Origin of the sequence: Streptomyces cinnamoneus (genome assembly GCF_014650495.1) — a bacterium.
Classification (GTDB): Bacteria; Actinomycetota; Actinomycetes; order Streptomycetales; family Streptomycetaceae; genus Streptomyces; species Streptomyces cinnamoneus.
Genome location: NZ_BMVB01000001.1, coordinates 437347 through 550803, shown reverse-complemented (window position 1 = coordinate 550803; position 113457 = coordinate 437347). Strand labels below are relative to the sequence as shown.

Below are 113457 nucleotides of genomic sequence, written 5' to 3'. Positions count from 1 at the left end.
CGCAGACGACGAAGAACGCCGACGCCACCCCGGCGACGACGACCGGCACCCCGGTCCACAGGTGGGCGCGGGGCGGCAGCCGGTCCCAGGCGTACAGGTAGATGCCGAGGAAGATGGCCTCGATGAAGAAGGCGATGCCTTCGAGGGCGAAGGGCAGTCCGATGACCTGTCCGTAGCGGCCCATCAGCCCGGGCCACAGCAGGCCGAGCTCGAAGCTGAGGATGGTCCCGGACACGGCGCCGACCGCGAACAGCACTCCCATGGCGCGGGCCCAGCGCCGTGCCAGCAGGCGGCAGGCGCGGTCGCCGGTGCGCAGCCCGCGCCACTCGGTGAGCAGGGTCAGCAGCGGCAGCCCCACGCCCAGGCAGGCCACGACGATGTGCCACGCGAGGGAGAAGCCCATCTGGGCGCGGGCCGCCGACAGGTCTCCGGGGGTGGCGGCGGAAGCCGCCGTGCAGACGGCGTCGGCCACGCAGAATGGCCCGGTGCGGGTGGGCATGGCGGCTGGGATACCCACCGCACATCACCACAAACCGGCATTACTCCGCACGGCCCCCTGTCCGCCGGACCGAGGCCGGCGGGACCGCCCGTGGGGCCCGGTGGGCGGCCGGGGATGATCGGAGGGTGACAGCACTCGCACGACGTGACCCGGTGTGGACGTTCTCCGCGATCCGCGTGGCGACGGCCGCGCTCCTGGTGGAGACGGTGTTCGCCACAACGGGCCTGGCGCTGTGGGGCATGACGCGGCACCCGGACCCCGACGGGGACGACAGCGGCATCTTCGGCGTCGTCTTCCTGCCGGTCGTCGTGCCCCTCCTGGCCGCGTTCGCCCTGCTGCTGACCGTCACTCTCGTACTGCCCGCCCTCTGGCTGGCGGGCCGGGCCGGCGCCCGCCGGGGCCACGGCGGTGCCTGGTGGTGGGTACCGGTCGCGGGCGCCGCGGTCCCGGCCGTCCTGGTCGCCGCGGTGGGGCTGGTCGTCGCGGCGGTGAGCGGCGCGGTGGGGAGCCCGGCGGTCTACGGGTGGTGCTGGTGTGCGGTGACGGCCTTCGTCGTCCCCGCCGCGCTGCTGGCGCGGGCCGCCAACCGCCGTATCGCCGCGGGACGTCCGGCGCTGTTGGCGCGGAACGTGGCGCTGGGCGGCTGCGGGGCCGTGGTGGCGTTCCTCGCCCTGTTCGTGGGGGCGGTGTTCCTCGTGGACGCGGCCGGCTCCTGAGGCCGGCGGGGTGGCCGCGGTGCGGCGGATGGCCGGGATCCGCCTTCCTTACGTCTCCCCTGTGTTCACGGGCACGACAGGGGGTAGGCGGCTTGTCGTTCCCGGCCGGGCCCGGGTGGCGCACGGAGACGGACCGGCCACCCCACCGGGTCGCGGCCGACCTCGAACAAGGAGTGCTCGTGATACGCCACAAGAGCAGGACATCCGCCACCGCCGCGGCCGCCGCGCTCGTCCTCGCGACGGCCGTGGTCCCGGCCCACGCCGCCACCTCCGCGGCCGACCGGGCCGGGGCGGCCGTCGCCACCTGCGGCACCTCGGACCTGCGGATCGGGTTCGCCGAACGCCTCGGCGGGGGTATGAACCACGCCGGGGGCACGCTGGAGCTGAAGAACACCTCCGGCCGCGCCTGCGCCCTGCGCGGCTACCCCGGTCTCGGGCTGGAGGACGCGCGGCACACCCCGCTGCCGACCCGCACCGTGCGGGGCAGCACGTGGTACGCCGACGACCCGGGCAACCGGCTCGTCGTCCTCGGTCCCGGCCGAACGGCCCGGGCAGTCGTCTCCTGGACGCACACCGGCACCCAGGCGCACAAGGCCGCCTCCCTTCAGGTGACCCCGCCGGCGGCCACCACGCACCGCACCATCGCGCTGGACGACGTGGTCGACTTCGGTGAACTGCACGTCACGGCGGTCGCGCACCAGGTGCCGGTGCGCGGCTGACCCCCCGGGCCGGCGGGGAACGGGCCGAACGGCGGACTTGCGCCGGGGCGAACGGGTGGCATTGCGACGCAGCGGGCCGCCGCCCGGGCATGCGGGAGGGGAAGGGTCCGCACCGACGATGGGCAGGGCATGAGCGAATACGAGCGTTCCCGGACGATGCCGGCCTTGCCCGAGCACGTCTTCGACCAGGTCAACAGCGTGGAGATGCTCGGCAGCTGGCTGCCGGAGGACCTGCACGTCAAGGCCGAGGAACTGCCGGCCGTGACCGTCCACGAGGACCGCACCGGCGCGGACGAACGTGCGCTGTTCCGTGCGGACAAGGAACAGATGCGGGTCGAGTGGGGTACCCGGGACACCGGCAACTACGCCGGCTGGCTGCAGGTGGCCGGCATCGGCAGCGGTGCGAGCGAGGTGACCATCCACCTGTCGTTCTTCGACGAGGCCGACGACCCCGGCGGGGACACCGTGCGCGCCGCCCTCGCCCGGAGCCTGGAGCGCCTGGAGGAACAGGTCCGCCTGCGGGTGGACGGCAGCCCCGGCTGACCGCGGCGGGCACCGAAGGCATCCGGAGGAGCGATGGTCGTCTCGCTGAACACGACGTTCTGGTCGCGGGTCTTCCTCGTGGCGGCGCTGTTCAATTATGTGATCGGGCTTCCCATCGTCTTCGCGCGGCGCTGGTCCTACGACCTGTCGTACGTGCCGGACGTCACCCGGGACGCGATGGCGCTGCGCCTGTGGGCGGGGTTCGGGTTCGCGGTCGTCCTCATCGGCATCGGCTATCACATCGTCGCGCGCGATGTGACGCAGAACCGCGGCATCGTGCTCCTGGGCATCCTGGCCAAGCTCTTCGACGTCGTGAACCTGACCACCTTGTACGCCTGGGACCTCGCACGGCCCCTGGTCCTGGTGCCCGCGGCCATCGACTTCGCGTTCACGATCGCCTTCATCCGGTTCTGGATGCTGACCAGGACGGTATGACTCACCGGTGCGGCCGGGGACGGTGCAGCGCTTCCGCGGCCTCCTGGCCGATGAAGCGGCCGAGCTCCCTGTACGCCTCGAACTGCTTGTGGTCGAACCACTGGTCGCTGGTGGCGTCGTTGGGGAAGACGGCGTGGGCCGAGGCGTAGGCGAGCAGCGGGTAGGGCAGCTTGCGGGTGAGCGCCGCCCGGGCCACGATCAGTCTCCCCTTGGTGCCGACGCGCTGCCCGTCCACGATCAGCTCGTGCGGATAGAAGATGTCGCCGGTGACCACCGTGCGGGCCGAGAGGCGGGCGTTGAGCGCGGCCAGGGGGTCCTCGGGCTGCAGGGGGCGGGCACTGCCGGGCACGAGCTGTCGTGCTTCGGCGTCGTCCAGGACGATCCTGACGCCCAGCTCCTCGTAGGCCAGCGCGATGGCGTCGGCCAGCGTGCCCGCGAAGGGCGGGCTGCTGCCGCTGGCGTCGATGCACACGGCGGTGCGCACCCCGTGGCGCAGCAGTTCGACGAGCCCGAGGTTCTCGTAGTGGCCGCCGTCGGTGGTCAGCAGCAGCCGGTCGTCCATCGGGTAGCGGCCGGCGATCTCCTTCAGGAGGTAGTGCAGCCGCCGCAGGCGCGGCTGGGGCGGCAGCGTCCAGTCGGGCTCCGGCCCCCACAGCCCGGTCAGGGAGGCCGGATTGGGCACCCAGGTCCCCAGCCGGGCGTTGGTGAGGGCGAAGAGGGTCTGGAACACCCTGGCCTGGCCGCCCATGGCGGAGGCGAAGGCGGCGCCGGAGACGGCGACGGCGGACTGCACGGTGAGGTCGGCGCCGATGGTCCCCTCGGTGCGCTCCTCCAGCCGGTCCGTCCGGACGTATCCGACGTCCGGGCCGCCGACGTAGTCGTGGGAGAACGTGTAGGAGACCGCGCGCCGGCCCGGGGGCGTGCGGTCGCTGCCGGAGAGGTTGGCCGCGGCGGCGAAGATGACCTGGGGGAAGCCCGCGCGCTGCCCGCCGTACAGGGACAGCTTCGTGGGTTCCTTCGCGAAGTCGTAGGGCCGGGCGACCGTTTCGCCGTCCTTCTCCTTCCAGCGGCGGACGGCGAACGCGGAGGCCAGCCGGTAGCGGTAGAAGGGGTGGAGGCTCATCCACGTCTGGTCGAGGCACAGGGCGACCGCGAGGACGGCGGCGGGGATGCCGAGCTGCCAGCCCGGGTGCCAGGTGCGCCCGGTGGCGGTCGCCCAGCCCAGGACGATCAGCGAGATGAGCGTCAGGAGCAGCAGGACCAGCCACACCATCAGGTACTGGGTGAAACTGGTGGGTACGGCCTGGCTCAGTCTGGAGGCGCGCCGCCCGGCGCCGAACAGCTTGTTCATGCCGCCGCCGACGACCTGGCGGCGGCGCCAGAGGGTGCCGGCGAGGACGGCCACGTAGGTGAGCAGTGCGGTCAGGCCCGCGCCCGCGCCGACGCCCCGTACGCCCACGTCCGTCCAGTGCTTGAGCCACATCGCTCCCCAGGCCACGGCGGGCAGGGCCAGGACGGCGAGCGCCAGGAACAGGGCGAGGACGACGAGCAGCCGGAACGCTCTGGCCGCCCACAGGGGCGGACGGCGGGAACGGGAGGTCCAGGCGAAGGTCACCAGCCAGATGAGCCAGCACGCGAGCGCGGCGCCGAGGCAGCACAGGATGGCCGCGACGGCCGGGGGGCGGAAACCGGGTGTGCAGGGCGGTGCGCTGCCGGCCAGGCAGGTCAGGTCCGTGACGGGCACGCGGTGGTAGGCCCAGCTCAGGGTGAGCCCCAGGACGAGGAGGACGGCGACGAGCAGGCCCAGGGAGGCCAGCAGCCCGCGCAGGAGGACGCCGAGGGCGGTCAGCCACTGGCCGGTGCCCTCCGCGAGGTACTTCGAGTGCCGGCGCAGGTGGTCCTCTTCCGGGGTGCCGGGCCCGAAGACGTCGGCCGGGACGGCGCAGGCCGGGTTCAGGGTCGAGGTGGTCCCTTCTTCGAGGGGGCCGCTCAGCGCCAGTTGCAGGGCGCCGGCCAGGTAGCCGCCGCCGGAGACGGAAACGAGGTAGCGGGCCCTGCACACGTCGTCGCGGAGGACCTGCAGCGCGCCCAGTGTGACGCAGGCCGAGCGGATGCCGCCGCCGGAGACGCAGAACCCCAGGGCGCCCTGCTCCCGCTTGGGCGGGACCCGGCCGCTGTTGAGCCAGCGGACCGCGCTGCCCGTCGGCGGGTCCGTCCGCGAGTCCCGGGGCCAGCGGGCGCCGTCCGCCCGCACCACCGGCCACGGCGGGATCACCTCGGGACGGTCGTCGTCGGCCGCGGCCGGCGCCGGCTGTCCCGAGTCGCCGGCCGCGGCCGGCGCCGGGGCCGGGGCGGCGCGGCGCCGCAGGAACGGCACGGCGTGAAAGGCGGCGCGCTTGACCGTGATGGTGAAGAGGACGACCGCGACGGGCCCGGTCAGGGCCAGCAGCACCCACTTGACCGTGGCGCAGCCGGTCGCCCACGCGAACGGCACGTTCGCTCCCTGCGCAGCGTGCGGGATGCCGTGGGCGAGCAGCAGGTTCTCGGCCACGTCGCACAGTCCCGCGACCACCGCGGCCACGGCGCCCGTCACGGCGAGGTTCTGCTGGTTCACGTGGCGGGCGAGGGTGCGGCGGGCGAGCAGGAAGACCCACACCAGGGTGATGGTGTAGCCGGCGACGAAGACGTGGTCGGCGTGGAGCGCGTCGCGGAAGGCATCGGCGCGGTCACCGAGGACCCGTACGGCCGCGGCGGCGCTGCCGGCCAGCTGCAGGGGCGTGGTGTCGACCTCGGCCGTGCAGAGGTAGAAGGCCAGGCCGGCGCAGAACGGCAGGACGCCGGCGAGGGCCAGCAGCAGCCCCGTCCGGGGCCGCATGCTCCCGGTGTTCACCGCGGGGGCCCGGTGTTCGTCCACGGGGCGAACGCGTTGTCCGCCGAGCGCATCGAGGAGCGCAGCTCCGGGAAGTGGCGCAGGAGCACGCTGGACATGGTGTTGTTCTCGATCCAGTCGAGTCCGGTCCGCGTGTAGACCTGCGGGGTGTAGTCCTGGGTGAGGAACCTGTCGCTGTTGAGGCGGCGGGACGCCATGAGGACGAAGATCCGGAAGGCGGTGTCGCTGAAGGCGAAGCCCGCGGGGCGGCGTTCGGCGAACATGCCCACCATGAGGTCGACCGCTTCGATGTCGTCCCGGTAGACGCGGCGCATCTCCTCGGCCCACTTCTCGTTGTCGGTGAGCGAGGCGAAGTCCTTTGCGGGGGCGAGGTGGAGCGCGCGCCGGAAGTCGTTGTAGCGCGGGACGCCGAGTTCACGGATCCGCAGGACGTCGACGGCGCCGAGGTCCATGAGCTTGCCGTCGGGCCGCTCGAACTCCTGCAGGAACGCCGGGTAGTTGTGCAGGGTGACCAGGCCAGGGTGCGAGGTGCCGAAGGAGTAGAAGAGGTCGGACAGCTCGTACTTGCCGAGGAACTCGTAGGCTCCGCGCCCCGACAGCTCCCGGAAGGTGGCCTCCCGCAGCGGGGAGTCGTCGGCGGCCGCGCGGATGCTCCAGTCGTCGGGCACGAGGGGGTGCATGCGGTAGACGGCCACGAACTCCTCGGTGAGGGAGAACGGGACGCCGAAGTGGTCGGGGTGCCCGCCGGGGATGCCGCTGAGGACCTCGCTCCGGCTGACCCGGCCGAACATCCTGTGCACGCGCTCGCCCAGGAGGCCGAACCAGTTGGCGCGCATGCCGGTGACGGTCGTGGGGTGGCTGATGACCGCGGGCGTCCACTCAATGGTGTGGATCTTGGCGATGAGGGCTGTGTTGATCAGGCGCCCCCGCTGGAAGAGCTCCTCGTCCGACCACTGCGGGTAGTCGTGGCGCAGCCGGTCGCAGATGGCGTTGTGCTCCAGGATGAACAGGATCTGCATCATGACCAGGCCCAGCCAGAACCCGGGGATGCTCGCCGGGTCCCGGTCCGGGTGGTCGGGGAAGAGGGTGCCGTTGCGGGGCACCTTGAGCCTGCCGCCCTCGCCCTCGCGCAGCTGCAGCTGTTCGGCGAGGTTGTTGCCGTAGACCTGGGAGGCGTCCCACCAGTGGGACTTCTCGTTCAGGAACGTGGGCGGGAGACCGTCGTCGCCGGGCGGGCGGGTGGCGTCGGGGATGGTGCGCGGCACGAGCATCGGGGACTGGGGCCAGGGGTCGTCGTCGAGCAGTTCGATGCGCCACGGGTCGTCGGCCGAGCCCTGGCCGTGGTTGACCCAGTCCCGGATCATGAATTGCAGCCAGGCGGCCACCAGGGCGTTGACGGACTCGGCGGCGATGAACTCGTGCCGGGTCAGCAGGGCGCGGCTCACCTCGCGGGGGCTCGGGGAGAGGATCTGCGGCTCGGGTTCGGGGAAGGTGTTCCCGGGCGGGACGTTGCGGCCGAAACGGGAGCCCGTCATGCCCATGCGGGGGTTCGCCAGGTCGTTGTACGTGCCGTCGGCGGAGCGCTGGGTGAGGTGGCGTGGGTCCGGTGGCTCGACGGCGGGCAGGTTGTGCGCCGGGTAGGAGGTGGTGTCGAAGAGGTTCTTGCGGCGCAGGTTGTTCCGCAGGCCGATGAGGGTCAGCAGGCCGAGGGGTGTGGGCAGGCGGTCCCAGCCCCTCTTGCGGTCGACGGCCAGCGCCAGCCTGTTGTGCAGCTCCACGAACCATGAGGCGCTACGCATGGTGAGCTCCTTCCCGCGTGCAGCAGCGGAAGAACAGTCGCCCGGGCGGCTGGGCCACCAGGGTGAGGGCGACGTTGACCGTGGAGATCGCCGTGGCGGTCAGGCCCGCCCGCCCGGGGAGGGTCCCCGAGCGCCAGGCGCAGGCGGCGGACAGCGCGTCGCTCGCGTGGACGACCGGGGCCAGGCGCAGCGCCCGGTCGAGGGCGCGGACGTCCTTGAGGAGGAACAGCTCGGCGCCGATGATCGTGGTGCGGACGCCGAACATCCGCAGCGTGTGGACGAGTGCGGGCTGTCCGGGGTCCGCACCCAGCCGGCGGGCCACCACCTGGGGGGCCAGCAACGCCGCCACGCCGTTCACCAGCCGGATTCCGCCCAGGCCGTAACGGGCGACCGTACGCACGTTCATGATCAGCGCCCCTTCCCGCGGGGGTACACCCCTTCCTCAGGGGCTTGGCGTACCGAATGTGACGATATGGCATGGTGCGTTCCTTCGCGCGGCGGGTCCGGTGGCCGCTTCAGGGGCTTCCGCCGGGCTCGTCGTCGCTGGGGTCGGTGTGCGGTGTGCCGTTCATGGACTGGCGGAGGCGGCAGAGCTGCAGGTAGATCGTGCGGCGGGCGCGGTTCTGGTTGCCGAGCGGGCGGTGGGCGGCCAGGGCGTGCCAGGGGTTGAAGGAGAGCCGGTCGGCGAGGGCGAACTGCCGGGCCTCGTCGAGCTCCTGGCGGGGCAGCCGCAGCGTGGCGACGGGCCGGAAGGGCGAGAGCCGTTCGGGCCAGACCACGGAGGCGTTCTCGACCGGCATCCGGTGCGGGTCGGTCTGGAGCTGGACGAGGAAGTCGAAAAGGACGTCGCGCTCGCGCAGCGTCGCGGCCAGCGCCCTCCGCAGGTAGTCCTCCGGCGGGTGCCAGGGCGCGCGGCCGCGCCGCCCGTCGCGCGGGACCAGGGAGTACTGCATGGCCTGGCCCTCGCCGAGCAGGTAGGGCGTGCAGCTCCAGTAGCGGGTCTCCAGCGGGCTGGAGTGGGTCCTGGCGTACAGGCCCTGCATGACCATGTCGCACAGGTGGCTGTCGCGGGGGCCGAGGAAGTACAGCAGGGGGGTGCCGTCGTAGACGTGCTGCTGCAGCTTGAGGTTCTCGACGACGTCGGGCGTGGTGAAGGTCGGGGCGCTGATGCCCGTGAAGTCCTGGGTCGCCCGCTCGTCGTCGAGCAGCTTCTCGCCCTCGACGCCGAGGAGCTTGACGCCGATGCTGAGGATGCCGTTGTCCTCGATGTCGGGCGGTGCGAGGGGGCCGGGGCCGGCGAAGCGCACCCAGGCGCGGAAGGTCCGGGGGCGGCTGAACACCCCGTGGCGCAGGTCGGCGGGCAGGTCGCCGAGCACGGTGAACTCCCCTGCGACGACGCCGTGGGTCTTGGTGTTGCCGGCCCGCTGGGCGTTGCCCGGCGCGTACTCGCGGGCGATGAAGCGGCCCATCTGGTCGGCGATGGCCTCGGCGGTCTCCTTCTCCCCCGGCAGCGGCCGCTCCTCGGCCGGGCGGAGGTGTTCGTCGTGGCGGCGGACGCCCACGATCCACTGCACCAGGGCCTGCACGGGCCGCAGCAGGGCCCGATCGAGCAGCGGCCGGACGTAGGGGTCGATGCGGCGCTCCAGGTGGACGCAGCGCAGGACGGCGTCGTTGACCGCGACGCGCAGGCGGTGCCGGCCGGTCACCGCTGTCCGTCCCTCGGTGCGGCCGTGCACAGGTAGCGCAGGGCGCGCAGGCCGGGCAGGAAGAAGTAGGCGCCGCCCTGGACGAAGACGAACTGCGGCAGGCCGACGTGGCGGGTGCGGACGGGCCGGGCCTGCAGGGTGAAGGTGGCGTGGTGGTTGCCGCGCGGTGCGACCAGCGGGTCGGGGGCGTCGTGGAGGCCGTTGAAGCCCGGGTTGTTGAGCCAGGTGTGCTGGATGAACTCGAACTGGCGGGAGATGTTGGCGTTGAGGCAGAGGAAGTGCAGCCCGTTGCCCTGCGTGTCGTCGGCCGCGGTGGGCGGCGGGTGGGGGCCGCCGCGCGGCCCGTAGGAGCGGCCGCGGCGCAGGATCCGGTGGCGCCGGCCGATGGCGACCGACTCGGCCGAGCCGGGCCGGGGGTCCAGCGAGTCGCGGGGGTTGGCGCGGCGGATGTGTGCGCCGAGGGGGCAGCGCAAGCCGTCGGGGTCGGTGGCGACGTAGCCGAAGTCGTTGTCGGTGGCGCGGGCGGGATCGTCCTGGCCGGGGGCGTGGACCAGTGGGGCCCCGCCGGGCCAGCGGCCCACCATGCGCGCGGCGAGCGCCTCGCGCGCGGCGGGATCGGACGTGCCGTCGGGGCGCCGGGTGACGTCGTCGAGGTAGCCCCAGAAGCCCTGGACGTCCTGGTGCAGCTGGCGGAAGACCAGGTAGCTGCCGTTGCGGCCGAGGTCGGCGCCGGTGCCGCCGGGCTCCCGGGGCAGCAGGCCGGTGCCGTCGTCCGGGAGCAGTGGCCGGTCCGTCAGCAGGCCGTACTCGTTGGGGTAGCCGAGGACGAACTCGCCGGCCTTGACGACGTCGCCGTCGGCCGTCGCCCCGTCGCGTGCGGCCGTGACGCGGGACGTCCTGGCCAGTCCCTCGATGAGCGGCTGCGAGATGCCGTCCCGGAAGCCGAAGGGCTCGCGGTCGCCGAGCTCGGCCGTGGCCAGCCGGAGCACCTCGGTGAGGCCGCCCGTGGCGAGCAGATCCTGGCGCAGCTCTGCCTCCAGGCGCTGCAAGGACGGCTCGTCGCGGGCGTAGAGCAGCGCGAGGACGTGGACGGGCGGGGTGGCGGGGCCGCCCCAGCGCCAGTGCCGGGGGGCGTCCTGGCCGAGGTCGCCGAGGAAGCGGCTGCGGTCGGGGTCGGTCATGCCGGAGACGAACTCCTCGGGGAAGCCGTCGAGACCGGGGGGCAGCGTGCCCATGCGCCGCAGGCCCTCCGCGGTGAGGGCGAGGTTCACGGCGCTCTCCGCGGGCTCCGTGCGGCCGTCCGTCACCCGCAGCGCCGCCCGGGCGAGGGCGGGGCGGGCGGCCGGCGGGTCGGTGACGGCGAGCAGCAGGAAGCAGGCCGCCTTCAGGCTGCTGTAGCCGCGCACGAGCAGGCCCTGGATGTCGTCGAGTTCCAGGGTCGGGGCCATCGCGTCGCCTCCTTCAGAGCAGGGCGAGCCAGGCCCTGGTCGCGGCCGGGCCGAGGTCGGCGAACAGGCCCGCGCGGATGCGGGCGTTGGTGTCGATGGTGGCGGTGGTCAGGTCGTCGTAGGCGGAGTACCACACGTGGGTGGGCAGCTGGTGGCAGCGCAGGTAGGACTTGAAGGCCAGCTCGTCCTTGGCGCCGCCGAGCACGAGCCACCGGGTGCGGGGGTAGCCGCGCCCGTTGCTGAAGACGGCGTTGAGGCCCCAGGCGACCTTGTCGATGAAGTCGTCCATGTAGCTTTCGAGGCTTCCGTCGTAGTTGCTCGCGAAGAGCACGCGGCATTTGTCGTCGATGAACAGCCAGCGGGCGAAGTGGATGGTCTTCACGCCCGTGAGGTCGCCCCGGTTGAAGAAGTGCCGGACACCGTAGTCGACGACGAGGAGGACCGCCGTCAGGGTGGCCCGGCGGAACCGTCCCGGCTTGACGGAGCCGACGGCGGTGAACGGGTTCTGCGCGCCGAAGTCCTCGCATGCGGCGAGTTCGCGCACGTGCCGGCGGTCCGGGCGCTCTCCGCTGGGCACGTCCCGCAGTTCGTGCAGCCGCAGCAGCACCGCCCACGCGGGCAGGGCGAACAGCAGGAGGGGCAGCAGGAACAGGGCCGCCAGGGGCAGCGCGAGGAGGTGCGCCTTCTGCCGGATCCGCCACCACAGGGCCGGTGGGGCGGGACGCGAGCGCGCCCAGGCCAGGTCCGGGCGGCCGGTGACGTACTCCTGAATCGCGGCCCGGATGCGGGACGGCGGTGCGCCGGACAGGGCCGCCCCCTGCTGGTCGAGGAACTCCTCGATCGCCTCGCGCAGCCGTGCCTCGCGCAGGATCTGCTGCCGGCCCCTGCCCACGGTGTTGACGTAGAAGGCGGCGGAGGGGATGCGGTGGGCGCGCAGCCAGGCGGTCCGGGCGGCGACCGAGGCGGTGCCCGTCGGGTAGCCGTCGCAGTGCCCGAAGACCTTCTCCAGTCCCTCGCCGGCCTTGCGGACCAGGTCGGTGAGGTGGGCCTGCAGCGGGGCGTCCACCTCGCCCATGTAGACGACGCTGGCGGGCACGGCGGCGCCGTCCGCACCGGGCCCTTCCGGCACCACGAGCAGCCGGGCGAAGTGAACACCCGTCACCTCCGCGAAGGGGAACAGCTCGCCGGCCACGCCCTTGCGGCCGGCCTCGGCCAGCAGTTCGCTCACCTCTGCGACCCGGGCCGCGGGGAGGGCGGCCCGGATGGTGACGGCCAGCTGGTGCGGCATGCCCGGCACCTCCAGGAGCGTGCGTCAGGGGGTCGGGGCGGGGAAGCGCAGGGAGAAGCCCAGGACCTTGCGCCGCCCCCAGTAGACGTCGCCGAGGTACAGGCCGGGACCGATCCGGCGGATCTCGTCGCGGATGCGCTGCGCGAGGAACGAGGTGTGCGAGTAGTCCAGGACGATGCATTCCGCGCCGTCGGACCAGCTCGCGCCGCGGTACACCCGGGCGCGGATGGCGCGCACGCCGAACGGTGTGACCCTGTTGAGCAGTTCTCCGCCCCCGGGTGCGAACACCTTGCCCTGCCAGGCGAGGAGCCGGGCGAGCCGGGCCGCCACCCGCGACGGGCGCGCACCGCGCGCCAGGAGCACGGTGCCTGCACCCTCGCCCCGGGGCGTCGGGCCGGGCTGGCTGTTGCGGAAGAGGCGGTCGAGCTCGGGCCGCGACAGGGCCAGCAGCTCCCGGACGTCCGTGACCGCCCCTGTGGCCTGGGCCATGACACACCTCCACGGCACTCGACACCACCATCGTAGGGCGCATGGTCCCCTGCGGCATCTCCTGACATGTCGCCCAGGAGGCGTCCGGGAACTCCCGTGCGTTGTGGGAGTGGTAGGCCCGCACCGCCAGGGGAATCGGGCCGTGGCACGTGGCGAGGAGTGGGAATGACCGATGTGGCGACCGCCGGAGCGGACACCGGGCCGGGCGAGGCGGGCGAGGCGGGCGGGAAGCCGCGCGAGCAGCGCCCGTTCTGGAAGGAGCTGCCCCTCCTCATCGGCATCGCGCTGGTCCTCGCGCTGCTCATCAAGACCTTTCTGGTGCAGGCGTTCTCCATCCCCTCGGATTCGATGCAGAACACCCTGCAGCGGGGCGACCGCGTGCTGGTCGACAAGCTCACGCCCTGGTTCGGCGCCAAGCCCGACCGCGGCGAAGTGGTCGTCTTCCGCGACCCCGACGGCTGGCTGAAGAACGAGCCCACGGCGAAGCCGAACCCGGTGCAGAAGGTGCTCGGCTCCATCGGGCTCATGCCGTCCGCCGAGGAGAAGGACCTCATCAAGCGGGTCGTGGCGGTCGGCGGCGACACGGTCGAGTGCAGGGGCACGGGCCCGCTGAAGGTCAACGGCAAGGAGCTCGACGAGCCGTACGTCTTCCAGGGCAACACCCCGTGCAGCGCCGACGACCGGGGCGGCCAGTTCAAGGTCACCGTGCCCGGGGGCATGGTGTGGGTGATGGGTGACCACCGGCAGAACTCGGAGGACTCCCGCTACCACCAGCAGGACAAGAACCACGGCTTCGTTCCGGTCGGCAACGTGGTCGGCCGCGCCTTCGTCGTCGGCTGGCCGCTGGACCGCTGGAACACCCTGCCCGTCCCGGACACCTTCGGCCGGCTGGACGGCGGCCGGTCCTGATGCGCGTCCGGGCGGGCACGGGCGGCTGCCCGCCCGTGCCCGCCGGTGGGCGAAGGGCGGATCAGGAGAGGCGGATGCCCAGCGCGTAGGCGGTGAGGGTGGCCGGGTCGGCCACGTGGTGGTCCTTGGAGGCCGCGCTGAAGCTGGCGTTCCAGGTGGTGGACGGTTCGAGCCGCCACAGGAGGTTTCCGGCCCCGCGCCAGTGCACCTCGGCGCCGCCGCCGGTGAGGGCGTATCCCGGAGGCAGGGTGGCGACGGCGGCGGGGTGCTGGGCCTGGCCGGACTCGGCGCGGACCAGGGCGGTCGTGACGCGTCCGGCGGGCAGGTCGCGGCGCAGCGAGATCGCGTAGGAGCGGATGCTCGCCGGGGAGGAGACCACGTGGTCCTTGGAGCGGGCCTTCCAGGAGAAGTCGGTGGCCGGGAAGGAGGCCGTGGCGAGGTTGCCGGCCCCGCGCCAGTCCACCCGGAAGCCGCCGCCGACCAGCGCGTACTCCGCCGACGAGGGGATGCCCGCCTCGGCCTCGGGGTGCGGGACGGTGCCGCTGTCGGCGCGCGCGACGTGGACCGAGCCCAGCAGCCGGTCCCGGCTCATCCCGGCGATCTTCAGGCCGATGACGTAGGCCGTCAGCTCGTGCGGCTGGGCGTCGAGGTGGTCCTTGGAGGAGACGGTCCAGCCGGTCAGGTCGTCGTTGGGGTACGAAGCGGTCAGCAGCGCGCCGGCGGGGCCCTCCACGGCGGTGGCCCCGCCGCCGATGGCGATCATGTCTCCGTCGGCCACCCGCACGGTCTGGTCGTTCCAGTGCTGCTGGGCGGGGTTCCCGCGGTAGGAGAAGACAGCCACGGTCACCCGGCCCGACGCGTCGGTGTAGCCGGCCACCTGCCTGGCCTCGGGCCGGGACGCCGCCCGGCGCGCCGCCGGTGCGGCCGCGGCGGCGGGGCCGCCCACCGCACCGACGGCCGCTAAGCCCGCGGCCGCGGTCGCCGCTCTCAGCACCTGTCTCCTGCTGTTCATCACGCCACCTCCAGGGGTTCCGGACGCCCTCCGCCCGGGTGCGGGGCACAACCTAGCGACGCCATGAGCATGCCGATAGGGGGCCTGACCGCATCCAGCGTTCGCGCGGTCGCGGAGAGCGGGGTAGACATGGGTTATGTCCTGGCGTGAGCGGCGACAGCGCGACGGGCCGCGCGTGCGGTCGGCGCGGCGCCCGTGGGCGGTGGCGAGCACCCGCAGTGTCGCCGGTCAGATGTTCGTGCTGCAGGGGCTGATCGTGCTGCTGCTGGTCGTGGCGGCGGCCGCCGCCCTGCTGCTCCAGGCACGCAGCGACCGGTTCGATGCGGCGCGTGACCGCTCGCTGGCCGCCGCCGAGGGGTTCGCCCACTCTCCCGGCCTGCCGCAGGTGATGCGCGGTCCGGACCCGTCCGCGCAGCTCCAGCCGGCGGCCGAGGCCGTCCGGCGGGACGGCGGGGTGGACTTCCTCGTCGTGATGAACCGCGACGGCATCCGCTACACGCACCCCGACCCCAGCCAGATCGGCAAGAAGTTCGTCGGCACGATCGGGCCGTCGCTCAACGGCGAGGTCACCGTCGAGGACGTCAACGGCCCCCTCGGCGAGGAACTGCAGGTCGTCGTCCCCGTCACGGACAACGGCCAGGTCATCGGCATGGTCTCCTCCGGGCTCAAGGTGAGCTCGGTGAGCAGCGCCGTCGACCAGCAGCTGCCGCTGGTCATCGGGGCCGGCGCCGCCGCGCTCGTGCTGGCCACGGCGAGCACGGCGCTGGTGACCCGGCGGCTGCGCCGCCAGACCCACGGCCTGGGCCCGGCCGAGATGACCCAGATGTACGAGCACCACGACGCGGTGCTGCACGCGGTGCGCGAGGGCGTGGTCATCGTCAGCGGCGAGGGCCGGCTCCTGCTGGCCAACGACGAGGCGCGCCGGCTCCTGGACCTGCCCCCCGACGTGGAGGGCCGCGACGTGACCACCCTCGGCCTCGACCCCCGGATGGCCGATCTGCTGATCTCCCGGCGCGTCGCCACGGACGAGGTGATTCCGGTCGGGGAGCGGCTGCTGGCGGTGAACAACCGGCCCACCGACCGCCGCGGCGGCCCGCCGGGCAGCGTGGCCACCCTCCGGGACTCCACCGAGCTGCAGAAGCTCGCCGGGAAGGCCGAGGTCGCCCGCGGCCGCCTGCGGCTGCTGTACGACGCGAGCGTGGCCATCGGCACCACCCTCGACGTCCAGCACACCGCCGAGGAGCTCGCCGAGGTGGCCGCCCCCCGGTTCGCCGACTACGTCTCGGTCGACCTGGCCGAACCCGTCCTGCGCGGCGAGGAGCCGCGCACGGTCGTGGGCAGCGAGGCACCGGAGCTGCGCCGGGTGGCGCTCAGCGGCGTCCGCGACGACCACCCGCTGTACCGGGCGGGCGAGGTGCACCGCTTCGCCGCGCCCACTCCGCAGGCCACGGGCTTCATCAGCGGGCACGCCGTGCTGGTGCCGGAACTGAGGGCGTCCTCCGGCTGGCGCACCCAGGACACCGCCCGCACCCAGGCCATCATGGACTTCGGGTTCCACTCGCTGATCACCGTGCCGCTCAAGGCGCGCGGCGTGCTGATGGGCATCGTCAACTTCTGGCGGGCCGACGACAGCAGCACCTTCGAGGAGGACGACCTGTCCCTGGCCGAGGAGCTGACGGCCCGGGCCTCGGTGTCCATCGACAACGCGCGCCGCTTCACGCGCGAGCACGCCATGGCCGTCACCCTCCAGCACAGCCTGCTCCCGCGCGGTCTGCCGGAACAGAACGCCGTCGACATCGCCTACCGCTACCTGCCCGCGCAGGCCGGGGTGGGCGGCGACTGGTTCGACGTCATCCCGTTGCCCGGCGCGCGCGTCGCCCTGGTCGTCGGCGACGTCGTCGGGCACGGCCTGCACGCCGCCGCGACCATGGGCCGGCTGCGCACGGCCGTGCAGAACTTCTCCGCCCTCGACCTGCCCCCGGACGAGCTCCTCGGGCACCTCGACGAGCTGGTGGGCCGCATCGACCAGGAGGCGGACGACGGCGAGGCCACCATCGCGGGCGCCACCTGCCTGTACGCGATCTACGACCCGGCCTCCGGCGTGTGCAGCCTGGCCCGGGCCGGGCACCCGTTGCCGGCGCTCGTCCGGCCCGACGGCACCGTGGAGTTCCCCGAGCTGCCCGCCGGCCCGCCGCTCGGCCTGGGCGGCCTGCCGTTCGAGGCGGCCGAGCTGCAGCTGGCCGAGCACAGCAGCCTGGTGCTGTACACCGACGGCCTCATCGAGGACCGCAAGCGCGACATCGACGCCGGGCTGGAGATCCTCCGCTCGACGCTGACCCATCCGGACCGCTCGCCCCAGGACACCTGCGAGGCGGTTCTCGGCGCCCTGCTGCCGGCCCGTCAGAGCGACGACATCGCCCTGCTCGTGGCCCGTACCCGGGTGCTGGAGCCGGACCGGACGGCCGAGTGGGAGCTGCCCTCGGACCCGGCGGTGGTCGGCCGGGCGCGGGCCGACGTGACCCGGCAGCTGACGGAGTGGGGGCTGGAGGAGGCGGTGTTCACCACGGAGCTGATCCTCAGCGAGCTGATCACCAACGCCATCCGGCACGCCTCCGGGCCGATCCGCGTCCGTCTGCTGCGCGACCGGGCCCTGATCTGCGAGGTCTCCGACACCAGCAGCACCTCGCCGCACCTGCGCTACGCCGCCGCCGAGGACGAGGGCGGCCGCGGCCTGTTCCTCGTCGCCCAGCTCGCCGAGCGCTGGGGCACCCGCTACATCCCCGAGGGGAAGGTCATCTGGGCCGAACAGCCGCTGCCCTGACCGGCGGCGGCGCCACCCCGGGCGCGCCCGGCGGGCCGCTTTTCCCCCCCCCCGTCCTCCGCGGCAGTGGAGGACGGGAGGGCCCGGGGGCCGTCAGGAGACGGCCGCCGACGGCAGCGCGGTCGCCAGGGCGGCCGGGAGCGGGGCCGTGTGGACCAGGGCCAGGCGCTGGGTCGCCCGGGTGAGGGCGACGTACAGGTCGCTCAGCCCGAACTCCTGCGGCTCGGCCACGATCACCGCGTCGAACTCCAGGCCCTTGGCCTGCCGCGGGTCCAGCAGGACGACCGGGCTCGTCAGGTCCGGGACGGTGCCGGTGGAGGCGCCCGGCAGGGCGGCGGCCAGGGCCGCGTGGAGGCCGCGCGGGGCGATCACCGCGAGGCGGCCGCCCTCGCGGGCCTCCCGCGCCACGGCGTCGGCGACCGCGCCGCACAGGTCGTCGGTGCGCTGCGCCCACGGGCGCACTCCGGTGGAGCGGATCGAGCTCGGGGGCTCGAAGGCGGGGTCGGCGGACCGGACCACGGCCGCCGCGACCTCCATGATCTCGGCCGGGGTGCGGTAGTTGACGCCGAGGCGTACGTGCGTCCACCGGTCGCCGGCGTACGGGGCGAGGATCGTGCGCCACGAGCCGCAGCCGCCCGGTTCGGCGGTCTGCGCCGGGTCGCCGACGAGCGTCATCGACCGGGTGGGACAGCGGCGCATGAGCAGCCGCCACGCCATGGCGGACAGCTCCTGCGCCTCGTCCACGATGATGTGTCCGAAGGCCCAGGTCCGGTCGGCGGCGGCGCGTTCGGCCGCACTGCGGTGGTCGGCTTCCTCGTGGCGCTCCGCGAGGCGTTCGGCGTCGACCAGGTCGTGGGCGGCCAGCACCTCGGAGTCCTCGTCGTCGCGGTCCTCGAACTCCTGGGTGCGCGAGCCGTAGGAGAGGTCGAGGACGCCCTGTGCGTAGGCGATGCGCTGCAGGCGCTCCGCCTCGGCGGCCGCGCGGGCCGCCGAGTCGTCCTCGCCGAGGAGTTCGGCGGCCTCGTCGAGCAGGGGGACGTCCGCGGGGGTCCATGCGCCGCCCTCGCGGCGGATCGCGGCGGCGTCGTCGGCCGGCAGGTGGACGGGGTCGGCGAGGAAGCCGGTGACCAGCTGCTGCGGCGTCAGGGGCGGCCACAGCCGCGCGACGGCGGCGTGCACCTCGGGGTTGTCCGCGACGCCCTTGCCCAGCTGGGCGACGTCGTCGGGGCCGAGGAGGCCGGGGCCGCCGTACGGGTCGGCGCCGATGCGGTCGGCCAGCTGGGCGGTGAGCGCGTCGATGACGGCGAACGCGAAGTGGGGGCGGGCGAGGTTGTGCGGCAGCCTGCTCTCGCGCGCCCGGTGCCGCGCGTCGGCGGCGATGTCCGCGTCCAGCCGCAGCTCGCCGTCCTCGTGGTCGATCACGATGGCCGCATCGGGCAGGCTCTGGAGGTCCCGTACGTAGGCCGCCAGGGCGTCGGCCATGGCGGCGCCGCCCTTGACCTCCGCGGCCGCGGGGGTGTCGGTGCCGGTGGCCCGCACTCCGGGGAAGAGCTCGCCGGGCGTGGCGAGCAGCACGCCGGTCTCGCCGAGTGAGGGCAGGACCTCCCCGATGTAGCCGAGGAAGGCCGGGTTGGGCCCGACGACGAGCACGGCGCGCCGGGCCAGCAGTTCCCGGTGCGCGTAGAGCAGGAAGGCGGCGCGGTGCAGTGCGACGACGGTCTTGCCGGTGCCGGGGCCGCCCTCGACGACGAGGATGCCGCGGTGCGGGGCGCGGATGATCCGGTCCTGTTCGGCCTGGATGGTCTGCACGATGTCGTGCATCCGGCCGGTGCGGGCGGCATCCAGCGAGGCGAGCAGCACGGCGTCCGCGTCGGCTCCCTCGTGCCCGGTGCGTTCGGTGTCGGCGAGGTCCAGGATCTCGTCGTGCAGGGCAGTGACGGTCTGCCGGTGGGTGGTGATGTGGCGTCGGCGGCGCAGGCCCATGGGGGTGTGCCCGGTGGCGAGGTAGAACGGGCGCGCGACCTCGGCCCGCCAGTCGACGACCAGGGGGGTACGGTCCTCGTCGTCGCGCCGGATGCCGATGCGGCCGATGTGGTGATCGCGTCCGTCACGGAAGGACAGCCGACCGAAACAGAGCCCGTTCTCCCCCGCGTTGAAGGCGGCGAGCAGCCCGGACTGTTCGGCCACCAGCACATCGCGCTCCAGCCGCGCCTGGAAGGTGCTGCCCCCCGGGCTCAGCGCCTCCTGCACCGCCCGCTCGGCTCCGGCCCGCAGTTCGGCGAGGCGCCCGTGCAGCAGATCGATGAATTCCTGCTCGCGACGCATGTCCTCGTTTGACAATTCGGCTCCCGCACGGATATGATGGCCTCATAAAGCTTCCCCACGCCTTGAGTTCAGCGGGCATGGAAATCCCCAATATACGCAGAGAAATACCCCGGCCGTCAATACGGACCGGGGTATTTCTTTTCCGTACGGGGGATCAGGCCGCCGCGGAAGCGCCCCCGCCCCGGGCCCTGTGTGCCGGGTCGGCGACGGGGCGTGCGCCCCATGTCCGTCCGCCCCCGGTCGGCCCGGCGGGCGGCCGGACGGCGTGCAGGGCGGCCTTGGCCTCGGCCGCGTAGGTGTCGACGTACTCCTGCTCGGACAGCTTCAGGATCGCGTACATGATTTCGTCGGTGACGGCCCGCAGCACCGCGCGCTGGTCGTGCATGCCCGCGTAGCGGGAGAAGTCCAGGGGCTCGCCGAAGCGGATGGTGATCGGCACGAGGCGCGGCAGCCGGCGGCCCGTGGGCTGGGCCTCGAACGTGCCGATCATCGCGCACGGAATCACGGGCGCGCCCGACGCGAGAGCCATCGTGGCCACGCCCACCTTGCCCTTGTACAGCCGCCCGTCGTGCGAGCGCGTCCCCTCGGGGTAGATGCCGAGCAGCTCACCGCGCTCCAGGACGCCCAGCGCGGTGTCGACCGCGGCCTGCGCCGCCTGCTTGCCCGACCGGTCCACCGGAATCGCCCCGATGCCGCGGAAGAACGCGGCGGTGAGCCGGCCCTTGAGGCCGGGCACCGTGAAGTACTCCTGCTTCGCCAGAAACCTGATCCGGCGCTTGACCATCACGGGCATCATGAAATGGTCCGAGAAGGACAGATGATTTCCCGCGATGATCGCCGCCCCCGTGGGCGGCACGTGCTGCAACCCCTCGACGCGCGGCCTGAAGAGCCACCGCAACAGCGGCACCAGGACCACGGACTTGAACGCGAAATAGAACATCGGTCTGTGAGCTCCTCGCCCCTAGTGACCCCCGCGCCGAGGCACGCTAGTCGGCAGCGGGGATCATGGGGAGAGTGTCTATTCAGCCACGCCGGAGCTTCTCCTCCACCCGGCTGCGGAGCAGCTCGTACTCCTCGCGCAGCCGGCCGAGCTTCGCGGGCCGGGGTATGACCTCCCCTCCGACGACGATCTCCCCGGGCCCGAACTGCTCACGGGTGAGGTCAATTTCGACGCCCCGGCCCAGGCGGTTCCACCAGTGGTAGTCCGTCTGCCGGCCGTCGACGTGGACCTCGCCGCGGATCAGCTCCCCGCCCAGCAGGTCGTTGAGGACCATGGCGGTGACGCCGCACTGATCGCGGGCCGGATTGGCGGGCGTCCAGCGGGAGCGGTACTCGGGAGTGCACGTCTCGGCGTCCCAGCTGCTGCGGACGGCGGCTTCGATGTCGGTGAGGAGGAAAGGGCTCATGCCGCGCAGCATCCCACGGGGCACTGACAATCAGCCGTGAGCAGGCGTGGGGCAGGTGGCCGGCGCTGCGGTCCTGCCGAGCCGGAGCCCGGCGGGACCGCAGACGCCGGCCGGAGCCGTCAGTGGATGACGAGTGCGTTGGCCATCAGCCGCGGACCCGTGCTGTCGGAGGGCCGGTTGACGACCCGTCCGCCGATCACCATGGTGGTGGACCCGCCGCCGTCGAGGTTGAGGGCGTCCACCGCACCGAGGGCACGCATGACGGCCGCGCTCTCCCGGAAGGACAGGCCCGAGCTGTAGCCCGGACGGCGGCCGTCGACGGTGACGAACAGCAGCGAGCCGTCGGCGGTGACGCCGGCGAGCGTGCGCGGATGCCGGTGGATGGCGAAGTAGTCGAAGAAGCCCGGATCGTCGGGGTGGTTGAAGCCCTCGGCGTCCGCGGGCACGACGACGCGGCCGCCCCGCAGCAGTTGCGGGCCGCCGGAGACGGCGTCCACGCCGCGCCCGGCCGTGGCCGTCAGTGACCGGCGGTTGTGGTCGAGGACGGCGGTGGTCACGGTCAGCACCTGGCCCTGGCGGGCGTGGTCGCGCAGCCACTGGGCGCCGTCGCCCGTGCCGGCGAGGACCGTGGCACCGGCCGGGACCGTACCGCCGCGCCGGCCCCGCACCTCCAGCACCGTGCCGTCGCCCGCCAGGGCCACCGCGACGCCGTCGCCGGCGTGCACGGGCCCCGAGAAGAAGCCGGTGTACTGGATGATCTCCGAGTCGTCGGTGCACAGGGCGTCGTGCCGCGGCCGTTCGGTGGGCACGTCACCACCGGTGCCCCCGCAGGAGCGGATCTTGCCCGGGGCGCGGTTCAGCCCGTCCAGCTCGCGCTGGGCGCCGTCCGCGGACCGCACCCGCAGCGAGGTGCTCAGCTGCTGGACCGAGGGGCGGATGCGCCGCTCGGAGGGCAGGACCAGCGCGCTGCGCCCCTGCACCGCCTCGCTGAGCAGCCGGCCGTCGACGACCGACAGCCCGGCGACGTCGCCGAAGGTGCCGTCCTCCTCGTCCGAGCCGTAGCTGCCGTTGACGCCGGCGATACCGCCCGTGCGCCTGACCATGTCGGCCAGCGTCTCGCCGCCCGGCACCCGGTCCAGGGACTGCCGCGCCTCGACCCGCTGCCGCTGCCCGGCGGAGACCCGCAGCACGTCGACCACCCAGGGACCGGTGCGGCCGCTGCCGTCCTCCCCGGTGAAGTAGGTGCGCGTGGGCCGGAATCCGGCCGCCCGCAGGTCCTTCACCAGCCGTGCGGCCGCCTCCTGGTCGGCGAGCTCACCGACCCGTACGCGCCAGCCCCACGGCTGCTCCGAGGGCAGGTCCTGCGGACGTTCGTCCACCCGGCTGACGGTGGGTTCGAACCCGGCGCCGTCCAGACGGTCGGCCAGGGCGCGCGCCGCCCCCTCGTCCTTCAGCAGCGCGACCTCGATGGTCCAGTGGTCACGGGCGTCGGGCCGGCCCCGCTTGATCCGGGTCCAGGTCACCCCCGGGGCCACCTCGGTGACCGAGCGCGTCTCCGGCAGTCCGCCGTCTCCCAACGGCAGTCGTTGTGCGACGGGTTGGGCGGCCGCCTGGGCCTGCAGGCCCGTGGCGGGCAGAACGAGCGACAGTACGGCCAGGCCGGCGGTGTACGCCGTCCGGCGCATGCGTCTGATCTTCACCACTTTTCTCCCCTGCCCTCTCTGGTGTCGTGTCGCGGGCTGTCGCCGCAGTGTGGCCGCGCAGCGTGTCGCGCACGAGAACGCTCAGCTCAGCATGGCGTAATGGGGCGGAAACAGGATGCTGCTGTGCCTGACGCGATGCGCTGGTTCCGTACCTTTGGAGTGAACGCCGGGCGTGCGCCCCGCCCCGGCGCGCATCGACAGCCAGGACAAGCACCGACACCCCGCGCAGCCCGCCGCCGAAGGAGTCCCCGTGCCCGTACCGGCCCTCGATCACCACGCGACCGAGTACAGCCTCCAGCACGCCTACTGGCTCGCCCGCGCGGCCGCCCTCGCCTACGAGGACGAGGCCGCCATCGAGCAGGAGGCGAAGCGCTGGGGTTTCGGGCGTGTCCGTCACCACCTGACCCGGTTCACCCCGCCGTTCCCCCTGGAGGACACGCAGGCGTACACCCTCGCCAGCGACCACATGATCATCACTGCGTTCCGCGGTACGGAGCCGCAGCAGATCCGCGACTGGCTCTCCGACTCCACCACACCGCCGTGGCCCGGCCCGGCACGGACCGGGTACGTCCACTACGGCTTCGGGCAGGCGCTGGAGTCGGTCTTCCCCGCCGTCAAGGAGACGCTCGCGGAGTTCCGCACCAACGGACAGACGGTGTGGTTCACCGGCCACAGCCTCGGGGGCGCGCTGGCGATGCTGGCCGGGTGCCGCATGTACCTGGAGGAACCCCGGCTGCGGGCGGACGGGATCTACACCTTCGGCCAGCCCCGCACCTGTGACCGCCTGCTGGCGGCCGCGCACAACAAGGGCTTCAAGAAGAGCATGTACCGGTTCGTCAACAACAACGACATCGTCCCCCTGATGCCGCCCGAGCCGGCCTTCACCCACGTCGACACGCTGCGCTACATCGACTCCTCGGGCGCGGTGCACGAGTCGATGCCCCTGCTCGGCCGCATGACCGACCGCCTCAAGGGCGCCACCGCCGACGTCTTCGCCCCTGCCTCCGACGGGGTCCGGGACCACCTGATGAAGAACTACCTCGCGGCGCTGGAGAAGAACATCCGCTGACGGCGGCGGGCGGGCTCGTCGCCGTGCACGACGAGGGACCTGCAGCCGACTGACCGGTCCGCCGGACCGGGTCGTCTGCAGGCCCCGTCCCCGTGTCAGCCCTTGGCCGGCGGCAGCTGGCCCAGGAAGTCCAGGAGCGCCGCGTTGACCTCATCGGGGCGTTCCTGCTGTGTCCAGTGGCCGCAACCCTCCAGGGTGATGCTGTCGCGCAGGCCCGGGGCGATCGCCGGGAGGACGGGCAGGAGCTGGTCCACGCCGGGGAAGCCGCGGACCAGGTCACGGTCGCCCGACACGTACAGCGAGGGGACGTCGATCGTGCGGCCCTGGAAGGGTGCCAGCAGCTCCCAGTTGCGGTCGATGTTGCGGTACCAGTTCAGGCCACCGGTGAAGGCGCGCTCGCCGTGCTCGGAGAATTCGCGGACGAAGGTCTGGACGTCGTCGTCGGTGAGCCAGGGCGGCAGCTCCTGCGGGTCCTCCATCGTGTCCAGGAGCGACGCGCCGTCGGGGACGACCCACGGGCGCGGCGGGTCCGTGTGCGGGCTGTCGCCCGAAGCGCCGGTGAGGATGCTGCGGAAGGTGATCCTCGGGTCCCGCACCAGTTCGGCGTCGGCGACGCCGGGCTCCTGGAAGTACTGCTGGTAGAAGCCGTCGCCCAGCACCCCACGCAGCTGCTGCAGCGGGGCGAGAGGGCCGCGCGGGATCGGGGGGACGCTCAGGCCGACGACGCCGCGGACGACGTCGGGGCGCAGCAGGGCGGTGTTCCAGGCGACCGGGGCTCCCCAGTCGTGGCCGACGACGACCGCCTGCTCCTCGCCCAGGGCGTGGACGAGTGCGATCACGTCGCCGGTGAGGTGCAGCATGGAGTAGGCGTCGATGGCCTCGGGCTGCTCGCTGCGGCCGTAGCCCCGCTGGTCGGGCGCGACCACGCGGTAGCCCGCCTCCGCCAGGGGGGCGAACTGGTGGCGCCAGGAGTACCAGCACTCCGGGAAGCCGTGCAGCAGCACGACCAGCGGCCCCTGCCCCTGTTCGGCGACGTGCAGCCGGATCCCGTTCACTTCGACGAAACCGTGCTCGACGGCGCTGGTCACATGTCCTCCTGCCATGGCCCGTGCGGGCCCCGGTTGGATGCGGTCATCGCCTCGCTCAACGGACCGGGCGGGCGATGTGTTCCGCTGCGCGACCGGAGTGTCGGCCGTCGGCCACGGCGGCTTGGTCTCGACCAGATTCGGCCTGTCCCGAAGAACGACAAATCGACAGCATGGACGACCAACGGTCAAGAGCACCATCTTGCAGGGGACGGCGATGGGGTACCGCATTCACTTCACCACCGAGGACTTGGCGCGCACGCGCGTCGCCGAGGCACCGTTGCCGCTGTCGGAACTGGGCACGGCGGTGCGGACGCTGCAGGACAGGAGCCGGCCGGTGCTGTTCGACGCCTGGCGCTCGCGCGTGGCCGGGCAGCTGCCGGCCGAGGCCAGGATGGCGCTGTCCCTCATTCCGCCGGTCGGCTGGTCGCCGACCTTCCTCAACCTGCCGCGGGCGGGGACGCCCGAGGAGCTGCTGGAGGAGGTGCGCGGCACGCCGCGGGCGGTGATCGAGTCCGAGCTGGCGGCGATCGCCGCACGCCAGCCGCTGCCGCGGTGGGCGCACCGGCTGCCCGGCGACGCCGCCCTGCTGGGGCAGCTCCTCGACGGGCTGGGCCGGCTCCACGCCCTGCTGCTCAAGCCCTACTGGCAGCAGATCACCGGCTACACCGCGGCCGACCGGTCGGTGCGGGCGCGCCAGTTGCTGGGCGGCGGCGTGGAGTCCCTGCTGGTGCAGGCGAATCCGCGCTGGATCCGGTGGGAGCCGCCCGTGCTCACGGTGCGGATGGCCAACGAGGCCGAGGCCGACCTGCACTTGGCGGGGCAGGGCATCCTGCTGGTGCCGTCGGTGTTCAGCACACGGTCGTTCGTGGACGAGGACGCCCTCCCCCAGCCCGTGGTCACCTATCCGGTGGGCCATGAACGTCCCCTGCAGCGGCTGTCCCTGCTGGCGCCCGGTGGCGCCGGTCCGGCCGGTCCCGCGTCCTCCGCCGCCCTGACGGCGTTGCTGGGCCGGACCCGGGCCGCGGTGCTCCGTGCCGTCGCCGAGCACACGGACTGTTCGACGAAGGAGCTCGCGGCGGCGGTCGGCGTCGCGCCGGCCAGTGCGAGCGAGCACGCGACGGTGCTGCGCGAGGCGGGCCTGATCCGCACGGTCCGGCACCGCAACTCGGTGCTGCACAGCGTCACCGGCCTGGGCGTGGAGCTCCTCAATTCCCCCGGCTCGGGGGGCAGTCGATAGGCCAGGGGCGGGGTGCGGGGCCTGGGGTGTCGGAGCGGACAGGGGTGCGGGAAAGGGTGCCGGGCGGAGTGCGGAGCGCGGGTGGGCACGGTCGTGCCCGGGAGGGCGGTGGGCTCTGGCTGCTGCTCGCGGGCGTGGTGGCGCTGGCGGCCGGGATCGCCGGGGGCTGGGCCTACGCCCGGGCGGGTGCCTCCGGGCCGGACGTGGTGCGGGACGTGACGGTGGGGTGGGCCTTCGCGGGCGCGGGTCTGGTCGCCCGGTGGCGGCGGCCGGCCAACCGCACGGGGCAGCTGATGGTGGCCGAGGGGCTGACGTGGTTTCTCGGCAACCTGCAGGGCACCAGCGTGCCGGTGCTCTTCGCCGTGGGGGCGTGGGGTGAGGCGCTCAACCTGGCCGTGCTGGCGCATCTGTTCCTCGCCTTCCCCGACGGCCGGCTCACCACGCCGCTCACCCGGCGCGTCGTGGTGAGCAGCTACGTCCTGGTGGCCGTGGGCGGTCTGCTGAGGGTGCTCACCTACGATCCCTCCCTCGACGGCTCGGCCACCTACCTCACGTGCGGCGCGTGCGGCCCGAACGCCTTCCTGGTCCACCGCGACCCGGCCCTGTTCGAGGCGATCGACCTGGTGTACCGGTGGGTGGGGGCGGGGCTCACGGTGGTCACGGTCGTGGCCCTGATCCGCAGCTGGCGGGCGAGTTGCCGGGCGCGCCGCAGGGCGCTCATGCCGGCGTGGATCTCCGTCGTCGTCGCCTCGTCGCTGGTGGGCTGGGAGGTGTTCTACGTGCTGGCCCCCGGTCTGCTGGGGCCGGGCGAGGAGGCCGTCGCCCTGCTGTCGGACCTCAGCGAGATCGCGGTGCCCCTCGCCTTCCTGGTGGGACTGCTGCGCATGCGGCTGAGGCGGTCCGCTGTGGGCAACGTGGTGATCGAGGTCGGTGCCGACCCGACGCCGCGCCGCCTGCAGGACGTCCTGGGGCGGCTGCTGGGCGATCCGTCCCTGCGGCTGGGGCTGTGGGCGGACGAGGCGCGCGCCTACCTCGACCCGGACGGCAGGCCGCTGCGGCACACCCGGCCCGGCGCGGGCCTGAGCGTCACACCGGTCGGCAGCCCCGGCAGCCCGTCGGCGATCCTCGTCCACGACGCGACGTTCGACGACGACCGGGAACTGCTGGCCGCGGTCGGCGCCTCGGTGCGCCTGTGCCTGGAGAACACCTGGCTGCGCTCGGAGGCCGCGATGCGGGTGCGGGAGAGCCGGGCGGTCAACTCCCGCATCCTGGAGGCCGCCGACCGCGAGCGCCAGCAGCTGGAGCGGGACCTGCACGACGGGGCACAGACGCGGCTGGTGTTCGCCCTGATGGCGCTGCGGCGCCTGGATGCCGGGCTGTCCGACTCCTCGGACGCGCGGCTGCGCAACGCCGTGGCGGAGACCGACCGGACGTTGCGGATGGCGCTGGAGGACCTGCGGGGCATCGCCCGCGGCATCCATCCCGCCGTCCTCACCCGCGAGGGCCTCGGCCCGGCGGTCACCGCGCTGGCGGAGCAGGCGGAGGTGCCGGTCGTGGTGTCCGTCGAGCCCCGCCGGTACGCGCCGCTGACGGAGTCGACCGCGTACTTCGCCGTGTGCGAGGCGCTGACGAACGCGGCGAAGTACGCGCGGGCGGGGGCCGTACGGGTCTCGGCACGGCACGACGACGGATGGCTGGTCGTCGAGGTGGCCGACGACGGGGTGGGAGGCGCCGACCCGGCGCGCGGCACCGGACTGCGCGGGCTGGCCGACCGGCTGGCGGCCCTCGGGGGTGCGCTGCGCGTGACCAGCCCCGTCGGCGGCGGGACGCGCGTACGGGTGGAGCTGCCGTGCGCGTGACGGTGACCGAGGACTCGGTGCTCCTGCGGGAGGGGCTGGTGCGGCTGCTGGCCGAGGAGGGCTTCACCGTGGCCGGCCAGAGCGAGGACGCGGACGAACTGCTCCGGCTGGTGGACGAGGTGCGCCCCGACGTGGCCCTGATCGACATCCGGCTGCCCCCGACGCACACCGACGAGGGGGTGCGGGCGGCGTGCACGATCCGGGAGCGGCACCCCGGTATGGGCGTGCTGCTGCTGTCCCAGTACGTGGAGACCGGCAGCGCCGTGCGGGTGATGTCGCGCGATCCGAGGGGCTTCGGGTATCTGCTCAAGGACCGGATCGCGGACGTCTACGAACTGTCCGACGCCGTCAAGCGCGTGGGCGCCGGGGAGTCGGTCATCGACCCCGAGGTCGTCGCGCGCCTGCTCCGCCGGCGGCGCGCGGAGAGCACGCTGGAGGAGCTCACCCAGCGGGAGCGGGACGTCCTGGCACTGATGGCGGAGGGGCGTTCCAACGAGGCGATCGCGCAGCGGCTGGTCGTGGGCGGCAAGACGGTCGAGACGCACGTGCGGAACATCTTCACCAAGCTGGGGCTGGAACCCAGCCTGACGGACCACCGGCGCGTCCTGGCCGTGCTGATGCACCTCCAGGGGTGAGGGCGTCGCCCGCCGGTGCCGGTGCCGGCTGCGGTGTGCGGCGCCTCAGGGTCTGCCCTGATGTGGGCCTGGCGGGCCGGAACCTAGAGTGAGGACGCCGGACGAGAGAGGCCCACGGGGGCCGGGTCCGCCGGCGTCACGCGCGGCCCTCGCCGGCCGCCTCACACCTCACGGAGAAGATCGCCATGTCTGTGCTGTCCTGCCTGCGTTCCCGCTGGGCGGTCGCCGCCGCCGGTATCGTCCTGGCGTCGTGCGTCGCCGCCGCTCCCGCCGCCGCTTCGGATGCGTCCCCTCCGCCGGGTGGGGTCATCGTGTGCTGTTGAGGGCAACCGACACCCCGGGCGGCTCGTTGGGGGGTGCATGAGGAGCCGTCCGTCGTCGCGACGCCGGTACCGGGCACGTTGGGCGTGGCCGGTACCGGCGCTGGCCGCGATGTGCGCGTTCGTGTCGCCCGGGGCGGCGGCCCCGGCGGCCGGAGCGCCGCCCCGCGTCGTGGACGTGCGCCGCGCTGCTTCCCTCGACGCGGCGTTCGGGGCGTACGCCGGACGCGCGGGGCCACGGGGGCACTGGACCGGCGGGGACAGTGCGTACTCGGTGCCGACGCGGGCCGGGGAACTGTGGATCTTCTCGGACACGTTCCTCGGCACCCTGCTGCCCGACGGCTCCCGCTCCCCCGTCACCGGCGACGGGGGCACCACCCCGTTCGTCCACAACAGCTTCGTGCTGTGGCGGGCCGACGGCCCGCACACCGTCACCGGGCACGACCGGTCCGGCCGGCCCGACTCGCTCGTCCGCGGCCCGGAGGACGAGCCCTGGTACTGGGCCCGGGCCGGCGTCCCCGACGGCCGCGGCGTGGCGGTCGTCTACGCCCGTTACGCGCGGACCGGCACCGGGCCCCTGGACGTGGCCTGGCGCGGCAACGTCCTGGCCAGGTTCGGCCCGGGCCGGCTCGCGCGGCCGCTCACGCTCACACCGCTGCCGTCGGCGACCCGCACGGCGTGGGGCGCCTGGCTGGAGCGGGGACGGCACTGGACCTACGTCTACGGCACCGAACCGGCCCCGTCCGGCGGGCAGTTCCTCCACCTCGCCCGGGTCGCCGGGACCGACCTGCGGCAGCCCTGGCGGTTCTGGACCGCGGGCGGCACCTGGTCGCCGGACGAGGCGCGCTCGGCCCGGCTGGCCGGCCCGGGCGGGGCGGCGCTGCGGGCCTCGGACGAGCTCAGCGTGGTCCGCCACGGCCGGTGGTACGCGCTGCTCACCCAGCGCGCGGACCGGCCGTTCAGCGCGGAGCTGCAGCTCGCCTGGGCCCGCACCCCGTACGGGCCGTTCACCCGGCCCCGGACGGTGTACACGGCGCCGGAGGCCGGCCCGCACGGCACGTACCGCAATCCCCACGTCTTCGCCTACAACCCCCACGAGCACCCGGAGCTGGCACGACGGGAAGAGCACCGGGGAGAACACCGGGAAGAACTGGTCATCTCCTACAACGTCAACAGCCTCGTCCCCGACGACGTGATCCGCCGGGCCGGCATCTACCGGCCCCGTTTCCTCCGCCTGGTGACCGCGTTCTGACCTGCGCGCGGCGGGTGGGCGGCGGCGTCGGCGGGTGGCCGGTTTCCCCCGCGCCGCATTGCGGGGAGCGGCCACCCACGCCAAGATCACGTGGCGTAGCCGCGCGATCACACCCGTGCCGTGCGCCCCTGTCGCACACCCCCGTGAACTGGAGACGGAGACCGATGTCTGCTCGTACCGCGTTCCGCACCGTCAGCCTGGCCCTTGCCGCCGCGACGCTGGCCCTGACGGCTGCCCAGGGCGCGCAAGCCGCCACCCGCACGGCACCGGCCCAGGCGGTGGCACCGGCCGCCGGTACGGCCGGTGCCACCGCCGCCGACGAGAACCCCTTCCGGCACATCGACCTGGAGGGCCTCAAGGCCGAGAAGCGGCTCATGTACCCGGCGGGCCACCCGGTGGCCTTCTGGGCCCTGGTGCTCGACGACGAGCGGGTCTCGCGGACGTACAAGGGCGGGACGTTCTTCGTCTACGCCCCGGCCACGGGCGAGTTCGGCTGGATGCTCGACACCGACATCGCCACCCGCACCGTGAAGGACCCGCACCAGGTGGTCATAGCCGACCTCGACTTCCTGAACTCCCACCCCCGGGTGGAGGTCCGGTACGGCAACCCGGACCAGCCCAAGAAGGCCCGGGTGGTCGCCCGGACCACCATCTGGATGCACTGACCGGACACGGAGCGACACGAAGACCGGCCCCGGCCGCCTACGCGGCCGGGGTCTCCTGCTGCAGCGGCGGCTCGACGGGCGCCTCGGGCTCGGGCCCGAAGAGGACGGCCCGGGCCACGGCGGGGGCGAAGAGGGCGCTCGCCGGCGCGATCAGTGACAGCACGTCGCGGAAGACCGCGCCGACCTCCGGGTTCCCGCAGGCACGCTCCTGGAGACGCTTCATGTACCAGTCCGCGGGCCGGTCGACGGCACGGGGCCGCAGGACGTTGCCGGTCGCGCCGGGCATGTTCTTGTCGGCTCCCGCCGAGATGTCCCATGCCTGCCGGGCGGCCGCGCTCAGGGCCTGCTGCACGCGGTGCGTGGTGGGCGTGCGGCGGGGGTCGGCGAGCGCGTCCTGCAGGGCGACGGCGCTCAGCGCCGCGACGGACATGCCCTGCCCGTAGATGGGGTTGAAGGCGCACAGCGCCTCACCGGTGGCGAGGAACCCCGCCGGGCGGCGGCCCGGCCGGTCGTAGCGGCGCCGCACGTTGGCGGTCCCCCGGAAGCCGTGGGCGGCCGAGACCGGCTCGGCCTTGCGCAGCCAGTCGTGGAGCAGCGGGTGCGGGAGCCGGGCGGTGAAGTCGAGGAACCCGGCCTCGTCGGTGGGCGGTTCCGAGCCGCGCAGACCGGAGAGGGTGACGATCCACCGGTCGTCCTCCAGGGGCAGCAGGAGCCCGCCGAGCGGCTGGTCGGGGTTGGGGACGATGTACACGCCCAGGGCGGCGCCGTCCGCGACGCCGGCGGCGGCGCGGTAGAAGCGCGTGGAGTAGGCGAGGCCGGTCTCCAGCCGCTCCTCGTGGGGCGCCTCGGCGCCGATCGCGGCCAGCCACGCCGGGGCGCGGGAGGAGCGGCCCGAGGCGTCCACGACCAGATCGGCCTCCAGGACCCGCTCCTCCTGCCGGCCGGCCGCGGCGCCGCGTTCGCGCAGCCGGACGCCCCGCACCCGGCGGGCGTCGCCCACGAGCCCGGTCACCTCCGCGCCCTGCACGGTCTCGATGCGGGAGCCGGCCAGCACGCGGCGGCGCACCACCCAGTCGGTCAGGCCGCGCGAGGCGCTGAGGAAGTGCGTGGTGGCGGGGGTGCGGCGGAACCAACGGCCGTTCTGCCACTGGCAGATGTCGCCGGGCGTGCCCACGCGGCGTGCGCCGTGCTCGCGCATCTCGTCGAGGATGCCGGGCAGCAGCGTCTCCATCGCCTGCTGACCGCTCTCCAGCAGCACATGGGTGTGCCGGTCCTGGGGCACGCCCGAGCGGTGGCCGGGCCCGTCGGGGTAGCGGTCGCGCTCGACGACGGTCACGGTGCCGGCGTGCCCGGCGAGCGCCTGTGCGGCCAGCAGACCGGCCAGGCTCCCCCCGATGACGACGACGCGGCGCGCGGGGCGGTGATCGTCGCCGCCGGTCGTCCGCTGCGGATCGTGCGCATCTGTGTTCGTCATGTCCACCCTCATCTTCCCGGCCGCTTCGCCCCGTTACCGCACGGTCCCGAACGGGCGTACCGCGGCGCCACTCCCCCGAGGCCGTGATCACGGTACCGGTCATCCGGTCCGGTGCCTCCGGCCGGGCGTGAAACCGGCCGGAAGGAACTCCCTGGCCCGAGCGCTGAGGGGCGCGTGGACTAGGGCAGGAGACTATGCAGCCGATTATGAATGCGCCGTGCACTCCAATACACCTTCGGCAGTACGGGGATGGCTTTAGTTGTGCGATGGAACGGGCAGGCACTGTGCCAAGACCGGAGGCGGGGCGGACCAGGTCCGTCTGCGCGCCGGGACGTGCGGGCACGGTGTCCAGGGGGAGCGGAGAACTGTGATCCAGTCAGGTGCACACGGCACCGGATCGAGATGGTTCCGGGCCCGGGCCGGTGGCTGGTCCTCAGGTCCGGGTGCCCGGGAGCCCGGCGCGCTGGTCCCGCCCTGTGTCACGCGCCCGCCCCGCGCCGCCGCCCGGCGCAGCTGAACGCTCCGGCCGGGCAGCCCGTTCATCGCCGAATGCACCCGTTGCCGCCCCGCCGGTGCACGGCTCGTTGTGACAGCGCTCCGTCACGATCACCGGGAGGGGAATGCCATGCGTTGCAGCGTTGCCGTGACTCCCACCAGCAGGGCCGAGGGCCCAGGAGGTGGCCATGCCCCAAGATGTGATCATTCCGGTGGAGTTCCCGCACATGGTCAACCCAGATCCGGGCCGGGCGTACGCCCGGGAGCACCGCTGGGGAGACCGGTACCGGGTGACCGACGATCCGGTCCGGTGGCAGCGGATCCGTGCCGCAGAGCCCGGCAAGCTGGTCGCCTACACCTTCCCGGACGCACGAGGGAGCGGGTACGACCTGGCCGTCGACCAGATGTGTTTCTTCTTCTACTTCGACAACCTCGTCGAGGAGCTCTTCTTCGACAACCCCTCCCAGGCCGCCCCGTTCATCCAGCGCATGGCGGACGTCCTGGACCCTGACATACCGTCCGCCCTGCACGACCGGTCGGTGCCGGCGGTGGCCATGCTCGCCGACCTGTGGGCCGACAGCAGCGCGCGGATGTCCTGGCAGTGGCGGCACCGGGCGGCCGGCCACTGGATGGACTACCTCTGGGCCAATCTCGCCGAGGCCGTCGACCGCTACCGCGGCACCGCCCCCACCTCGATCGGCTCCTACCTGCGGATCCGGCGCGCCTCCATCGGCCTGACCCCGGTCCTGGACATGTACGAGGTGGCCGACGGCTTCGAGGTGCCCGCCGGGGTCTACCGGCAGTCGGACATCCGCCGGCTGCAGACGCTGGCCTGCGACCTGACGGTCCTCGGCAACGACCTGGTCTCGCACGACAAGGAGGACGCGGTGGGCGACACCTACAACGCCGTCATCATCCTGCGCGACCACCACGGCTTGTCCCAGCGGCAGGCCATCAACCAGATCAACGCCGAGTTCGTGCGGCGGGCGGCGGAGTTCCACCACCTGCAGGGGCGGCTGCCCGGTCTGTGCGAGGCCCTCTCCTTCAGCAGCCACGACCCGGCGCTGGGCGGCCCCGGCCCCGGAGGGCGGCGTGCCATCCGGCTGCCGTTGCCGGGCACGCCGCTGTGCCCCCACGACGCCACGCTCTCCCTCGGGGAGTGCCTGCACACCTGGGTGGGCGGGCACATCGACTGGATGCGCGAGGCGCCCCGCTACGCCGCCGAGCACGCCCTGCCCGGCGGCAGGCTGGCCGAGGCGTAGCGGGCCGGAGGGGCCGGCCGGTGGGCCGGCCCCCTGGCACCGGGGGCGCCGCGGGGTCAGGCCGTCGGGACGGCCGTCTCCGCGTCCGCCTGTGCGTTCTCCTCCTCCACGGCGGTGCGCACCTGCGCGTCCTCGATGACGCCGGTCGGGTACAGGGCGCGGCCGGCGGCGTAGGGCTGGGCGTAGACGGCGACCAGCTGCCGGATCTTGCGGCTGTCCATGACCGGGGCGCCCGGTTCGTCGCCGCCCTCCGGCAGGCCGGCCCACATGTCCTCGGCGGCGCTCATGAGCTGGTCGGCTTCGTCGCGCAGGCGGTGCCAGGCTCCCTCCAGCAATGCCTGCTCCATGGCGGAGAGAGAACTGAGGACGGTGACGTAGTCCTCGGCCAGGCGCTCTTCTTCGGCGGTCGGTTCGAGCGCTTTGGCTGCCAGCTCGGTTGCGTACACGGACACCTCCACGGATGGGACGGGCAGTACCGGGACCATGCGTACGGTTCCGGCCCCCCGGCATCGTCGCGCCCCGGGAGCGCGGCAGTCGCCGTTCACTGTGGCCGCGCAGCCATTTATCACCCGCACGGATGAGCGCTCGCCGGGCGGCGGCGGTGCCGCCCGGCCGGAACGGTCAGAGGGGGGCGTCCAGTGCCATGCGCCGGATGCCCGGCATGTGCTCGTCGAGTTCGCCGGGTTCGAACCGGCACATGCCCACGACGTGCCAGAACTCGCCCGCGACGTCGCCGTCGAACTTGTAGCCCCCGGACGGTGTCAGGGCCGCCCAGCCGCCCGGCACGCCGATCAGGGTGCCCCGTGGCACGGGCGGCCCCTCGTCCGGCACCGTCCACAGCCGGACGGTGCCGTCCTCGCCGCCGCTGGCCAGGAGCGAACCGTCCCGGCTGAAGGCCAGGGCCAGGATGCGGCCGGTGTGTCCGGTCAGCCGCCCCGTGGCGGCGCCGGTGACGGGGTCCCACAGGCCGATGGCCCGGTCGTCGCCCGCGGTGGCGAGCAGGGGGCGGCGGGGATGGGCGGCGGCGGCCCACAGCCGCCCGGAGTGGCCCCGCAGGCGGTGGCGGAGGACGCCGTCCTGCCAGACGATGGCCTGCCCGTCCCAGGAGGCGCTGGCCAGCCAGGCGTCACCGGGCCCGTGGACCACCGCGTACACGCGGTCGGTGTGGCCGGCGAGTTCGGTGACCGGCCGGCTGCCGGCGAGGTCCCACAGGCGCACCTGCTTGTCGTCGCAGCCGGTGGCCAGGGCGGTCCCGTCGGCCGTGAACGACAGCGACCGCACCCGTCCGCGGTGCCCGTCGAGGGTGGTCACGTGTGCTCCCGTGCTGCGGTACCACAGGCGTACGGTGTCGTCGTCGTTGGCGGTGGCGAGGATCTCCCCGTCGGCGCTGAACGTCTCCGCCCACACGTGGTCGGTCTCGGCGTCGATCTCCCGCTGGTACTCGCCGCTGCCGGCGTGCCACACGTAGACGTCGCCGTCGCTGCTGGGGGTGGCGAGGAGGGGGCCGACGGGGGTGAACACGGCGGAGACCAGGCGGTCGTTGTCGCCGGTGAGCTCGCGGACCCGGCGGCCGGTGGCCGGCTCCCAGAGCCGGACGACGCCGTCGTTCCCGCAGGCCGCCAGGTGGCCGCCGTCCGCGCTGAAGGCCAGGCTGACGACCTTGCGGCCGTGGCCGCGCAGGATGCGCCGGCCGCGGCCGGTGGTGGTGTCCCACAGGCGCACCGCGCCGTCGTTGCCGGCCGACACCAGCAGGGGGCCGGACTCCGGTGCGGCGGTGGCGCCGCGGGGCCGGAACCGGCAGGCCCAGACCGATCCCTGGTGGTCGGCGGGCTGCTGGCGCAGGGGCAGGGCCGACCAGGGGGCGCCCGGGGCGGCGCCGCGGGAGACCCGCCACAGGCGGACCGAGCCGTCGCTGCCGCCCGCGGCGAGCATGGTGCCCTCGGGGTCGAACACCACCTGGTAGACGGCGCCCCCGCCGAGCAGCGGCGCTCCGGCGGGCGTTCCGGTGAGCGGGTCCCACAGCAGGACGTGGCCCTCGGTGTCGCCGCTGGCCAGGAGGGTGCCGCCGGGGTGGAAGTCGAGGGTGTAGACGCGGCCGGGGTGGCCGGTGCAGGTGTGGCGCAGCCGCCGGCCGGCGACGTCCCAGATCCGGACCGTTCCCCGGTCGTCCTCGCCCATGTCGCCGGTGGCCAGCAGCGTCCCGTCCGGGCTGAAGCCGGCGCGGTAGACCGCCCCGCGGTGGCCGGGGAGTTCCCCGAGGAGCCGGCCGGATCGGGTGTCCCACAGCCGGACGGCCGCCACGGCGTCGCCGGTGGCCAGCAGGGTGCCGTCGGGGCTGAACACGGCGGTGTAGACGGGTGCGGTGTGGCCGGGCAGGCGGTGGGAGGCGGTGCCCGTGGCGACGTCCCACAGGGTGACGGTGCCGTCGGCGTCGCCGGTGGCCAGGCGGGTGCCGCGGTGATCGAGGGAGACCGGCCACACCCCGTCGGGGTGGACCTCCAGCCGGTGGCGGCAGGTGCCGGAGACGGGGTCCCACAGCCGTACGGTGCCGTCCGCGCCGCCGGTGGCGAGCACGTCCCCGCGGAACTTGACGGCGTAGACGCGGCCCGTGTGTCCCTGGAGGGTGCGCAGGGCGGTGCCGGTGGCGGCGTCGCAGACCAGGACGCCGCCGTCCTCGCTGCCCAGGGCGAGGAGTTCGCCACCGGGGCTGTAGGCGACCGGTTCCGGCAGCCGGCTGGTGCGCATGTCGAAGCCGTAGGGGACGCCGACGGCGGAGGGGCGGAAGCCCGGCTCGGCGGTCAGGCCGGGGGCGACGGCGGCGGCCTGCAGCTCCGGGGTGCCGAGGACGGTCCGGTCGGTCACCGCGTTGATCAGGGCCGCCCGGTGCCAGCTGCTCCCCGTCACCTGGACGCCGCGCAGGTCGGTGCCGACGAGGCGGGCCCGGCGCAGGTCCGCGCCGCGCAGGTCGGCGTGGGAGAGGTCGGCGTCGTCGAGGCGGGCGCCGGACAGGCGGGTGTCGCGCAGGACGGCGCCGGAGAAGTCGGCCCCGACGAGTGAGGCGTCGGTGAGGTCGGCGCGGGTGAGGTCGACGCCGGAGAAGTCGCGGTAGGAGAGGTCCTCGCCGGCGAGGAGGGCGCCGCGCAGGTCGGTGTGGGCGGGGACCCTCAGGCGGGTGAGGACCTTCACGGCGTTGGCCCGGGCGGTCTCGCCGTCCCGGCCGCCGCCGTCCTCGGCCGGCTCGCCGGCCAGGGTCCGTTCGGCCCACTGCTGGCAGGTGCGGTGGTCGGCGAGGTCGCACAGGAACTCCACGGCGAGCTGGCTGAGCGGGCGGCGGGCGAGCAGGTCGTTCTCGCCCGTCGCGTCGCCGAGGCGTCCCGCGGCCTCGCGGGCCACCAGCCATTCGACGACGGATCCGTGGATGAAGCGGAACAGGCCCTCGTCGGTGCGGACGAGCAGGCTGCCGGAGCCGACGGCGTGCGCGGCCTGCGGCACGGACAGCCGGCTGTCGGCGAGCTCGGTCAGGGCCTGGGCCACGTCGTTGAGTTCGTCCAGGCGCAGGGCGCTCTCGCCGCTCTCCCACAGGCGCAGGGCGAGGGTGGTCACCGCCTGCCACAGCTGGCGCAGGCTGAGCCCCGGGGTGCTGCCGGGCCCGCCGTGGCCGCGGCGTTCCTCGAACCGCAGCCAGGAGGAGAAGACTTCCTCGTAGAGTCCGGCGGGGCTCAGGGCGCGGCCGGCGCCGGCGACCGCGCGCAGCCGTTCGTGGTCGAGGTCGGCGACGAAGCTGAGCAGGCGGGGGTTGCGGCACAGGGCGAGCAGGTCGGGGATGCCCTCCAGCAGGCGCACCCGGCGGTCCGCGGCGTGTTCGTCGCCGTAGCGGTTGACGAGGTAGGAGCGGATCTGCTGCGGGGTGAACTCCTGGACGGCGAGGACCCGGCGCTGCGGCAGCAGGCCGACGCGCTCGCCGAGGGCGGTGAGGACCTGGGCCTGGGAGCGGAAGTGCTGGGTGCGGCTGCTGACGACGATCTTGGCGTTGTCCACGGCGGCGTCGAGGAGCACTTGCAGGTGGTCGGCGGCACGGTCGTAGCTGACCTGGTTGACGAGCTCGTCGAAGCCGTCGAAGAGCAGGACGATGCGGCCCTGGCGGAGCATGTAGCGGAAGGCGCGCAGGTCGATGGTGTCGACGCCGTGGCCGGCGAGGTGGGCGGCGACGAGCCCGTCGAGGGTGTGGGCCTTGTCGAGGGAGCTCAGCTGGATCAGCAGCGGGACGAGGTGGGGCAGTTCGCCGGGCAGGCGGCGGGCCAGCTCGCGCAGGGCGAAGGTCTTGCCGTGCCCGAAGTCGCCGAGGAGCAGCAGGAAGCGGCCGTGGTCGGCGTCGAGGAGGCGCAGGACGTCGTCGACGAGGCCCTCGCGCTCCATGCCGCCGGGGCGTTCCAGTTCGCGGTAGCGCTGGGGCAGGTAGAGGCCCGGTGCGTACTGGGGGTCGGTGGTCAGCCGTTCGGTCTGGGCGGCGACGTGGCCGCGCAGGTCGAGCAGGCCCTGGAATTCGGTGAAGCTGCGGACGAGGACGCCCCGGCGGCGGGCGCGCTCGCGCAGTTCGCGGGCGGGCGGCGGGCCGTCGTGGACGAGTTCGGCGTCGGGCTCGGTGTCGGAGGCGTGGACGTGGTCGATGAAGCGGTCGATGTCGTCGGCCTGCGGGGTGCCGGCGCACACGCCCACCCGTTGCTGGCGCACGAAGCCGGCCTCGGTCCAGGTGACGAGCAGGCCGGGCGGGTCGCCGGGGATGCGCCGCAGCTGGACGCCGTCGTGGCGGATGCGGCAGACCTCGGCGACGCGGGCGACGAGGACGTCGAGGGGGCCCTGGACGGACCGGGCCTCGGGGCCGGGGCCGGCCGGGTCGCCGGGCGGGGCGATCGGGTCGGTGCCGGCGGGGGCGGTCGTGGGGTCCTCGGCGCCGGGGGCGGGCGCGGCCGGCTGGGGCGGTCCGAAGGCGCGGTGGGTGCCGGGCCATGCGGTGGCGTAGTGGCGGGGGCCGGTTCCGGTTCCCTGGGGCCAGTGGGTGAGCCCCTCGCGGGTGACGTGGAGCAGTTGGTGGCTGCCGGGGGCGGCGGCGCCGAGGACGGGCAGGTCCCGGGCGGTCAGCGGCAGGGCGTGGGCGGTGGGCGCGGCGGTGGTGGCCCGGGGGTCGGTGGTGGGGCCGTGCAGCAGCAGGTGCAGGCGGGGTGCGGTGAGCCGGGCGAGCACGTCGGTGTCGCGCAGCGGCGCGGCGGCGGTCGTCCGGCGGCCGGGTGCGGGGGCCCGGCCCGGCTCGTGGCCGAGGGGACGGCCGGGGCCGGGGTTGCGCCGGGGTGGCGCGGCGGGGGCCGGGGAGGCGGCGTCGGCGCCGGGCGCGGGGACGGCGTCGAGGCGGCGGCGGGTGTCCGGCGGGTGGCGCAGGGCGCCCAGGCGCAGCCAGCCCTCCTGCTCGTAGGGGCGCAGGGCCTGGGCGAACCAGGCGGCCTGCTCGGGGCCGAGCAGGCCGTACTGGTCGTCGGGGCGGTGGCTGTAGGCCATCGAGGAGTTGAGGCCGGCGACGACCGTGTGCAGGGCGGGGACGGGGAACAGGCTCCAGGGCTGGTCGCTGTCGAAGACGGCGTCGAGCCCCTGGTAGAGCTCCTGGAACAGCCGTGCGTAGTGGCGCCACTTGGGCCAGTAGGGCGGCCGGGGCTGCATCTCGTCGGCTTCGCAGGTGCTGAAGTAGGCGCGGCAGGCGGCCTGGCTGACGTCCTGGCCGCCGGGTACGACGGCGAGGCGGTCGGCGGCGAGGCCGAGCCGGGAGCGCAGGCCGGTCAGGAAGGTCAGCGCCTGGTCGCATTCGCGGGGGCTGCCGGAGGCGGTGAGGTCGCCGGTGACGACGAGGAGGTCGGGGGCGGGGGCGCCGGCGTCCGTCAGTTCGACGAGGTCGCCCCAGACGGCGGCCTGGAGCTCGGCGGGGTCCGCGCCCCGGCCGAAGCAGGGCCCGGCCAGGTGGAGCACGGAGACGGACTCGCGGGCGTGCTGTCCCTCGGTGGCCCGGGGGTAGGCGGGCGGGGCGGCGGGGCGGCGACGTCCCGCCCAGCCCGGGCTGCCGGGCTGCCGACCGGCCGGGTGCGGGGCCACGCTCGGCGCGGGGCGGGCGGGGGCGGGGGGACGGCCGGGGAAGCCGGGGTGCCGGGCGGGGCGGGCGCGGCCGTCGAGGGCGTGGCCGACGCGGGTGAGGAGGAGGTCGCGGGCGGCGGCGGTGTCCTGGACGCCGACGAGGTCGACGTAGGTGATGGTGGCGAGCAGGCCCTCGACGGGGATGTCCTCGACCCGGACGGTGATCAGTCTGCGTTCGGGTGCGTCGGGGTCGGCGCGCAGGGCGGCCTGCCATTCCATGCGTCCGTAGCGGGAGCGTTCGTAGTTGCGGGAGAGGACGGCGATGACGGCGGCGGACTCGCTGACGCCGCGGTCCATGAAGTCGACGAAGTTCGTTCCCGGTACGAAGTCCCATGCCTGGATGACGGTGCGGTAGCCGGCCTCCTCCAGCGTCCAGGCTATCCACGACGCCCACCGCTCGTCGGCCGGTGAGTAGCTGATGAAGAAGTCCAACGGCCGGTTCTGCCCGGTGAGTTCCTGGCGTGCCACCATGGCCCCATCCTAGGAACCGGGTCACCCCCCGTCACTGTATTCGTGCGATCGGTGTGCGATGCTCTTGTCCGTGCGCGCCTTACGACGTCTGCATGTGCTGGACTGGCTGGCCGGCGGGGTGCTGGCCTGCGGACTGCTGTTCCTGGCGACGGGGTTGCTGCCCGCGGAGCCGGCCGGGGACGCGATGGTGCGGATCGCACCGTTGCTGGCGTTCCTCGGCACGGTGATCGTGCTGGCCGAACTGACGAGCCGGGCCGAGGTGTTCGACGTGGTGGCGGCGGGGGTGGCGCGCGCCGGTGGCGGGAGTTACGCGCGCTTGTTCCTGTTGTGCGTCGTGTTCGCGTCGGTCACGACGATCACCCTCAACCTCGACACCACGGCGGTGCTGTTGACGCCGGTGATGCTGGCGCTGGCGTCGCGGGTGGGGATCGCGGCGGTGCCGCTCGCGATGACGACGGTGTGGCTGGCCAATACGGCGAGCCTGCTGCTGCCGGTGTCCAATCTGACGAACCTGCTGGCCGCGGACCGTGTGGCGCTCTCCCCCGTGGGTCTGGCCGCGAGGATGTGGGCACCCCAACTGGCGGCGGTCGCCGTGACGATGGGCTGCCTGTGGCTGTTCTACTGGCGGCGCGGCGAACGCGGCGCGGACGTCTACGTTCCGCCGGAGCCGCACCGTCCGGCCGACCCGCTGCTGTTCCGCGTGTGCGCGGTGGCGTGCGCGGGTTTCCTGCTGGCGATATTGATCGACGCCGTTCCGCTGTGGACGGCGTCGGCGTCGGCCACCGCGCTGGCCGTCGTGGCCTTCGCGGTGCGCCGGCGGTCGGTGCTGCGGCTGTCCCTGGTCCCCTGGCGGCTGCTGGTGCTGGTGCCGGGCCTGTTCCTGGTGGTGGAGACGGTCGACGTCAACGGTCTGCACAGCCTGCTCGCGTCCGCGGTGGGGGCGGACGGCGGACTGCTCGGGATGTTCCGCGCGGGGGCGGTCGGCGGGGGGCTGTCGAACGTGCTCAACAACCTGCCGGTCTACCTCGCCGGGGAGTCGGCCGTCCCGGAGGGCAATCACCAGCAGCTGCTGGCGCTGCTCGTCGGCACCAACGTGGGACCGGTGATCACGCCGTGGGCCTCCCTGGCCACGCTGCTGTGGTTCGAGCGCTGTCACGCCCAGGGGGTCCGGGTGTCGTTGCGGCGCTTCACGGCCACGGGCGCGGTGCTCGCGGCCGGGGCCCTGCTCACCGCCGTCCCGGCCCTCGTCCTGACGGGCTGAGGGGGCGGTCCGTGCGGCGCGCGGTCACTGCGGCCGGCTGAGCGCCGGGCGGGCGCCGTCGCCGGCCCCGGCGGCGACGAGGCCGAGGAGGTAGGGGAGGTCCTGTGCGCGGCCGGCGACGAAGCTGCGGTCGGTGTCGGGGCCGTCCACGCCGCCGCGGAAGGGCCGGCCCTCCAGGTCGCGGATCTCCAGGCCCGCCTCGGCCGCCAGCAGGAGGCCCGCGGGCAGGTCGATGCCCTCGGCGCGGTAGCCGACGAAGCCGTCGATGTCGCCGCGGGCGAGCATGGCCCAGGCCAGCAGGGGCGCCCACAGCTGCAGCAGCCGCCGGCAGCGCACGTCCAGCGTCCCCTTCAGCGCCCGCGCCACGGGATCCCGGCGGGCGACGGCGTGGCCCTGGGTCCAGGCGAGCAGCGGCCCGGCCGGGGACAACGGGCGGGCGGGGCCGGCCAGCCGGCCGCCCGGGCCGAAGGCACCGCCGCCCGCGGCCGCCGTCCACGTCCGGTCGGTGACCGGGTCGTGGACGACGGCGACCACGGGCGCGCCGTCGACGCACAGGGCGATGCCGACGACGTAGGCCGGCAGGCCGATGACGACGTTGTTGCTGCCGTCGAGCGGGTCCACCAGCCAGGTGCGGTGCGGGGCGCCGGAGCGCTGGGCGGGAACGGTGCCGGCCTCCTCGGCGAGGATCCGGTCGTGCGGGAAGCGCTGCCGGATGCGCTCCACGATCAGGCGCTCGGCCAGCAGGTCGAGGTCGGTGACCACGTCACCGCGGTCGCCCTTGGCCCGCACGGCGTAGTCGTCCTGGAAGCGCGAGCGCACCAGCGCGCCCGCCTCCCGGGCGACGCCGACGGCCACCGCGTGATCGGCGGCGTACCGTCCCGCCGGACCGCCGGTGGCCCGGGGGCCGCCGCCGGGGGCCGGGGCGTCAGGGGAAGTGCCGTCCATCGATCCTCCTGAGGACAGTACGGGCCGTCCGGGCGGTCTGTGCGGCGTCGCATGTCTGTCGTACCACCCGGTGGTGGGTGCCATGCACCGGTCCGAGGCTCAGGTCGCGCCGCCCGGGCAGGGTGCGGCCGAACAGCAGGGTGGCGGCGGCGGTGCCGGGCGGCACGACGGTGGCGTGGAACTGTCCGGCGGGCAGGGTGTAGATCTCGCCGCCGGAGCTGGTCTCCTCGGGGCCCGGCGTGCACCGCACCAGACGGGGCGTCGGCCGGATCTCGTCCACCGCCGAGGCGTCGCTGTGCACGGCGTACACGCGGTGCGTCGGGTCCTCGGGCCGGTCGTGCACCTCGACCCGCAGATTGCCCACGCGGCCGTACAGCACACAGCTGGCGAGGTCCCAGCTGTGCGCGTGGACGGCGGAGGTGGTGAGCCCGGCCGCCGCCCGGCCCGGCGTCCCGGAGCCGAAGACGTGCACGCACACTCCGCGGTCGTCCTCCCGGTGCACCGGGAGGCACAGGAAGCCCAGGGGGTGGCGGACGGCGCACGGTCCGCTGCGCCCGGCGGCGATCTCCTCAAGGGCCGCGGCCGCCGCGGCGAACAGCGCCGTGACCGCGCCGCCCTCCGTCCCGCCCTCGGCCATGGCCTGTTCGATGAGTCCGTACTCCACGGGGCTGCGGCGCACTCGGGAGTTCACCTCCGGTAGGGATTCTCCGCATGCAGTGCCTTGTCGATGATGTCGCCGACCTCCCGGTCGGTGAAGGCCGCGGGGAGCGGCAGGGCGAGCCCCTCGAAGAGCCGCAGGACCTCGTCGACCGTCGGCTCCTCGCTCAGCGGTTCGGTGCGGGACAGGTCGAGGTGATGGGCCTGCTCCCGGCTCTGGTGGAGCTCGGTGACGTAGTAGTCGTACAGCGGCCGGTCCCGCTCCACGAGCAGGTTCACCCGCTGCGGGTCGTCCTGGGTGATGATCAGGCAGGATCCGGACAGGTCGAACCGGAGGGTGGGCACGACCGAGGAGAGGTAGACGTCGATCTCCAGGGTGTCCAGGCGCTGTTGGTACCAGCAGGCGGCGAGGACCGTGGCGAACGACTCCTTGCGGGTGCGGTCGGCGCTCCACGCCTCCGGCGGGACGACGTGCAGCCGGTGGGCGAAGGTCTGGCGGAAGCGGGCGTAGGCCGCGCACGCCTGCTCGTCCGCGGGGTTGACGATGTCTATCTTCATCGCGAGCGAGCGGCGCTGGCGCTGGGCCTCCCGGACGCAGACGGGAAGGGTCACCGCCCGCAGGTAGGTGCCGGTGCCGCCCTTGAACACCCAGCGGTCGGTGCTCAGCCGCGCCCGGTCCAGGGCGCGTTCGAGCTCGGCGCCGGAGAGCGAGCGCACCATGGTGAGGTCTTCCAGGGCGTGCTTGGTGCCGGTCATGGCGGTGCGGATGTCGCTGACGCGGCGCCGCCGTTCGGTCAGGGTGCCGAAGACCAGGGCGGCCAGCACCAGGAGGGTCGCTCCCGAGGTGACGTTGTCGTCGATCTGCTGGCCGAAGACGTCCAGGGCGCCGATGATCAGGGCGGCGCCGAGGGCGACGACCCCGTCGAGGTTCCTGATGGTCCATCCGACGGCGTTCTCGATGCCGCGCCCCAGTTCGGTGGTCCTGCGTGCCATGGCCCCAGCCTCTCCCCCGGTTACGGCAATCGTAGGAGGGGGGCGTGGCCGACGGCCAGGCGTTCCGGTCGCCGCGGGTACGTTCCGCGCCACGGCGGCGCACGGCGTCCCGTGGCCGGCGTCAGGCCGCCGTCCAGGCGGGGTCGCGTCCGGTCAGGCCGATGACCCGGTCCAGGAGCGGGGCGTCGGCGGGCACGTCGACGGCGGGGGCGAAGAGGCCCTCGGGGGCGGGCGATCCGTCCGGTCCGGGAGCGAACCGGGAGACGAACTCCAGGCATGCGCGCAGCTCCGGCTCGCCGCAGTCGAACGGCTGTCCGGTCGCGCGGGCGATGTCCCAGCCGTGCACGATCAGCTCGTCGAGGGTCACCCTGGCGGCCACGGCGGCGGGCAGTTCGACGCCGCCGGCCCGGGTCGTGCCCTCCCAGGCGGCGGGGTCCCGCCAGGCGTCGGCGAGGGCGGCGAGCTGCACGGGGATGCGGGTGCGCCAGTCGTCGCCGAGCGCCGCGGCGTTCCCGGACGGGCCCTGGGGGGTGCCGGGTGCCGGGGCGGCCTTGGTGGCGGCGGCGGTGAATGCCAGGGAGAGGCCGTCGACGTGCTGGATGAGGTCCCCGAGGGCGTAGTGCGCGCAGGGCGTGGGGGCGGTGAGCCGGTCGCGGGGCACGGCCTCCAGCAGGCCGGCCATCCGGTCGGCCGCGGGGCCGAGGTCGAAGTCCACCGCCATGGCGTCTCCTCCAGCGGGCAGTGCGTCGTCAGCAGGAGGGCAACCGTATCGGCGGCGGTGGGCGGGGCCGTGCCGGGCGGCGCGGCCCCGCCGGTCTTTCACCGGAGTGGACGCCCTGGGCGGGTGCCCGTGGTTCAGCCGTGCGTCACCTTGAGGGTCGTCGGCCAGCCTTCCCGGCCGAGGATCCAAAAGAGGCTCTTGATGTCCTCGGGGCGCAGTTTGATGCAGCCGTGGGAGTGGTAGTCGGCGTTGCCGTCCCAGCGCTGGTCCTCGGGGACGCCCCGGCCTCCGCCGCGGGTCATCTCGCTGTGGATGAACAGCTCGTTGCGGTAGGTGCCGTCCCAGCAGCGCTTGCTGCCCAGTTCGATGGCGTAGCCCTTGACGAGGTTGCCGTTGTAGGCGGTGTGGTGGCCGCCGAGGGTGTAGGTCCCGTCGGGGAGCCAGCCCCGTCCCCGCGCGCACTCCTGGTCGCTGAAGCCGGAGCCGGCCCGGAACGCGGCGACCGTCCGCTGTCCCTTCAGCACGGTCAGCCGGGAGTGGGCCTGGGTCCCCTTGGTGAAGCGCAGGGACGTGGCGGCGGGCGCGGCCTGCCCCGCGGGCGCGAGCAGCGCCAGCAGGGCGAGCGCGGTGCCCACGGCTCCGCCCGTGAGGGCGGGGCGGACCCGGAGGGGTGAGGTGCGGGGCATGGGGGTGTCTCCTCGGATCGGCGTACGGGTGATCGGTCCCGGTGCCCGGGCGGGGCCGGGCGGGAGGGGATTCTCGCCATCCGGCCGCCCGGCCATGCCTCACTCGTCCCGGTGACCCCGGTGGGTCGAAGATCACAGCACTGGGCGCGATCCGGCCGGGGCGCGCTGAGTACGGTGAGGGGGTGCCGACCCAGCAGAACGTGTTCTCATCCCTCGCCGCCTGGCGGCGACGTGCCGTGTCGCGGGCGGTGCACCGCGGGGCGCGCTGGGTGCGGGACGCCGGTGCGGTGACCGCCGAGCGCCCCGGCCCGTACCGCTTCCGGCGGCTCGGCGCGGGCACGCGCCTCGCCTTCCCGCAGGGGACGGTCTTCGGCGAGCCGTGGATCGAGGTGGGCGAGCACTGCATCATCGCCCGGGACGTGACGCTCACCGCCGGCATGATGCCCGACCTCGACCTGGGGCCCGACACGCTGCTGCGCCTGGGCAACGGGGTCGTCCTGGGACGCGGCAGCCACGTGATCGCGGACGCGTCGCTGACCATCGGCGACGACTGCTTCTTCGGCCCGGGCGTCTATGTGACGACCACCAACCACAGCTACGACGATCCCCACACGCCCATAGGCAAGCAGTGGCCCCGCAGCGAGGCCGTCGAGATCGGTCCCGGCAGCTGGATCGGCACGGGGGCGGTGATCCTGCCGGGCGCCCGGCTGGGCCGCAACGTGGTGGTCGCGGCCGGGGCCGTCGTGCGGGGCGAGGTTCCCGACCATGCGGTGGTGGCCGGTGCGCCCGCCCGCATCGTCCGCACCTGGGACCGGGAGGCGGGCTGGCAGCCGCCCCTGCGCACGCCCGCGCCGTCGCCCGTGCCCGAGGGGGTCACGGCCGAGCAGCTGCTGGCCCTGGCGGAGGGGGAGCCGTCGCCCTCCGCCGACGGCAAGGACGCGTGAGCGGCGCTCACCACGTGACCGGCAGGGCCTCGGGCCCGCGGTTGATGGAGCCGCACCGCCAGCGCATGTCCTCCTCGTCGACGGCCAGGCGCAGCCGCGGGAAGCGGCCGAGCAGCGTGGAGAGCATGACCTCGGCCTCCATCCGGGTCAGCAGGGCGCCCACGCAGTAGTGCGCGCCGTGGCCGAAGGAGAGGTTGGGCGCCTCGTCGCGGGCGATGTCGAGCCGGTCGGGGTCCTTGAAGACCGAGGAGTCGCGGTTGGCCGCCAGGTAGGACACGTAGACCACCTCGCCGCGGCGGATCGTCGCCCCGGCGACGTGCAGGTCCTCCGTGGCGATGCGGGGCAGGCCGACGCCGTTGCGGTGGGGGATGTAGCGCAGCAGCTCCTCCACCGCCTGCGGCAGCAGCTCCGGCTCGGCGCGCAGGCGGGCCAGCTGCTCGGGGTGGGTCAGCAGGGCGTAGACCATGTTGGAGACCTGGTTGCGGACCGCGTCCATGCCGTTGAGGACGAGCATGACGGCCAGCGAGATCAGCTCGGGGTTGCTGAGCTCGCCCTCGCCCTGGGCCGCGACCAGGGCGCTGAACAGGTCCTCGCCGGGGTGGTCGGCGCGGTGGCGGGCCAGCTCGCGGAAGTAGCCGGCGATCTCGCGCTTGACGGCGTCGCTCTCCTCCTGCGAGTGGTTGCTGGAGAGGATGACGCCGCGCCAGCCCTGGAGCCGGTCGATGTCGTGGGCGGGCACGCCCAGCAGGTCGCCGATGAGCTGGGCGGGCAGCGGCCCGGTCAGGCACTCCGTCAGGTCGGCGGGCGGGCCCAGCTCCGCCATCCGGCCGGTCATCTGCTCGGCCAGCTCCTGGGCCCTCGGGCGCAGGGCCGCCACCCGCTTGCGGCCGAAGGTCTGCGCGACCAGGCGCCGCAGCCGGGTGTGGTCGGGCGGGTCGGTGCGGCCGATCCCGCCGGCGGGTGCCACCACGTGCGGGGTCATGCTGGTGACGGGGCGGTCGACGGTCAGGGCGCGGCTGAGGGTGGGCTCGGAGGCGACGGTCTTGACGTCCTCGTAGCGCGTCACCAGCCAGGCTTCGCCCTCGCCGTAGCGCAGACGGATGCGGGCGACGGGCTCCTCGCGCAGCAGGCGGTGCAGCAGCGGGTCGAAGTTCAGGGCGGGCAGCGGGTCCACCGCCCACTCGTGGACCGCCTCGCCCGGCGGCCGGGCGGGGAGAAAGCCGTCGGCCGGCGAGGGTGTGGCGGACGAAGTGGTCATGCCGTCGCTCCTTGTCTCCCCCGGAACTGCCGTACCGGAACCGGCTCGGACCGCATGGCGGAACGGCCCCGCATACTGGCTATTCCCCGCCAAGGGGGACGCATACGCCGGAATCGGGATTACACCCGCAGGTGTGAGCCGGACGCCTGCCGCCCGGGGGCCGCCGTACGACCTCCGGTGTAGGGCCCGCGACCGTTACGGCCGGGACGGTACGCGGCCTAGCCTCGGCGCATGGACACGACGAGCGGCACTCTCGACGAAGCCTTGCACCGCCTCCACGGCCACGGCCCGGAGTTCAGGGAGTACTTGAGCAACCACGGCCCGATGACGGTCGAGGCCCTCGCCCACCGGGGCCGGGGCGACAGCGTCCACCGCTGGCTGGACACCTATGAGAAGAGGCTGGAGGACGTCCCGCCTCCCCGCAGCCGCATCACCGGGGCCACCTGGCGCGAGGCCCTGGGGGACCCCCTGCGGGTCACCGACTGGACCGTCTACTTCTCCCACCAGGTCACCGTGCAGCCCTGGCGGGAGGTCCTCGCCGAGTGGTGGCCCCGCCTGCTGCCGGGCATCGCCGGCGCCGCCACCCACCCCGCCATCCGAGTGGGCCATGCCGTGCGCGCCCTGACGGCCCTGGGCGAGGACGCCCCGCGCCGGTCGGAGCTGGCCCACGCCCTGGGCTACTGGGCCGCGCGCCACACCACCCTGCCGGTCACCGTGGACCCGGCCGGCCGGGCGGCGCCCGCCGAGGCGCTGGCCACCCTGCCCCGGATCGCCGAACAGAACGTCACGCCCCTGCGCGGCTACGCCCAGCTGCCCGCCACCCGCGGCTGGTCGGCCACCGCGGACTCCCTGTGCGTGCCCGACTCCCCCGAGGCCGTCCGGGAGCAGCTGACCGCGCTGGTACGGGCCGCCACCCTCAACTACGGCGCCTACGGCCACGGTGACGGCGTGATGATGGTCCACGCGGCCACCGCGCCCAACGCGGTGCTGCGCACCCTGCCCGCCCTGCCGCAGGAGCTGTGGCGGCCCTCGCTCGTGGTGGCCTGGGCGGCGACCGCGGCCATCACCTCCCTCTACGCGGCGCACACGCCGCTCTCCCCGCCCGGCGCCTCGTCGGTCACCGCGGAGGAGGTCTTCGAGCGGGCGGCCGCGCACGGCGACGCGCACGTGATCAAGTTCGCCGACACCGCCCTGGACGTGGCCGCGGGCGCCGAGGACGGCGACGACCGCGCCCTGGCGGCCGCCCTGAACGCGGTGCGCCTGATCGGCTCCGGGGACTAGGCCACCGGACGCTTCACCTCCGCTTCGCCTTCCCCCATTACCTTGCTGCGCAAGACAATCCGCGACTACCTTGTACTGCATGACAAAGGCGCCGCCCGGCACGGGTGACCAACGCCGCAGCCAACTCCTGCGCGGGGTGCTCGACCTGTGCCTCCTGGCGCTCATCGAGGAGCGGCCGCGGTACGGCTACGAGCTCGTCGAGGCCCTGGCCGCGAGCGGGCTGGAGCTGGTCAGCGAAGGCAGCATCTACCCGCTGCTGGCCCGCATGGAGCGGGCCGCGCTGATCGACGCGTACCGCGCCCCGTCCGCCGCGGGCGGGGCGCCGCGCAAGTACTACCGGCTGACCGGTGCCGGGCAGGCGGAGCTGGCCGCCGGGCGCCACGCCTGGCAGGGCTTCGCCCCGGCCGTGAGCCGGACGCTGGAAGCGGGGACGGAGGGGGAACGGACATCATGACCGACGAACAGATACTGGCGATCTGCCAGAGCAACTGGATCTACCGGGGCGTCGACGACACCTCGATGCGGGAGATGCGCGAGGAGCTGCGCGCACATCTGGAGGAGGCGGCCGCGGCGGGGCGGTCGGCAACGGACGTGGTGGGCGAGGACGTGGCCGCGTTCGCGGCGGCCTGGGCCCGCGAACGCCGGCCCCTGCGGCAGCGGATCGGCTACCTCGCCGGCGTCGCGGGCGCGTGTCTCGGAACGGCCCTGCTCCTCGCCCACCTGACCCGCTGGACGACGAGCCTGCCGGTCACCCCCGAACGCATCGCCTTCTACGTCCTCTTCGCCGCCGTCTTCGTCGCCTGGGAACTGCGCCGGGGAGGGGGCGGCCACCTCAGGTCGACGGTCATCGGCGTGGTGGCGCTGGTGCCGGTCGCCGTGGCGGCGCACTGGCTCAACGGTGACATCACCCTCTTCCACCTGCCGCTGTGGGGCTCCGCGGCGCTGCTGCTGGCCGGCGCGTTCCCCGCCGTCACCGACGCGCGGCGCCGCAGGGAATCGGCCGCTGCGGGTGACCGGTCCGCCGGATGAACCACCGTCCCTGGACCCGCGCGTCCGGTTCGGACACACTCGGCCCATGCGATGGACCGACATCGAGCAGATCGCGGCCGATCTCGCCGCCCAGTACCCCGCGGCCGAGCCGCTGACCGTCGACTTCACGGAGATCCGTGACCGGGCCGCCGCGCTGAGCGCCTTCAGCGACGACCCGGCCCGCTGCAACCTGCGCATCCTGGAGTCGATCCAGCTGGCCTGGCTCGACAGACTCGACGGGATCGGGACGACGGACTGACCGCAGCCGGCCCGCGGCTCACCCTCCCAGGATGCGACGGGCCTCCCGGAGGCCGGAGAGCAGCGCGCCGTGGACGGTGCTGCTGTGGTCGCCGGAGGTGGCCTCGCCCGCGAAGTACAGGCGTTCTCCGACCGGTTCGGCCAGGGCGTCGTGGTCGCCGGCGCGGGAGCCGGTGGCGGGGAAGGAGTAGGAGCCGCGCGCCCACGGGTCGGCGCCCCAGCGGGTGAGACGGTGCGCCACGGGCTCGGGCACCCCCTCGCCGTACATGCGGCGCAGCACGTCCAGGGCCGCACGGACGACGGCGGCGTCGTCCAGCGTTTCGAGGCGGCGGGCGACGGGCCCGCCGTTGAGGGCGGCCAGCACCGGGGCGCGCAGGACGTGCCGCAGGTCGTACCAGTGGGCGAAGGCCCCGTGCGCGGTGCCCTCCTGGCGGATCACCAGGCAGTCGTCCCAGAAGGGTTCCGGGAAGCGCAGGTAGAGCTTGTCGTAGAGGCCCATGCCGAGCCGCCCGACGGCGTCCTGCTTGGCCGCTGGCAGGGCCGGCTCGAAGACGACGTCGCCGGCCTTGAGCACCCCGAGCGGCAGGGTGAGCAGGGCCCGGTCCGCGGTGAACGCGCCGTGGCCGTCGGTGTGGAGGGTGACGCCGCCGGCGTCGTGGGTGACGCGCGTGACGGGGTGGCCGAGCCGTACGTCCAGGCCCCGGGCGAGGTGCTCGGCGAGCCGGCCGTAGCCGTCGGGGAAGACGACCTCGTCGCCCTCGAAGTCCTCGCCCCGGACCATCCCGGCCAGCGAGATCTCCTCGATGCCGGCGCCCCAGTCGTCCTCCGTCATGCGGCTGCGCGCCTCCAGGACGCGCCGCGCACGCTCCGGGCCGATCCCGGAGGCGTCGAGCACGCCGCGCAGCCCCGCCGCGGCCGATTCCCCGTCGTCGGCGTCCCCGGCCCGGGCGAACAGCTTCTCGCCGGCGGCCTCGTGGTCGGCCTCCCGCTCGCGCGTCTCCGCACCGTTCAGGCGGCGGCCGTCGGCGGCGTGGACGACCGTTCCCGGCCGGGGGCCGTAGGTGAGGGTGCCGGCGTTGTGGACCAGCGTGGCGGCCCCGGCCTCCTCGGCCAGCCGTGTGACGGGGTTGCCCTCGACGCCGTGGATCCAGGAGGCGCCCAGGTCGATGCGCAGGCCCTGCCACTCCTCGGTCCACAGCCGGCCGCCGAGGCGGTCCCGGGCCTCCAGCACGGTGACGGCGTGTCCGGCGCGGTGCAGTGCGCGGGCTGCGTACAGCCCGGCCATGCCCGCCCCGACGACCAGCGTCGTGCCCGTCTTCGTCATGGGGAGCGCCTCCCGGCGGTGGTGCGATGGGGTTCGGTGCGTGCGCGGTGCGGCGGCAAGGTCACCGCCGGCCGAGGGCCTGGCGGCGCAGGCGGCCGGGGGTGGTGTCCAGGCGCTCCCGCAGCAAGGTGGTGAGCGTCGTGGCGTTCTCGTAGCCCACCCGGCGGGCCACCGCCTCGGTGGGCAGGTCGGTGGTGCGCAGCAGGTGTGCGGCCTGTTCCAGGCGGATGCGCTGGGCGAAGCGCAGGGGCGAGACGCCCAGGGCCCGGTCGACGGCGCGCTGCAGGGTGCGTTCGCTCGTGCCCTGGGCGCGCGCGGCGTCGGCGATGCGCAGGGGCCGGTCGAGGTGGTCGCACACCCAGCGTTCGAACGCGCTGACCGTCGGGTCGGTCCGGGCGAGGTGGCTCGGGACGGCATAGCCGGCCTGGGTGGGGCGGGTGTCGATGAGCAGGTAGCGGGCGGTCAGGTCGGCGAGCGCGGGGCTGGTCCCGCGCACCAGGCCCAGCGCCAGGTCCAGGTGGGCCGTGGCGGCTCCGGCGGTGGTGATGCCGGGGGCGTGCGCGAGCATCCGGGTCTCGTCGAGGGCGACCAGGGGGTAGCGCTTGCGGAAGTGGGGCGCCAGCCACCAGCTGGTGGTGGCCGGGTGACCGTCGAGGACGCCGCTCTCCGCGAGCAGGAACGTTCCGGTGCACGCGGCGGCCAGCGGCACCCCGGCGGCGCGGGCCGTGCGGACCAGGTCCTGCACCGGCTTGCGTTCGGGTGCGGCGACCCATGTGGCGAGAAGCTCCGGCTGCTTGTGGCCGACGCCGGGCACGACGAGCACGTCCGGTGCCGGCGCGGCCCCGGGAGCGACGGCCGTGACGAGGTGCCCGGCGGCGGTGCGCACCGGTCCGTGCGGACCGACGCAGGTCACCTGCCAGGGCGGCGGGGGCTGGGGGAGTTCCCCGCGCAGCTCGTTGGCCGTCTGCAGGACGTCCAGCACCGCGGCCAGGCCGGAGTCGGACGTGCCGTCGACGACCAGCACGGAGATCTTCATGTCGGAAACGGTAGGCGATGGGTCGTATCCGCCACTGGGGCGGCCCTGGCGGTCATTCATATATTGATCACACCCGCTCGACGGAGAAACCCGATCGGTGAACCGGGGAGATCACTCGAATGACCACCGCACGCACGACCCATCTTTGACGCGCCCCTGTCAAATCATGGCGTCCCGTGGCACTCTGCCTCACGCACCGTCAATCCGCACCACTCGTCTGCCCGGGCCGCCGACGCCGCGGCCCGGCCCCCACACGGTCCGCGCGGACCGCTCCGCACCGCGCGGCCTCGGCAGAAGGAGTACGCGTGAGACGTCCCCGCCGCACGACCACCGGCATCCTGCTGGCCGCCGGCGCCCTGACCGTCACGGGCGTGCAGGCCACCCCGGCCGGCGCCGCCCCGGCCCCCGCACCGGCGACCGCGCACACCGCCACGGCGGCGGCGCAGCAGCGGGCCGCCGCCTTCTGGACCCCCGAGCGCATGCGCACGGCCACCCCGCTCGACCCGCCCGCCGCCACCGCGTCCCCCGGCGCCCTGCGCGCCCCCGCGCCCGGCGGCCGGCCGACGACCGTCGCGCCCACCGCCCCCTCGGCGGGCGTCAGGTCCTTCCCGCAGGCCGGTGGCCCCTGGACCGGCGGCGGCGCGGTCGAACGGACCTCCGGCCGGGTGTTCTTCACCTTCCAGAACCGCACCGCCTCCTGCTCCGGCAACGCCGTCACCAGCAAGAACGGCAGCACCGTGCTGACGGCCGGGCACTGCGTCAAGTACCAGGGCAGCTGGCACACCAACTGGGTGTTCGTCCCCGGCTACCGCGACGGGCAGGCGCCGCACGGCAAGTGGGGCGCGACCACGACCATGGCCACCCCGGAGTGGGTGGCCAACGAGCAGACGGGCATGAACTTCGACGTGGGCGCGGCCGTCGTCGGCCCGCTGGACGGCAAGCGGCTCACCGACGCGGTGGGGGCGCAGGGCCTGGAGTTCAACGGCGGGTACAACAAGGCCATGTACTCCTTCGGCTTCCCCGCCGCCTCCCCCTACGACGGCAGCAAGCTCATCCACTGCAGCGGGACCGCCACCAAGGACTTCCTCCTGACCAAGGACCACGGCCTCGGCTGCAACATGACCGGCGGTTCCAGCGGCGGGCCGTGGTTCACCTCCTTCGACGAGGCCACCGGGACCGGCCTGCAGGCATCGGTCAACAGCTTCGGCTACACCTTCCTGCCGAACAGGATGTTCGGCCCCTACTTCGGCGACGAGGCCAAGAGCCTCTACGAGCGGGCGCAGACGACCTGAGGCCCGGCCCCGCACGACCGCCCCACGCCCCGACGCACCACCCGGATTCCGCCCCGCCGGACAGACCCGGCGGGGCGGACCGCCCGACGGGCCGTCAGGGATTGGGCCATGGCCGGAACACGGTTTTTAATAGGGAACCTATGTTCTCTCCGCGTTCCTTGATCACTTATCCGCGCATGCTCCGCCACGCCTCCACCCTGAGCGTGGGGCTGCCGCCCGACGAGGCCGTCGTCCTCGACGCCCCGGACGCGCCGCTGCGCGCCGCCCTGACCGCGGCCGCCGGCGGCGACCACGAGCCGGCCCGCGAGCTCCTGGCGGCCACCCGGCTCGGCATGCAGTGGGAGCGCCGGAACACCTACGTCTCCGCGCTGGCCGAATTCGCCCTGCACAACCCCGGCTGGCTGGACGCCTGGCTCTCCGCCGCGCCCGAGGACCCGGACGCGGTGCTGGTCAAGGCGGATCTGTGCATCCACCAGGCGTGGGAGATCCGCAGCAGCGCACGGGCCGAGCACGTCAGCGAGGACCGGTTCCGCGGCTTCTTCACGCTGCTGGAGGACGCGGTGCCCGTCATCGGCGCCGCCGTGGAGCTCAACCCCACGGACCCCGTCCCCTGGCGGGTGGCCCTCACCCACGCGCGGGGCAGCCAGGCCCCCCGCGAGGTGTTCGACGGCTACTGGCAGGAGGCCACCGCCCGCTCCTCGCACCACTTCGGCTGCCACGCCTCGGCCCTGCAGTACCTGTGCGAGAAGTGGTTCGGCTCCCACGAGGAGATGTTCGCCTTCGCCGAGCAGGCCGCCGACCAGGCCCTGCCCGGCTCCCTGCTGCACGCCCTGCCGCTGCTGGCGGCCGTCGAGTACGCGGTCGTCGCCTCCGCCGTCGAGGACGGGCCCCTCGACCCGGCCCGCATCGACGCGGCGGTCGAGCGCGCCCTCGACCTCGTCGCGCACTACGAGGCGGGCGACGAGGAGATCGCCGCGGTGCGCAACCACCTCGCCCTGATGCTCGCGCGGGCCGGCCGCTGGGCCGATGCGCTGGAGCAGTTCCGGGCCATCGGCGTGCACGCCACCGCATTCCCCTGGGCCTACCTCGGCGACGCGCGCGAGCAGTTCCTGGACTTCCGCACCGGCGTGCGGATCCAGGTCGCCATGAACACCCCCCTCTTCGGGCGTCCCCCGCAGCCCGTCGCCCTTCCCGCCCAGGCCGGCGCCCCGACCTGGGAATCGGAGCACTGCTCCCTCGCCGTCGTCTCCGCGACGCTCGACACCGTCGCCGAGGCCACCTCCGCCAACAGCACACCGCTGCGCCTGGCCACCGGCGCCAACGGCTGGCACACCCTGGTCGAGGTGGCCCTCGACCCCGACCCCGCCCGCCGCGGCTCGCTGATGACCCGGGACCGGCTCGTCAGCGCGGCGGGCATCTTCACCACGCGCGAGCGGTGGACGGCCCTCGTCCTGCACCGCTCCGGCGACCGGCGGGGCTTCACCCTCGTCCACAACGGCGACCGGCTGGCCGAGCACCAGTGGGACCCGGCCGCCCCCGTCCCGGACCTGGAGGCGACGACCGCCACCGCCGAAGCCGTGGCCCGCGCCTACGGCATCGACGACGTCCGGCCCCTGATCGCCCTCCTGCGCGGCAACGACGATGCGCCGCGCCGCCAGGCCGATCTGGTCGCAGCGCTGCGCATGCCGCCCCTGCCCGAGACCTTCGGGACGCGGGCCGAGGCGCTCACCGGGCTGCCCGGCGCCCGGATCGTCGCCCGGCGCAAGGCCGCGGCCCACTGGAAGAAGGCCGACGCGTCCGGCGCGGCGGCGCCCGATGCGGCCTACACCCGCCGCCGGCCCGTGCGCTGGTGGGCGCTGCGCCTGCTCATGTTCCCGTTCTTCACCGCCCTCGCCGTCTGGGGGTGGCAGGCGGACGACGTGCTGTTCGTCAAGCCCCTGATCGCCACCGTCGCGGCGTTCGCCGTCGGCACCGAACTGGTCGGGGGCTGGCGGCAGCGCCCCCGCGGCTGAACCCGGGCCGCGGCCGCCGTGGTCCGGGTCAGCCGCGGGTGCGGACGGCCCCGGGCACGTCGAGCGCCCGGGTCAGCCGGCCCAGCGCGGAGTACGCCTCGCGGTAGGGGGTGCCCTGCGGGTGCAGGGTGAGGACGGCGACTATCGTGCGGTCCCCCTCGCCCACCGTGCCGGTGGTGTGCAGGGCGGGCCGTGAGAGGTCCACGCCCCCGCCCGTGCGGCCCCGGGGGCGAGGGGGCTCCGCGCTGCCGTCGGGACGGAAGCCGGACCAGCCCTGTTTGACGGCCCAGGGGCGCTCGAACGCCGCCGCCGTGCCGAAGCCCTGGTCGAAGCCGTCCGTGCCGTGGCGCGTGGCCCGGTGCAGCTCGCCCATGACGACCTCGCGCACGGGCGCCGGCGCCTCTTCGAGGAGGTAGCGGTAGATCCTGACGGTGTCCGCGGCCGTCAGGCCCGTGTAACCCCAGTGGCCGGGGTGGGAGGACGGCGGGGGAACGGTGTCGGCGAGGCGGAGCCGCGCCACCATCCGCTCGACGATCGCGCTGCCGCCGTTGTGCGTCCAGTAGTGACTGGCCGCGTCGTCGTCGCTGCTGCGCAGCATGAGGCCGAGGCGTTCGCGGTCGTCGGCGGGTAGCTCGTAGCCCGGTCCGCGGTGCCAGAGGTGGTCGAGCGCGATCAACAGCTTGACCACCGACGCGGAGCGGAAGCGCGTGCGGGTGTTGAGCTCTTCGGTGAAGGCGCCGGTCTGCCGGTCGTAGACCGCGAGGCCCGCGGTCACTCCGGCCGGCACCCGGGCGTCCTGCGGCCCGCCCTGCGGCTCGGCCCCGGCCGGGGGCGCCGCGCACAGGGTGAGGGCGGCCAGTGCGACGACTGCCGTGACCCCGAGGGCCGGTACGAAGCGGATCTGCAAGGCTCTCTCCTCCCGGAAGGAGTCCCGACCGGCGGTCTTGGGGGACTCCCTCCGGATAGTGGAGTGCCGGCGGCACGGGGTCACCCGCCTTCGGCCAGCATCGAAGCGGTCCTCGCAAGGACGGGTTCCCCGCTGCGGCGGGCGTGGCACCATGGGTGCCCGGCGCGCGATGGGAAGGGGAGCCCAATGAGCAGTCCGTACAAGGGGATCGAGAAGGTCGAAGTGGCGATCAAGTGGGACCCGAGCCCTCCGGGACGGCCGCCCCACGACCTCGACCTCATCGCCGCGACGTACGGCGCCGACGCGCCGTACGGCGAGCCCGCCTACCTCGTGCACTTCGACAGCCGCTCCCCCGACGGGACGATCACGCTCGACCGGGACAGCCGGACCGGTCAGGGCCTGGGCTTCGACGAGGTGATGAGCTTCGAACTGGACCGGCTGGCGCCCACGTTCGTCAGGGTCGTCGTCGGCGTGGTCGTCCAGCAGACCCACGGCCGGCTGACGTTCGGCGACGTCGCCGGCACCGGCGTCCGGGTGCGCTCGGGGTACACCGAGCTGGCGACGGACGACCTCGCCGGGGTGGCGGAGGCGACGGCCGCGACGGTCGCGGAGTTCCGGCGGAACGGCTCCGGCGGCTGGGAGTTCCACCACACCGTCCGGGGCTTCGACGCCGACCCGGTGTCGTTCGCCGCCCTCATGGGGACGGTCCCCGCTTCCTGACCCTCCGTCACCGACACTGCGCACGCACGCACCTGCCCGAGGAGAAGCCTCCGCGATGAGCGAGCTCCACCCGCCCCTGCACCCCTACGCCGAGGGGATGCTCGACGTGGGGGACGGCAACCTCGTCCACTGGGAGGTCTGCGGCAACCCGGAGGGCAAGCCGGCGCTCGTCGTCCACGGCGGGCCGGGCTCGGGGTGCACGCCCGGGGCCCGCCGGCCCTTCGACCCCCGGCGGTACCGGATCGTCCTCTTCGACCAGCGCGGCTGCGGGCGCAGCACGCCGCACGCCGGCGACCCCGCCGCCGACATGCGCCACAACACCACCGGCCACCTGCTCGACGACATGGAGCGCCTGCGGGAGCATCTGGGCATCGAGCGCTGGCTGCTGTTCGGCGGCTCGTGGGGCTCCACGCTGATCCTCGCCTACGCCGAGCGCCACCCGGAGCGCGTGTCGGAGATCGTCATCCCCGGCGTCACCACGACCCGGCGCTCGGAGATCGACTGGCTCTACCGGGGCGTCGGCCGGTTCTTCCCCGAGCAGTGGGAACGCTTCCTGGCCGGGGTGCCCGGGGTGGGCCGCGACGGGGACCCGGTCGGCGCCTACGCGCGGCTGATGGAGGACCCCGACCCGGGAGTACGGGCGAGGGCGGCCGCCGACTGGTGCGCCTGGGAGGACGCGGTGCTCTCCCTCGAACCCGGCGGGGCGCCCGACCCCTACGGCGGACGGCCCGCCGCGGCACGGCTGGCGCTGGTCCGGATCGCCTCGCACTACTTCGCTCACGGGGCGTGGCTGGAGGAGGGCGCACTGTTGCGCGACGCCGGACGGCTGGCCGGGATCCCGGGCGTGCTGATCCACGGCCGTCTCGACCTGAGCAGCCCGCTCGACACCGCCTGGGACCTCGCCCGGGCCTGGCCGGACGCGCGGCTGATCGTCGTCGACGACGCGGGACACAAGGGCGGCGGCTCGACGCGGGCCCGGGTGCGCGAGGCGCTGGACGGCTTCGCCGGGCGCTGACCCGGGGCCGCGGCCCGGGCCCGCACCGTCCGGACGGGCGAGGTACGGCCATGGGAGCGACACTGGAGGTACAGCACGCTGCCCGTGCGCGGGCAGTCCGTTCCGGGAGGTGTTCTCCGTGCTTCCACTGCTCCTCGTTCTTCTCCTCGTCCTCATCTTCTTCGGCTTCGGCTTCGCGCTGAAGGCGTTGTGGTGGATCGCGATCATCCTGCTGATCGTGTGGCTGCTGGGCTTCGTCATGCGCTCCGGCGGAGGCCGTTGGTACCGGTGGTAGGTGCGCCGTACCGCACCTGACGGTGCCGACCGTCCTGGAGGAGATGTGGCGCAAGGGCCCCGGCCGAACGGCGGGGAAGGGTACGACGCGGCCCCGTTCGTCCCCGGCCGCGGCGGCCTGAGGGCGCTGCGCGACGCGGCCGCGGGCTGCCGGGGCTGCCCCCTGTACCGGGAGGCGACGCAGACGGTGTTCGGCGACGGCCGGGCTTCGGCGCGCGTCGTGCTCGTGGGAGAGCAACCGGGCGACCAGGAGGACCGGCAGGGCAGGCCGTTCGTGGGCCCGGCCGGGGGCGTGCTGACGCGGGCGCTCGGCGAGGCCGGGATCGATCCGGCCGAGGCGTACGTCACCAACGCTGTCAAACACTTCAAGTTCGAGCAGGCGGCGCGGGGGAAGCGACGCATCCACAAGGCCCCGAACCTGCGGGAGATCAGCGCCTGCAGACCCTGGCTGCTGGCCGAACTGCGGCAGATCGCGCCGGAGGTGGTGGTGACGCTGGGCGCCACGGCGGGCAAGTCGCTGCTGGGCTCGTCGTTCCGGGTGGGCGAGCGACGCGGCGTGGCGCTCCCCCTGCCGGTGTTCGACGGCGAAGCGGCCGCGGAGGGCATGCTGGTGGCGACCGTCCACCCCTCGGCCGTGCTGCGCGCCGACGAGGCCGAGCGGGCCGCCGCGTACGCGGGACTGGTCTCGGACCTCGGTGTGGCGGCGGAGCTCCTGCGCTGAGGCGGGGCTGCTGCGCCGACGGCACGAGGGGCAGACAGGGCCCGTTGATCAGATAGGTGCATCCTCCATATAATTGCCCAAGGTAACCAAAGGAGCGCTCAGCGCTCTCACCCCGGCAGAAGGAAGCACCCCCATGCACGCCGCCACGAACCCCTTCCGCACGTACGTCGAAGCCACCCTGGACGTCCTGGAGACCGCCCCCGGGCGGGAGGTGTTAGTCCATCAGGAACGCCGCGTCACCGGCGGCGAGTTCCGCGCGCTCGTCTACCGGATGGCACGCGCCCTCACCGGGATCGGTCTCGGCCCCGGGCAGACCGTCACCCTGCTGAGCGGCAACCTGCCGGAGATCGTCGCCGCCCGCTACGCGGCGAACCTCATCGGCTGCAGCGTCAACCACCTCTACAACAAGCTGTCGGCCGATGCCCAGGCCGCGATCGTCCGCGACGTCGAGACGCGCGCCCTCGTCGTCGACCCGCGCTGGGCCGGCCGCGCCGCCGAGATCACCGCGCAGGCGCCGGTGGAGTCCGTCCTCGTGCTCGGCCCCACGGACACCGGCACCGACCTGCTGGACCTGGCCGCCGCGCAGTCCGACGCCCCGGTGCCGGGCCGGGCCCGGCCGCAGGACGTGTGCAGCATCCGCCACACCGGCGGCACCACCGGCCACCCGAAGGGGATCTGCACCTCCTTCGAGCAGGTCGACGGCCTCAGTCTCTCGACGCCGGACGCACAGGAGGACGAGCCGCGGCGCCAGCTGGTGTGCACCACGCTCGCCCACATCGCCGGCCTGTTCACCGACGTCACCCTCCGCCTGGGTGGCATCGTGGTGCTGCTGGAGGACTTCGAGCCCGCGGCCGTGCTCGCCGCCATCGAGCGCGAGCGCATCACCGACACCTTCCTCCTGCCTCCCCTGCTGTACCGCCTGCTGGACCACCCCGACGCCGCCCGCACCGACACCTCCAGCCTGCGCTCCCTCATGTACGGCGGCTGCCAGGCGTCACCGGCCCGCATCGCCGACGCGGTGCGCCGGCTGGGCCCGGTGCTCGTGCAGTTCTACGGGCAGAGCGAGGCCGGCGGGATCAGCGTGCTGGCGGCCGAGGAGCACGACCTTGGGCGTCCGGAGCGGCTGCGGTCGGCGGGGAAGGTGCTGCCCGGCGTCGAGGTGGCCGTCCGCGACACCTCGGGCCGCACGGTGCCCGACGGCGAGCACGGCGAGATCTGCGTGCGCTCGCCGCACCTGATGCAGGGCTACTGGAAGCAGCCCGAACTGACCGCCGAGGTGCTGCGCGACGGCTGGCTGCACACCGGTGACGTCGGATTCCTCGACGAGGAGGGGTACCTGACGGTCGTCGACCGGCTCAAGGACATGATCATCGTGGTGGGCGGCCACGTCTACACGTCCGAGCTGGAGGACCTGCTGAACTCCCACCCCGAGGTGCTGCAGAGCGCCGTCTTCGGTGTCCGCGACGCCGACCGCATGGAGCAGGTCCACGCCGTCGTGGTGTCCCGGCCCGGCAGCGGCGTGGACGAAGAGCAGCTGCGCGACCTGGTGCGCACGGAGCGGGGGGCGATGTACGAGCCCGCGCGCATCTCCTTCGCCGACGCCCTGCCGCTGACCGAGGCCGGCAAGCCCGACAAGAACGCGCTGCGCCGCACCGCGGAGCCCGCCGGCATCGCCTGAGCCGGGCACAGGCCGGGCCGGGCCGGCGGCCCGACAGGCCGGCGTAACGTTACGCCTTCGCCTCCGCGTAGCACTCCACCACCGCCGTGGTGAACGGGAACCGTACGGGCGTCTCGCCGAAGGCGAGGCGCCCGGCACGGTCCCCGGCCGCGCGGACTGCCTCCACCACGTCGGCCGCCTCCTCGCGCGGGCAGTGCACGATGACCTCGTCGTGCTGGAAGAAGACCAGCTCCGCGCGGAGGCCGGCGATCGCCTGCCGCACCGCGGCGAGTACGAGCAGTGCCCAGTCGGCCGCGCTGCCCTGCACGACGAAGTTGCGCGTGAACCGGCCCCGCGCCCGCGCGCTCGCCGAACTCCCCCAGGAGGCGGGCTCCGTCTCCTGGGGCAGGCCCGCCTCCTCGTCGTGGCCGGCGGCCGACGGCGGGCACGTGCGGCCGAGCCACGTCCGCACGAGACGGCCCTCCTCGCCCGCGCGGGCCGCGTCGTCCACGCAGGCGATCGCCCGGGGGAAGCGGCGGCGCAGGTCCGCCATGTGCTTGAGGCCGTCGCCCGACGTCTGGCCGTAGACGGCGCCGAGCACGGCGAGCTTGGCACGGTCGCGGTCGCCCCCGAAGACCCGCTCGGCGAGATCGCCGTACAGATCGCGGCCGCTGCCGGCGACGTCCATCAGGCCGGGGTCGCGGGAGATCGCGGCCAGGACGCGCGGCTCCATCTGGTCGGCGTCCGCGACGACCAGGCACCAGCCCGGGTCGGCGACGACCGCCCGCCGGACGACCTTGGGGATCTGCAGGGCGCCGCCCCCGTTGGTGGTCCAGCGGCCGGTGACCGTGCCGGCCGGCTGGTACTCGGGGCGAAAGCGCCCGTCGCGCACCCAGGACTGCAGCCAGGCCCAGCCGTGGGCGGTGTGCAGGCGGTAGAGCTTCTTGTACTCCAGCAGCGCCGGCACGGCGGGGTGGTCGATGCCGCGCAGCTCCCAGGCGCGCGTCGAGGACAGGGCGATGCCCTCGCGCGCGAAGGCCCGGACGATGTCGGCCGGCAGGTCGGGCCGTACGCGCACGCCGAACGCCTGCGAGACCTCCTCGGCCAGCTCCGCCAGGCGCCGCGTCTCCTGGCCGCCCGGGTAGCGCTCCCCCAGCAGCTCGGTCAGCAGCGCCCGGTGCACGTCCGCGCGCCACGGCACGCCCGCCCGTCCCATCTCGGCCGCGACGAGCGTGCCCGCCGACTCCGCGGCGGTCAGCAGCCGCATGCGGCCGGGGTACGCCGTGGCCTCGGTGCGGGACTGCTGGGCGGCGTACACCTGCAGCAGGGCCTCCAGCTCGTCGGTGCCCGGCGGGAGGGGCACCGGCCCCGGCTCGAAGAGCGAGGGCTGGCCGCCGGCCGCCCGCGCGGGCGGATCCGCCGGCACCGGCAGCCCGTGCAGCCGGGCCCACGCGGCGGCGAGCGACCGGGGCTGACCCGACTGCCCCTGCTCATGGCCGATGAGCAGCGTCTCGGCGGCCTCCACGTCGTAGCACCGCTCGACGCGGACGCCCGCCGCGAGCAGCTGCCCGTACGTCTGTGCCGTGGACCGCCAGACCCACCGCCCGGCCTCGGGCCGGGCCCGCACCGCGTCCGCGAGGCTCCGCTCGGCCACGACGGGCCCGGCCGGCCGCCCCTGCCCGTCGACCGGACAGAGCCGGACGCCCCCGTCACCCGTCTGCGCCACTGCCCATCTCACGGACGAAGTCTCGCACCGGGGTCTGACAATCCCCGCGGGCCGCGCGTGCGCCCCTTTCCCGCCCGGGACGCAGGTCGCCCGCGTGTCCCCGGGCGCTGCGGGGCGCACCCCGTGTAGGCAGGGGGCATGCTGCTCGACAACAAGGTTGCCGTGATCTACGGGGCGGGGGGCCGGATCGGCGGCGCCGTGGCGCGCGCCTTCGCCGCCGAGGGGGCCGTCGTCTTCCTGGCCGGCCGCACCCGGGCCAGGCTCGACCGGGTCGCCGACGACATCCGCGCGTCCGGCGGGACGGCCGAGGCCGCCCGCGTCGACGCGCTCGACGAGGAGTCCGTCGACGCCTTCGTCGACGCGGTGGCCGAACAGACCGGGCGCGTGGACATCTCGTTCAATCTCATCTCGTACGGAGACGTCCAGGAACCGCTGGCCACGATCGCGGCCGAGGACTTCTGCCGGCCGGTCGGGAACGCGGTGCGCACCCACTTCCTGACCACGCGGGCCGCCGCCCGGCACATGGTCAAGCGGTCGTCCGGGGTGATCCTGGCGTTCGGCGGGTCGGGTCCGGAGGCCGTGCCGGGGCTGGGCGGGTTCGTGGTCGCCCTCGACGCCGTCGAGGGCCTGCGCCGTCAGTGGGCCTGCGAGCTGGGCCCGCACGGCATCCGCTTCGTGACGCTCAAGTCCGGGGGCGTGCCGGAGAGCCTCCCGGCGGACTTTCCCGGCCGTGCGGAGATCGTCGCCGGCATCGAGGAGGCGACCCTGCTGCGCCGGGGGGCGACCCTGGCCGACGTGGGCGACGTGGCGGCGTTCGTGGCCTCGGACCGGGCCGGCTCGATGACCGCCGCCACCGTGAACGTCTCCTGCGGCGCGCTCCTCGACTAGGGCGTGTCCGATGGGTCGGTGCGGGCCCCGCGGCGTCTGGTGCCGGGGGCACCTCCCAGCGGTAGCTGGGGGAGCATCGCAAGGCGGAGCATCTCCCGCGTACTGGGCGTACTCGGGTGATGCGACAACGCGGCGAGGTGCCGTGCCTGGGGGCACCTCCCAGCGGTAGCTGGGGGAGCGTCGTAGGGTCTGTGCTGACCCATCGGACACGCCCCTAGGGCGCTGCGCGGGGCCGCTTCCGCCGGCTCGGCAGCCCTCGGCCGCGTCCGCCGGACAGACCGCGAGCCCCACCAGGACACGGCCTGGTGGGGCTCGGCGGGAGACGGTGGGGTGCTGCGTCCCTACCGGCCGGACCCGGCGGTGGCGGGCACCCGCTCGGCGACGGGGGCGGGGGCGGGCTCGTCGGCCACCGGGGCGGGGGCGTCGTCCGTGGGGCAGGGGCGCGGTGCCGGCCTGCGGACCGCGGCCGTGCCGACGCCCGCCAGCACGATCAGACCGCCCAGGCCCGCCATGGGCGTGGGCACGGCGCCGAGGAGGACCGCGTCCAGGGCCAGGGCGGCGACCGGCACCGCGTAGAGGACGAGGGAACTCGTCGACGCGGAGGCGGCCTTGAGCACGCGCGACCAGGTGCAGAAGGCCAGGACGGTGCAGCCGAGGCCCAGCCACACCACGGCGGCGGTCTGCTGCCAGCCGGCCGTCGCCAGGCCGCCCGCGGCCTCCGGGGCGAAGAGCAGCAGCGGCAGGAGGCCGAAGAGGCTGCCGTAGAAGATGCAGTCCATGCCGGAGTAGCGGCGCAGCAGGGGCTTCTGCAGGATGAACGACGTCGCCTGGGAGGCCGCCGCCAGCACGATCATCACCATGCCCGCCTGCGATCCGCCGCCTCCACCGCCGGCCAGGGCGACCACGAGCGCGCCCGACAGGGCGATCAGGAGTCCGGCGACGCCGCGGGCTCCGGGGCGTTCGCGCAGCACCAGCATGCCCAGGGCGGTGGCGAAGACGGGCGAGGTGGCCACCAGCATGGCGGCGGTGCCGCCCTCGACGTGCTGCTCACCGGCGTAGAGGAGCAGCTGATAGGCCGTCATTCCGGTCAGGCCGAACCCCGCCATCCGCAGGAGGTCGCCGCGCCGGAGCCGGCTGATGCGTCCGGTGAGCAGGAAGGGAAGCAGGAAGACGACGGCGAAGGCGAGGCGCAGGACCGCCATGGCCGTCGGGGAGTAGCCGTCGAGGGCGACGCGGATCGCCGGGAAGGCCGATCCCCACAGGATCGCGGTCGCGGCCATGTACTTCCAGGGAGTCGCCGCTCGGCGTTCGCCCATCAACGGAAACACCGCCCATCGGTGTCGGGGAATCGGACACCGACGAAGCTACCGACCTTCACTCTATAAGTCGAATAAAGAATTCCACCATCATCTCAAAGGATTGCTTGGGGTGGTGTCATTCCAGGCGGTCGCCGGGGCGGAGCACCTCGGCCGCCGGCTGCACACCGCCGTGCTCCGGCCGCACGTCGAGCAGGACGATCCCGTCCGCGCCGGACTCCCAGCTGCGCCCGCAGACCACCACGACGCCGCCGTCGGTGTGCCGCACCACCCGCCCCGGTGTGCCGCGGTGCGGCCGGGAGGGCCGCGCGGCCCGCTTGACGTAGAGCTTCCGCCCGGCGAAGGTGCACCACGCGTTGACGAAAGGGTCGCTGTGGGCCCGTACGAGGTCGGCCAGCCGGCCGGTGGGCAGCGTCCAGTCGATGCGCGTGTCCGCTTCGGTGATGCGGTGGTAGAACGAGGCCCCGCCGCCGTGCTGCGGCACCGGCCGCACCCCGGACGCGGCCCGGTCCAGGGCCGCCAGCACGGCGCCCGGGTACTGCTCCAGCAGGCGTTGCTGCACGGTGGTCGCGGTGTCGTCCGGCGCGATGGGCACGGCCACCTGCCACAGCACCGGACCGGTGTCCAGCTCGGGCTCCATCACGTGCACGGTCAGGCCGGTGCGGCTCTCGCCGTTGCGGACGGCCCAGTTCACCGCGCCGAAGCCGGCGTAGCCGGGGAGCAGTGCGTCGTGGACGTTGAGCGGGAGGAGCGCCGGGATCGCGAGGACCGGCGGGGGTATGACGGTCCGCCAGTTCGCGGACACCAGGACGTCGGGGCGGGCGGCGCGCAGCGCGGCGACCGCCTGCGCCTCGTCGGCGCGGCGGGCTTCCACGACGGGCAGGCCCAGGTCGGTGGCGAGCTTGGCCACGTGCGGTTCGTGCAGGTCGCCGAAGCGGGCGGGGTGGGTGACGACCACGGCCGGCTCGTGTGCGGCGGCGATGGGGGCCAGTACCGTGGCACCGATCTCGCCGTAGCCCAGGAACGCGATCCTCATCTTGTCCTCCGGTGCGGCCGTCAGCGGGGCGGACCGTGGGGTTCCGCTCGTGCGGTCACCGTCAACTCACGTGCAGGACACCCCCTGTGAGGGTCCGCCCCGCTCCCCCGGCGGTCAAGGGCACCCCCGGTGGCACCCGGCCGCGCCGGAGCGTTCCGGCCCCCGGATGGCCCCGTCGCCGTGCCGGGTGCCCGGCGCGCCCGTAGCCTCGGATGCGAGGAGCCGGCGCGGCAGCGCGCCCTGAGGGCAGAGGAGCACCGGTGATGAGCGGGGCCGAGAGCGCGGACCATGTCAGTGTTCATCTGACCGGCTGCGGCCATGAGGACGCGCGCGCCGTGTTCGCGGCGCTGGAGACCGCCTTCCCCGAGGGCACCGGACCGGCACGCAGCGAGACGCGTGCCGCCGCTCCCGGCGCGGGACCGACCGTCTGGTGCATGGTCGTCGACGCCCGCACCCGCAGCCCGCAGGACGCCGGCGCCGCGGCCGTGCGGACGCAGCCCGTCGCGACGGTCTCGGTCGACCTCTTCGGTGCGGCCGACCCCGTGCGCCAGGTCCGGGAGGAGCTGGAGGCGGTCTTCGGCGTGGAGCTGCTGGGCACCGTGCCCGGCGAACACGAACTGGAGACCCGCCTCCGTCTGACCTCCCGCGCCGAGGGCTGACGCCCGGCGCCGGGGTCAGCGACGCGGGCCCGCGGGGGTCACCCGGCCGCCGAGGGAGATCGTGCCGGCGTCGTGGAAGCGCGTGAGGATCTGCGAGCCCGCGCCCTGCCGGACGGTCAGGGACCGGCCGAGCCCGGCGGTCAGGGTGACGGCCGCGGCCCCGGTGGCCTCGTCCTCCGCGATGCCGTCGCCGCGCCGCGGGAAGCCCCGGGCCCGTACCCGCCCGGCCGCCTCGTCCTCCCAGGCCCACGCGTACAGCCACCCCTGACCCGGCGGCGGCGCCGGGAGCCCCTCGACCTCGGCGACGGTGCCGTACCGCCGGGTGCGCCGGCCGGTGGCCCACTCGGCGCGGCACCGGATCCAGGTGGTCCCGTCCTCCTCCCGGGTGGGCACCTCGCCCGCCGGCGGCCGCAGCACGCTCACCTCCCGCCCCTGCCGCCGCAGGAACCACGCGACGCCGACCAGCGGATGTCCGGCGAACGGCAGGCGGGAGGAGGGCGTGTAGATGTCGACGCGGCCGGTGGCGGCGTCGTCGACGAACACGGTCTCGCTGAAGCCCAGTTCCGCCGCCAGCTGCTGCCGTGCCCGCTCCTTCGGCACCCGACCGCCGTCCGGGACGATCCCGAGCGGGTTCCCGGCCTCCCCGCGCGGGCCGGTGAACACGCGGACCACCTCATGATCGATCATGGAAGAAACATATGAGGTGAGGGAGACAGCCGGGACGGGAAGAGGCACAAGGTGCCTGATATCACCGACCCCCTGACGACCCTGGTACGACGCCACCGGGAACCGGCCTTCGTGCAGGCGGTCCGTTCCACGCTGGCCGCGGTGATCTCCTACGTGGTGGCCCTCCAGCTGAGCAATGAGCCGGCGCCGCTCACCGCGCCGCTGACCGCGCTCCTCGTCGTCCAGGTCACGCTCTACTCCACCCTGACCACCAGCATCCGCCGGGTGAACTCGGTGGTGGCGGGCGTGCTGATCGCCATCGGCTTCAGCGTGATGGTCGGGCTCACCTGGTGGAGCCTGGGGTTGATCATCCTCGCGTCGCTGGTCATCGGGCGCTTCGTCCGGGCGGGTGAATTCGTTCCCGAGGTGGCGATCAGCGCGATGCTCGTGCTCGGGGTGACCCGGGTGGCGGAGACCGCGTGGGACCGGGTCCTGGAGACCCTCATCGGCGCCGTCGTCGGGCTGTTGTTCGACGTCCTGTTCGTGCCGCCGGTCTGGGTGCAGCCCGCGAGCGAGGCCATCGAGCACCTCTCCCGCCGGATGGGGCAGCTGCTCCAGCGCGTCGGGGACGAGGTGTGCGGCCACACGCCGGTCGAGGAGGCGGCGGCCCGGCTCCACGAGGCCCGCCGGCTCGACCACGACATCGTCCAGGTGGACGCCTCGCTCCGGCAGGCCGAGGACAGCCTCAGGTTCAACCCCCGGGTCAAGGAGGGGCTGCTCTTCCGCGTCGTCCTGCGCACCGGCCTCGACGCGCTGGAGATCGCCGCGGTCGTGCTCCGGGTCATCTGCCGGACCCTCACCGACCTCGCCAAGGAACGCAGGGACGAGCACCTCTTCCCCGACGACGTGGCCGAGGCGCTGGAGGACGTCTTCCGGCACCTGGCGCGCGCCGTCGAGAGCTTCGCCGTGCTGATCACCACCCAGGTCAGCGCCAACGCCGAGGAGGCCGAGGACCGGCTCGTGCGGGAGCTGGCCGCGGGCCGGGCGAGCCGGGACCGGGCGGCCCACCTGTTGCTGGAGTCCGTCCAGCGGCACCCGCGCCAGTGGCAGTTGCACGGGGCGCTGCTGGCGGAGATGGACCGGATCCTGGACGAGCTCGACGTGGAGAAGCGGACCGAGCGGCTGGCCGAGGAGCTCGACCGCAGCGCCCGCGAGCAGCGGGACCGCCACCCCGTGCTGCACAAGGTCCAGCGCCGGCTGCGCGGCAGCGGCTACGGCTGGCGCAGGAGCTGGTTCAGGAACCGCGACTGAGGCGCGGGTCAGGCCACGGGCCGGCGGAGCGTCTCCACCGCCCGGACCATGGCCTCCACCACCCCTGTCAGCTCGCCGAGGAGCACCGGGTCCGTGACCTGGCCCTCGGTGATCCTGGCGCTCGCGCACGGTATCCGCAGGGACTCGGGCAGCACCTGCGCGCTCATCACCTCCAGGGTCTCGCGCAGCCACGCCTGGGCCCGCTCCCCGCCGGCCGCGGACGGCGAGGCCGTGACCACGGCGACGGGCTTGGCCACCAGTTCACCGCTGCCCACCACCCACTCCAGGGCGTTCTTCAGCATGCCGCTCGTCCCGCGGGCGTACTCGGGGCTCGCGATGAGCACGGCGTCGGCGGCCGCGAGCCGGGCACGGAAGTCCTGCACCACGGCCGGCGGGGTGCTGCTCTCCACGTCGGGGTTGAAGAAGGGCAGCCCGTCCAGGCCCCCGTGGACCGTCATGGCGGCGGGCGGCCGGCACAGGCCGGCGGCCGCGTGCGCGACCGCGGAGTTCAGCGATCCCTCGCGCAGACTTCCGCAGAGGGCCAGGAGGTTGATGTGCGTCATGCAGGTGATCGTCGCATCCGGCCCTGCGCCCGCCGCGGGCGCCCTCAGCGGGCCGGCTCCTCGGCATGGCCGATGGCCCGCCCGCGGCGGGCGGGGCCCCGGCCGGCCGGCTGTTCGGGGGCGCGGCCCGCGGTGATGACCGGGACCTGGCGGGTCTCCGGCACGTCGACCGACAGCGTCAGGCACTCGCCGCAGTGGCGGATGCGGAGGGTGTCGCCGTCCAGCAGCGTGTAGGTCGCCTTCTTGTCGGTGATCTCCACCCGCAGCCGCTGCTGCCGGAACTGCACCGTGAAGGCGAGGCGGCCCAGCTGTTCGGGGAGCCGGGGGGTGAAGCCGATGAGGCCGTCGTCCTCGCGCAGGCCGCCGAAGCCGACGACGAGGGCGAACCACGTACCGGCGAGCGAGGCGATGTGGATGCCGTCGCGCGTGTTGCCCTCCAGGTCGGACAGGTCCATCATCGCCGCTTCGCCCAGGTAGTCGTAGGCCAGCCGGGTGTGGCCGACCTCGGCGGCCATGACCGCCTGGCCGCAGGCGGACAGCGAGGAGTCCCGCACCGTCAGCTGCTCGTAGTACCTGAAGTTGCGGGCCTTCTCCTCCGCGGTGAAGGCGTCGCCGCGCAGGCACATCGCCAGGACGAGGTCGGCCTGCTTGACGACCTGTTTGCGGTAGAGGTCGAAGTAGGGGAAGTGCAGCATCAGCGGATACTGGTCGTCCCCGGTGTGGGCGAAGTCCCACGCCTGGTGGCGCGTGAAGCCCTCCGACTGCTCGTGCACCTGCAGCTCGTCGTTGTACGGCACGGACATGCGCGTCGCGGCGTCCCGCCAGGCGGCGGTCTCCTCGTCGTCGACGCCCAGCGCCGCGGCCAGGTCCGGGTGGTGTTCGGCCAGGGCGGCGGCCTCGCGCAGATTGTGCTGCGCCATCAGGTTCGTGTAGAGGTTGTCGTCCGAGACTGCGCTGTACTCGTCCGGGCCGGTCACGCCGTCGATGTGGAAGTCGCCGTGGTGGTCGTGGTGGCCGAGCGAGCGCCACAGCCGGGCGGTCTCCACCAGCAGGGGCAGCCCCACCTCCCGCTCGAAGGTCTCGTCGCACGTGGCCCGGATGTAGCGCACGACGGCGTCGGCGATGTCGGCGTTGATGTGGAACGCCGCCGTCCCGGCGGGCCAGTAGCCCGAGCACTCGTCGCCGTTGATGGTCCGCCAGGGGAAGGCGGCGCCCTTCAGGCCCAGCTGCCGGGCGCGCTCGTGCGCGGCGGGCAGGGTGTTGTACCGCCAGCGCAGGGCCTGCTCCACGGCCTGGGGCGCGGTGTAGGTCAGGAGGGGCAGGACGAAGGTCTCGGTGTCCCAGAAGCAGTGCCCGTCGTACCCGGGGCCGGTCAGCCCCTTGGCGGGCAGGGCCCGGGCCTCGCCGCGGGCGCCCGCCTGCAGCACGTGGAAGAGGGCGAACCGCGCCGCCTGCTGGATCTCCGCGTCGCCGTCCACCTCCACGTCCGCCCGGGCCCAGAAGCCGTCGAGGTAGCTGCGCTGCTCGTCGGCCAGGCCCTGCCAGCCGGTGCTGACCGCGCCCGCGAGGGCGGCGTCCACCTGGTCGTGCACCGCCGGCATGGAGCGCATCGCCGACCAGCCGTGCGCGACGAACTTCTCCACCCGCAGCCGCTGTCCGGAGCACAGGCGCGAGGTGATGGTGAAACGGGCGAGGTCGTCGCTGCTCTCGGAGGACATCTCGGTCTTCTCGCCGCCGTCCACCACGTGCGCCGCCGACACCCCGAGCCGCAGCCCGCTGTGGTGGGTGCGGTGCAGCAGCCGGATCCGCGGGCCGTGTGCGGCGTGCTGCTCGGAGACCAGCGGCGTCTCCAGCACCGCCGCCGCCCGGGGGTCGCCCCCGGCGTGCGGCAGCTGCTCGTTGGCCACCAGCTCGGACTGGACGACGATGCGCACGTCCCCGTCCAGCGGCTCCACCTCGTAGGCGACGGCGGCGACCGCCCGCTGGGAGAAGGAGACCAGCCGGGTCGACTTCACCCGCACGGTGCGCCCGCTCGGCGAGGTCCACTCCGCGGTGCGGTGCAGCAGCCCGGTGCGGAATTCCAGGACCCGTTCGTGCTTGTGCAGCTTGCCGTAGCGCAGGTCGAACGGCTCGTCGTCGACCAGGAGGCGGATCAGCTTGCCGTTGGTGACGTTGATGACGGTCTGGCCGGACTCCGGATAGCCGTAGCCGGCCTCCGCGTAGGGCAGCGGACGGAACTCGTACACGCCGTTGAGGTAGGTGCCGGGCAGGCCGTGGGGTTCCCCCTCGTCGAGGTTGCCGCGCCAGCCGACGTGTCCGTTGGAGAGGGCGAAGACGGACTCGCTCTGGGAGAGCACGTCGAGGTTGAGTTCGGTCTCGCGCAGGCACCAGGGCTCGACCCGGTACGCCGGATGGGTGATCACGACGCGTCCTCCTCCAGCAGCTCGGCGAGGTCCTCCACGACGACGTCCGCTCCGTGCCGGCGCAGCGCCCCGGCCTGGCCGGCCCGGTCCACGCCGACGACGAAGCCGAACCTCCCGGCGCGGCCGGCCTCCATGCCCGCGAGCGCGTCCTCGAACACCGCGGCCTCGGCCGGGGGTACGCCCAGGGCGCGGGCCGCGGCGAGGAACGTGTCGGGCGCGGGCTTGCCCGGGAGGTGCTGTTCGGCGGCGACCAGCCCGTCGATGCGCACCTCGAAGAGGCCGTCGATGCCGGCGGCGACGAGCACGTCGTGGCAGTTGGCGCTGGAGGACACCACGGCGCGGCGCAGCCCCGCGTCGCGCGCGGCCTCGGCGTAGCGGACGGAGCCGGGGTAGGCCCGCACGCCCATCTCCTTGATCTTTTCGAGGACGAGGGCGTTCTTGCGGTCGCCGAGCGCGCGCACGGTGTCGGAACCGGGCGGGTCGTCGTCGCCGCCCTCGGGCAGGGTGACGCCGCGGGAGGCGAGGAAGGAGCGCACGCCGTCGGCGCGGGGCTTTCCGTCGACGTATTCGTCGTAGTCCCCGGCGGCGTCGAACGGCCGGAAACCGGCGCCGTCCCGGCGGCGCAGGAAGGCGTCGAAGGTCTCCTTCCATGCCGCCGCGTGCACGGTGGCCGTCTGGGTCAGTACGCCGTCCATGTCGAACAGGCAGGCGCGGATGCCGTCGGGAAGGCCGAGTTTCGTCATGGTGTTCCGCTTCCCGGCTCGTCGGAAGCCATGTCCGGCAGGTACCAGTGGTGGGGGGCGATGAGCTCGTCGGCACGGGCGGGGCCCCAGGAGCCGGCGGGGTACGGCTCGACCGGGCCGGGACCGGCGAGGAGCGGGGCGGAGACCTCCCACAGCCGTTCGATGCCGTCCGCGCTGGTGAACAGCGCCTGGTCGCCGAGCATGGCGTCCAGGATCAGCCGTTCGTAGCCCTCCAGGCCGTGCTGCTGCCGGACGGAGTCGCCGTACTGGAACGTCATCCGGGCGGGGGTCAGGCGCATGGCCGGGCCGGGTTCCTTGACCAGGAAGCGGGCGGCGATCCAGCCGGGGTCGTCGAAGTCGACGACCAGGGCGTTGCCGTGGCCGGCCGGGCCGGTGCGGGGGCGGTCCGGGAACATGCTCAGGGGCGGCCGCTTGAAGTGGAGGGTGAGGACCTGGCGCCGCCGGCCGAGGGACTTCCCGGAGCGGAGGTAGAAGGGCACGCCGGCCCAGCGCCAGTTGTCGATCTCGGCGCGCAGCGCGACGAAGGTCTCGGTGTCCGAGTGCGGGTCGACGCCGGGCTCGGCCCGGTAGCCGTCGTACTGGCCCCGGACGACGTGGGCGGGGTCCAGGGGCCGCATCGACTGGAAGACCTTGGTCTTCTCCTCGCGCAGGGCCCGGGCGCCGAGGGAGACCGGGGGTTCCATGGCCACGAAGCCGAGCACCTGGAAGAGGTGGGTGACGACCATGTCGCGGAAGGTGCCGGTCTCCTCGAAGAAGCCGGCGCGGCCCTCGATGCCGATCGTCTCGGGGACGTCGATCTGGACGTGGCTGATGTGGTCGCGGTTCCAGACGGGTTCGAAGAGGCCGTTGGCGAAGCGGAGGGCGAGGATGTTGTCGACCGACTCCTTGCCGAGGAAGTGGTCGATGCGGAAGACCTGCGACTCGTCGAAGACGGCGTGCACGGTCTCGTTGAGGGCGCGGGCGGACGCGAGATCCGTGCCGAACGGTTTTTCGATGATGAGGCGGGCGCCCCGGGCGAGGCCGGTGGTGCCGAGCATGCCGACGACGGAGGCGAAGGCCGTGGGCGGGACGGCCAGGTGGCACAGCCTGCGGGGGGTGCCGCCGAGGGCCGACTCCGCGGCGCGGACGGCGGCGAGCAGCATCCGGGGGTCCTCGGGGTCGGCGGCGCCGAAGCTCAGCCTGGCCTCGAAGGCGTCCCAGGCCGCGCCCTCGGGCTCGCCCGTCCCGAACGCGCGGACGGCCTCCCTGGCGTGGGCGCGGAACTCCTCGTCGGTGAGCGCGGCCGCGGCGGGTGCCGAGCCGACGATGCGGTAGTCGCGCGGCATGAGGCCCGCGCGGTCCAGGCGGTGCAGCCCGGGGAGCAGCTTGCGCCGGGCGAGGTCGCCGGTGGCGCCGAAGAGCACGACGACGTGGTCGTCGGGCGTGCCGGTCCCGGGCCGCCCGCCCGGCCGCCGGTCGTCCGGGGTCTGGTTGGCCTTCACACCTCCCACCTTCCGGCAGGCGCCGCCCGGGCGCGATTTTCGTCACCCGTTCGGCCGCGGGCCGTGGCCGGCCGGTGTCAGCGCACGGGGAGCCGGCGGGGGCCGCGGACCAGGAGCCCCGGGCGGTAGGGGAGTTCGGTTGGGTCGGCGGCCAGGGTCAGGTCGGGCAGGGCGTCGAAGAGGCGCGGCAGGGCGACGGCCGCTTCGATGCGGGCCAGGCGGGAGCCGAGGCAGAAGTGCGGTCCGTGGCCGAAGGCCAGGTGCGGGGCGGGGCGTTCGGCGTCGGTCAGGTAGCGGGCCGGCCGGAAGGCGTCGGGGGCCGGGAAGCGGCCGGGGTCGCGGTTGGCGGCCGCGAGGACGACGAGGACCGAGTCCTCGGCCGGTATGACCGCTCCGCCGCCGAGGTCGACCCGCTCGGTGGTCCGCCGCCAGGTGGTCCCCTCCAGCGGGCTCGCGTGCCGCAGGGTCTCCTCGATCACGGCGTTCCAGCGGGCCTCGTCACCGCCGCGCGCGGCGGCCGCCTCGGCGGGGTGGGTGAGCAGCAGCAGGGACGCCGAGGCGAGCAGGTTCATGGTCGTCTCGTAGCCGGCGAACAGCAGCAGGAACGCCATGGCCAGCAGCTCGCCGTCGTCGAGGCCGCCCTCGCGCGCGTCGTGCACCAGCGCGCTGAAGAGGTCGTCCCCCGGGGTCCTGCGCTTGGTCTCGATCAGTGCGGAGAAGTAGGAGTGGAGCCCGGCCCACGCCTCGTCGACCGCGCCCCGCGCGAGCGCGTCGGCGGGCGATCCCACCCGGTACGTCCACTCCCGCAGGTCGGCCCGGTCGGCCTCGGGCACGCCCAGTACCTCGCCGATCACCAGGACAGGCAGCGGGAAGGCGAAGGCGTCGACGAGATCGACGACGCCCTCGCGGGCCAGCCGGCCGGCCACCTCCGACACCAGTGCGTCGGTCAGTCGCTCGATGCGCGGGCGCAGCGCGTCGACCCGCCGCGGGGTGAACGCGGCGGTGGTCAGCCGGCGCAGCCTGACGTGGTCGGGGGCGTCGGAGTTGAGCATGTGGCGGGCGAGGCAGCCGCGGGCGCGCTGCGCCGGGGAGTCGGGCTTGGGCCGGCCCGCCGCGGCCGGCGGGACGTTCGAGAACCGGGGGTCGGCCAGGACGGCCCGGGCCTGCTCGTAGCCGGTGACGAGCCAGGCGTGCGTGCCGTTGGCCAGCGGCACCCGCACCGCGGGCCCCTGGGCGCGCAGCCGCGCGTAGTAGGGGTACGGGTCGCGCGCGAAGGCGGGGTCGGCGGGGTCGAGGAGTTCGGGCACCCGCTCATCCTCACCGATCACGCAGCGCCACCGCTGGTGGGGTCGTCGTCAGCGCTGGGAGGAGCGGCCTGTCCGGTTCCTACAAACGCGGGGCGTCCTCAGCGGCCCAGCGCCTTCTTCAGCTCCGCCTTGGTCATGTCGGACCGGCCGTGGATGTTCTTCTTCTTGGCCTCGTTGTACAGCTGGTCCTTGGTGGGCCCCTGCGCTCCGGAGTGCGAGCGTTGGCCGCCCCGCCGGGACGAGGACATGTCGTCGAGCGAACTGCGGCTGGCGGTCTTCGACTCCCCCGCGCGGGCCCGTTCCTTGTTGACGGTCCGGCTCGCGATCTCCTTGGCGCGCTTCTCGCTCTCGCCGCGGTCCTTGGCGCTGTCCTTGATGTGCTCGTACTGCCGCTCGCGCTTCGGGCTGGATCCCCTGGGCATCTGCCGCTCCTTCGCTCGCCTCCGCAACTGCTGCTGCCCCCCGTTCAGCGTGGCATGCGCGGCCGGGCGGCGCAGGGCGTGGCGGCCGCGCCGGGGGGGCGTGGGCGGGCGGGGCGGGGTCAGCCGCGCAGGGCGGGGGTCCGGCTGACCGTGCGGTGCCGCCGGGCGGCCGCGCGGGCGAAGACGACCGCGTCGTGGACGGCGGCGCCGCCGGGGTCGTTGTTGAAGTAGGCGTACACGTCGGCCCGCTCGGGCCAGGTGTCCGCCAGCCGCCCGGCCCAGGTGGTGAGCGCCTGGCGCCCGTAGCGGGGCCACGGCTGCGCCCGGCCGCTGTGGAAGCGCACGTACCCCCAGTCCGCCGTGCGCCACAACGGGGTCACGGGCCGGGAATCGTGGTCGGCCCAGCACAGCGCGGCGCCGCGGCCCTCCAGCACGGCCCGCACCTCGTCCGTCCACCACGACCCGTGGCGGGGCTCGACGGCCACCCGCACCCGGCGGGGGAAGCAGCGCAGCGCGGCGTCCAGCAGGGCCGCGTCGGCGTGCAGCGTGGGCGGCAGCTGCAGCAGGACGGGCCCGAGCCGGTCCCCCAGGCCGGCGGCATGCCGCAGGAGCCGCTCGACCGGCTCCTCGGGGTCGCGCAGCCGCTTGATGTGCGTGAGATAGCGGCTGGCCTTGACGGCCATGACGAAGCCGGCGGGGGTGCGGTCGTGCCAGTCGGCGAACGTCTCGGGCGTGGGCAGCCGGTAGAAGGCGTTGTTGTTCTCGACGGTCGCGAAGGAGGCCGCGTACTCCTCCAGCCACAGGCGTTGCGGCAGGTCGGCGGGGTAGAGGTCGCCGCGCCAGTCCTTGTACTGCCATCCCGAGGTTCCCACGAGCAGGGGCATGCGGTGATGCCTGCCCCGGGCGGGGCCCGGGCACCGCCCGGAGCGCGCGATTCCCGCCGGATGCGGGACGGCGGTTGGTTCACTGGTGTTGGTTCACTGGTGTCGTGAACTGCATCTTCTGTGCGATCGCGACGGGCGGGGCGGCCGGGCACCGCGTCCTCGACGACGAGACGGCGGTGGCCTTCCTCGATGCCCGGCCCCTGTTTCCCGGCCATGTGCTGGTCGTCCCGAAGCGGCACGCCGAGACGCTCACCGACCTGCCGGCCGAGGAGGTGGGTCCGTTCTTCACCCGGGTGCAGCGGGTCGCGGGGGCGGTGGAGCGCGGCATGGGGGCCGCCGGCTCGTTCGTCGCCGCGAACAACCGGGTGAGCCAGTCGGTGCCGCACTTCCACGTGCACGTGGTGCCGCGCAACCGCAAGGACGGGCTGCGCGGCTTCTTCTGGCCGCGCACGCGCTACGCCTCGGAGGAGGAGGCGGCACAGGTCGCGGCCCGGGTGCGCCGGGCGCTGACGGAGGAGGGCCGGGCGGGCGGCTGAGCGGGGAGGGGCGGGGAGAGGAGAGGGGAAACGGGCGGGGGACGGCGTACGCGTGCGGCCTCCGGGAGGTCGTGGGACCCCTGTGGACTATCCCCCCGAAGCCCGTCATATTGGAATTACGGCTTTCCTTGGAATTACGGCTTCCCCCTTTCCTTCCGGGGCTCCCGGAGCCGGGCCCCGGGGCCAGAGGTGGATCATGCGGTTCATCGACCGAGTGGACGCCGGTCGGCGCCTGGCCGAGCGGCTGGGGCACCTGCGTGGCGAGAATCCGGTCGTGCTCGGTCTGCCCCGTGGCGGCGTCCCCGTCGCCTTCGAGGTCGCCCGGGCGCTGGCCGCCCCGCTCGATGTGATCCTCGTCCGCAAGCTGGGCGTGCCGTACCACCGCGAGCTGGGGTTCGGCGCGATCGGCGAGGGCGGCGTGCGGGTCATCCGCAGCGACATCGTGCGCATGAGCCGCATCGACGAGGACGACCTGGTGGAGGTCGAGCGCAGCGAGGAGGCGGAGCTGGCCCGGCGCGCGGAGCGCTTCCGCGCGGGACAACCCCGCGTTCCCCTGGAGGGCCGCACAGCGATCGTCGTCGACGACGGCATCGCGACCGGCGCCACGGCGTCGGCCGCCTGCCAGGTGGCGAAGGCGCAGGGAGCAGCCCGCGTGGTGCTCGCCGTGCCGGTGGCACCGCCGGACGCGGCGGCGGAGTTCCGCACCCGGGTGGACGAGCTGATCTGTCTCAGCACCCCGGCCGCGTTCGCGGCGGTCGGCGAGTGGTACCACGACTTCGCGCAGACCTCGGACGAGGAGGTCATCGAGCTGCTGCGCAGGAACGCCGAGCAGGCCCGGGAGAACGGCGGTGGCGGCGACGCCCACGGCGGCCCGTTGAAACTACCGGTGGACGGCGGCCGCGTCGCGCTCGCCGGTGACCTCACCATGCCGGCCGGCGCCGCCGGGCTGGTGGTCTTCGCCCACGGCAGCGGCAGCAGCAGGCTGAGCCCGCGCAACCGCGCGGTGGCGCAGGCCCTCAGCGACGCCGGACTGGGCACGCTGCTGTTCGACCTGCTGACGCCGCTGGAGGAGAACGACCGGGCGAACGTCTTCGCCGTCGAGCCCCTGGCACGCCGGCTGACGGAGGTCACGCGCTGGCTGCGGCGGCGCGAGCCCGTTCCCGTCTGCTACTTCGGCGCGAGCACCGGCGCGGCGGCCGCCCTGTGGGCCGCCGCGGACGCAGCGGCGGCGCAGGAACCCGTCGCCGCCGTCGTCTCACGGGGCGGCCGCCCCGATCTCGCCGGGCCGCGCCTGGCCCAGGTCACGGCCCCGACCCTGCTGATCGTCGGCGGCCACGACGAGACCGTGCTCGAACTCAACCGGCAGGCGGCGCAGCAACTGCGCTGCGAGAACCACCTGGCCGTGGTGCCCGGCGCCACGCACCTCTTCGAGGAACCCGGGGCGCTGGACACCGTCGCGGACCTCGCCCGGGACTGGTTCACCACCCATCTGGCAGCGTCCGCCCGTACGGGCTGACCACTGCGAGCCGACCCACCGACAGGCTGTAGGTGATCACCATGGAGACGATCGTCGACTGCACCATCGAGATGGAGTTCCGCGAGATCGACGCCACGACACAGGCCGACGTGCGCCTGCGGATGCACGACGGCTCCCAGCTCGCGGCCCAGGGCATCGCCAACCGCAACCCGTCCGACCGCCGCCAGCAGCGCGTCGGCGAGGACGTCGCGGCCGCCCGCGCCCTCAACGGCCTGGCAGAGCAGCTGCTCGACAAGGCCGGCGACGAGATCCAGGAGGTCATGCACGAGAAGGTGCACCTGACGCACTAGATCCGCACGCGCCCGGGAGGAGCGAGCAATGCCACACACCACCGAGTGGAAGATCCGTCTTCAGCTCACCGAGGACGGGGACAGCACCAAGGCACGAGCAGTTCTCGACACCGGGACCGCCTCGGTCACCGGAACGGGGGCGGCCCGCCGCGCTCCGGGCGACGAGAACGTTCCGGAGATCGGCGACGAGTTCGCCGCCGGCCGCGCCCTGCGCGACCTCGGCAGCCGCCTGCTGCACACCGCCCAGCACGACGTCGAGGCCCATGGCTCGGCCCCCGAACCCAGGACCTCACCGACGTCCGGCTGGAGTCTGTGAGGGCCGGCACCGGACACCGCACGGCAACACGTCCTGCACGCACAACGCGTCACAGCAGCGGGCCCAGCGGCCCCAGGTCCAGGTTGAGGTCCTCGATCTGCAGGCCGTGCTCGGCGCAGAGCTGCCGCATGCGCTCGTCGAGGAGCATGAGGGTGAGGCCGATGCGTTCCTCCTGGGCCTCGGTGAGGTCGCCGTGTTCCGCGCGGCGGACGGCCTGGCGTTCCATCAGCTGGCGCAGGAGCTCGACGACGGTCAGGACCAGCCTGACCAGGTCGCGTTCGATCGTGGCCCGGTCGAGGTCCAGAGGGCGGGTCATGGATGCTGCTCCTCCCAGGGGGACGGTACGACCGAGGCGTCGACGGAGCTGATGAGGGCGTTCAGGTCGATGCGGACGAGGTCGACGTCGGCGATCCGCAGGGTGAGGTCGCCGGTCAGGACGACGCCGCCCGCCAGGAGGCGGTCGAGCAGGTCCACCAGGGTCAGCCTGCGGTCGGCGGGAAGGGCGGCGCCGGTCACGGGGTGTCCGGGGTGACGAAGGAGTACGGGGCCCACGGGCCCGTCAGCTCCACGCGGAGACCGTCGCCGGGCGCGTGCTCGGCGAGGCCGGTCACGGCCGAGGTGAAGTGCGGGGCGCTGTCCCACGGGACGAGGTAGGCGGCGTTGAGGACGTTGCGGCCCGGGTGCCGGGAGAGGGCGGGGTTCTGCGGCGGGTAGAGGCGGGTCTCCTCCGCGAGAGCGGCGAGGGTGGTGTGGATGCCGCGCGCGGCCTCGCCCGCACGCCGTTCCCCTTCCTGGTGCGCGTGCCGTTCGGCGGCGCGCCGCCGGAGGTAGTCACGGCCGGACGTGGTGGCGCGCGGCGCCGGGGGGCGGGGGGCCGCGGTGGGCTCGGGGGCGTACACCTTGACGCCCCACTCGGTGCGTCCGTCCAGCCGGTCGAGGGCCGAACGCAGCTGTTGGCCCCTGTCCTCCAGCATGGCGCGCACCCCGGCCTCGTCGTGGAAGACGGTCGCCAGCCGCAGGGGGAGGACGCAGGGGCCGGCCGCGGTCACGGCGTCGACGACCCGCTGGTGGGCGCGGGCGACACCCTCCAGCCACGGCAGGTCCTCCAGCCGTTCGGACAGGGCCCCTTCGTCGTACTCCGCGGCCGGAACCCTCCCGGCCAGTGCCATGAGCCCCAGGTGCCGGACGCCGCCCACGGGCTCGGCCGCGACACCGGTGACGGTCTCCAGGGCTCCCGCCACCGCGGCGCAGTCCCGCGTGACGGCGTAGGCGTACACGTACCGCTGCGGCATGTCCTTCACCGGGGCTCCCCTCGCCGTTCCTCTTCTCGCAGTTCTCGCCGTTCCCGCAGTTCTCGCCGTTCGTCGTCCGATTCCCGGATCCGCGGTGTTCCGTGGGAATTGCTCCGGGCCCCGGAGGAGAGGGCGGGGTCGTTCTCCCACCAGTCGATCCCCATTTCCTTCGCCTTGTCGACGGACACGACGATCAAACGGAGTTTGATGGTGAGGAGTTCGATGTCCAGCAGGTTGATGCGGATGTCCCCCGCGATCACCACGCCTTTGTCGAGCACCCGTTCAAGGATGTCGGCGAGATTGGCCGGCCCGTTGTCCGCGTACGACACCGGCGCCCTGTGCTCGTTCATGCGGTCCCGTTCCCGTCGTTGCGTCGTCGGACCTCCGCCAGCCGGTCGAGGAGTTCGTCCTCGCGGCGGTCGAACTCCGCCTCGTCGACAAGGCCCGATGTCAGCTGCTCCTCCAGTGCCTTGAGTTCGCCCTGCACGGTGGCCGGGTCGTAGTACACGCGCTCGGCCTCCGCGACGACGCGCCGCAGCACCCAGCCGACGAAGCCGATCACCGGGTGCTCCGGCGGATGCGGGTCACGGGGCGGTCATTCGACGAAGCTGTAGGGCGGCAGCGGCCCGTGCACGGACAGGGCCACGTGCGGGTTCTCCTTCTCCAGCCTGCCGGTCTCGGTCAGCAGCCGCCGGGCGGCGGACTCGTCGACGAGGAAGGACAGGCTGAGGAAGCAGCCGGCGTTCTCCGGGCCGGTGCGGGTCTTCTCCGCCAGGGGCGCCAGCGTCTCGCGCACCAGCTCGGCGTCGCGGTCCTCCCTCTCCCGCACGCGCTCGGCGACCATCTCCCCGAACCGCAGCCGCTGTTCGTAACTGCCGCCACCGGAGGCCCGGTTGGCCTCCGCGAGCGTGCGCAGGCCGGCGTCCTCGGCGAGGACCCGGTGGAGGACGGCGTCCTCCCGGTGCACGACCTTGACGTTGTACTCCACGCGTCCGGCGAGCTCCTCCAGCTGCTTCTCGTACCGGCCGGCGTGCTCGGCGAGCACGTCGCGCACCTCGTCGTCGCTGTCGGAGACGCTGCCGAAGCGCATGGGCAGCACGGGGGCGCGGCGGCCGATCTCGGTCACGACCTGCTGGTGGGCGATCAGGTCCCGGCGCTTGGGGCGCAGCTCCTGCGGGCAGTCGCTCACCACCGCGGCGAGACCGGATCCGGTCACCGTCCGGACGGGGAGCGGCGGGTCGCCGATGCCGGTGAGGTCCTCCGGCAGGTCCTGGCGGCCGGCGCGCGTGATGCCGTAGACGTAGGTGGTCACTCGCTCTCCTCCTTCTTGCGGGAGGCGGACCGCCGGGTGCCGCTCTCCTGGCCCTCGCCCCGGCCGCGCACCTGGTGGAGGGCGTCGGAGACGGTCTGCGCGGCGCCGGAGAGCGCGCCCTTGGTCTTGCCGCGGGCGCCGCTCTCGGTCACGTCGCCGACGAGCTCGGGCAGGCCGGCGCTCTTGTGCGGGCCGGCCTCCAGGTCGAGGCGGTTGCACGCCTCCGCGAAGCGCAGGTACGTGTCGACGCTCGCGACCACGACCCGCACGTCGATCTTCAGGATCTCGATGCCGACCAGCGAGACGCGCACGAACGCGTCGATCACCAGGCCGCGGTCGAGAACCAGCTCAAGGACGTCGTACAGGCCGCTGGTGCCGCCCGCTCCGCCGCCCTGCTGCACAGGGACTACGCTCATGTCGAACCGCTTCCCCTCGTCTTCTCCTCGTCTTCGCCTCGTCCACGCCTCGTTTCCGACGGCCCCGCCGGGCACCGCGCCGGTCCGCTGCGCCCCGGCGGGCACCGGTCCCCTCAGCGGGAATCGGTCCTGCCGCGCTCGTAGCGCCGCACGCGGCGGTAGCCGGTGAGCAGGCCGGTGGCGTCGAGGGTCACCTCGTAGAGCGCCATCACGCTCATCGTCTCCGGGACGCGGGTGATCTCCACGACCTCGGCCTCCAGCAGCCAGCCCTGCTCGGCCCGTTCGAACCGGGAGACGCCCTCGGGGCGCAGTCCGGTCAGCTCGGTGAACTGTTCGTGGGCCGCGCGCAGGATCTGCGGTGCCGTCAGGACGGGCTCGTCGGATGTGCCGGACGTTTCTTTCGCGTTGGTCATGGGTGGCCTCTGTATCGAATCAAGGGCCTTGTGTGGTGCGGGTACCCCTGGCGGCCGTTTCAAACATGAGGTCCGCGCGGAAGAGTTCGGGAGTTTGAGCGCGGAAAAGCGTAGAAGACGAATGACGGGGCACCCGAAGCTTTGGAGGTTGATGACAATGGTTCCTCTGCTCCTCGTTCTCCTGCTCGCCCTGATCCTTTTCGGGGCGGGTTTCGCCATCAAGGTGCTGTGGTGGGTTGCCGTGGCCGTTCTGGTGATCTGGCTGCTCGGCTTCGTGATGCGTTCCGCCGGGACCGGTGGCGGACGCGGCCGCTGGTACCGATGGTGAGGTCCCCGGGGGCCGGACCGCCGCCGCAGCACGGCGCCACGGTCCGGCCGCTTCCCAGGACCTCGGCCCCCGCCGGGCATGCGCCCGGCGGGGGCCGCTCGCGTTTGCGCCGGGCGCGTCCGGCAACCCGACCCCGTAGCCCCTGCGTTCCCGGTTCTCCGGAAGGAGCCCTTGTGGTCGCCGTCGCCCTTCTCCTGCCTCCCGCGCTCCTGTGCCTGGTGCTCGCGCTGGACCAGTACGAGGAGCGCCTACTGAAGAAAGGTTCCGCTGTTCCTCGTCACGCGCTGCCGCGCAGGCATCTGCGGGCGGTTCCGGGCCCGTCCACCCGTGAGCCGCCGCCCGGCGCCGGTCCGGCCGCCGGGCCGGCCACGCCGCCCGGCCGTGACGCCGCCTGAGCGGGCGCCGTACGCCGGACGCCGGCCGAGTGACGACGCATACCCGGTCCCGTCGGACCGGGTATGCGTCGTCAGTGGACGGGCCGGCCCCCGACCCGCGCACCCAGAGACGAGGACCCCTCATGAAGGCGCAGGAACCCGCCGCACCACGTGCCGCCGTCGTCACCGGATCGGACTCCGGCATCGGCCGTGCCACGGCCGTCCGGCTGGCCCGGCAGGGCATGGACATCGGCATCACCTGGCACCGCGACCGCGAGGGCGCCGAGGGCACCGCCGCCGAGGTGCGGGCGGCGGGCCGGCGCGCCGAGCTGGAGCAGATGGACCTCACCCTCCTGCCGGACGCCGCCGATGCCGTCGACCGGCTGGCCGAGCGGCTCGGCCGCATCGACGTCCTGGTCAACAACGCCGGGGTCGGCACGGCCACGCCCTTCCTCGACCTGGAGCTCGGCGCGGTCCGCGAGGTGCTCGACGTCGATCTCGTCGGTCCGCTGCTGTGCGGCCAGCGGGCCGCGCGCCGCATGATCCGTCAGGGTGACGGCGGGTGGATCGTGAACGTCACCAGCGTCCACGAGCACCAGCCGCGGGTGGGCGCCGCGCCGTACTGCGCGGCGAAGGGCGGCCTGGGGCTGCTCACCCAGGTGATGGCACTGGAGCTCGCCGAACACGGCATCAACGTCAACGCGGTCGCCCCCGGCGAGATCGCCACCCCCATGACGGGCCAGGAGGACATCGACGTCCACGCGGAGCACCGCCCCGGCGTCCCGATCGCCCGACCGGGCGACGCCCGCGAGGTGGCGGCGGTGATCGGCTTCCTCTGCAGCCCGGACGCGAGCTACGTCACCGGCGCCTCGTGGACCGTGGACGGCGGCATGCTCCGCATGGGCCCCCAGGCAGGCTCCCACCTGGAGAACGACTCATGGCGCAGGGTCTGACCCGGTGCCGGGCCCCGGTCCCGGAGGTGGCGCGAGGGCACGCCGGCGGGGAGGGCGCGTCGGACCGGCGACCCGTGGGCGCGGGAGGTCACGGTGACGGGTCGGGGGGCAGGTTCCGGTTCCGCGGCTTCCGCGATGCGGCGGGCCGTCACGCGTCGGGCCGGCGGCCCCGGTACGCGGGAGGTCACCGCTCCGCGTCCGGGTCCGGCTCCACCGCTTCCGCGGCGCGGCGGGCCGTCGCGCGCGGCCCGGCGGCCCATGGGCGCGGGAGGTCACGGTGACGGGTCGGGGGGCAGGTTCCGGTTCCGTGGCTTCCGCGATGCGGCGGGCCGTCACGCGTCGGGCCGGCGGCCCCGGTACTCGGGAGGTCACCGCTCCGCGTCCGGGTCCGGCTCCGGCTCCACCGCTTCCGCGGCGCGGCAGGCCGTCACGCGCGGCCCCGCGGCCCCGGTGCGCGGGCGGTCACCGCTACCCGTCCGGGTCCGGCTCCGACTCCACCGCTTCCGCGGTGCGGCGGGCCGCGCGCCAGGCGTGGTCCGCTGCCCGCAGGCGGTCCTGCAGCCGGTGGGACGCCTCCTGGGCGGCGCCGAGGCGGTCCTGGGCCGCGCCGAGGTCGAGGGTCAGCTCCTCCACCCGCTGGTGGGCGGCGCGTTCGGCCTCGTCCGCCCGGTCCGCCTCCTCCCGGAGGCGGCTCCATTCCTCCTGCCGTGCCCGTTCCTCCTCCCGCACCCGCTCCAGCCGCTCGCGCCGCTCTTCGCTCCTGCGACGGCGCTCCCGCGCCTCGGCCAGGTCGGTGACGTGCGCGCCGCGCCCCGCACCGGAAGCGGGCCCGGCGGGTGCAGGCGGTGCGGCGAGCTGCTCCGCGGCGTCGGGGGCCAGGCCGGGAAAGCCGGTCACCGCGGTCAGCGGCCGGGACAGCCGCCCCGCCGCCCACTCCTGTGCCGCCCGGGCGTCCGCCAGTACGGCGTGCAGGGTCTCCTCGACCTCGCGCTGCACCTCGCCGCCCACCGGGTGTCCGGCCTCGGCCGCGAGGCGCCCCGCCTCCCGGGACAGCGAGGCCACCACGGTCCGTTGCCGGCGGCTCAGCTCGCGCAGCGCTCCGCCGTCGAGCTTCCGGTGGGCCTCGCGCAGCCCCTGCCCGAGGGCGGTCAGCGCACCCGCCTCGTCCGGCCTCTCCCGCACCAGGAGATTGCTCACCCAGGCCGCCAGGGTGGGTTTGCGCAGCGCCTTGACGCGGCCGGCCAGCTCCCGGTCGCCGGCCCGCCCGGCCTCGGCCGCGATCCGGTCACGGGCAGCGGTGAACTCCTCCGGCCGCAGCCGGAAGAGCTCCTCGGTCGCGCTGTCCAGGTCCATGGTCTTCCGTCCGGCTCCGCGCCGGCACGCATGCGCGTGCCGGGCCTCGGTACCGACGAGTCTCCCGCCTCGGCGCGGCATGCGCACGTCGCGGGCCGCTGCCGGGGCCGCCGGGGCCGCCCCCTGGCAGCCCCCGCGGGCAGGCGGCACGCTGGACGCTGACCCCGGAGGGGAGACGGCGGCGCCGACACCAGGCGCCAGGTGACGACAGGAGACGGCACGACCCCGGCACAAGTACACCCCCTCACCATCGTTGCGGAGGCAGTCATGCGGGACGTCACGGCGGCAGCGCCGCCGACCGACAAGGAGCTGCGGGAGCTGGACGCCCACTGGCGTGCGGCGAACTACCTCGCCGTGGGCCAGATCTACCTGATGGGCAACCCCCTGCTGCGGCAGCCGCTGCGCCCCGAGCACATCAAGCCGCGTCTGCTGGGCCACTGGGGCACCTCGCCCGGGCTCAACCTCGTCCACACCCACCTCAACCGCGTCGTCCGGGCCCGTGACCTCCAGGCCCTGTGCGTCTGGGGGCCGGGGCACGGCGGGCCGGCCGTCCTGGCGAACTCCTGGCTGGAGGGCACGTACACGCAGACGTACCCCGACGTCGGCCGTGACGCGGCCGGCATGGAGCGGCTGTTCCGGCAGTTCTCCTTCCCCGGCGGGGTGCCCAGCCACGTCGCCCCCGAGACGCCAGGCTCGATCCACGAGGGCGGGGAGCTCGGTTACTCCCTCTCGCACGCCTACGGTGCCGCGTTCGACAACCCGGACCTCCTCGTCGCGTGCGTCATCGGCGACGGCGAGGCGGAGACCGGCCCGCTGGCGACGTCCTGGCACTCCAACAAGTTCCTCGACCCGGTCCACGACGGCGCCGTGCTGCCGGTCCTGCACCTGAACGGCTACAAGATCGCCAACCCGGCCGTCCTCGCCCGTCTGCCCGAGGCCGAGCTGGACGACCTGCTGCGCGGCTACGGTCACGAGCCCCTCCACGTGACCGGCGACGAGCCGCTGGCCGTCCACCGGGACATGGCGCTCGCCATGGACGCCGCACTCGACCGGATCGCGGCGATCCAGCACGCCGCCCGCGGGGAGGGCGCCGCCGAACGGCCGCGCTGGCCCGTGATCGTGCTGCGCACGCCCAAGGGCTGGACGGGCCCCGCCGAGGTGGACGGCCTGCCCGTCGAGGGCACCTGGCGCTCGCACCAGGTGCCGCTGTCCGGTGTCCGCGACAGCCCGGAGCACCTGCGCCTGCTGGAGGCGTGGCTGCGCTCGTACCGCCCCGAGGAGCTCTTCGACGAGGACGGCGGGCCCCGGCCCGAGGTGCTGGCCTGCGTGCCGGAGGGCACGCGCAGGCTGGGCGCGACGCCGCACGCCAACGGCGGCCTGCTGCTGCGCGACCTGCCGCTGCCGCCCCTGGAGCGCTTCGCGGTGCCGGTCGACAAGCCCGGGGCGAGTCGGCACGAGCCCACCGGGGTGCTGGGCGAGCTGCTCGCCGAGGTGATGGCCGCGACCGCCGCGCGGCGCGACTTCCGTCTCGTCGGCCCCGACGAGACGGCCTCGAACCGGCTGCAGGCCGTCTACCGCGCCAGCGGCAAGGCGTGGCAGGCCGCGACCGTCGGCACGGACGAGCACCTGGAGCGGCACGGCCGGGTCATGGAGATCCTCTCCGAGCACACCTGCCAGGGCTGGCTGGAGGGCTACCTGCTCACCGGCCGGCACGGGTTGTTCTCCTGCTACGAGGCGTTCGTCCACATCGTCGACTCCATGGTCAACCAGCACGTCAAGTGGCTGCGCGTCAGCCGCCGGCTGCCGTGGCGGCGCCCCATCGCCTCCCTCAACTACCTGCTGACCTCTCATGTGTGGCGCCAGGACCACAACGGCTTCTCCCACCAGGACCCCGGCTTCATCGACCACATCCTCAACAAGAGCCCCGAGGCCGTACGCGTCTACCTGCCGCCGGACGCCAACACCCTTCTGTCGGTCGCGGACCACGTGCTGCGCAGCCGCGACTACGTGAACGTCGTGGTCGCCGGCAAGCAGCCCTGCTTCGACTGGCTGAGCCTGGAGCAGGCCCGCGCCCACTGCGCCCGTGGTGCGGGCGTGTGGACCTGGGCCGGCTCCGGCGACGACGGCAAGGAGCCCGACGTGGTGCTCGCCTGCGCCGGCGACGTGCCGACCCAGGAGGTCCTGGCCGCGGCCCAGCTCGTCCGTCGCCACCTGCCGGACCTGGCCGTGCGCGTGGTCAACGTCGTCGACCTGGCCCGGCTGCTGCCCGCGGGCGAGCACCCGCACGGCATGGCGGACGCCGAGTACGACGCGCTGTTCACCCCCGACAAACCGGTGATCTTCGCGTACCACGGCTATCCGTGGCTCATCCACCGCCTCGCCTACCGCCGCACCGGCCACGCCCACCTCCACGTCCGCGGCTACAAGGAGATCGGCACCACCACCACGCCGTTCGACATGGTCGTCCGCAACGACCTCGACCGCTACCGTCTCGTCATGGACGTCATCGACCGCGTCCCGCACCTCGCCGTGCGCGCCGCCCCCGTGCGCCAGGCCATGGAGGACGCCCGCGCCCGCCACCACGCCTGGATCCGCGAGCACGGCACGGACCTGCCGGAGGTCGCCGACTGGGCCTGGTCGGCGTGAGCGCGGGGCTCCGGGACCCCGGGGGACGACGGCCAGGGGTGTGCCCGGGACGGAGGGCGACACGATGAGGCGGTTGCCGGACGGCGGCGAGGTACGGGCGGCCCGTGGTGCCGGGACGGTCGCCGCGGCGCGGGCGGGACTGACGGCACGCGGGGTGATCTACCTTCTCGTCGGTGTGCTCGCCCTGCGCGTCGCGCTCACCGGCGGCGGCGAACAGGCCGACCGCGGCGGCGCGGTGGAGGAGCTGGCCGACAAGCCCCTCGGCGGGGTGCTGGTCTGGGCGGTGGGCATCGGGCTGGTCGGCATGGCGCTGTGGCGGCTGTCGGAGGCGGTCTTCGGCGCGGCGGGCCCCGACGGCGGGAAGGCGCGCGAGCGGCTGTTCTCGGCCGTGCGCTTCGTCTTCTACTGCGTCGTCGCCGGCACGGTGCTCGCCTTCGCCGCCGGGGAACGGGAGAGCGGCGCCGGCTCGACGGACGAGCAGTCCCGCGACGTCACCACCCGGCTGCTGGGCTGGCCGGGCGGCCAGTGGCTGGTGGCCGCGGCGGGGGTGGCGGTGGCGGTGACCGGCGTCTGGATCGTGGTCAGGGCGGCCATGCGCTCGTACCGCGAGGACCTGAAGCCGGCCGGGATGTCGCCGGCGGTGCGCAGGGCGGTGGACGTCCTCGGGGTCGGGGGCGGGTGCAGCAGGGGGATCGTGTTCGCCGCGGTGGGCGGTTTCGCGGTCCAGGCGGCCGTCGCCTACGACCCGGCCCGGGCCAAGGGCCTCGACGACACCCTGCGCGCCTTCGCCGGAACCCCGGCCGGCCCCTGGCTCCTCGCGGTGGTGGCGGTGGGCCTGGGCATGTTCGGACTGTTCTCCTTCGCCATGGCCCGCTGGCGGGCCCTGTGAGGCGGCCGGCTCAGCCCTCGACGCCCGTGGCGGCGTGGGCGGCGCCGACCGGCTTCGACTCCGGTGAGCCCCGCTGGCGCAGGTAGATGGAGAAGACGGCCATGGCGGCGACGGCCAGCAGCTCCGACTGCCAGTTCTGCAGGGTGCGGCTCCAGAATTCGGCGCGGAGCAGGTACTCGCTCCAGGCGACGGGGGCCTCAAGCTGGCGCAGCTGCTGTTCGTTGTAGGCGGCCGTGCCCGTGACGGACTGGCTGAACCAGCAGAGCAGGAAGATGACGCCCATGACGAGGCCGAGCGAGTGGGAGTACACCGCCCGGCGCCAGCCGGGGGCGGCGGCCCAGCGCGGGGAGTCGTCCCGGGCGTGCTCGCCGACGAGCTGCTCCCGGTCGGATTCGGGCCCGGCCTTCCCGGTCTGCTTCGACTCGGGCGAGCCGCGCTGGACCAGCCAGACGGTGACGAAGATGTAGAGGAAGAACTGCAGGAACTCCGACTGCCAGTTCTCGGTGACGTCGACGGCGAAGTCCGACGACGTGAGGTAGGCGGGGAGGTCGACCGGTGCCAGGCCGTCGGTGATGAGGAGGCTGTTGAACTCGGCTCGGCCGGCTGCCGCCTGGCCCGCCACGGCGAGCACGAACGCGGCGCCGAAGGCGAGGGCGAGGCCGTTGTCGTGGACGAAGCGCCGCAGCCGGCCGGTGCGCCCGGGGGCCGTGTCCTCCTGCGCTCCCGCGGTCCGGTTCACCGGTGCATCAGCCCCAGCGCCGTGAAGTACACCAGGCCCCCGACGATCAGCACCAGGCAGGAGCTGAACATTGCTTTCATGACGGTGTCACCTGCCTTTGACCGTGCATTGGTAGGGCTGCTCGGAGCGCGGCCGGCACCCCGCGGCGGTCACCTTCCATCCGCCGGGGAAGTGCGCCAGGAAGAGGGTGTCGTGATCGAGGACGGCCCGTGCCTGGTCGCCGTAGACGTCGAGGTGCCTCACGGCACCGGCCGCCGGGACCTCCTCGTCCTCGATCGCCTGCTCGCAGGAGGCCCGGGCCGACTGCTCCAGTTCCTCGCGGGTGACGGGGGCGAGGGCCGCGCACAGCGGCTCCTTCTGCCCGGTGCGCAGGGCCTGCTCGAAAACGGTGACCGTGGCGAGGGCGTCGTCGCGCCGTTCGGCCAGGGCGCCGCAGGCGGTCGTGGCGGCGAGCAGCACCACGGTGAGCAGGGCACGGGATCCCGTGCGCACCCGTGAGGGGGGTGGGCGGCGCTGCTTCTCACGCGACATCACGCGCGCAACACTAAGCGCACCCCACAATGATCAGGACATTCTCCCCGTTCCGACACAAGGGCCGCACCCGTGCGGCGGCTCAATTGCGCCTGTGCCACCCGGCGTCTCCCGCCCATGATGAGACGCGTTTGGCCGCTTGAGGAGCCGAGAGATTCGGGAGGTCCGATGAAGTACCGCTCGATGACCCGCCGCACCGCCCTGAAGTCCGCCGTGGGCACCGCCCTGGCCGCCGGAGGACTCATGTGGGGCGGCGCGATGCCGGTCGCGGCAGCAGCGGGAGGAGGCGGCACGTTCCGGGACGTCCGCGCCTTCCACGGCACCTGGGAAGGGGTGTGCGACGGCCGCAGGGCCCGGCTGCGGATCGTGGTGGCGCAGGAGGCGCCCGGCACGCTGCGCACCGTCTATCTCACCTTCACCGACCTCGAACGGGATGTGACGTATATCGGCAGCCGGCAGGAAGTCCCGGCGGGCGCACGGGACATCGGCACGGTCACGCTGTCCGGCGCGGCCGCCCTGACCTGGCCGAGCCTGCTGATCCACACGTGTGACACCGACGTCCTGTCCGGCATCGGCAGCAGCGGCGGCGGCGGATACCCGATGGCGTTCCACCGCTCGGCCACAGCCCCCGCCCTCACCCAGAACCGGCCGTTCCGCGACTTCGAGGACTGGTGCGGCCGGCCCCTGGGCCGGGGGCGCTACCTCGGCAGCCTCGACGGCCGCAGGGCGCAACTGGACGTCGACGTCACCATGGCGGGCGCCGAGCGCCGGATGGTGTTCCACCTGACCGACCTCGACCGCGGCGCCGACTGGTACAGCCAGGTCCTGGAGTCCGAGGTGCGGGGCTGGGGCCCCGGCCGGCAGCGCAACCCGCTCGCGGGCGTCCGCATGAAGCCCTACTGGGAGGGGCAGGAGCCCCTGCGGATCGGCTGCCTGTACTGGCACGGCCACAACGCCGCCTACGTGACGGGCGAGGGCGTGGGGCGGGGCGACCGCTTCGGCATGACGTTCGTCCGCCGGACGCCCCTCAATACCCCCTGAGCGCCAAGGAGCCCAGTACGGTACCCCGTACCGCGGACGTGAAGGACGGGTCGCCATGACGCCGAGCGGAGCACAGCGCGAAGGACGCGACGAATCCCCCGAGGAGCGCGCCGACCGGCGCTGGAGCGAGCTGCTCCAGGAGGTGAGGGTGGCCCAGACGGGGGTGCAGATCCTCTTCGGCTTCCTGCTGACCGTCGTCTTCACGCCGCAGTTCGCCTCGCTCGGGACGACCGACAAGAGGATCTACGTGGTCACCGTGCTGCTGGGCGCCGCCACCACCGGCGCCCTGATCGGCCCCGTCTCCTTCCACCGGCTGGTCACCGGACGGCGACTGAAGCCGCAGACCGTCACCTGGGCGTCACGCATGACGCTGCTGGGGGTCGTGCTGCTGCTGGCCACCGTCGCGTCGGCCCTCCTCCTCATCCTGCGCATCGCGATGCACAACGCGGCCGTGCCCTGGGTGACGGGCGGGCTCGTCGCCTGGCTGGCGCTGTGCTGGTTCGGCCTGCCGGCCTGGGCCCGCCACCGCTACGCCCGTAAGGGCTGACCGCCCGCAGCGGGGCGGGCCGCCTCACTCTCCCGCGGGGGCCCCGGTCTCCTTGATGTCGGAGATGAGCCCGGTGCTCAGGTCCGACTGCACGCTCAGGTAGGTGTACGTGGGCTTCTTCACGTCGCCCCACGTCAGCCGGATGCGGGTCCAGGTGTGCCCGGCGCCGCTGTTGTCGTAGGTCACGCGCCAGGCGCGCGGGGTGTTCTGGGCGTGGAACACCCCGTCCACGCCGTGCTGCAGTTCCCAGGACGTCAGGCGTTCGCGGAACTCCTCGGTGAGGAAGTGCGCGCGCAGGGCGTCGGACAGGACGGTGTCGGGCGTGCCGGTACGGGCGTCGACGTACGCCCCGTAGAAGGCGGCCACCCGGTCGGTGGCCGAGGACGGGTCGCCCTCGTGCGCCGACGGTTCGCCGGCGGACTCCCCCGCCGGGCCGCCGGGGGCGTGGGAGGCTGCCGCCAGGGCGACGGCCGGAACGGTCAGCAGGGCCAGCAGGGCAACGGCCGCCCCGGAGCGCCAGGTCGTGCGGGTTACGCGCATGGGTTTCCCCCCATTCGCCGAGTGCCACCAGGGGCACGGGCCTCGCAGCTTCACCCTGTACAGCGCACCAGCGACCGGAAGAGTTCCCTCCGGTTCACCCGCCGCAGCGGCCGCCCGGGGCCCGCCCCGCCGGAGCCCGGCGGACGGCAGAAATTCCCCTGAGGTTCCGCTTGTCCGCCGGAAATACTGCGGAGCACAGCAGGACTAGGTGTTTCCCTCGTTTTCCGGGAATGCGGGAATCCCTCAGGACCCTTCCCGGACGGCCGGTCACTTGATGAATTCTTCGACGACCTTCGGCGGCCACATGCCGACCTTGAGCACACCCATCGAGTAGGCACGGGATACCAGGGCGGCACGGTTGGGCACCTTGAGCTTCCGGAGCAGGCCGGTGACGTGGTATTCGACGCCCTGCCTGCTGAGATACAGCCGGGAGGCGAGCGGGACGGTGGAAATTCCGGCGGCTATCCCCTCCAGGATGCGCGCGTCGATCTCGGTGAGGATCTTCTTGCGGCTGGTGACGACGCCCGCCTCCTCGGCGGACGCCTGCCCCGGCGGCATCATCACCAGGATCGCGGCGTCCCCCGGGGTGCCGCCGCGCACGGAGATCGCCGTGAGCGTGCTGGAGAACGCCGAGTCCTCCCGGGACTCCTCCTGCCGCAGGGCGACCACGTGGGTGGCGAACCGCTGGCGCCGGCCCTCGACCAGGCCGGAGAACTGGCGCAGCAGCGGCTGCTGGACGCTGGGGTGCACCAGCTCCTGGAACCTGCGCCCGCACACGTCCTCGGAGGTGGTCCCGAACTGCCGGAAGAACTCGGGGTTCGCCTGCCGGATCGTCAGCGCGGGGTCGAGATACGCCATGCACATACCGGGCTGCTCGAACTGCGGACGGACACCGGCCTGGTCATCTGCAAGTACGGAAGTGGCCACGAGACTGCCAACCTTTCGGATCCCACTCAACGTTCGGAACCGCGCGCTAGAAATGCGACAAAGAATTGCGGTATCCGGGCCTCGATCCCAATGGCCCGGTTTCTGACCAACTGATCGAAACAGTAGGTACTTCCGCTGAGCCAAGTCAACGACATGCCGTCTCGCCACGGTTAAACCTGCGGTTTGCCCTTCCGGATGGTTCGGTTGACCGGTCTCGTGCTTTCGGTACTTCGGTTCGGTCGGGGGTACGGTCCAGTGGTACGGGTCCGAAACGCGTCAGTGGCCCGGCCGGAACGTCCCCGGCCGGGCCACTGGTACGGCGTCGCGCGCCCGCCCCCCTACCGGCCGGCGGCCGGCAGCAGGCCCCCGTGCACGGGCTCACGGGAGAGCCGTTCGAGGTCGGACTCCACCATCATCCGCATCAACTGAGCGAAGTCCACGGTCGGTTCCCAGCCCAGCTCGGCCCGTACGCGCCGGCTGTCGGCGCACAGGACCTCCACCTCGGCCGGCCGGACGAGGGCGGGGTCGACGACGACGTGGTCGGTCCAGTGCAGGCCCACGCACGCGAAGGCGCAGCGCACCGCGTCCCGGACGGAGTGCATTCGGCCGGTTCCCACCACGTAGTCGGCGGGCTCGTCCTGCTGCAGCATCAGGTGCATGGCGCGCACGTAGTCACCGGCGAAGCCCCAGTCGCGCACGGCGTCCAGGTTGCCGAGGTCGAGCCGCTTCTGGTGGCCGAGCTTGATGCGGGCGGCGGCGAGGGAGATCTTCCGGGTGACGAACTCGGTGCCGCGCCGCGGGGACTCGTGGTTGAAGAGCACGCCCGACACCGCGTACATGCCGAAGGTCTCGCGGTAGGTGCGGGTGATGTGGTGCCCGTAGGTCTTCGCCACGCCGTAGGGGCTGCGGGGGTGGAAGCCGGTGGTCTCGCTCTGCGGGGTCTCGGCGGCCCTGCCGAACATCTCGGAGGAGGACGCCTGGTAGAAGCGGATCCGGCCGCCGTCGGCGTGCCGGGAGCCGTTGAGGTCGCTCACCATGCGGATGGCTTCGAGCATCCGCAGGACGCCCGTGCCGTTGACCTCGGTGACCAGTTCCGGCTGCTGCCACGAGCCGGGCACGAAGGAGAGCGCGCCCAGGTTGTAGACCTCGTCGGGCTGTACGGTGTCCACGGCCGCCACGAGGCTCGCCTGGTCCGTGAGGTCGCCGTCGACGAAGGAGAGGTCGGAGGCGAGGTGGCCGACGCGCGACGTCCTGGGGTTCGTCTGGCCCCTGAGCAGGCCCCAGACCTGGTATCCCTGTGACAGCAAGTGTTCGGCGAGGTACGAACCGTCCTGTCCGGTGATCCCCGTGATCAGCGCGCGCCTGGTCATCCCGTCGCCTTCCCTTCCTGCCCACGGACCGAGACCGCCCCCCGCCGTCCGACCGTCATTGCGACGCACGCTCGCAGCCGCGCCGGAAGGGTGTCAATGAAATCCCGATAGACTAGGGAATTTGCGGACTACGCCGGAGCCGGTGCGGCGGGCAGGGAGACGACCATCGTCAGCCCGCCGCCGGGGGTGTCCTCCGGGGTGAGGGTGCCGCCCATGGCCTCGGTGAGCCCCCGGGACAGCGCGAGGCCCAGGCCGAGGCCGGTGGTGTTGTCGGTGTCGCCGAGCCGCTGGAAGGGGGCGAAGGCACGTTCGCGGTCGGCGGCCCGTATGCCGGGCCCCCGGTCGACGACGCGCAGTTCGACCCGTGCGGCCAGCGCGCTGGCGGCGACGGTGACCGCCCGGCCGGGCGGCGAATGCCGGGTGGCGTTGGCCACGAGGTTGGCGAGGACGCGTTCCAGCAGGGGCGGGTCGGCCAGCACGCACGGCACGTGCTCGACGTCGTGGACGACGACGCGCCCCGCAGGGGTGTCCGGCAGGCTGTCCAGGGCCTGCGGCAGCACTTCGGCCAGCGCGGTGGGCTGCAGGTGCAGGGTCAGGGCGCCGGCCTGGATGCGGCTCATGTCGAGCAGGTTGTCGACGAGCCGGCTGAGCTTGGCCATCGACTCCTCGGCGGTGGCCAGGAGTTCCTCCTTGTCCTCGGCGGAGAAGTCGACGTCACGGCTGCGCAGGGAGCTGATGGCGGCCCAGCCGCCGGCGAGCGGGGTGCGCAGGTCGTGGCTGACGGCGGCGAGCAGCGCGGTGCGCATCCGGTCGGCGGCGCGCACCGGTTCGATCTCGGCGGCGGCCTCGGCGAGGCGGGCGCGCTCCACGGCGGCCGTCAGGTGGGCGGCGAAGGCGGTGAGGACGCGGTGCTCGGTGGCGGGCAGGACGCGGCCGCGCAGCACCAGCTCGTCCCCCTCGCCGACGGGCACCCGGGTCTCCGCCCCGTCCTGGCCCGGTGCCGTGCCGGCGGACGCGCGCCCCGGCTCGCGGCCGCGGGGGCGCAGTTCGGCCGACTCCATGCCGAAGGTCTCCCGGGTGCGCTCCAGCAGCACGGGAACGGCCTGCTCGCCGCGGAGGATGCCGACGGCCAGGGAGGAGAGGGTCCCGGCCTCGGCGGTGGCGCTCGCGGCGCGGCGGCTCAGCCGCAGGGAGCGGTCCACGATGGCCGCGACGGTGACGGCGACGAGCGCGAAGACGGCCAGGGCGAGGACGTTGTTGGCCTCGGCGATGGTGAAGCGGCCCGCGGGCGGGATGAAGTAGTAGTTGAGCAGCAGCGACGCCGTGAGCGAGGCCAGCAGCGCGGAGGCCACCCCGCCGATGCAGGCCACGCCGACGACGGCCACCAGGAAGAGCAGCGCCTCGCTGGTGAGGTTGAGGCCCAGGGCGTCGGCGACCGGGGGCCGGCGCAGCAGCAGGGTCAGCGCCAGAGGCAGCAGCAGCCCGGCGGCGGGGCCGCCGAGGCGGCGGGCGCGGGAGAGGTCGCGGCCGGGGACGGGCCGGGTGCGGCCGCGGCCCGCGCGTTCGTGGGTGACCAGGTGCACGTCGATGTCTCCGGACAGCTCGACGACGGCCTCGCCCACCCCGCGGGCGTCGGCGACGCGCCGGAGCCGGCCGCGGCGGCTGACGCCGACGACGAGCTGGGTGGCGTTCTCGGCGCGGGCGAACGCCAGGAGGGCGTCGGGCACGTGGTCGCCCACCACGGTGTGGTAGCTGCCGCCCAGGCTCTCCACGAGGCGGCGCTGGCCGGCCAGCGCGGCGGGCGAGGCGCCGGCGAGCCCGTCGCTGCGGGCGACGTGCACGGCGAGCAGGTCGCCTCCGGAGGAACGGGCGGCGATGCGGGCGGCGCGGCGGATCAGGGTCTCGCCCTCGGGGCCGCCGGTGAGGGCGACGACGACGCGTTCGCGGGTCTCCCACACGCCGCCGATGCCGTGCTCGGCGCGGTAGCGCTGCAGGGTCTCGTCCACGCGTTCGGCGAGCCACAGCAGGGCCAGCTCCCGCAGGGCGGTGAGATTGCCGACGCGGAAGTAGTGCGAGAGGGCCGCGTCGATCTTCTCGGGGGCGTAGACGTTGCCGTGCGCCATGCGGCGGCGCAGCGCCTCGGGGGCCATGTCGACGAGTTCGATCTGGTGGGCGCGGCGGACGACCTCGTCGGGCACGGTCTCGTGTTGCGGCAGTCCGGTGATCCTCTCGACGACGTCGCTGAGGGACTCCAGGTGCTGGATGTTGACGGTGGTGACGACGTCGATGCCGGCGGCGAGGAGGTCCTCCACGTCCTGCCAGCGCTGGGCGTTGCCGGCGCCGGGGGCGTTGGTGTGGGCGAGCTCGTCGACGAGGACCACGTCGGGCCGGCGCTTCAGGACGGCGGCGGTGTCGAGCTCGTGGGACTCGGCGTCCGGGGTGGAGCACCGCAGGCGGGGCAGGACCTCCAGGCCGTCGAGCATCTCCTCGGTGTGCGGGCGGTGGTGGCATTCGGCGAGGCCCACGACGACGTCGGTGCCGCGCAGGGCGCGGCGCCATCCCTCGTCCAGCATGCGGTAGGTCTTGCCGACGCCCGGGGCCGCGCCGAGGTAGACCTTCAGACGGCCGGGCCGGGTGCCCGTGGTGCCGGTCATGGAGTGCTCTCCTTGGTCGGGGTTCCATGACGTATCGTCAGCCCGGACCGGCCGCAGGTGACCGTGCGGAGCCGGACGTTGACACGTTCCTGACTCCGCACGGCCGGATGTCGCCCCTAGCGTCGCGCGTCCACCACGGTGCGCAGCTTTCCGCTGGTGGGGGTGCGCTCCAGGGCGGCGCCGTCCACCGTCTCGACGTCGAGGTCGAGCAGCCCGTCCCCGACGGCCGAGCGCAGTTCCTCGTAGCCCGCGAGGAAGGCCGCGCGCAGCTGCTGCGGGTCCGTGCCGGTGTCCTCGGCGCGGACGGTCAGCCGCTCGCGGACGCTGGAGCGGCTGAGCGCCACCTGCAGTTCGCCGCGGTGGCCGCAGTCCTGCTCGGCGATGGCCACGAAGCGGCGGTAGTTGAGGAAGTAGGAGGCCACCCGCATCACGTCGCCTCCCCTGCCGAGCAGTTCGAAGCGCGGAGACCGGTTGCCGCAGGGGCAGGGGCCGGGCAGGGCGCGGCCGAGGTCGCCGATGACGTAGCGGCCGAGGTTCTGGCCGCGCCGGGCGTGCGTGGTGAACACCAGCCGGCCCGTCTCGCCGGGTGCGACCGGCCGGTCGGCGTCGGTCTCCAGGATCTCCAGGGTGTGCAGGTCGGCGTGCAGGTGGTGGACGCCGCCAGCGGACTCGGTGCACTGGTAGCCGAGCGGGCCGAGGTCGGTGCTGCCGTAGGTGATGGAGCGGACGACCTCGATGCCGAACGTCTCGGTGAGGGTGCGGCGCTGCTCCTCGGTGAAGTGCTCGCCCCCGTAGAAGATCTTGCGGATGCCGCCGTACGAGCGCAGCAGGTCCGCCTGTTCGTGGAGGAGCTGCCACAGGTAGGAGGGCATGCCGAAGAGGGTGTCCACCTCGTGGGCGACGATCATCTCGGCCGTGACCCGGTGGTCGGGGCCGGCGGCCATCGGCATCTGGACGCCGCCCAGCCGCTCCAGGATGGAGAAGAAGCTGATGAAGCCCCCGTACATGCCGCCGCAGTAGAAGAGGTTGGCGGTGCGGTCGCGGGCCGGGTCGTAGCCGGCGGCGAGGAGGCCGCGGGCAGCGGCGTGCATCTGGGTGTCGTAGTCGTCGTAGCTGAACAGCGACAGGGCGGGGGCGCCGGTGCTGCCGCCGCTGCGGAAGTACAGCTCGGCGTCGCGCGGGTCGACGCCGGCGTTGAGCTCCTGGACGGCGGCCTTGTCCAGCAGCGGGCCGTCCGGCGCCGGGAAGGAGACCGGCAGGGTCAGGTCGTCGAGGCAGGCAGTGGTGGCGAAGCGCTCGTCGGCCTGGACGGCGACGCGGCGGCTGTAGCGCTGCAGGGCGTAGACGCCGTCGTGCGGTTCGCCGCAGTACCCGTCGAGCATGGCGCCGAGCGGTGTGACGCGGGTGGCGCCGGCGGCCAGGACGAGCCGGGACAGCTCCGCGACGTCGGTACGGCTGCCGGCGATGCCGGCGGTCTGCAGGTAGCGGCGCATGGGACGCAGGGTGGCCAGCGCACGCTTGCGGGGCAGCGGCTTGACCCACACGCTGCGGTGCAGCGGGGAGGCGGTGAGCGCGGACCGGGTGTCGGCCATGACGCGCCAGGAGCCGTCGGGGGCCGTGATGACCCGGGTGAGGCCGAGGTGCTGTTCCAGGCGGGCGACGAGCTCGGTGGTGGTGAGCTCGGCCTCCTCGGCGGGGCCCGGCTCCTCCTGCCGGACGGCGGGGGGCATCGCGGCCAGGACGCCGGCGAAGCGCTCGGCGAAGGCGAAGACCTCCTTCTCGTCCTCGGTGTCGAGGTAGACCACCTGCGGGCTGGAGCACGCCTGCTGCTCGTGCAGGCAGACGTCGGCGGCGAGGGCGGTCAGGGTCCGCCCGTCGTGCCAGGCGTCCGGGGTCAGGTAGGCGAACGAGATCTTGTGGCCCCACTCGACCAGGCGGCAGCCGGGCGGCACGTGGGCGGCCACGCCCTCGACGGCCGCCTCGCCGCCCCACACCGCGACGGCGTCGGCGGGGGCGCACATCAGGCGCAGCCAGTCCTGCCGGGAGGAGGAGAAGCGCAGCACGATGACGCGCTCGGCGATGGCGCCGGTGGGGTCCAGGGCGGCGAGTTCGGCGAGCAGGTGCTGGGCGAGGAGGGTGTCGGCGCTGCTGGTCTTGAGGACGTTGACGTTGCCGGCCAGCAGGCCCTCGACGAGGCTGAGGGGGGCGACGGTGGCGGCGTTGCCGGGGGCGATGTGGGCGACCAGGCCGACCGGAGCCCACGCCTCGTAGACGGTCTCCCTGGCGTCGGGGCGGGTGAGGCGCTGCGGGGTGGTGCCGCCGAGCTCGCGGCGGAGCTTGCGGGTGAGTTCCGGCCGGCCGAGGAAGGCGGCCAGCTCGGTGAGGACGGAGGTGTCCTCGCCGTCGGCCAGGTGTTCCGCGAGGCGGGCGCGGGTGGGGTGGGCCGGGTCGCGCAGGGCGGCCGCGAGCCGCTCGCAGGCGGCCAGGACGGTCTCGGTCTCCAGCGGCCCGGCCAGCGCGGCCTCGACGGTGGCGGGCAGGGCGGCCAGCCGGCGGCCCGCCTCCTCGTCGTCGATGAAGGCGCCCTGCCAGTAGTGGTGGTGGGTCAGCGGTGCGGTCCCGGTCGTCATGACATGCCCTTCATCAGTTCGGCGGCGGCCACCGCGCAGCTCTTGTTGCGGCTCACTCCGGCGCGGCCGCGGTGGGTGAACCAGGGGGTGTCCAGCTCGCAGCCGCACTCCTCGCCGGGGTGCAGGGAGGCGAGGTCACCCATGACGACGCTCTGCGCCGGCACGGACGTGATGTACGGGGAGACGAGGTGCAGGTAGCCGGTCTCGCCGTACGGGAGCGGCTCCAGGGTGCGGGTGGAGCGGATGAACATCCGGGACCACACGGGGGCGTGCAGGCGGTGGTGGTCGCACTCGATGTAGGGGATGCAGTGCTCGACCGAGCCGAAGGTGTCGCGGATCCGCTCGGAGGGGACGCCCAGTTGCTCGGTGATGCGGCCGTACAGCTCGTCCTTGCCGATCTGCCGGTCCGCGTGGCCCTTCCAGCCGCCGCCGAAGAGGATCAGCGAGCCCTCGGGCAGGGTCAGGGGCGGCATCCCCATCGCGCGCATCCGCTCCAGCGCGAACCACAGGAACGCGGGGAAGCCCAGGATGCGCACGGGGACGTCGTCCTCGGCGTAGCGGCGCAGGGCGGCGATGGTCCCGAAGGGGTCGAACTCGTGGCCGCTGCCGGTGTGGCGCAGTGCGTACGCGACCTCCCGGGCGGGGGCGAAGTCGCAGAGGTAGTTGTCGGTGAAGGAGGTGCCCAGCTTGAGGTCGGGGGCGGGCTCGTAGCTGGAGAGCAGGTAGTTGACCTGCTGGTCGGGGGTGATCCAGCCGTTGCGGTCGAAGATGCGGGCCACCATGCGCTGGGCGGAGCGGATGGTCCAGCGGTCGAAGAACATCTGCGACTTCTGTCCGGTGGTGCCGGAGGAGGTCAGGTGCAGGTGGACGTCGTCGCGGGGTATGGAGAGCACTTCGTGGCGCTTGAAGAAGTTCGCGTGCACCAGGGGGGCGCGGTACTTCTCGTCCTGGCCGGTGTGGGCGTACAGGTCCCGGAAGAAGGGGGAGCGGTCCGCGTGCCAGGCGTGGATCTCGGCCATGGCGGCGGCGAAGAGTTCCTCTTCGGCGGGGCCGCAGGCGTAGGGGTCGGTCAGGTCGCACAGTTCCTGCAGCCGGGGCAGGAGCGCCGGGTCGGGAACGTCGATCGGGGCGAGGTGGGGATGGACGGGGTTCATGAGGCAACCTCGAGTGTGGGCAGGTAGGTCGACGCCCAGGCCGACACGTAGGCGTCCAGGTAGGGCTGGAGCGGTTCGTCGACGACCACGCCGCGGAAGTCGATCTGTTCGGCGGTCCGGGACATCACGACGTAGTCGTGGAAGCCGTCGCCGTCGGTCTCCGGGCGCATCGCCGGGTAGAGGGCGCTGGGGATGAAGCCCTGGGCGAGGAAGGCGGAGAGCATTCCGTGTTCGGAGAGCGGCAGCAGCGCCTCGACGTAGCCGGCGCCGGCCCGGGTGAGGGTCCGGGTGATCGCCTCCAGGCAGTCGGCGGCGACGGCGGGCGTGGGGTGGGCGGCGACCAGGGCGCAGTAGCGTCCGGTGCGGTTGAGGTAGGCGTACACCTCGAAGCGGTCGTCGTCGGCCACCAGCAGGGTGTTGGGGGTGTGCAGCGGGTAGAACCAGCGGTCGGCGTCGGGGAAGCGGTCGTGGAAGCGGCGGCGTACGAAGCCGGGCGCCTCGATCATCTCCAGCCGTGCCGTGGTCGTGCTCGTCGGCGTGGGCCGGGGCGGGGTGACGGCGGTGTCCGCGTAGTCGATGCCCAGGTTGCGCTCGACGGTGCGCAGGAGCGGCGCGAGCGGGGCGGGCACCTCGGGGACGGGGACGCGGCGGCTGAGGACCCCGGCGGAGTGACGCGCGTAGAGCGCGAGGCTCTCCCGGCTGTTGAGGGCCACGGCGTTGGGCAGGACGCCCATCGGCCGGAAGCCGTTGCGGGAGACCACGCGCTGCGGTCCGACGCTGACGGTGCGGACGGTGGCGTACACCGAGTCCAGCCGGCCGGTGTCCAGCATCCGTGCGCACAGCTCCTCGGTCAGCGTCCCGGCCAGTCCGGCCGCCCGGTGGTCCGGGTGGACGGCGAGGCCCTCCAGCTTGCCGGTGCGGCTGCCGGCCTCGCTGCGGATGGCCGCCGATCCGGCCAGGCCGCCGGTGCGGGAGCAGCGGGCGACGAGCCAGAGGGAGTGCGGGTCCGCGATGAGGCGGGACATCTCGGCGGGGTCGGTGCCGAGCGCCACGGGGTAGTGCGGGCCGTAGACGGCGTAGTAGAGCTGGCGCAGGTCGGCGATGTCGGCGGGGGTGGCCCGGTCGATGGTGGCGGTCATCTCTCTCCTCCGGCGGCCACGAGCGGGGACGGTTCGGCTTCGGCGGCGGGCTCGGGGGCGTCCGGTGCCGGCTCGCGCAGCAGGGCCAGCGCGCAGGCGGCCGGCAGGAGTCCGGCGGCCTGGATCAGGCACAGGGTCTGCGCGGAGAGCTGGTCGCCGAGCAGGCCGAACAGCAGCGAGGCGAGCGGGAAGGTGGCGCCCAGCACGGCCTGCATGACGGCGAAGAAGCCGGGCTTGTCGGCCGCGGGCACCAGCCGCTGGAACAGGGCCACGAAGCGGACGCCGATGACGCCCACGCACCAGCCGGCCACGACCAGGCAGCCGGCGATGACGAACCGTCCGGCGAAGAGACCGGGCACGGCGAGCACCACGGCCATCGCGCCGAGCAGCCAGGCCCCGGTGACCGTGGGACGGCCGGGCACCCGGGCCCCGGTGAAGGAGCCGATCAGCGTGCCGGTGCCCAGCGACGCCTCCAGCAGGGCGACGGTGCCGCCCCCGTCGTGGAGCACCGAGGCGGTGTAGAGCGGGATGACGACGAAGACGGCGGTGGTGAAGAGGTTGGCCGCCGTGAAGCAGATCAGGATGCGGCGGACGAAGGGCAGGTCGGCCAGGATGCCGCGCAGCGTGCGCTGCTCCCCCGCGGCCTGCGCCGCGTCCTCGCCGGGTGCGTCCGCGGCCCGGAACCGGGCGGTGGCGATGAGCACGGCGGCGCCCAGGTACGCGGCCGCGCAGCCGACGGCGAGACCGGCCACACCGGCCCGGTCGACGATCAGGGCGCCGAGCAGGGCCCCGCCGAGTCCGGCGAGCGACTGGGTGGACATCTCGAAGCCGGTGGCGGCCTCGATGTCCTCGTCGTCGACGAGTTCGGGCACGGAGGTGGTCAGGCAGGGGTCGAAGAACGCCTGGCAGGTGGCGAGGGCCAGCGTCGCGGCGTAGGCGGCGGCCAGCGGGAGGCCGCTGGTGTACGCCCAGGCGGCGAGCGCCGCGGCGGCCGTGCCCGCCGCGCCGGCCGCGGTGCGCAGCACCGAGCGGTGGGCGAAGCGGGCGACGGTCCGCGCGACGACGGGCGCCAGGGCCACGGCGGGCAGCGTGCTGACCGCCATGAACAGCCCGGAGGCCAGTCCGCGGCCGCCGCTGACGGCGTAGGCGATGAGCCACCAGGACACGCCGACCTGGAACATGCGGACAGCGGCCTGGGTGAGCACCTGGCCGAGCCAGACGGTGCCGAAGGCGCGGTTGCGCAGGACGAGCGGCAGGCGGCGCGCCTCGTCCGTGGTCGCGGTGGTCATGCGGTCGGCCTCTCGTCGAGGACCCGGACGAGCTTGCCGGACCGGGAGTTGACGACCAGGTCGCTGTGGCGCACCCACTCCACGGCCAGCGGGTGGACGTATCCGGCGCAGACGCTGTCGGGGTAGAGCGGGCGGGCGTCGTTCAGCTCGGTGACGACCGCCTTGGCGAGGATCTCCAGGCCGGCCGGGTCGTCGTCGCCGGGGGCGGTGGCCAGGCGCAGCACGAGCTGGTCGCGGCCGTCCCGGCGGCGCACGACGAGCTGGGTGCCGGTGACGCGGCCGTCGGTGTCCGCCTCCTCGACGGCGGCGAGCGCGTCCTGGGAGTACAGCGAGACGGGGCCGACGCGGACGCCCTCCTCGGCACGGCCGAGGATGCGGAAGTGGCCGGCGGCGGGGTCGGTCCACTCGGCGCGGTCGCCCGCGGGGTAGCGGATGACGGGCATGAGGCGGCGGTAGAGCTGGGTCACCAGGACGCGTCCGGGGCGGCCGGCCTCGTGAATGGGCTCACCGGTGGTCTCGTCGACGATCTCGACGACGGTGTGCGGGGTGAAGGCGCGGTGCACGCGCGGGTCGGGGCCGGGTACGGGGCGGCCGAGGAGGCCAGCGTCGACGCTGGCGTAGCCGAGGGAGCGCGGTTCGGCGTTGGGAAAGGCCGCGGCGAGCAGCCGTCGCTGGTCGGGGAAGAGCGCCTCGCCGCCGAAGAACAGCAGTTCCACGAAGGGGAGCTGACGGTCCGTCGCCACGATGTACTCGGCGAGCCGGCACAGGGTGGTGGGGGTGCCGGCGACCACGTCGGCCCGGAAGTCCTGGAGGGTGGGGACGGTCGTCTCCAGGGGGGCGCCGCCGCCGATGGGCAGGCGCACGTTGTCGACGGGGGCGTGGGCGAGCGAGTCGAGGATGAACAGGAAGCTGGCGTAGAGCTCCCCGGCGTAGAAGAGGTCCGCGACGCGGTGGCCGGGGCGCAGGCCCGCCTCGACGAGGCCCTGGCCGAAGGCGGTCACGAACTCCCGCCATTCCTCGCGGGTGTAGCAGGAGAACTTCGGGGCGCCGGTCGTGCCGCCGGTCTTGTAGACGACGGCTTCGCCGAGCGGGCCGGTCAGGACCCTGTTGTCGTGGAGGGTGTTGGCCTTCCAGAAGGCTTCCTGGTCCACGGCGGGGAGGTCGGCGAGGCGGTCCGCGCCCGGGGGCAGGTCCGCGTAGAGGTCCGAGTAAAAGGGAGAGTTATGGCGGGTATAACGCAGGAGGTCCGATAGCTGATGGACGGACATGCAGCCTTTGCCTAGGAGAATGCGGGACGAGTTCGGGGACGGTGCCAGGGCATGGCAACGCACCGCGGAGGAAGGGGAGTTCCGCCGCAGGCGTTGCCGGTGCCCAGCGTTCCGCGGGGTGCTTGTGCCGTGCACTCCCGACGTCGCTCCGGCGTCACTGGGGACGCACGATCACGAGGGAACGCCGTAGAAGATATCGCAAAACCACCCCCATCCTGACCACATGTCAGGCGAAGGTGGCTAAAAACCTTTGTTTCTTTCGTCTCAGGGGCTTCAGACCGCAAGACCTGCATCCCGCGCGAGCAGGGCGGCCTGCACGCGGTTGTCGCACTCCAGCTTGGCGAGGATCCGGCTGACGTACGTCTTCACGGTGGCCTCGCTCATGTGCAGCCGCCGGCCGGCATCGGCGTTGGACAGGCCCTCGCCGAGCAGCGCCAGGACGTCTCGTTCGCGCGTGCTCAGCAGGGCCACCCGGCGCCGGGCGTCCTCGGCCCGGCCGGTGACGGCGCCGGTCGCCAGCGAGTCGGCGACGTGCCGGGTGGCGCCGGGCGACAGGTACGCGTCCCCCGCCGCGGCGGCCCGGACCGCGCCGATCAGCTCGCCGGGTGCCGAGTCCTTCAGGAGGAAGCCGGCCCCGCCCTGGCGCAGAGCCCGCAGCACGTTCTCGCGCTCGCCGAAGGTGGTGAGGATCAGCGTCCGTACACCGGGGGCGGCCCGGCGGAGCTCGCCGAGGGCCGTGAGCCCGTCGAGCACCGGCATCCGGATGTCCAGGAGGGCGACGTCCACGCCGTGTCCCCGCGCCAGCTCGACCGCCTCGCGCCCGTTCGCCGCCTCGGCCACGACCTCGATGTCGTCGGCCGAGGTCAGAATCATCCTGATGCCCGCTCTGATGAGGGGCTCGTCGTCGGCGATGAGGACGCGGATCACCTGGTCTACTCCTGTTGGGGTCGCTCGGGCGCGCTAGCTCTCGACGTGGAACTCGCGCTTCTCGGACAGTTTCCCGTCCTTGAAGCAGAAGCGGTAAACGGTGTCGGTGGTCAGCCCCCGTGAGGTGTCGGTGGACAGCAGGGACAGACAGCTCGTACCGGCGGGCGCCGCGGGCAGCTTGTCCTTGATGTCGGAGGTGAGGACGGACTTGCCCGAGGGCAGCTTCTCGCGCACCTGCTGCTCGGGTTCGCCGACGGTGACCGACTCGTAGACGCTCGGATCGATCATTCCCTTGTCGGCCTCGTCGACGATCTTCCCTATGCCGAAGAGGGCGGCGACGGCCAGCAGCACCAGGATCAGCAGGCCGAACCCGCAGCCCATGAGGCAGCCGTTGCTCTTCTTCGTGCTCATGATGTCCTTGAACTCCTCGCGCGGATCCAGCCGGTCGATGACCGGTCCACCGTCGCTCAGAGCCCCCATCCCGGTCTGCTGCCGAAAGTCGTCGTCCGCGTCGACGAACGTCGCGGTCTTCCCGGCCTCCCTGGCCTCGGCGGAGTCGTACGGCAGCACGCCCGCAAGCCGGAAGCCGCCGCCGGCTGCGGGCCCGGTGAACACCATGCCGCCGACGAGCCGGGCCCTCTCCCGCAGCCCGGTCAGGCCCTGCCCGCCGCTGACCGCGTCCCCCTGCGGCACCGCGCGGGCCGCCGGGACCGGCCCGTTGGCGACCTCCACCAGCAGGGAGTCCGGTTCATAGCGTAGGTTGACGGAGATGGCCGCGCCCGGGGCGTGCTTGGCCGCGTTGGTCAGCCCCTCCTGAACGATCCGGTATCCGGTGTGGTCGGCGGCCGGGGCCAGGGGGCGCGTCCGGCCGGACTGCTCCAGGCCGACCTGCAGGCCCGCGGCGGCGGCCGCGTCGACCAGCTCCTTGACGCGGGACACCACCCTGGAGACGGGCTGTTCCTCCTCCGGGGTGCCGTCCTTGAGGATGCCGACGACCTCGCGCAGCTCCTGCATGGCGGCGACCGATGCCTCCCGCAGCACACCGACCGCCTCGCGCTGACTCCCGGTCAGCTCCCGGTCGACCTCCAACGCACCGGTCTGCACGGCGATGAGCGCGAGCTGATGGCCCAGGCTGTCGTGCATGTCCTGGGCGATGCGCTGCCGCTCGCGCAGCCGCGCCTGTCCGGCCACCATCTCGCGCTCGCGCAGCAGCTGGGCGTTGCGCTGCTGCAGGGTGTGCAGCAGGGTGCGGCGCTGGATCCGGTAGCGGCTGACGAGCCCGGGGACCACCGCGAACACCAGGAACAGCGCCGTACCGAACACCAGGACGAAGACGGCCTGGTCCGGCGCCTTCCAGAGGGCGAACGCCTCGAACAGCAGGAAGGAGGCTCCGGCGGCCACCAGGGCCCGCAGCACCCCCGGGATCCTGCGCCCGGCCGACCAGCCCGTCACGCCCAGCAGGAGCATCCCGCCGGCGGTCACCCCGCCCAGCGCGCCCGCCGCGATGAGCGCACCGGCCGGCAGGGCGCGCCGCACCAGCGACAGCACGGCGGCGAGCAGACCGGCACCGATCATCCACGGCCAGCCGCGCCCGGGCTCCCCCGTCGCGCCGCACAGGCCGAGCACGAGGGCGAGCGCGCTCTCCCCGGCCACCCGTCGCCGGGACCACTCCCCCGGCGCGGTCAGCCGTTCCCACAGGTCACGCGCCCACAGCGTTGCATTCACACCGGCACCATAGGCAGCACCGGCCGCCCGGCACATTCATCGAAGGTCTCGGCGTGGTCCTACGAAAGTAGATCGCCCGCAGGCACGGCCTACGGCAGCTGGTCGGCGCCGCAGTGCCGGCAGCGGCCGGCCCGCACGGGCAGGTCCTCCGACAGGCAGGCCGGGCACGTCTTGAGCGGCCCGGGCTCCTCGAAGACCACCACGCCCCGGCGCGCCTGCACGTGCTTGTAGGGCACGACGATGCAGAAGTAGACGACGGCCATGAAGATCAGGAAGTAGATGACCGCGGAGAGGAACGCACCGAGGTCGAGGTACGTCGCCTGGTTGCCCGCCCGGCCGAGCTGCCAGCCCAGCCCCATGGAGCGCCCGCCCTGAAGGCTCGCGATGATGGGGTTGATCACGGAATCGGTGAACGCCTTGATCAGCGTGGACAACGCCAGCGCGATGATCAGACCAACGGCCACGGTGACGATGTCACCGCGCATCACGAAGTTCTTGAATCCCTTGAGCACGCGCTGAACGCTACCGCCCGCACCGCGCGGTCCCGCGGTGCGGCACGAGGTCCGTACGACGAAGTCGTGTACGGGTCACCTCGTCGTGTACGGCTCACATCGAGGGGTGGGCCTCCACATGGGTGACCTCTTCGATGTCGTGCCCGGCCTTCTGCAGCAGCTGCCGGGAGAGCTCGTTCAGGGCCCGCGCCGCCGCCAGCTCCTCGCCGACCCGCAGCTGCTCGGGGTCGTCCGGGTGACGGGTGGCATGGCCGCGCGCCCTCAGTTCCGTGCCGTCCTGGAGTCTGAGCAGTGCGGCCGCACGCGTCCGCTTCTCGACCTCTTCGAATTCGACCTCGACGTGCCAGCCGACGATCGTCTGCATGACGTCCACCTCCTCCACTACCTCTCCAGCGTGCACCCGGTCGCCCGATCGCGCATGTGCTTGCCCGTCGGCTAGGGCCTGTCCGGGGCCGGGGCGGCCCCGAACGCGCGCACCGCGTCCTCGACGATCGTCTGCAGTCGCGCGTGGTGGGCGCCGCGCCAGTAGACCCGCCCGCACGCAAGGCACTGGGCGAAGACGTCGTAGGTGCGGCGCGTGCCGTGCTCAAGGTGCTCGCGGACCGCGTCCTTGTCGGCGTCCTGCAGCGGGCCGTTGCAGGCGGTGCAGCGCGTCCACGGCGCCAGCGGCGGCGCGAAGCGGCCGAGCACGTCGCGCAGCTGGTCGTCGGGCCGGTCGCTGTAGACGTACGCGCCCGCCCACAGCTCCCGGCGCCGCAGCAGCCCCCGGTCCCGGGACAGCAGGACGCGCTGCTCGGCCGCGGACAGGGCGGCCAGTGCCGGGTCGCCGATGTCCTCGCTCTCGTACGCCGCGTCGACCCCGAGCAGCCGCAGCCGCCGGGCGAGCGTGCCCAGGTGCACGTCGAGCAGGAACCGCAGCGGGGCGCCCGGCACCTCCTGGGGGCGGGTGACCGCCTCGACCGACACGGACTCCCCCGGCCCCGGGACGTGGGAGGTGGGTACCTCCCGTCCGTCGACGAGCAGCCGGCCGACCTCGGTGAGCGGGACGCCGAGGGACTCGACCACGTGCCCCAGGGTCGAGACGCCGTCGGTGATCACGGGCGTACCCGGCCGACGACGGTCGGCGGGAAGGAAGATTCGCAGCTCAGAGGCAAAGTCAAAGGGGATTTCAGGTCCGTTCACGCAGCACAGCATGCCATTGCGCCACGCCGGGGTGCCCGGGCTTTTCCGGCCCGTCGGCACAGCGGCCTCACCCCGCCGCGGCCGGACCACCGGTGGTGGTGGTCGCCTCCCAGACGTTCACCTGTTCGTGGTCCGCCAGCCGCTCCTGCCGGTAGCGGCCCGCGGAGACGCCGTAGGCGCGCTTGAAGGCATGGGCGAAGGCGAACTGCGAGGTGTAGCCGATGCGCTGGGCGACCGCCGCCAGCGGCGCGTCGGACTCCCGCAGCAGCCGGGCGGCCAGGGTCAGACGCCACCAGGTGAGGTACGCCAGGGGCGGTCTGCCGACCAGGGCGGCGAACCGGCGGGCGAACGCCGCCCGGGACAGGCCCGCCCGGCCGGCGAGTCCGGCCACCGTCCACGGCTGCGCCGGGTCGGCGTGCAGGGCGCGCAGCGCGATGCCTATGGCCGGGTCGGCCAGCGCCCGGCACCAGCCGGTGTCCGCCTGCTGCGCCGTCCGTTCCTCGTACCAGGCGCGCATCAGATAGACGAGCATCAGCTCCAGGAGCGCCGGCAAGGTCGCGTCCGTTCCGGGCCCGGGACGCTGGAGTTCGTCGCCGAGGAGGACGACGGTGGCGGCCAGCGCGGCGTGCCGGCCGGGGCGCGTGGGCAGCCGGATGACCTCGGGGTAGTCCTCCAGCAGCGGGTGGGCGCGGGACCGGTCGAGCCGGTAGGCGCCGCAGAGCAGGACGGTGGGTTCGGGGGAGTCGCCGGCGAGCGCGTGGGCGGTGCCGTGCGGCAGGAACACCGCGTCGCCCTCGGCGAGCTCCACCGGCTCCCCCGCACCCTGACGCAGGATCAGCCGGCAGCTTCCGCGCAGCACGACGTGGAAGCCGACGCCGGCGTAGGGCGCGATGTCCGTCCGCCACCTTCCGCGCCGTTCGGACAGCGTCGAGTAGGGGCGGCCGGTGCGCAGAGCGGCCATGGTGTCACTGAGCACGTCCATGGGCCCGAGTATGCAGCCCGGACGCCCCGGGCCCACGGCCGCCCCCGACGACCCCGAGCACCGCCGGGCGAGACGATGACGTATAAAGCGGCGACGGACACGTATTGGCCGTCTCATCGGCGCCGCATAGCGTCGAGGACATGCAGACGATCACTTTGGGCGGCGTGGACGTCACCCGCGTCGTGGAATGGCACGCACCGGTCGCCCCCACCACCGACATCTTCCCCGCGAGCACGCCCCGGATGTGGCAGGACAACGCGTCCTGGCTCGCCCCGGACTTCTGGGATCCGCAGACGGACGCCCTGGTGGCCAACGTGCAGACGTGGGTGCTGCGCAGCGGGGGCCGGACGATCCTCGTCGACACGGGTCTGGGCAACGACAAGGAACGGCCGCACATGCCCGCATGGTCCGGACTGCGGACGGACTTCCTGGGCCGGCTGCTGGCCGCAGGGGTCCGCCCGGAGGACGTGGACGTCGTGGTGAACACCCATGTGCACGCCGACCACGTGGGCTGGAACACCCGTCTGGTGAACGGCGAGTGGGTCCCCACCTTCCCCAACGCCACCTACCTCATCGCCAAGGCCGACTTCGACTACTGGAACCCGGCCGGCAACGGCCGCAGGCGCGGCGCGCTCGGCGGCGTGGGCATCGACCTCGCGGGCGGCAACATGTTCGAGGACAGCGTCGCACCGGTGCACCGGGCCGGCCAGGCAGTGCTGTGGGAGGACGGATACCGCATCGACGAGCACCTGTCCCTGGAACCGGCCCCCGGGCACACGCCGGGCTCGTCGGTCCTGCGGCTGGAATCCGGCACGGACCGTGCGCTGTTCATCGGGGACCTGGTGCACAGCCCGCTGCAGATCGCCCACCCGGAGTGCGACACCTGCCTGAGCGAGGACCAGGTGGCCGCCACCCGCTCCCGGCTGCGGATCCTGGAGCAGGCCGCCGAGACCCGGGCGCTGGTCTTCCCGGCGCACCTTCCCGGCCACGGCGGCGCCGAAGTCCGCCGTGACGGCGGCGGGTTCGCCGTCACCCGGTGGGCACCGTTCGACCGGACCCGCTGAGCCCGTCGGCAGGAGGGGTGACTGCGGGGGCTGCTCCATGCGGGCGGTCATGGGGCACGAACGGTGAACCCGTGGCCCGGGCACGGCATGCATGAGGCACTCCGACGCCCGTTGCCCCTTCAGGAGAAAGCCGGAAGCCGACATGCTGGTCACCCAACTCGCCCTGGTCTCCGAGACGAGCCAGATCACGCCCTCCCAGCTCACCCGCGTCGCCGCGGCCCTGCAGAAGCAGGCCATCCGCGACTTCGGCCCGATCTGGAACCTCCCCGCCTCGGTCGACGCCTTCGACAAGCTGGAGGACGTCCCCGTCGGCTACTGGCCCATGATCGTCAAGGACGACATCGGGATGGAGGGCGCGGCGGGCGTCCACCTGGACGACAACGGCCAGCCGTTCTCGCTGATCGAGTACAGCGACAGCTGGTCGCTGACCGCCAGCCACGAGATGCTGGAGATGCTCGGCGACCCCGGGGGCAACCGGCTGGTGGCGGGCCAGTCGCCGAAGCCGGGGCAGGGAGTGGTGGAGTTCCTGGTCGAGGTCGCCGACCCGCCGGAGGCGCCCGAGTACGGCTACACGATCAACGGGCTGCTGATGTCGGACTTCTTCACGCCCCATTTCTACGACCCCGTCGTCGCGCCCGGCGTCCGCTACAGCTTCGGCGGCCATCTGCCCGGCCCCCGGCAGATCCTGCCCGGCGGCTACCTGAGCTGGCACGACCCGGTCACGGACCACTGGTGGCAGCAGATCTGGTTCGGCACCGACAAGCCGCAGTTCCGGGACCTGGGCAAGCTCACCGCCCGGGCGGGCAGCCTGCGCTCGGCGATCGACGCCCGCACCCGGACGACGCAGCGCATCGCCGCCAGCGGCCCGACCTCGGAGCGCTTCTCGGCGGCCCTGAGCCTGACGGCACGCGTCAAGGAGTCCACCGGCTCGCGGGCCTCGGCCTGGCGCACGCAGATCCAGGCGCTGCAGTCCGGCAGCAGCACGGAGGGCACATGGGAGGGCGGGGCGCAGGACAATGACTGAGGGAGGGCCGGCACGCCGCACGGTCCGTCCGGCCGCCCGAGGAGGTTCTGCGATGGGCGAGAACGCGAAGGACACCGGCAGGCGCACGGCACGCGCCCGCCAGCTGCACCGGCTGATCGACCGCCTCAAGGCCGGGGAACCGCCCGCCGCCGGAGCCGGGGCGGGCACCCCCGGCCCGGGCGCCACGGACAGGGACGCCCCGCCGAACCTGCGGGAGGCCGTCCACCGGCGGATGCGGGAGCTGGACGAGGCCGAGCGCCGCGACGCCCGGCACGGCGAGGAGTGAGCCGCGCGGCCGGCGGCCGGCCCCCGAGGGCCGGCCGCCGGTGCCGCATGCGGCCGGCTCGCGGGACGGTCAGATCGTCGCGGTGTCGATGACGAAGCGGTAGCGGACGTCGCTGGCCAGCACGCG

The 113457-nt window shown here is 73.8% G+C and carries 106 protein-coding genes (1 of these 106 only partly in view); 43 read left to right on the top strand and 63 right to left on the bottom strand.

Annotated elements, in window-relative coordinates; all coding sequences use genetic code 11:
* Window positions 1-499: the start of a cytochrome ubiquinol oxidase subunit I gene (locus IE182_RS02445; protein ID WP_190107905.1), read on the bottom strand. It extends 926 nt beyond the left edge of the window; only the first 499 of its 1425 coding nucleotides appear in the window; the start codon lies at window positions 497-499; the stop codon falls past the left edge of the window.
* A gap of 125 nt (window positions 500-624) precedes the next feature.
* On the opposite strand from IE182_RS02445, the gene IE182_RS02440 reads away from it, so the two are divergent.
* The 4 genes from IE182_RS02440 to IE182_RS02425 all read left to right on the top strand — a co-directional run bounded on the left by IE182_RS02440 (window position 625) and on the right by IE182_RS02425 (window position 2912).
* Window positions 625-1215, top strand: coding sequence for a hypothetical protein (locus tag IE182_RS02440; protein WP_190107904.1), 591 nt, complete (start codon window positions 625-627; stop codon window positions 1213-1215).
* 179 nt (window positions 1216-1394) lie between these two features.
* Window positions 1395-1934, top strand: coding sequence for a DUF4232 domain-containing protein (locus tag IE182_RS02435; RefSeq protein WP_229844516.1), 540 nt, complete (start codon window positions 1395-1397; stop codon window positions 1932-1934).
* A 129-nt stretch (window positions 1935-2063) separates the two neighbouring features.
* Complete coding sequence (locus IE182_RS02430; RefSeq protein ID WP_190107903.1) at window positions 2064-2477, top strand: SRPBCC family protein; 414 nt, start codon at window positions 2064-2066, stop codon at window positions 2475-2477.
* A 33-nt stretch (window positions 2478-2510) separates the two neighbouring features.
* Window positions 2511-2912: a hypothetical protein gene (locus tag IE182_RS02425; protein ID WP_190107902.1), complete on the top strand. Its 402-nt coding sequence runs from the start codon at window positions 2511-2513 to the stop codon at window positions 2910-2912.
* A 1-nt stretch (window position 2913) separates the two neighbouring features.
* Here the strand turns inward: IE182_RS02425 and IE182_RS02420 are convergent, their stop codons facing one another.
* The 7 genes from IE182_RS02420 to IE182_RS02390 all read right to left on the bottom strand — a co-directional run bounded on the left by IE182_RS02420 (window position 2914) and on the right by IE182_RS02390 (window position 12532).
* Window positions 2914-5787, bottom strand: coding sequence for a patatin-like phospholipase domain-containing protein (locus IE182_RS02420; protein ID WP_190107901.1), 2874 nt, complete (start codon window positions 5785-5787; stop codon window positions 2914-2916).
* An 11-nt stretch (window positions 5788-5798) separates the two neighbouring features.
* Window positions 5799-7601, bottom strand: a complete 1803-nt coding sequence (locus IE182_RS02415; protein WP_190107900.1) for a peroxidase family protein — start codon at window positions 7599-7601, stop codon at window positions 5799-5801.
* Window positions 7594-8007 (bottom strand): hypothetical protein, encoded by a 414-nt coding sequence (locus IE182_RS02410; RefSeq protein WP_190107899.1) that lies wholly within the window; start codon window positions 8005-8007, stop codon window positions 7594-7596. The genes IE182_RS02415 and IE182_RS02410 overlap by 8 nt, the downstream gene beginning before the upstream one ends.
* A gap of 109 nt (window positions 8008-8116) precedes the next feature.
* Entirely contained in the window at window positions 8117-9307 is a 1191-nt protein-coding gene (locus IE182_RS02405) for a catalase family protein (RefSeq protein WP_229844515.1), read from the bottom strand.
* Window positions 9304-10755, bottom strand: coding sequence for a Dyp-type peroxidase (locus IE182_RS02400; protein ID WP_190107898.1), 1452 nt, complete (start codon window positions 10753-10755; stop codon window positions 9304-9306). The genes IE182_RS02405 and IE182_RS02400 overlap by 4 nt, the downstream gene beginning before the upstream one ends.
* Before the next feature lie 13 nt (window positions 10756-10768).
* Window positions 10769-12043, bottom strand: coding sequence for a hypothetical protein (locus tag IE182_RS02395; protein WP_190107897.1), 1275 nt, complete (start codon window positions 12041-12043; stop codon window positions 10769-10771).
* 24 nt (window positions 12044-12067) lie between these two features.
* Window positions 12068-12532, bottom strand: a complete 465-nt coding sequence (locus IE182_RS02390) for a hypothetical protein (protein ID WP_190107896.1) — start codon at window positions 12530-12532, stop codon at window positions 12068-12070.
* Between the two features lie 165 nt (window positions 12533-12697).
* Between IE182_RS02390 and lepB the strand changes: the two genes are divergently transcribed.
* Window positions 12698-13441, top strand: coding sequence for a signal peptidase I (gene lepB / locus IE182_RS02385; RefSeq protein ID WP_190107895.1), 744 nt, complete (start codon window positions 12698-12700; stop codon window positions 13439-13441).
* A gap of 61 nt (window positions 13442-13502) precedes the next feature.
* On the opposite strand, the gene IE182_RS02380 is transcribed toward lepB, so the two are convergent.
* Window positions 13503-14453 (bottom strand): hypothetical protein, encoded by a 951-nt coding sequence (locus IE182_RS02380; protein ID WP_190107894.1) that lies wholly within the window; start codon window positions 14451-14453, stop codon window positions 13503-13505.
* A gap of 136 nt (window positions 14454-14589) precedes the next feature.
* Between IE182_RS02380 and IE182_RS02375 the strand changes: the two genes are divergently transcribed.
* On the top strand, window positions 14590-17274 hold the full coding sequence (locus IE182_RS02375; protein WP_190107893.1) for a SpoIIE family protein phosphatase: 2685 nt from the start codon (window positions 14590-14592) through the stop codon (window positions 17272-17274).
* 93 nt (window positions 17275-17367) lie between these two features.
* Here IE182_RS02375 and IE182_RS02370 read toward each other — a convergent pair whose 3' ends face one another.
* The 4 genes from IE182_RS02370 to IE182_RS02355 form a co-directional block, all read right to left on the bottom strand.
* Complete coding sequence (locus IE182_RS02370) at window positions 17368-19599, bottom strand: HelD family protein (protein ID WP_190107961.1); 2232 nt, start codon at window positions 19597-19599, stop codon at window positions 17368-17370.
* A 154-nt stretch (window positions 19600-19753) separates the two neighbouring features.
* On the bottom strand, window positions 19754-20539 hold the full coding sequence (locus IE182_RS02365; protein WP_190107892.1) for a lysophospholipid acyltransferase family protein: 786 nt from the start codon (window positions 20537-20539) through the stop codon (window positions 19754-19756).
* Between the two features lie 82 nt (window positions 20540-20621).
* A complete protein-coding gene (locus IE182_RS02360; protein WP_190107891.1) occupies window positions 20622-21005 on the bottom strand; it encodes a YunG family protein in 384 nt (127 codons plus the stop codon).
* 119 nt (window positions 21006-21124) lie between these two features.
* Entirely contained in the window at window positions 21125-22705 is a 1581-nt protein-coding gene (locus IE182_RS02355; RefSeq protein ID WP_190107890.1) for a phosphodiester glycosidase family protein, read from the bottom strand.
* 253 nt (window positions 22706-22958) lie between these two features.
* On the opposite strand from IE182_RS02355, the gene IE182_RS02350 reads away from it, so the two are divergent.
* A complete protein-coding gene (locus tag IE182_RS02350; RefSeq protein ID WP_190107889.1) occupies window positions 22959-23777 on the top strand; it encodes a lipase family protein in 819 nt (272 codons plus the stop codon).
* Window positions 23778-23872: 95 nt separating this feature from the next.
* Here the strand turns inward: IE182_RS02350 and IE182_RS02345 are convergent, their stop codons facing one another.
* Window positions 23873-24880, bottom strand: a complete 1008-nt coding sequence (locus IE182_RS02345; protein WP_190107888.1) for an alpha/beta fold hydrolase — start codon at window positions 24878-24880, stop codon at window positions 23873-23875.
* 199 nt (window positions 24881-25079) lie between these two features.
* Here IE182_RS02345 and IE182_RS02340 point away from each other — a divergent pair, with 199 nt between their 5' ends.
* From IE182_RS02340 to IE182_RS02320, 5 genes are all read left to right on the top strand, one after another.
* Window positions 25080-26102 carry a winged helix-turn-helix domain-containing protein gene (locus tag IE182_RS02340; protein ID WP_190107887.1) on the top strand — a complete coding sequence of 341 codons (1023 nt, stop codon included), beginning with the start codon at window positions 25080-25082 and terminating at the stop codon, window positions 26100-26102.
* 68 nt (window positions 26103-26170) lie between these two features.
* Window positions 26171-27961 (top strand): sensor histidine kinase, encoded by a 1791-nt coding sequence (locus tag IE182_RS02335; protein ID WP_229844513.1) that lies wholly within the window; start codon window positions 26171-26173, stop codon window positions 27959-27961.
* A complete protein-coding gene (locus IE182_RS02330; RefSeq protein ID WP_308432043.1) occupies window positions 27952-28596 on the top strand; it encodes a response regulator transcription factor in 645 nt (214 codons plus the stop codon). Before IE182_RS02335 ends, IE182_RS02330 begins: the two co-directional genes overlap by 10 nt.
* Before the next feature lie 432 nt (window positions 28597-29028).
* Complete coding sequence (locus IE182_RS02325; RefSeq protein WP_229844512.1) at window positions 29029-30168, top strand: DUF5005 domain-containing protein; 1140 nt, start codon at window positions 29029-29031, stop codon at window positions 30166-30168.
* 164 nt (window positions 30169-30332) lie between these two features.
* Entirely contained in the window at window positions 30333-30833 is a 501-nt protein-coding gene (locus IE182_RS02320) for a hypothetical protein (RefSeq protein WP_190107885.1), read from the top strand.
* Window positions 30834-30870: 37 nt separating this feature from the next.
* Here the strand turns inward: IE182_RS02320 and IE182_RS02315 are convergent, their stop codons facing one another.
* Window positions 30871-32307 (bottom strand): NAD(P)/FAD-dependent oxidoreductase, encoded by a 1437-nt coding sequence (locus IE182_RS02315; RefSeq protein WP_190107884.1) that lies wholly within the window; start codon window positions 32305-32307, stop codon window positions 30871-30873.
* A 683-nt stretch (window positions 32308-32990) separates the two neighbouring features.
* On the opposite strand from IE182_RS02315, the gene IE182_RS02310 reads away from it, so the two are divergent.
* On the top strand, window positions 32991-34064 hold the full coding sequence (locus IE182_RS02310) for a terpene synthase family protein (protein ID WP_190107883.1): 1074 nt from the start codon (window positions 32991-32993) through the stop codon (window positions 34062-34064).
* 56 nt (window positions 34065-34120) lie between these two features.
* On the opposite strand, the gene IE182_RS02305 is transcribed toward IE182_RS02310, so the two are convergent.
* Both IE182_RS02305 and IE182_RS02300 read right to left on the bottom strand, forming a co-directional pair.
* Complete coding sequence (locus IE182_RS02305) at window positions 34121-34510, bottom strand: hypothetical protein (protein WP_190107882.1); 390 nt, start codon at window positions 34508-34510, stop codon at window positions 34121-34123.
* A gap of 175 nt (window positions 34511-34685) precedes the next feature.
* A complete protein-coding gene (locus IE182_RS02300) occupies window positions 34686-40709 on the bottom strand; it encodes a WD40 domain-containing protein (RefSeq protein WP_190107881.1) in 6024 nt (2007 codons plus the stop codon).
* A gap of 58 nt (window positions 40710-40767) precedes the next feature.
* Between IE182_RS02300 and IE182_RS02295 the strand changes: the two genes are divergently transcribed.
* Window positions 40768-41970: an ArsB/NhaD family transporter gene (locus IE182_RS02295; RefSeq protein ID WP_190107880.1), complete on the top strand. Its 1203-nt coding sequence runs from the start codon at window positions 40768-40770 to the stop codon at window positions 41968-41970.
* A gap of 24 nt (window positions 41971-41994) precedes the next feature.
* Here the strand turns inward: IE182_RS02295 and IE182_RS02290 are convergent, their stop codons facing one another.
* The 5 genes from IE182_RS02290 to IE182_RS02270 form a co-directional block, all read right to left on the bottom strand.
* On the bottom strand, window positions 41995-42915 hold the full coding sequence (locus IE182_RS02290; RefSeq protein WP_190107879.1) for an inositol monophosphatase family protein: 921 nt from the start codon (window positions 42913-42915) through the stop codon (window positions 41995-41997).
* Window positions 42896-43594 (bottom strand): hypothetical protein, encoded by a 699-nt coding sequence (locus IE182_RS02285; protein WP_229844510.1) that lies wholly within the window; start codon window positions 43592-43594, stop codon window positions 42896-42898. The genes IE182_RS02290 and IE182_RS02285 overlap by 20 nt, the downstream gene beginning before the upstream one ends.
* A gap of 8 nt (window positions 43595-43602) precedes the next feature.
* Window positions 43603-44565 carry a hypothetical protein gene (locus IE182_RS02280; protein WP_190107878.1) on the bottom strand — a complete coding sequence of 321 codons (963 nt, stop codon included), beginning with the start codon at window positions 44563-44565 and terminating at the stop codon, window positions 43603-43605.
* A gap of 121 nt (window positions 44566-44686) precedes the next feature.
* A complete protein-coding gene (locus tag IE182_RS02275; RefSeq protein ID WP_190107877.1) occupies window positions 44687-45286 on the bottom strand; it encodes a TIGR03086 family metal-binding protein in 600 nt (199 codons plus the stop codon).
* Between the two features lie 134 nt (window positions 45287-45420).
* Window positions 45421-45972, bottom strand: a complete 552-nt coding sequence (locus IE182_RS02270) for a L,D-transpeptidase (protein ID WP_190107876.1) — start codon at window positions 45970-45972, stop codon at window positions 45421-45423.
* 182 nt (window positions 45973-46154) lie between these two features.
* Between IE182_RS02270 and IE182_RS32390 the strand changes: the two genes are divergently transcribed.
* Window positions 46155-46916, top strand: coding sequence for an acyltransferase (locus tag IE182_RS32390; protein WP_190107875.1), 762 nt, complete (start codon window positions 46155-46157; stop codon window positions 46914-46916).
* Window positions 46917-46923: 7 nt separating this feature from the next.
* Here IE182_RS32390 and IE182_RS02260 read toward each other — a convergent pair whose 3' ends face one another.
* Window positions 46924-48174 (bottom strand): cytochrome P450, encoded by a 1251-nt coding sequence (locus IE182_RS02260; RefSeq protein ID WP_190107874.1) that lies wholly within the window; start codon window positions 48172-48174, stop codon window positions 46924-46926.
* 231 nt (window positions 48175-48405) lie between these two features.
* On the opposite strand from IE182_RS02260, the gene IE182_RS02255 reads away from it, so the two are divergent.
* The 4 genes from IE182_RS02255 (at window position 48406) to iscX (ending at window position 50743) form a co-directional block, all read left to right on the top strand.
* Window positions 48406-49455, top strand: a complete 1050-nt coding sequence (locus tag IE182_RS02255; protein ID WP_190107873.1) for a questin oxidase family protein — start codon at window positions 48406-48408, stop codon at window positions 49453-49455.
* Window positions 49456-49534: 79 nt separating this feature from the next.
* Window positions 49535-49909, top strand: coding sequence for a PadR family transcriptional regulator (locus tag IE182_RS02250; protein ID WP_190107872.1), 375 nt, complete (start codon window positions 49535-49537; stop codon window positions 49907-49909).
* Window positions 49906-50484, top strand: coding sequence for a hypothetical protein (locus IE182_RS02245; protein ID WP_190107871.1), 579 nt, complete (start codon window positions 49906-49908; stop codon window positions 50482-50484). Before IE182_RS02250 ends, IE182_RS02245 begins: the two co-directional genes overlap by 4 nt.
* 46 nt (window positions 50485-50530) lie before the next feature.
* On the top strand, window positions 50531-50743 hold the full coding sequence (gene iscX / locus IE182_RS02240) for a Fe-S cluster assembly protein IscX (protein WP_190107870.1): 213 nt from the start codon (window positions 50531-50533) through the stop codon (window positions 50741-50743).
* Window positions 50744-50761: 18 nt separating this feature from the next.
* On the opposite strand, the gene IE182_RS02235 is transcribed toward iscX, so the two are convergent.
* The gene (locus IE182_RS02235; protein ID WP_190107869.1) at window positions 50762-52066 is read right to left on the bottom strand and encodes a flavin monoamine oxidase family protein; all 1305 of its coding nucleotides are present in this window, start codon (window positions 52064-52066) and stop codon (window positions 50762-50764) included.
* A gap of 61 nt (window positions 52067-52127) precedes the next feature.
* Window positions 52128-53102, bottom strand: a complete 975-nt coding sequence (locus IE182_RS02230; RefSeq protein ID WP_190107868.1) for a GlxA family transcriptional regulator — start codon at window positions 53100-53102, stop codon at window positions 52128-52130.
* A 305-nt stretch (window positions 53103-53407) separates the two neighbouring features.
* Here IE182_RS02230 and IE182_RS02225 point away from each other — a divergent pair, with 305 nt between their 5' ends.
* Window positions 53408-54394: a trypsin-like serine peptidase gene (locus tag IE182_RS02225; RefSeq protein ID WP_190107867.1), complete on the top strand. Its 987-nt coding sequence runs from the start codon at window positions 53408-53410 to the stop codon at window positions 54392-54394.
* Between the two features lie 158 nt (window positions 54395-54552).
* Window positions 54553-56406, top strand: coding sequence for a DUF4034 domain-containing protein (locus IE182_RS31740; RefSeq protein ID WP_229844509.1), 1854 nt, complete (start codon window positions 54553-54555; stop codon window positions 56404-56406).
* 28 nt (window positions 56407-56434) lie between these two features.
* Here IE182_RS31740 and IE182_RS02215 read toward each other — a convergent pair whose 3' ends face one another.
* The gene (locus IE182_RS02215) at window positions 56435-57313 is read right to left on the bottom strand and encodes a hypothetical protein (RefSeq protein WP_308432042.1); all 879 of its coding nucleotides are present in this window, start codon (window positions 57311-57313) and stop codon (window positions 56435-56437) included.
* Between the two features lie 186 nt (window positions 57314-57499).
* Here IE182_RS02215 and IE182_RS02210 point away from each other — a divergent pair, with 186 nt between their 5' ends.
* From IE182_RS02210 to IE182_RS02190, 5 genes are all read left to right on the top strand, one after another.
* Window positions 57500-58033: a TerD family protein gene (locus IE182_RS02210; protein ID WP_190107866.1), complete on the top strand. Its 534-nt coding sequence runs from the start codon at window positions 57500-57502 to the stop codon at window positions 58031-58033.
* Between the two features lie 55 nt (window positions 58034-58088).
* Complete coding sequence (pip, locus tag IE182_RS02205) at window positions 58089-59048, top strand: prolyl aminopeptidase (RefSeq protein ID WP_190107865.1); 960 nt, start codon at window positions 58089-58091, stop codon at window positions 59046-59048.
* A 118-nt stretch (window positions 59049-59166) separates the two neighbouring features.
* On the top strand, window positions 59167-59322 hold the full coding sequence (locus tag IE182_RS02200) for a DUF5670 family protein (RefSeq protein WP_190107864.1): 156 nt from the start codon (window positions 59167-59169) through the stop codon (window positions 59320-59322).
* A 45-nt stretch (window positions 59323-59367) separates the two neighbouring features.
* Window positions 59368-60042 (top strand): UdgX family uracil-DNA binding protein, encoded by a 675-nt coding sequence (locus IE182_RS02195; RefSeq protein WP_190107863.1) that lies wholly within the window; start codon window positions 59368-59370, stop codon window positions 60040-60042.
* A gap of 133 nt (window positions 60043-60175) precedes the next feature.
* Complete coding sequence (locus tag IE182_RS02190; RefSeq protein WP_190107862.1) at window positions 60176-61720, top strand: AMP-binding protein; 1545 nt, start codon at window positions 60176-60178, stop codon at window positions 61718-61720.
* A 49-nt stretch (window positions 61721-61769) separates the two neighbouring features.
* On the opposite strand, the gene IE182_RS02185 is transcribed toward IE182_RS02190, so the two are convergent.
* Window positions 61770-63437, bottom strand: coding sequence for a bifunctional 3'-5' exonuclease/DNA polymerase (locus IE182_RS02185; protein ID WP_190107861.1), 1668 nt, complete (start codon window positions 63435-63437; stop codon window positions 61770-61772).
* 126 nt (window positions 63438-63563) lie between these two features.
* Between IE182_RS02185 and IE182_RS02180 the strand changes: the two genes are divergently transcribed.
* Window positions 63564-64313: an SDR family NAD(P)-dependent oxidoreductase gene (locus IE182_RS02180; RefSeq protein ID WP_190107860.1), complete on the top strand. Its 750-nt coding sequence runs from the start codon at window positions 63564-63566 to the stop codon at window positions 64311-64313.
* 341 nt (window positions 64314-64654) lie between these two features.
* On the opposite strand, the gene IE182_RS02175 is transcribed toward IE182_RS02180, so the two are convergent.
* Entirely contained in the window at window positions 64655-65629 is a 975-nt protein-coding gene (locus IE182_RS02175; protein WP_229844508.1) for a DMT family transporter, read from the bottom strand.
* 118 nt (window positions 65630-65747) lie between these two features.
* A complete protein-coding gene (locus IE182_RS02170) occupies window positions 65748-66665 on the bottom strand; it encodes a methionyl-tRNA formyltransferase (RefSeq protein WP_190107859.1) in 918 nt (305 codons plus the stop codon).
* 263 nt (window positions 66666-66928) lie between these two features.
* On the opposite strand from IE182_RS02170, the gene IE182_RS02165 reads away from it, so the two are divergent.
* Window positions 66929-67324 (top strand): hypothetical protein, encoded by a 396-nt coding sequence (locus IE182_RS02165; RefSeq protein WP_190107858.1) that lies wholly within the window; start codon window positions 66929-66931, stop codon window positions 67322-67324.
* 15 nt (window positions 67325-67339) lie between these two features.
* Here the strand turns inward: IE182_RS02165 and IE182_RS02160 are convergent, their stop codons facing one another.
* A complete protein-coding gene (locus tag IE182_RS02160; protein ID WP_190107857.1) occupies window positions 67340-68011 on the bottom strand; it encodes a PhzF family phenazine biosynthesis protein in 672 nt (223 codons plus the stop codon).
* Window positions 68012-68062: 51 nt separating this feature from the next.
* Between IE182_RS02160 and IE182_RS02155 the strand changes: the two genes are divergently transcribed.
* On the top strand, window positions 68063-69301 hold the full coding sequence (locus tag IE182_RS02155; protein WP_190107856.1) for an FUSC family protein: 1239 nt from the start codon (window positions 68063-68065) through the stop codon (window positions 69299-69301).
* Between the two features lie 8 nt (window positions 69302-69309).
* Here IE182_RS02155 and IE182_RS02150 read toward each other — a convergent pair whose 3' ends face one another.
* The 7 genes from IE182_RS02150 to IE182_RS02120 form a co-directional block, all read right to left on the bottom strand.
* Window positions 69310-69864 carry an NADPH-dependent FMN reductase gene (locus IE182_RS02150; RefSeq protein ID WP_229844507.1) on the bottom strand — a complete coding sequence of 185 codons (555 nt, stop codon included), beginning with the start codon at window positions 69862-69864 and terminating at the stop codon, window positions 69310-69312.
* 44 nt (window positions 69865-69908) lie between these two features.
* The gene (locus IE182_RS02145; RefSeq protein WP_190107855.1) at window positions 69909-72287 is read right to left on the bottom strand and encodes a glycoside hydrolase family 65 protein; all 2379 of its coding nucleotides are present in this window, start codon (window positions 72285-72287) and stop codon (window positions 69909-69911) included.
* Window positions 72284-73030 (bottom strand): HAD family hydrolase, encoded by a 747-nt coding sequence (locus tag IE182_RS02140; protein ID WP_190107854.1) that lies wholly within the window; start codon window positions 73028-73030, stop codon window positions 72284-72286. The genes IE182_RS02145 and IE182_RS02140 overlap by 4 nt, the downstream gene beginning before the upstream one ends.
* Window positions 73027-74532, bottom strand: a complete 1506-nt coding sequence (gene zwf / locus IE182_RS02135; RefSeq protein WP_190107853.1) for a glucose-6-phosphate dehydrogenase — start codon at window positions 74530-74532, stop codon at window positions 73027-73029. Before zwf ends, IE182_RS02140 begins: the two co-directional genes overlap by 4 nt.
* 77 nt (window positions 74533-74609) lie before the next feature.
* On the bottom strand, window positions 74610-75860 hold the full coding sequence (locus tag IE182_RS02130) for a cytochrome P450 family protein (protein WP_229844506.1): 1251 nt from the start codon (window positions 75858-75860) through the stop codon (window positions 74610-74612).
* Between the two features lie 77 nt (window positions 75861-75937).
* Window positions 75938-76261 carry a plasmid stabilization protein gene (locus tag IE182_RS02125; RefSeq protein ID WP_190107852.1) on the bottom strand — a complete coding sequence of 108 codons (324 nt, stop codon included), beginning with the start codon at window positions 76259-76261 and terminating at the stop codon, window positions 75938-75940.
* A 119-nt stretch (window positions 76262-76380) separates the two neighbouring features.
* A complete protein-coding gene (locus IE182_RS02120; RefSeq protein ID WP_190107851.1) occupies window positions 76381-77145 on the bottom strand; it encodes a DUF72 domain-containing protein in 765 nt (254 codons plus the stop codon).
* 104 nt (window positions 77146-77249) lie between these two features.
* Here IE182_RS02120 and IE182_RS02115 point away from each other — a divergent pair, with 104 nt between their 5' ends.
* The 4 genes from IE182_RS02115 to IE182_RS02100 all read left to right on the top strand — a co-directional run bounded on the left by IE182_RS02115 (window position 77250) and on the right by IE182_RS02100 (window position 79824).
* Window positions 77250-77681, top strand: a complete 432-nt coding sequence (locus IE182_RS02115; protein WP_190107850.1) for an HIT family protein — start codon at window positions 77250-77252, stop codon at window positions 77679-77681.
* A gap of 196 nt (window positions 77682-77877) precedes the next feature.
* Entirely contained in the window at window positions 77878-79197 is a 1320-nt protein-coding gene (locus IE182_RS02110; protein ID WP_190107849.1) for a phosphoribosyltransferase family protein, read from the top strand.
* Between the two features lie 41 nt (window positions 79198-79238).
* Window positions 79239-79508, top strand: coding sequence for a DUF1876 domain-containing protein (locus IE182_RS02105; protein WP_190107848.1), 270 nt, complete (start codon window positions 79239-79241; stop codon window positions 79506-79508).
* 28 nt (window positions 79509-79536) lie between these two features.
* Window positions 79537-79824, top strand: a complete 288-nt coding sequence (locus IE182_RS02100; RefSeq protein ID WP_190107847.1) for a DUF1876 domain-containing protein — start codon at window positions 79537-79539, stop codon at window positions 79822-79824.
* A gap of 49 nt (window positions 79825-79873) precedes the next feature.
* Here IE182_RS02100 and IE182_RS02095 read toward each other — a convergent pair whose 3' ends face one another.
* From IE182_RS02095 to gvpO, 8 genes are all read right to left on the bottom strand, one after another.
* Window positions 79874-80140 carry a gas vesicle protein K gene (locus IE182_RS02095; protein WP_190107846.1) on the bottom strand — a complete coding sequence of 89 codons (267 nt, stop codon included), beginning with the start codon at window positions 80138-80140 and terminating at the stop codon, window positions 79874-79876.
* Entirely contained in the window at window positions 80137-80340 is a 204-nt protein-coding gene (locus IE182_RS02090; protein ID WP_190107845.1) for a gas vesicle protein, read from the bottom strand. Before IE182_RS02090 ends, IE182_RS02095 begins: the two co-directional genes overlap by 4 nt.
* Window positions 80337-81116, bottom strand: coding sequence for a GvpL/GvpF family gas vesicle protein (locus IE182_RS02085; RefSeq protein ID WP_190107953.1), 780 nt, complete (start codon window positions 81114-81116; stop codon window positions 80337-80339). Before IE182_RS02085 ends, IE182_RS02090 begins: the two co-directional genes overlap by 4 nt.
* A gap of 5 nt (window positions 81117-81121) precedes the next feature.
* Entirely contained in the window at window positions 81122-81466 is a 345-nt protein-coding gene (locus IE182_RS02080; protein WP_190107844.1) for a gas vesicle protein, read from the bottom strand.
* Window positions 81463-81678, bottom strand: a complete 216-nt coding sequence (locus IE182_RS02075; RefSeq protein WP_190107843.1) for a gas vesicle protein GvpG — start codon at window positions 81676-81678, stop codon at window positions 81463-81465. The genes IE182_RS02080 and IE182_RS02075 overlap by 4 nt, the downstream gene beginning before the upstream one ends.
* Before the next feature lie 33 nt (window positions 81679-81711).
* Complete coding sequence (locus IE182_RS02070) at window positions 81712-82428, bottom strand: GvpL/GvpF family gas vesicle protein (protein WP_190107842.1); 717 nt, start codon at window positions 82426-82428, stop codon at window positions 81712-81714.
* Entirely contained in the window at window positions 82425-82844 is a 420-nt protein-coding gene (locus IE182_RS02065; protein WP_190107841.1) for a gas vesicle structural protein GvpA, read from the bottom strand. Before IE182_RS02065 ends, IE182_RS02070 begins: the two co-directional genes overlap by 4 nt.
* A gap of 113 nt (window positions 82845-82957) precedes the next feature.
* Window positions 82958-83257, bottom strand: a complete 300-nt coding sequence (gvpO, locus tag IE182_RS02060) for a gas vesicle protein GvpO (RefSeq protein WP_190107840.1) — start codon at window positions 83255-83257, stop codon at window positions 82958-82960.
* Between the two features lie 157 nt (window positions 83258-83414).
* On the opposite strand from gvpO, the gene IE182_RS02055 reads away from it, so the two are divergent.
* The 3 genes from IE182_RS02055 (at window position 83415) to IE182_RS02045 (ending at window position 84912) form a co-directional block, all read left to right on the top strand.
* Window positions 83415-83585 carry a hydrophobic protein gene (locus IE182_RS02055; protein WP_071966292.1) on the top strand — a complete coding sequence of 57 codons (171 nt, stop codon included), beginning with the start codon at window positions 83415-83417 and terminating at the stop codon, window positions 83583-83585.
* Window positions 83586-83758: 173 nt separating this feature from the next.
* Window positions 83759-83980: a hypothetical protein gene (locus tag IE182_RS02050; protein WP_190107839.1), complete on the top strand. Its 222-nt coding sequence runs from the start codon at window positions 83759-83761 to the stop codon at window positions 83978-83980.
* Window positions 83981-84102: 122 nt separating this feature from the next.
* Window positions 84103-84912, top strand: coding sequence for an SDR family oxidoreductase (locus tag IE182_RS02045; RefSeq protein WP_190107838.1), 810 nt, complete (start codon window positions 84103-84105; stop codon window positions 84910-84912).
* 468 nt (window positions 84913-85380) lie between these two features.
* Here IE182_RS02045 and IE182_RS02040 read toward each other — a convergent pair whose 3' ends face one another.
* Complete coding sequence (locus tag IE182_RS02040) at window positions 85381-86265, bottom strand: hypothetical protein (protein WP_190107837.1); 885 nt, start codon at window positions 86263-86265, stop codon at window positions 85381-85383.
* 267 nt (window positions 86266-86532) lie between these two features.
* Between IE182_RS02040 and IE182_RS02035 the strand changes: the two genes are divergently transcribed.
* Window positions 86533-88911 carry a phosphoketolase family protein gene (locus tag IE182_RS02035; protein WP_190107836.1) on the top strand — a complete coding sequence of 793 codons (2379 nt, stop codon included), beginning with the start codon at window positions 86533-86535 and terminating at the stop codon, window positions 88909-88911.
* A gap of 64 nt (window positions 88912-88975) precedes the next feature.
* Window positions 88976-89800 carry a DUF1206 domain-containing protein gene (locus IE182_RS02030; protein ID WP_190107835.1) on the top strand — a complete coding sequence of 275 codons (825 nt, stop codon included), beginning with the start codon at window positions 88976-88978 and terminating at the stop codon, window positions 89798-89800.
* A 10-nt stretch (window positions 89801-89810) separates the two neighbouring features.
* On the opposite strand, the gene IE182_RS02025 is transcribed toward IE182_RS02030, so the two are convergent.
* Both IE182_RS02025 and IE182_RS02020 read right to left on the bottom strand, forming a co-directional pair.
* A complete protein-coding gene (locus IE182_RS02025) occupies window positions 89811-90539 on the bottom strand; it encodes a DUF6766 family protein (protein ID WP_373303492.1) in 729 nt (242 codons plus the stop codon).
* An 87-nt stretch (window positions 90540-90626) separates the two neighbouring features.
* A complete protein-coding gene (locus tag IE182_RS02020; protein WP_190107951.1) occupies window positions 90627-91070 on the bottom strand; it encodes a hypothetical protein in 444 nt (147 codons plus the stop codon).
* A gap of 168 nt (window positions 91071-91238) precedes the next feature.
* Here IE182_RS02020 and IE182_RS02015 point away from each other — a divergent pair, with 168 nt between their 5' ends.
* Both IE182_RS02015 and IE182_RS02010 read left to right on the top strand, forming a co-directional pair.
* Window positions 91239-92111 (top strand): hypothetical protein, encoded by an 873-nt coding sequence (locus IE182_RS02015; protein ID WP_190107834.1) that lies wholly within the window; start codon window positions 91239-91241, stop codon window positions 92109-92111.
* Between the two features lie 55 nt (window positions 92112-92166).
* Complete coding sequence (locus IE182_RS02010; RefSeq protein ID WP_190107833.1) at window positions 92167-92658, top strand: DUF6328 family protein; 492 nt, start codon at window positions 92167-92169, stop codon at window positions 92656-92658.
* Between the two features lie 24 nt (window positions 92659-92682).
* On the opposite strand, the gene IE182_RS02005 is transcribed toward IE182_RS02010, so the two are convergent.
* The 15 genes from IE182_RS02005 to IE182_RS01935 all read right to left on the bottom strand — a co-directional run bounded on the left by IE182_RS02005 (window position 92683) and on the right by IE182_RS01935 (window position 110957).
* Window positions 92683-93198, bottom strand: a complete 516-nt coding sequence (locus IE182_RS02005; RefSeq protein WP_190107832.1) for a hypothetical protein — start codon at window positions 93196-93198, stop codon at window positions 92683-92685.
* A 267-nt stretch (window positions 93199-93465) separates the two neighbouring features.
* The gene (locus tag IE182_RS02000) at window positions 93466-94155 is read right to left on the bottom strand and encodes a PAS domain-containing protein (RefSeq protein ID WP_373303491.1); all 690 of its coding nucleotides are present in this window, start codon (window positions 94153-94155) and stop codon (window positions 93466-93468) included.
* 308 nt (window positions 94156-94463) lie between these two features.
* The gene (locus IE182_RS01995; protein ID WP_190107831.1) at window positions 94464-95495 is read right to left on the bottom strand and encodes a GDP-mannose 4,6-dehydratase; all 1032 of its coding nucleotides are present in this window, start codon (window positions 95493-95495) and stop codon (window positions 94464-94466) included.
* Between the two features lie 128 nt (window positions 95496-95623).
* On the bottom strand, window positions 95624-98149 hold the full coding sequence (locus IE182_RS01990; protein WP_190107830.1) for a sensor histidine kinase: 2526 nt from the start codon (window positions 98147-98149) through the stop codon (window positions 95624-95626).
* 116 nt (window positions 98150-98265) lie between these two features.
* The gene (locus IE182_RS01985; RefSeq protein WP_190107829.1) at window positions 98266-100779 is read right to left on the bottom strand and encodes an acyl-CoA reductase; all 2514 of its coding nucleotides are present in this window, start codon (window positions 100777-100779) and stop codon (window positions 98266-98268) included.
* Complete coding sequence (locus IE182_RS01980; protein WP_190107828.1) at window positions 100776-101933, bottom strand: LuxE/PaaK family acyltransferase; 1158 nt, start codon at window positions 101931-101933, stop codon at window positions 100776-100778. Before IE182_RS01980 ends, IE182_RS01985 begins: the two co-directional genes overlap by 4 nt.
* Window positions 101930-103072: a GNAT family N-acetyltransferase gene (locus IE182_RS01975; protein ID WP_190107827.1), complete on the bottom strand. Its 1143-nt coding sequence runs from the start codon at window positions 103070-103072 to the stop codon at window positions 101930-101932. Before IE182_RS01975 ends, IE182_RS01980 begins: the two co-directional genes overlap by 4 nt.
* Window positions 103069-104361, bottom strand: a complete 1293-nt coding sequence (locus IE182_RS01970) for an MFS transporter (RefSeq protein WP_190107826.1) — start codon at window positions 104359-104361, stop codon at window positions 103069-103071. Before IE182_RS01970 ends, IE182_RS01975 begins: the two co-directional genes overlap by 4 nt.
* Window positions 104358-105629, bottom strand: coding sequence for a phenylacetate--CoA ligase family protein (locus tag IE182_RS01965; RefSeq protein WP_190107825.1), 1272 nt, complete (start codon window positions 105627-105629; stop codon window positions 104358-104360). Before IE182_RS01965 ends, IE182_RS01970 begins: the two co-directional genes overlap by 4 nt.
* A 273-nt stretch (window positions 105630-105902) precedes the next feature.
* Window positions 105903-106556 (bottom strand): response regulator transcription factor, encoded by a 654-nt coding sequence (locus IE182_RS01960; protein WP_190107824.1) that lies wholly within the window; start codon window positions 106554-106556, stop codon window positions 105903-105905.
* Between the two features lie 33 nt (window positions 106557-106589).
* On the bottom strand, window positions 106590-108281 hold the full coding sequence (locus tag IE182_RS01955) for a sensor histidine kinase (RefSeq protein WP_229844505.1): 1692 nt from the start codon (window positions 108279-108281) through the stop codon (window positions 106590-106592).
* An 89-nt stretch (window positions 108282-108370) separates the two neighbouring features.
* Window positions 108371-108793 (bottom strand): large conductance mechanosensitive channel protein MscL, encoded by a 423-nt coding sequence (locus IE182_RS01950; RefSeq protein ID WP_190107822.1) that lies wholly within the window; start codon window positions 108791-108793, stop codon window positions 108371-108373.
* A gap of 94 nt (window positions 108794-108887) precedes the next feature.
* The gene (locus IE182_RS01945; protein WP_190107821.1) at window positions 108888-109157 is read right to left on the bottom strand and encodes a DUF1876 domain-containing protein; all 270 of its coding nucleotides are present in this window, start codon (window positions 109155-109157) and stop codon (window positions 108888-108890) included.
* Between the two features lie 71 nt (window positions 109158-109228).
* Entirely contained in the window at window positions 109229-109975 is a 747-nt protein-coding gene (locus tag IE182_RS01940) for a Mut7-C RNAse domain-containing protein (protein WP_190107820.1), read from the bottom strand.
* 67 nt (window positions 109976-110042) lie between these two features.
* Complete coding sequence (locus tag IE182_RS01935; protein WP_190107819.1) at window positions 110043-110957, bottom strand: AraC family transcriptional regulator; 915 nt, start codon at window positions 110955-110957, stop codon at window positions 110043-110045.
* A gap of 140 nt (window positions 110958-111097) precedes the next feature.
* Between IE182_RS01935 and IE182_RS01930 the strand changes: the two genes are divergently transcribed.
* The 3 genes from IE182_RS01930 (at window position 111098) to IE182_RS01920 (ending at window position 113331) form a co-directional block, all read left to right on the top strand.
* Window positions 111098-112021: an MBL fold metallo-hydrolase gene (locus IE182_RS01930; RefSeq protein WP_190107818.1), complete on the top strand. Its 924-nt coding sequence runs from the start codon at window positions 111098-111100 to the stop codon at window positions 112019-112021.
* A 142-nt stretch (window positions 112022-112163) separates the two neighbouring features.
* Window positions 112164-113045 (top strand): hypothetical protein, encoded by an 882-nt coding sequence (locus tag IE182_RS01925; protein ID WP_190107817.1) that lies wholly within the window; start codon window positions 112164-112166, stop codon window positions 113043-113045.
* A gap of 52 nt (window positions 113046-113097) precedes the next feature.
* A complete protein-coding gene (locus IE182_RS01920) occupies window positions 113098-113331 on the top strand; it encodes a hypothetical protein (protein ID WP_190107816.1) in 234 nt (77 codons plus the stop codon).
* Window positions 113332-113457: the final 126 nt, after the last annotated feature.

Bases quoted from the DNA above. Each gene is read 5' to 3' on its own strand.
- IE182_RS02125 (WP_190107852.1), bottom strand. From the start codon at position 76,261: ATGCCCAGGGGATCCAGCCCGAAGCGCGAGCGGCAGTACGAGCACATC.
- IE182_RS02010 (WP_190107833.1), top strand. From the start codon at position 92,167: ATGACGCCGAGCGGAGCACAGCGCGAAGGACGCGACGAATCCCCCGAG.
- IE182_RS02280 (WP_190107878.1), bottom strand. From the start codon at position 44,565: ATGGCACGCAGGACCACCGAACTGGGGCGCGGCATCGAGAACGCCGTC.
- IE182_RS02160 (WP_190107857.1), bottom strand. From the start codon at position 68,011: ATGATCGATCATGAGGTGGTCCGCGTGTTCACCGGCCCGCGCGGGGAG.
- IE182_RS02370 (WP_190107961.1), bottom strand. From the start codon at position 19,599: ATGCGTCGCGAGCAGGAATTCATCGATCTGCTGCACGGGCGCCTCGCC.
- IE182_RS02275 (WP_190107877.1), bottom strand. From the start codon at position 45,286: ATGGCGGTGGACTTCGACCTCGGCCCCGCGGCCGACCGGATGGCCGGC.
- IE182_RS02165 (WP_190107858.1), top strand. From the start codon at position 66,929: ATGAGCGGGGCCGAGAGCGCGGACCATGTCAGTGTTCATCTGACCGGC.
- IE182_RS02150 (WP_229844507.1), bottom strand. From the start codon at position 69,864: ATGACGCACATCAACCTCCTGGCCCTCTGCGGAAGTCTGCGCGAGGGA.
- IE182_RS02410 (WP_190107899.1), bottom strand. From the start codon at position 8,007: ATGAACGTGCGTACGGTCGCCCGTTACGGCCTGGGCGGAATCCGGCTG.
- IE182_RS01985 (WP_190107829.1), bottom strand. From the start codon at position 100,779: ATGACGACCGGGACCGCACCGCTGACCCACCACCACTACTGGCAGGGC.
- lepB (WP_190107895.1), top strand. From the start codon at position 12,698: ATGACCGATGTGGCGACCGCCGGAGCGGACACCGGGCCGGGCGAGGCG.
- IE182_RS02040 (WP_190107837.1), bottom strand. From the start codon at position 86,265: ATGGACCTGGACAGCGCGACCGAGGAGCTCTTCCGGCTGCGGCCGGAG.
- IE182_RS01975 (WP_190107827.1), bottom strand. From the start codon at position 103,072: ATGACCGCCACCATCGACCGGGCCACCCCCGCCGACATCGCCGACCTG.
- IE182_RS02365 (WP_190107892.1), bottom strand. From the start codon at position 20,539: ATGTTCTATTTCGCGTTCAAGTCCGTGGTCCTGGTGCCGCTGTTGCGG.
- IE182_RS02430 (WP_190107903.1), top strand. From the start codon at position 2,064: ATGAGCGAATACGAGCGTTCCCGGACGATGCCGGCCTTGCCCGAGCAC.
- IE182_RS02100 (WP_190107847.1), top strand. From the start codon at position 79,537: ATGCCACACACCACCGAGTGGAAGATCCGTCTTCAGCTCACCGAGGAC.
- IE182_RS02325 (WP_229844512.1), top strand. From the start codon at position 29,029: ATGTGCGCGTTCGTGTCGCCCGGGGCGGCGGCCCCGGCGGCCGGAGCG.
- IE182_RS01970 (WP_190107826.1), bottom strand. From the start codon at position 104,361: ATGACCACCGCGACCACGGACGAGGCGCGCCGCCTGCCGCTCGTCCTG.
- IE182_RS02375 (WP_190107893.1), top strand. From the start codon at position 14,590: ATGTCCTGGCGTGAGCGGCGACAGCGCGACGGGCCGCGCGTGCGGTCG.
- IE182_RS02360 (WP_190107891.1), bottom strand. From the start codon at position 21,005: ATGAGCCCTTTCCTCCTCACCGACATCGAAGCCGCCGTCCGCAGCAGC.
- IE182_RS02315 (WP_190107884.1), bottom strand. From the start codon at position 32,307: ATGACGAACACAGATGCGCACGATCCGCAGCGGACGACCGGCGGCGAC.
- IE182_RS01935 (WP_190107819.1), bottom strand. From the start codon at position 110,957: ATGGACGTGCTCAGTGACACCATGGCCGCTCTGCGCACCGGCCGCCCC.
- IE182_RS01980 (WP_190107828.1), bottom strand. From the start codon at position 101,933: ATGAACCCCGTCCATCCCCACCTCGCCCCGATCGACGTTCCCGACCCG.
- IE182_RS02095 (WP_190107846.1), bottom strand. From the start codon at position 80,140: ATGACCCGCCCTCTGGACCTCGACCGGGCCACGATCGAACGCGACCTG.
- IE182_RS02055 (WP_071966292.1), top strand. From the start codon at position 83,415: ATGGTTCCTCTGCTCCTCGTTCTCCTGCTCGCCCTGATCCTTTTCGGG.
- IE182_RS01965 (WP_190107825.1), bottom strand. From the start codon at position 105,629: ATGTCCGTCCATCAGCTATCGGACCTCCTGCGTTATACCCGCCATAAC.
- IE182_RS02210 (WP_190107866.1), top strand. From the start codon at position 57,500: ATGAGCAGTCCGTACAAGGGGATCGAGAAGGTCGAAGTGGCGATCAAG.
- IE182_RS02255 (WP_190107873.1), top strand. From the start codon at position 48,406: ATGGACACGACGAGCGGCACTCTCGACGAAGCCTTGCACCGCCTCCAC.
- IE182_RS02400 (WP_190107898.1), bottom strand. From the start codon at position 10,755: ATGGCCCCGACCCTGGAACTCGACGACATCCAGGGCCTGCTCGTGCGC.
- IE182_RS02035 (WP_190107836.1), top strand. From the start codon at position 86,533: ATGCGGGACGTCACGGCGGCAGCGCCGCCGACCGACAAGGAGCTGCGG.
- IE182_RS02345 (WP_190107888.1), bottom strand. From the start codon at position 24,880: ATGGCAGGAGGACATGTGACCAGCGCCGTCGAGCACGGTTTCGTCGAA.
- IE182_RS02140 (WP_190107854.1), bottom strand. From the start codon at position 73,030: ATGACGAAACTCGGCCTTCCCGACGGCATCCGCGCCTGCCTGTTCGAC.
- IE182_RS02415 (WP_190107900.1), bottom strand. From the start codon at position 7,601: ATGCGTAGCGCCTCATGGTTCGTGGAGCTGCACAACAGGCTGGCGCTG.
- IE182_RS02080 (WP_190107844.1), bottom strand. From the start codon at position 81,466: ATGAACGAGCACAGGGCGCCGGTGTCGTACGCGGACAACGGGCCGGCC.
- IE182_RS01995 (WP_190107831.1), bottom strand. From the start codon at position 95,495: ATGACCAGGCGCGCGCTGATCACGGGGATCACCGGACAGGACGGTTCG.
- IE182_RS02320 (WP_190107885.1), top strand. From the start codon at position 30,333: ATGTCTGCTCGTACCGCGTTCCGCACCGTCAGCCTGGCCCTTGCCGCC.
- IE182_RS02295 (WP_190107880.1), top strand. From the start codon at position 40,768: ATGCTCTTGTCCGTGCGCGCCTTACGACGTCTGCATGTGCTGGACTGG.
- IE182_RS01925 (WP_190107817.1), top strand. From the start codon at position 112,164: ATGCTGGTCACCCAACTCGCCCTGGTCTCCGAGACGAGCCAGATCACG.
- IE182_RS02270 (WP_190107876.1), bottom strand. From the start codon at position 45,972: ATGCCCCGCACCTCACCCCTCCGGGTCCGCCCCGCCCTCACGGGCGGA.
- iscX (WP_190107870.1), top strand. From the start codon at position 50,531: ATGCGATGGACCGACATCGAGCAGATCGCGGCCGATCTCGCCGCCCAG.
- IE182_RS02180 (WP_190107860.1), top strand. From the start codon at position 63,564: ATGCTGCTCGACAACAAGGTTGCCGTGATCTACGGGGCGGGGGGCCGG.
- IE182_RS01930 (WP_190107818.1), top strand. From the start codon at position 111,098: ATGCAGACGATCACTTTGGGCGGCGTGGACGTCACCCGCGTCGTGGAA.
- IE182_RS02250 (WP_190107872.1), top strand. From the start codon at position 49,535: ATGACAAAGGCGCCGCCCGGCACGGGTGACCAACGCCGCAGCCAACTC.
- IE182_RS02300 (WP_190107881.1), bottom strand. From the start codon at position 40,709: ATGGTGGCACGCCAGGAACTCACCGGGCAGAACCGGCCGTTGGACTTC.
- IE182_RS02190 (WP_190107862.1), top strand. From the start codon at position 60,176: ATGCACGCCGCCACGAACCCCTTCCGCACGTACGTCGAAGCCACCCTG.
- IE182_RS02245 (WP_190107871.1), top strand. From the start codon at position 49,906: ATGACCGACGAACAGATACTGGCGATCTGCCAGAGCAACTGGATCTAC.
- IE182_RS01945 (WP_190107821.1), bottom strand. From the start codon at position 109,157: ATGCAGACGATCGTCGGCTGGCACGTCGAGGTCGAATTCGAAGAGGTC.
- IE182_RS02045 (WP_190107838.1), top strand. From the start codon at position 84,103: ATGAAGGCGCAGGAACCCGCCGCACCACGTGCCGCCGTCGTCACCGGA.
- IE182_RS02380 (WP_190107894.1), bottom strand. From the start codon at position 14,453: ATGAACAGCAGGAGACAGGTGCTGAGAGCGGCGACCGCGGCCGCGGGC.
- IE182_RS02120 (WP_190107851.1), bottom strand. From the start codon at position 77,145: ATGCCCCTGCTCGTGGGAACCTCGGGATGGCAGTACAAGGACTGGCGC.
- IE182_RS02020 (WP_190107951.1), bottom strand. From the start codon at position 91,070: ATGTCGCGTGAGAAGCAGCGCCGCCCACCCCCCTCACGGGTGCGCACG.
- IE182_RS02425 (WP_190107902.1), top strand. From the start codon at position 2,511: ATGGTCGTCTCGCTGAACACGACGTTCTGGTCGCGGGTCTTCCTCGTG.
- IE182_RS02390 (WP_190107896.1), bottom strand. From the start codon at position 12,532: ATGGCCCAGGCCACAGGGGCGGTCACGGACGTCCGGGAGCTGCTGGCC.
- IE182_RS02175 (WP_229844508.1), bottom strand. From the start codon at position 65,629: ATGGGCGAACGCCGAGCGGCGACTCCCTGGAAGTACATGGCCGCGACC.
- IE182_RS02395 (WP_190107897.1), bottom strand. From the start codon at position 12,043: ATGCCGCACCAGCTGGCCGTCACCATCCGGGCCGCCCTCCCCGCGGCC.
- IE182_RS01920 (WP_190107816.1), top strand. From the start codon at position 113,098: ATGGGCGAGAACGCGAAGGACACCGGCAGGCGCACGGCACGCGCCCGC.
- IE182_RS02235 (WP_190107869.1), bottom strand. From the start codon at position 52,066: ATGACGAAGACGGGCACGACGCTGGTCGTCGGGGCGGGCATGGCCGGG.
- IE182_RS02005 (WP_190107832.1), bottom strand. From the start codon at position 93,198: ATGCGCGTAACCCGCACGACCTGGCGCTCCGGGGCGGCCGTTGCCCTG.
- IE182_RS02310 (WP_190107883.1), top strand. From the start codon at position 32,991: ATGCCCCAAGATGTGATCATTCCGGTGGAGTTCCCGCACATGGTCAAC.
- IE182_RS02420 (WP_190107901.1), bottom strand. From the start codon at position 5,787: ATGCGGCCCCGGACGGGGCTGCTGCTGGCCCTCGCCGGCGTCCTGCCG.
- IE182_RS02290 (WP_190107879.1), bottom strand. From the start codon at position 42,915: ATGGACGGCACTTCCCCTGACGCCCCGGCCCCCGGCGGCGGCCCCCGG.
- pip (WP_190107865.1), top strand. From the start codon at position 58,089: ATGAGCGAGCTCCACCCGCCCCTGCACCCCTACGCCGAGGGGATGCTC.
- IE182_RS02230 (WP_190107868.1), bottom strand. From the start codon at position 53,102: ATGAAGATCTCCGTGCTGGTCGTCGACGGCACGTCCGACTCCGGCCTG.
- IE182_RS02170 (WP_190107859.1), bottom strand. From the start codon at position 66,665: ATGAGGATCGCGTTCCTGGGCTACGGCGAGATCGGTGCCACGGTACTG.
- IE182_RS02030 (WP_190107835.1), top strand. From the start codon at position 88,976: ATGAGGCGGTTGCCGGACGGCGGCGAGGTACGGGCGGCCCGTGGTGCC.
- IE182_RS02110 (WP_190107849.1), top strand. From the start codon at position 77,878: ATGCGGTTCATCGACCGAGTGGACGCCGGTCGGCGCCTGGCCGAGCGG.
- IE182_RS02105 (WP_190107848.1), top strand. From the start codon at position 79,239: ATGGAGACGATCGTCGACTGCACCATCGAGATGGAGTTCCGCGAGATC.
- IE182_RS02260 (WP_190107874.1), bottom strand. From the start codon at position 48,174: ATGACCACTTCGTCCGCCACACCCTCGCCGGCCGACGGCTTTCTCCCC.
- IE182_RS02015 (WP_190107834.1), top strand. From the start codon at position 91,239: ATGAAGTACCGCTCGATGACCCGCCGCACCGCCCTGAAGTCCGCCGTG.
- IE182_RS02340 (WP_190107887.1), top strand. From the start codon at position 25,080: ATGGGGTACCGCATTCACTTCACCACCGAGGACTTGGCGCGCACGCGC.
- IE182_RS01990 (WP_190107830.1), bottom strand. From the start codon at position 98,149: ATGACCGGCACCACGGGCACCCGGCCCGGCCGTCTGAAGGTCTACCTC.
- gvpO (WP_190107840.1), bottom strand. From the start codon at position 83,257: ATGACCAACGCGAAAGAAACGTCCGGCACATCCGACGAGCCCGTCCTG.
- IE182_RS02085 (WP_190107953.1), bottom strand. From the start codon at position 81,116: ATGCCGCAGCGGTACGTGTACGCCTACGCCGTCACGCGGGACTGCGCC.
- IE182_RS02065 (WP_190107841.1), bottom strand. From the start codon at position 82,844: ATGAGCGTAGTCCCTGTGCAGCAGGGCGGCGGAGCGGGCGGCACCAGC.